Annotated in this window: 115 protein-coding genes, 2 pseudogenes and 1 riboswitch (2 of these 118 cut by a window edge); of the genes and pseudogenes, 48 read left to right on the forward strand and 69 right to left on the reverse strand. The window is 41.0% G+C overall.

Going from position 1 to position 115,343, the window contains the following annotated elements:
• Nucleotides 1-151, reverse strand: the 5' end (the start) of a protein-coding gene (locus ACWF5P_RS06475) for a fumarylacetoacetate hydrolase family protein (protein ID WP_101224124.1). 797 nt of this gene lie to the left of the window's left edge; only the first 151 of its 948 coding nucleotides appear in the window; it begins with the start codon at nt 149-151; its stop codon lies off the left edge, out of view.
• 392 nt (nt 152-543) lie between these two features.
• Between ACWF5P_RS06475 and ACWF5P_RS06480 the strand changes: the two genes are divergently transcribed.
• On the forward strand, nt 544-1,302 hold the full coding sequence (locus ACWF5P_RS06480) for an IclR family transcriptional regulator (RefSeq protein WP_101224125.1): 759 nt from the start codon (nt 544-546) through the stop codon (nt 1,300-1,302).
• Nucleotides 1,303-1,355: 53 nt separating this feature from the next.
• On the opposite strand, the gene ACWF5P_RS06485 is transcribed toward ACWF5P_RS06480, so the two are convergent.
• The 8 genes from ACWF5P_RS06485 to argC all read right to left on the reverse strand — a co-directional run bounded on the left by ACWF5P_RS06485 (nt 1,356) and on the right by argC (nt 11,114).
• Nucleotides 1,356-1,535: a YjzC family protein gene (locus ACWF5P_RS06485; RefSeq protein WP_034314546.1), complete on the reverse strand. Its 180-nt coding sequence runs from the start codon at nt 1,533-1,535 to the stop codon at nt 1,356-1,358.
• Nucleotides 1,536-1,661: 126 nt separating this feature from the next.
• Nucleotides 1,662-2,621, reverse strand: coding sequence for an ornithine carbamoyltransferase (argF, locus tag ACWF5P_RS06490; protein ID WP_434168868.1), 960 nt, complete (start codon nt 2,619-2,621; stop codon nt 1,662-1,664).
• Nucleotides 2,618-5,737 carry a carbamoyl phosphate synthase large subunit gene (locus tag ACWF5P_RS06495; RefSeq protein ID WP_427573842.1) on the reverse strand — a complete coding sequence of 1,040 codons (3,120 nt, stop codon included), beginning with the start codon at nt 5,735-5,737 and terminating at the stop codon, nt 2,618-2,620. Before ACWF5P_RS06495 ends, argF begins: the two co-directional genes overlap by 4 nt.
• A complete protein-coding gene (locus ACWF5P_RS06500; protein WP_101224127.1) occupies nt 5,730-6,812 on the reverse strand; it encodes a carbamoyl phosphate synthase small subunit in 1,083 nt (360 codons plus the stop codon). Before ACWF5P_RS06500 ends, ACWF5P_RS06495 begins: the two co-directional genes overlap by 8 nt.
• A gap of 81 nt (nt 6,813-6,893) precedes the next feature.
• Nucleotides 6,894-8,045, reverse strand: coding sequence for an acetylornithine transaminase (locus ACWF5P_RS06505; RefSeq protein WP_101224128.1), 1,152 nt, complete (start codon nt 8,043-8,045; stop codon nt 6,894-6,896).
• Nucleotides 8,042-8,815 carry an acetylglutamate kinase gene (gene argB, locus ACWF5P_RS06510; RefSeq protein WP_101224129.1) on the reverse strand — a complete coding sequence of 258 codons (774 nt, stop codon included), beginning with the start codon at nt 8,813-8,815 and terminating at the stop codon, nt 8,042-8,044. Before argB ends, ACWF5P_RS06505 begins: the two co-directional genes overlap by 4 nt.
• A gap of 12 nt (nt 8,816-8,827) precedes the next feature.
• The gene (argJ, locus tag ACWF5P_RS06515) at nt 8,828-10,060 is read right to left on the reverse strand and encodes a bifunctional ornithine acetyltransferase/N-acetylglutamate synthase (protein ID WP_452444725.1); all 1,233 of its coding nucleotides are present in this window, start codon (nt 10,058-10,060) and stop codon (nt 8,828-8,830) included.
• A 16-nt stretch (nt 10,061-10,076) separates the two neighbouring features.
• A complete protein-coding gene (argC, locus tag ACWF5P_RS06520; RefSeq protein WP_434168863.1) occupies nt 10,077-11,114 on the reverse strand; it encodes an N-acetyl-gamma-glutamyl-phosphate reductase in 1,038 nt (345 codons plus the stop codon).
• Between the two features lie 232 nt (nt 11,115-11,346).
• On the opposite strand from argC, the gene ACWF5P_RS06525 reads away from it, so the two are divergent.
• On the forward strand, nt 11,347-12,036 hold the full coding sequence (locus tag ACWF5P_RS06525; RefSeq protein ID WP_101224132.1) for a Crp/Fnr family transcriptional regulator: 690 nt from the start codon (nt 11,347-11,349) through the stop codon (nt 12,034-12,036).
• 228 nt (nt 12,037-12,264) lie between these two features.
• Here the strand turns inward: ACWF5P_RS06525 and moaA are convergent, their stop codons facing one another.
• The 3 genes from moaA to ACWF5P_RS06540 all read right to left on the reverse strand — a co-directional run bounded on the left by moaA (nt 12,265) and on the right by ACWF5P_RS06540 (nt 14,577).
• Entirely contained in the window at nt 12,265-13,278 is a 1,014-nt protein-coding gene (gene moaA, locus ACWF5P_RS06530; RefSeq protein WP_452444726.1) for a GTP 3',8-cyclase MoaA, read from the reverse strand.
• A gap of 106 nt (nt 13,279-13,384) precedes the next feature.
• Nucleotides 13,385-13,693 (reverse strand): metal-sulfur cluster assembly factor, encoded by a 309-nt coding sequence (locus ACWF5P_RS06535; RefSeq protein ID WP_034314562.1) that lies wholly within the window; start codon nt 13,691-13,693, stop codon nt 13,385-13,387.
• A gap of 95 nt (nt 13,694-13,788) precedes the next feature.
• The gene (locus ACWF5P_RS06540) at nt 13,789-14,577 is read right to left on the reverse strand and encodes an alpha/beta fold hydrolase (RefSeq protein ID WP_452444727.1); all 789 of its coding nucleotides are present in this window, start codon (nt 14,575-14,577) and stop codon (nt 13,789-13,791) included.
• 230 nt (nt 14,578-14,807) lie between these two features.
• Here ACWF5P_RS06540 and ACWF5P_RS06545 point away from each other — a divergent pair, with 230 nt between their 5' ends.
• From ACWF5P_RS06545 to ACWF5P_RS06555, 3 genes are all read left to right on the forward strand, one after another.
• The gene (locus tag ACWF5P_RS06545; RefSeq protein WP_434168860.1) at nt 14,808-15,623 is read left to right on the forward strand and encodes a Cof-type HAD-IIB family hydrolase; all 816 of its coding nucleotides are present in this window, start codon (nt 14,808-14,810) and stop codon (nt 15,621-15,623) included.
• A gap of 102 nt (nt 15,624-15,725) precedes the next feature.
• Nucleotides 15,726-15,878 (forward strand): hypothetical protein, encoded by a 153-nt coding sequence (locus ACWF5P_RS06550; RefSeq protein ID WP_202190617.1) that lies wholly within the window; start codon nt 15,726-15,728, stop codon nt 15,876-15,878.
• Nucleotides 15,878-16,069, forward strand: coding sequence for a DUF3813 domain-containing protein (locus ACWF5P_RS06555; protein WP_101224136.1), 192 nt, complete (start codon nt 15,878-15,880; stop codon nt 16,067-16,069). Before ACWF5P_RS06550 ends, ACWF5P_RS06555 begins: the two co-directional genes overlap by 1 nt.
• 42 nt (nt 16,070-16,111) lie before the next feature.
• On the opposite strand, the pseudogene ACWF5P_RS06560 reads toward ACWF5P_RS06555, so the two are convergent.
• Nucleotides 16,112-16,360 (reverse strand): annotated as a pseudogene (locus tag ACWF5P_RS06560) (KGG domain-containing protein); the annotation flags it as partial.
• 135 nt (nt 16,361-16,495) lie between these two features.
• On the reverse strand, nt 16,496-17,338 hold the full coding sequence (locus ACWF5P_RS06565; protein WP_230177369.1) for a YitT family protein: 843 nt from the start codon (nt 17,336-17,338) through the stop codon (nt 16,496-16,498).
• 157 nt (nt 17,339-17,495) lie between these two features.
• On the opposite strand from ACWF5P_RS06565, the gene ACWF5P_RS06570 reads away from it, so the two are divergent.
• The 5 genes from ACWF5P_RS06570 to ACWF5P_RS06590 all read left to right on the forward strand — a co-directional run bounded on the left by ACWF5P_RS06570 (nt 17,496) and on the right by ACWF5P_RS06590 (nt 21,172).
• A complete protein-coding gene (locus tag ACWF5P_RS06570) occupies nt 17,496-18,362 on the forward strand; it encodes a DegV family protein (RefSeq protein WP_452444728.1) in 867 nt (288 codons plus the stop codon).
• A 68-nt stretch (nt 18,363-18,430) separates the two neighbouring features.
• Nucleotides 18,431-18,562, forward strand: coding sequence for a DUF3941 domain-containing protein (locus ACWF5P_RS06575; protein ID WP_082196697.1), 132 nt, complete (start codon nt 18,431-18,433; stop codon nt 18,560-18,562).
• Between the two features lie 103 nt (nt 18,563-18,665).
• Nucleotides 18,666-19,157 (forward strand): YajQ family cyclic di-GMP-binding protein, encoded by a 492-nt coding sequence (locus ACWF5P_RS06580; RefSeq protein ID WP_101224139.1) that lies wholly within the window; start codon nt 18,666-18,668, stop codon nt 19,155-19,157.
• 240 nt (nt 19,158-19,397) lie between these two features.
• Entirely contained in the window at nt 19,398-20,273 is an 876-nt protein-coding gene (locus ACWF5P_RS06585) for an SDR family oxidoreductase (protein ID WP_402941320.1), read from the forward strand.
• Nucleotides 20,274-20,392: 119 nt separating this feature from the next.
• Nucleotides 20,393-21,172 carry an MBL fold metallo-hydrolase gene (locus ACWF5P_RS06590; RefSeq protein ID WP_402942907.1) on the forward strand — a complete coding sequence of 260 codons (780 nt, stop codon included), beginning with the start codon at nt 20,393-20,395 and terminating at the stop codon, nt 21,170-21,172.
• 35 nt (nt 21,173-21,207) lie between these two features.
• Here ACWF5P_RS06590 and ACWF5P_RS06595 read toward each other — a convergent pair whose 3' ends face one another.
• From ACWF5P_RS06595 to ACWF5P_RS06610, 4 genes are all read right to left on the reverse strand, one after another.
• Nucleotides 21,208-22,251, reverse strand: a complete 1,044-nt coding sequence (locus ACWF5P_RS06595; RefSeq protein ID WP_101224141.1) for a LacI family DNA-binding transcriptional regulator — start codon at nt 22,249-22,251, stop codon at nt 21,208-21,210.
• A 332-nt stretch (nt 22,252-22,583) separates the two neighbouring features.
• The gene (locus ACWF5P_RS06600; protein ID WP_434168857.1) at nt 22,584-24,233 is read right to left on the reverse strand and encodes an alpha,alpha-phosphotrehalase; all 1,650 of its coding nucleotides are present in this window, start codon (nt 24,231-24,233) and stop codon (nt 22,584-22,586) included.
• A gap of 79 nt (nt 24,234-24,312) precedes the next feature.
• Nucleotides 24,313-25,848 (reverse strand): alpha-amylase family glycosyl hydrolase, encoded by a 1,536-nt coding sequence (locus tag ACWF5P_RS06605; protein WP_434168856.1) that lies wholly within the window; start codon nt 25,846-25,848, stop codon nt 24,313-24,315.
• A 149-nt stretch (nt 25,849-25,997) separates the two neighbouring features.
• Complete coding sequence (locus ACWF5P_RS06610) at nt 25,998-27,251, reverse strand: extracellular solute-binding protein (RefSeq protein WP_452444729.1); 1,254 nt, start codon at nt 27,249-27,251, stop codon at nt 25,998-26,000.
• Between the two features lie 367 nt (nt 27,252-27,618).
• Here ACWF5P_RS06610 and ACWF5P_RS06615 point away from each other — a divergent pair, with 367 nt between their 5' ends.
• Nucleotides 27,619-29,370, forward strand: a complete 1,752-nt coding sequence (locus ACWF5P_RS06615) for a glycoside hydrolase family 13 protein (RefSeq protein WP_452444730.1) — start codon at nt 27,619-27,621, stop codon at nt 29,368-29,370.
• Nucleotides 29,371-29,412: 42 nt separating this feature from the next.
• Here the strand turns inward: ACWF5P_RS06615 and asnB are convergent, their stop codons facing one another.
• The gene (gene asnB / locus ACWF5P_RS06620; protein ID WP_427573823.1) at nt 29,413-31,260 is read right to left on the reverse strand and encodes an asparagine synthase (glutamine-hydrolyzing); all 1,848 of its coding nucleotides are present in this window, start codon (nt 31,258-31,260) and stop codon (nt 29,413-29,415) included.
• 286 nt (nt 31,261-31,546) lie between these two features.
• Between asnB and ACWF5P_RS06625 the strand changes: the two genes are divergently transcribed.
• Nucleotides 31,547-32,113, forward strand: coding sequence for a DUF2777 domain-containing protein (locus tag ACWF5P_RS06625; RefSeq protein ID WP_020018810.1), 567 nt, complete (start codon nt 31,547-31,549; stop codon nt 32,111-32,113).
• Nucleotides 32,114-32,170: 57 nt separating this feature from the next.
• On the opposite strand, the gene ACWF5P_RS06630 is transcribed toward ACWF5P_RS06625, so the two are convergent.
• From ACWF5P_RS06630 to ACWF5P_RS06645, 4 genes are all read right to left on the reverse strand, one after another.
• A complete protein-coding gene (locus tag ACWF5P_RS06630; protein ID WP_101224146.1) occupies nt 32,171-32,512 on the reverse strand; it encodes a YisL family protein in 342 nt (113 codons plus the stop codon).
• 133 nt (nt 32,513-32,645) lie between these two features.
• The gene (locus ACWF5P_RS06635; protein WP_434168853.1) at nt 32,646-33,827 is read right to left on the reverse strand and encodes a DUF418 domain-containing protein; all 1,182 of its coding nucleotides are present in this window, start codon (nt 33,825-33,827) and stop codon (nt 32,646-32,648) included.
• Between the two features lie 31 nt (nt 33,828-33,858).
• Complete coding sequence (locus ACWF5P_RS06640; RefSeq protein WP_101224438.1) at nt 33,859-35,133, reverse strand: MFS transporter; 1,275 nt, start codon at nt 35,131-35,133, stop codon at nt 33,859-33,861.
• Between the two features lie 315 nt (nt 35,134-35,448).
• The gene (locus tag ACWF5P_RS06645) at nt 35,449-37,041 is read right to left on the reverse strand and encodes a long-chain-fatty-acid--CoA ligase (RefSeq protein WP_452444731.1); all 1,593 of its coding nucleotides are present in this window, start codon (nt 37,039-37,041) and stop codon (nt 35,449-35,451) included.
• Nucleotides 37,042-37,263: 222 nt separating this feature from the next.
• On the opposite strand from ACWF5P_RS06645, the gene ACWF5P_RS06650 reads away from it, so the two are divergent.
• The 6 genes from ACWF5P_RS06650 (at nt 37,264) to ACWF5P_RS06675 (ending at nt 39,230) form a co-directional block, all read left to right on the forward strand.
• Nucleotides 37,264-37,485 (forward strand): spore germination protein, encoded by a 222-nt coding sequence (locus ACWF5P_RS06650; RefSeq protein WP_241590647.1) that lies wholly within the window; start codon nt 37,264-37,266, stop codon nt 37,483-37,485.
• A 21-nt stretch (nt 37,486-37,506) separates the two neighbouring features.
• Nucleotides 37,507-37,713 (forward strand): spore germination protein GerPB, encoded by a 207-nt coding sequence (locus ACWF5P_RS06655; RefSeq protein ID WP_101224149.1) that lies wholly within the window; start codon nt 37,507-37,509, stop codon nt 37,711-37,713.
• Nucleotides 37,714-37,796: 83 nt separating this feature from the next.
• Nucleotides 37,797-38,408: a spore germination protein GerPC gene (gene gerPC / locus ACWF5P_RS06660; RefSeq protein ID WP_434168851.1), complete on the forward strand. Its 612-nt coding sequence runs from the start codon at nt 37,797-37,799 to the stop codon at nt 38,406-38,408.
• A complete protein-coding gene (locus ACWF5P_RS06665) occupies nt 38,398-38,577 on the forward strand; it encodes a hypothetical protein (protein WP_034314611.1) in 180 nt (59 codons plus the stop codon). Before gerPC ends, ACWF5P_RS06665 begins: the two co-directional genes overlap by 11 nt.
• A 5-nt stretch (nt 38,578-38,582) precedes the next feature.
• Nucleotides 38,583-38,990, forward strand: coding sequence for a spore germination protein GerPE (locus ACWF5P_RS06670; protein ID WP_434168850.1), 408 nt, complete (start codon nt 38,583-38,585; stop codon nt 38,988-38,990).
• Between the two features lie 21 nt (nt 38,991-39,011).
• Nucleotides 39,012-39,230, forward strand: a complete 219-nt coding sequence (locus tag ACWF5P_RS06675) for a spore germination protein (protein ID WP_095391926.1) — start codon at nt 39,012-39,014, stop codon at nt 39,228-39,230.
• A gap of 45 nt (nt 39,231-39,275) precedes the next feature.
• Here the strand turns inward: ACWF5P_RS06675 and trpB are convergent, their stop codons facing one another.
• The 5 genes from trpB to ACWF5P_RS06700 all read right to left on the reverse strand — a co-directional run bounded on the left by trpB (nt 39,276) and on the right by ACWF5P_RS06700 (nt 49,195).
• On the reverse strand, nt 39,276-40,439 hold the full coding sequence (trpB, locus tag ACWF5P_RS06680; protein WP_434168848.1) for a tryptophan synthase subunit beta: 1,164 nt from the start codon (nt 40,437-40,439) through the stop codon (nt 39,276-39,278).
• A gap of 129 nt (nt 40,440-40,568) precedes the next feature.
• A complete protein-coding gene (gene addA / locus ACWF5P_RS06685) occupies nt 40,569-44,303 on the reverse strand; it encodes a helicase-exonuclease AddAB subunit AddA (protein WP_434168847.1) in 3,735 nt (1,244 codons plus the stop codon).
• Nucleotides 44,296-47,793 (reverse strand): helicase-exonuclease AddAB subunit AddB, encoded by a 3,498-nt coding sequence (gene addB, locus ACWF5P_RS06690; protein WP_452444732.1) that lies wholly within the window; start codon nt 47,791-47,793, stop codon nt 44,296-44,298. Before addB ends, addA begins: the two co-directional genes overlap by 8 nt.
• Before the next feature lie 190 nt (nt 47,794-47,983).
• Nucleotides 47,984-48,547, reverse strand: coding sequence for a signal peptidase I (lepB, locus tag ACWF5P_RS06695; protein WP_230177350.1), 564 nt, complete (start codon nt 48,545-48,547; stop codon nt 47,984-47,986).
• A 33-nt stretch (nt 48,548-48,580) separates the two neighbouring features.
• Nucleotides 48,581-49,195 carry a TVP38/TMEM64 family protein gene (locus ACWF5P_RS06700; RefSeq protein WP_048680052.1) on the reverse strand — a complete coding sequence of 205 codons (615 nt, stop codon included), beginning with the start codon at nt 49,193-49,195 and terminating at the stop codon, nt 48,581-48,583.
• 290 nt (nt 49,196-49,485) lie between these two features.
• Between ACWF5P_RS06700 and ACWF5P_RS06705 the strand changes: the two genes are divergently transcribed.
• The 3 genes from ACWF5P_RS06705 to ACWF5P_RS06715 all read left to right on the forward strand — a co-directional run bounded on the left by ACWF5P_RS06705 (nt 49,486) and on the right by ACWF5P_RS06715 (nt 52,363).
• Nucleotides 49,486-49,857, forward strand: coding sequence for a hypothetical protein (locus tag ACWF5P_RS06705; RefSeq protein ID WP_101224156.1), 372 nt, complete (start codon nt 49,486-49,488; stop codon nt 49,855-49,857).
• A 1,447-nt stretch (nt 49,858-51,304) separates the two neighbouring features.
• The gene (locus ACWF5P_RS06710) at nt 51,305-52,144 is read left to right on the forward strand and encodes an MBL fold metallo-hydrolase (RefSeq protein WP_434168844.1); all 840 of its coding nucleotides are present in this window, start codon (nt 51,305-51,307) and stop codon (nt 52,142-52,144) included.
• Nucleotides 52,145-52,363: a DUF3006 domain-containing protein gene (locus tag ACWF5P_RS06715; protein WP_101224159.1), complete on the forward strand. Its 219-nt coding sequence runs from the start codon at nt 52,145-52,147 to the stop codon at nt 52,361-52,363.
• Nucleotides 52,364-52,411: 48 nt separating this feature from the next.
• On the opposite strand, the gene ACWF5P_RS06720 is transcribed toward ACWF5P_RS06715, so the two are convergent.
• Nucleotides 52,412-52,975: a competence protein ComK gene (locus tag ACWF5P_RS06720; RefSeq protein ID WP_101224160.1), complete on the reverse strand. Its 564-nt coding sequence runs from the start codon at nt 52,973-52,975 to the stop codon at nt 52,412-52,414.
• A 320-nt stretch (nt 52,976-53,295) separates the two neighbouring features.
• Between ACWF5P_RS06720 and ACWF5P_RS06725 the strand changes: the two genes are divergently transcribed.
• Entirely contained in the window at nt 53,296-53,532 is a 237-nt protein-coding gene (locus tag ACWF5P_RS06725; protein ID WP_137017118.1) for an IDEAL domain-containing protein, read from the forward strand.
• 72 nt (nt 53,533-53,604) lie between these two features.
• On the opposite strand, the gene ACWF5P_RS06730 is transcribed toward ACWF5P_RS06725, so the two are convergent.
• The 7 genes from ACWF5P_RS06730 to ACWF5P_RS06760 form a co-directional block, all read right to left on the reverse strand.
• Nucleotides 53,605-54,414, reverse strand: coding sequence for a YitT family protein (locus ACWF5P_RS06730; RefSeq protein ID WP_101224162.1), 810 nt, complete (start codon nt 54,412-54,414; stop codon nt 53,605-53,607).
• A gap of 142 nt (nt 54,415-54,556) precedes the next feature.
• A complete protein-coding gene (locus ACWF5P_RS06735; protein WP_434168842.1) occupies nt 54,557-55,822 on the reverse strand; it encodes a M48 family metalloprotease in 1,266 nt (421 codons plus the stop codon).
• A 285-nt stretch (nt 55,823-56,107) separates the two neighbouring features.
• Complete coding sequence (locus ACWF5P_RS06740; RefSeq protein ID WP_260356903.1) at nt 56,108-56,776, reverse strand: LuxR C-terminal-related transcriptional regulator; 669 nt, start codon at nt 56,774-56,776, stop codon at nt 56,108-56,110.
• A gap of 183 nt (nt 56,777-56,959) precedes the next feature.
• On the reverse strand, nt 56,960-57,487 hold the full coding sequence (locus ACWF5P_RS06745; protein ID WP_101224165.1) for an HD domain-containing protein: 528 nt from the start codon (nt 57,485-57,487) through the stop codon (nt 56,960-56,962).
• A gap of 172 nt (nt 57,488-57,659) precedes the next feature.
• Nucleotides 57,660-59,204, reverse strand: coding sequence for a fatty acid--CoA ligase family protein (locus ACWF5P_RS06750; RefSeq protein ID WP_230177346.1), 1,545 nt, complete (start codon nt 59,202-59,204; stop codon nt 57,660-57,662).
• Between the two features lie 179 nt (nt 59,205-59,383).
• Nucleotides 59,384-60,373: a lipoate--protein ligase gene (locus ACWF5P_RS06755; RefSeq protein WP_101224167.1), complete on the reverse strand. Its 990-nt coding sequence runs from the start codon at nt 60,371-60,373 to the stop codon at nt 59,384-59,386.
• Nucleotides 60,374-60,414: 41 nt separating this feature from the next.
• Nucleotides 60,415-61,149, reverse strand: a complete 735-nt coding sequence (locus ACWF5P_RS06760; RefSeq protein WP_101224168.1) for an MBL fold metallo-hydrolase — start codon at nt 61,147-61,149, stop codon at nt 60,415-60,417.
• A gap of 173 nt (nt 61,150-61,322) precedes the next feature.
• Here ACWF5P_RS06760 and yhfH point away from each other — a divergent pair, with 173 nt between their 5' ends.
• The gene (gene yhfH, locus ACWF5P_RS06765) at nt 61,323-61,451 is read left to right on the forward strand and encodes a protein YhfH (protein WP_101224169.1); all 129 of its coding nucleotides are present in this window, start codon (nt 61,323-61,325) and stop codon (nt 61,449-61,451) included.
• Nucleotides 61,452-61,611: 160 nt separating this feature from the next.
• Here the strand turns inward: yhfH and ACWF5P_RS06770 are convergent, their stop codons facing one another.
• From ACWF5P_RS06770 to hemE, 3 genes are all read right to left on the reverse strand, one after another.
• Complete coding sequence (locus ACWF5P_RS06770) at nt 61,612-62,187, reverse strand: TetR/AcrR family transcriptional regulator (RefSeq protein ID WP_452444733.1); 576 nt, start codon at nt 62,185-62,187, stop codon at nt 61,612-61,614.
• Nucleotides 62,188-62,465: 278 nt separating this feature from the next.
• A complete protein-coding gene (hemH, locus tag ACWF5P_RS06775; protein ID WP_101224171.1) occupies nt 62,466-63,401 on the reverse strand; it encodes a ferrochelatase in 936 nt (311 codons plus the stop codon).
• Nucleotides 63,402-63,479: 78 nt separating this feature from the next.
• Nucleotides 63,480-64,523, reverse strand: a complete 1,044-nt coding sequence (gene hemE / locus ACWF5P_RS06780; RefSeq protein ID WP_101224172.1) for a uroporphyrinogen decarboxylase — start codon at nt 64,521-64,523, stop codon at nt 63,480-63,482.
• Between the two features lie 271 nt (nt 64,524-64,794).
• On the opposite strand from hemE, the gene ACWF5P_RS06785 reads away from it, so the two are divergent.
• Nucleotides 64,795-65,310: an antibiotic biosynthesis monooxygenase family protein gene (locus tag ACWF5P_RS06785; protein WP_101224173.1), complete on the forward strand. Its 516-nt coding sequence runs from the start codon at nt 64,795-64,797 to the stop codon at nt 65,308-65,310.
• A gap of 175 nt (nt 65,311-65,485) precedes the next feature.
• On the opposite strand, the gene ACWF5P_RS06790 is transcribed toward ACWF5P_RS06785, so the two are convergent.
• A complete protein-coding gene (locus tag ACWF5P_RS06790; RefSeq protein WP_101224174.1) occupies nt 65,486-66,109 on the reverse strand; it encodes a phosphatase PAP2 family protein in 624 nt (207 codons plus the stop codon).
• Between the two features lie 92 nt (nt 66,110-66,201).
• On the opposite strand from ACWF5P_RS06790, the gene ACWF5P_RS06795 reads away from it, so the two are divergent.
• Nucleotides 66,202-67,413, forward strand: coding sequence for a M20 family metallopeptidase (locus ACWF5P_RS06795; protein ID WP_452444734.1), 1,212 nt, complete (start codon nt 66,202-66,204; stop codon nt 67,411-67,413).
• Nucleotides 67,414-67,441: 28 nt separating this feature from the next.
• On the opposite strand, the gene ACWF5P_RS06800 is transcribed toward ACWF5P_RS06795, so the two are convergent.
• The 3 genes from ACWF5P_RS06800 to ACWF5P_RS06810 all read right to left on the reverse strand — a co-directional run bounded on the left by ACWF5P_RS06800 (nt 67,442) and on the right by ACWF5P_RS06810 (nt 70,324).
• Nucleotides 67,442-68,146: an EcsC family protein gene (locus ACWF5P_RS06800; RefSeq protein WP_101224176.1), complete on the reverse strand. Its 705-nt coding sequence runs from the start codon at nt 68,144-68,146 to the stop codon at nt 67,442-67,444.
• Nucleotides 68,147-68,379: 233 nt separating this feature from the next.
• The gene (locus ACWF5P_RS06805) at nt 68,380-69,588 is read right to left on the reverse strand and encodes an ABC transporter permease (protein ID WP_452444735.1); all 1,209 of its coding nucleotides are present in this window, start codon (nt 69,586-69,588) and stop codon (nt 68,380-68,382) included.
• The gene (locus ACWF5P_RS06810) at nt 69,581-70,324 is read right to left on the reverse strand and encodes an ABC transporter ATP-binding protein (protein ID WP_101224178.1); all 744 of its coding nucleotides are present in this window, start codon (nt 70,322-70,324) and stop codon (nt 69,581-69,583) included. The genes ACWF5P_RS06805 and ACWF5P_RS06810 overlap by 8 nt, the downstream gene beginning before the upstream one ends.
• 659 nt (nt 70,325-70,983) lie before the next feature.
• Here ACWF5P_RS06810 and ACWF5P_RS06815 point away from each other — a divergent pair.
• From ACWF5P_RS06815 to ACWF5P_RS06835, 5 genes are all read left to right on the forward strand, one after another.
• Nucleotides 70,984-71,406 (forward strand): HIT family protein, encoded by a 423-nt coding sequence (locus tag ACWF5P_RS06815; protein ID WP_053534082.1) that lies wholly within the window; start codon nt 70,984-70,986, stop codon nt 71,404-71,406.
• Between the two features lie 253 nt (nt 71,407-71,659).
• Complete coding sequence (gene serC, locus ACWF5P_RS06820; protein ID WP_434168837.1) at nt 71,660-72,763, forward strand: 3-phosphoserine/phosphohydroxythreonine transaminase; 1,104 nt, start codon at nt 71,660-71,662, stop codon at nt 72,761-72,763.
• A gap of 126 nt (nt 72,764-72,889) precedes the next feature.
• Entirely contained in the window at nt 72,890-73,408 is a 519-nt protein-coding gene (locus ACWF5P_RS06825; protein WP_076367276.1) for a tryptophan transporter, read from the forward strand.
• Nucleotides 73,409-73,994: 586 nt separating this feature from the next.
• Nucleotides 73,995-74,357: a YtxH domain-containing protein gene (locus ACWF5P_RS06830; RefSeq protein WP_101224181.1), complete on the forward strand. Its 363-nt coding sequence runs from the start codon at nt 73,995-73,997 to the stop codon at nt 74,355-74,357.
• A gap of 190 nt (nt 74,358-74,547) precedes the next feature.
• Nucleotides 74,548-75,126, forward strand: a complete 579-nt coding sequence (locus ACWF5P_RS06835; protein WP_034314691.1) for an HTH-type transcriptional regulator Hpr — start codon at nt 74,548-74,550, stop codon at nt 75,124-75,126.
• 2 nt (nt 75,127-75,128) lie between these two features.
• On the opposite strand, the gene ACWF5P_RS06840 is transcribed toward ACWF5P_RS06835, so the two are convergent.
• Nucleotides 75,129-75,455, reverse strand: coding sequence for a DUF1878 family protein (locus ACWF5P_RS06840; RefSeq protein ID WP_101224182.1), 327 nt, complete (start codon nt 75,453-75,455; stop codon nt 75,129-75,131).
• 395 nt (nt 75,456-75,850) lie between these two features.
• Here ACWF5P_RS06840 and ACWF5P_RS06845 point away from each other — a divergent pair, with 395 nt between their 5' ends.
• Complete coding sequence (locus ACWF5P_RS06845) at nt 75,851-76,237, forward strand: DUF3267 domain-containing protein (protein ID WP_353616234.1); 387 nt, start codon at nt 75,851-75,853, stop codon at nt 76,235-76,237.
• A gap of 108 nt (nt 76,238-76,345) precedes the next feature.
• Entirely contained in the window at nt 76,346-76,528 is a 183-nt protein-coding gene (locus tag ACWF5P_RS06850) for a hypothetical protein (RefSeq protein WP_034314696.1), read from the forward strand.
• A gap of 111 nt (nt 76,529-76,639) precedes the next feature.
• Here the strand turns inward: ACWF5P_RS06850 and ACWF5P_RS06855 are convergent, their stop codons facing one another.
• Together ACWF5P_RS06855 and ACWF5P_RS06860 are read right to left on the reverse strand one after the other, a co-directional pair.
• Entirely contained in the window at nt 76,640-76,723 is an 84-nt protein-coding gene (locus ACWF5P_RS06855; protein ID WP_061462016.1) for a YjcZ family sporulation protein, read from the reverse strand.
• Between the two features lie 185 nt (nt 76,724-76,908).
• Nucleotides 76,909-76,992, reverse strand: coding sequence for a YjcZ family sporulation protein (locus ACWF5P_RS06860; RefSeq protein ID WP_083450669.1), 84 nt, complete (start codon nt 76,990-76,992; stop codon nt 76,909-76,911).
• Nucleotides 76,993-77,192: 200 nt separating this feature from the next.
• Here ACWF5P_RS06860 and ACWF5P_RS06865 point away from each other — a divergent pair, with 200 nt between their 5' ends.
• Nucleotides 77,193-78,059 (forward strand): peptidylprolyl isomerase, encoded by an 867-nt coding sequence (locus ACWF5P_RS06865; protein ID WP_434168835.1) that lies wholly within the window; start codon nt 77,193-77,195, stop codon nt 78,057-78,059.
• Between the two features lie 55 nt (nt 78,060-78,114).
• On the opposite strand, the gene ACWF5P_RS06870 is transcribed toward ACWF5P_RS06865, so the two are convergent.
• The 8 genes from ACWF5P_RS06870 to cysK all read right to left on the reverse strand — a co-directional run bounded on the left by ACWF5P_RS06870 (nt 78,115) and on the right by cysK (nt 87,092).
• Nucleotides 78,115-78,297 (reverse strand): sporulation YhaL family protein, encoded by a 183-nt coding sequence (locus ACWF5P_RS06870; RefSeq protein WP_053344914.1) that lies wholly within the window; start codon nt 78,295-78,297, stop codon nt 78,115-78,117.
• A 99-nt stretch (nt 78,298-78,396) separates the two neighbouring features.
• Entirely contained in the window at nt 78,397-79,335 is a 939-nt protein-coding gene (yhaM, locus tag ACWF5P_RS06875; RefSeq protein WP_101224185.1) for a 3'-5' exoribonuclease YhaM, read from the reverse strand.
• 168 nt (nt 79,336-79,503) lie between these two features.
• The gene (locus ACWF5P_RS06880) at nt 79,504-80,202 is read right to left on the reverse strand and encodes a (2Fe-2S)-binding protein (protein WP_434168834.1); all 699 of its coding nucleotides are present in this window, start codon (nt 80,200-80,202) and stop codon (nt 79,504-79,506) included.
• Nucleotides 80,195-81,019, reverse strand: a complete 825-nt coding sequence (locus ACWF5P_RS06885; protein WP_101224188.1) for an ABC transporter ATP-binding protein — start codon at nt 81,017-81,019, stop codon at nt 80,195-80,197. Before ACWF5P_RS06885 ends, ACWF5P_RS06880 begins: the two co-directional genes overlap by 8 nt.
• Before the next feature lie 275 nt (nt 81,020-81,294).
• The gene (locus tag ACWF5P_RS06890; RefSeq protein WP_434168833.1) at nt 81,295-81,702 is read right to left on the reverse strand and encodes a hypothetical protein; all 408 of its coding nucleotides are present in this window, start codon (nt 81,700-81,702) and stop codon (nt 81,295-81,297) included.
• Between the two features lie 41 nt (nt 81,703-81,743).
• Nucleotides 81,744-84,764: an AAA family ATPase gene (locus ACWF5P_RS06895; RefSeq protein ID WP_434168832.1), complete on the reverse strand. Its 3,021-nt coding sequence runs from the start codon at nt 84,762-84,764 to the stop codon at nt 81,744-81,746.
• A 21-nt stretch (nt 84,765-84,785) separates the two neighbouring features.
• Nucleotides 84,786-85,988, reverse strand: coding sequence for a metallophosphoesterase (locus ACWF5P_RS06900; RefSeq protein WP_434169622.1), 1,203 nt, complete (start codon nt 85,986-85,988; stop codon nt 84,786-84,788).
• Nucleotides 85,989-86,168: 180 nt separating this feature from the next.
• Nucleotides 86,169-87,092, reverse strand: a complete 924-nt coding sequence (cysK, locus tag ACWF5P_RS06905) for a cysteine synthase A (protein ID WP_101224192.1) — start codon at nt 87,090-87,092, stop codon at nt 86,169-86,171.
• 295 nt (nt 87,093-87,387) lie between these two features.
• Between cysK and ACWF5P_RS06910 the strand changes: the two genes are divergently transcribed.
• A complete protein-coding gene (locus ACWF5P_RS06910) occupies nt 87,388-87,576 on the forward strand; it encodes a YhzD family protein (protein ID WP_034314725.1) in 189 nt (62 codons plus the stop codon).
• Between the two features lie 97 nt (nt 87,577-87,673).
• Here ACWF5P_RS06910 and ACWF5P_RS06915 read toward each other — a convergent pair whose 3' ends face one another.
• Together ACWF5P_RS06915 and ACWF5P_RS06920 are read right to left on the reverse strand one after the other, a co-directional pair.
• Nucleotides 87,674-88,471: an enoyl-CoA hydratase gene (locus tag ACWF5P_RS06915; RefSeq protein WP_101224194.1), complete on the reverse strand. Its 798-nt coding sequence runs from the start codon at nt 88,469-88,471 to the stop codon at nt 87,674-87,676.
• A 92-nt stretch (nt 88,472-88,563) separates the two neighbouring features.
• Nucleotides 88,564-90,180, reverse strand: coding sequence for a long-chain fatty acid--CoA ligase (locus ACWF5P_RS06920; RefSeq protein WP_434168830.1), 1,617 nt, complete (start codon nt 90,178-90,180; stop codon nt 88,564-88,566).
• A gap of 392 nt (nt 90,181-90,572) precedes the next feature.
• On the opposite strand from ACWF5P_RS06920, the gene ACWF5P_RS06925 reads away from it, so the two are divergent.
• Entirely contained in the window at nt 90,573-91,451 is an 879-nt protein-coding gene (locus tag ACWF5P_RS06925) for a dimethylarginine dimethylaminohydrolase family protein (RefSeq protein WP_202190619.1), read from the forward strand.
• Between the two features lie 76 nt (nt 91,452-91,527).
• Here the strand turns inward: ACWF5P_RS06925 and ACWF5P_RS06930 are convergent.
• Both ACWF5P_RS06930 and ACWF5P_RS06935 read right to left on the reverse strand, forming a co-directional pair.
• Nucleotides 91,528-91,998 (reverse strand): annotated as a pseudogene (locus ACWF5P_RS06930) (HIT family protein).
• 126 nt (nt 91,999-92,124) lie between these two features.
• Entirely contained in the window at nt 92,125-92,520 is a 396-nt protein-coding gene (locus tag ACWF5P_RS06935; protein WP_452444736.1) for a hypothetical protein, read from the reverse strand.
• A gap of 387 nt (nt 92,521-92,907) precedes the next feature.
• On the opposite strand from ACWF5P_RS06935, the gene ACWF5P_RS06940 reads away from it, so the two are divergent.
• Nucleotides 92,908-93,357 (forward strand): DinB family protein, encoded by a 450-nt coding sequence (locus ACWF5P_RS06940; RefSeq protein ID WP_260356888.1) that lies wholly within the window; start codon nt 92,908-92,910, stop codon nt 93,355-93,357.
• Between the two features lie 280 nt (nt 93,358-93,637).
• On the opposite strand, the gene ACWF5P_RS06945 is transcribed toward ACWF5P_RS06940, so the two are convergent.
• The 4 genes from ACWF5P_RS06945 to ACWF5P_RS06960 form a co-directional block, all read right to left on the reverse strand.
• Nucleotides 93,638-93,904 carry a transcriptional regulator SplA domain-containing protein gene (locus ACWF5P_RS06945; RefSeq protein WP_241663197.1) on the reverse strand — a complete coding sequence of 89 codons (267 nt, stop codon included), beginning with the start codon at nt 93,902-93,904 and terminating at the stop codon, nt 93,638-93,640.
• A 115-nt stretch (nt 93,905-94,019) separates the two neighbouring features.
• Nucleotides 94,020-94,886: a Cof-type HAD-IIB family hydrolase gene (locus tag ACWF5P_RS06950; RefSeq protein WP_101224440.1), complete on the reverse strand. Its 867-nt coding sequence runs from the start codon at nt 94,884-94,886 to the stop codon at nt 94,020-94,022.
• A 147-nt stretch (nt 94,887-95,033) separates the two neighbouring features.
• Nucleotides 95,034-95,390 (reverse strand): YlbF family regulator, encoded by a 357-nt coding sequence (locus tag ACWF5P_RS06955; protein WP_101224200.1) that lies wholly within the window; start codon nt 95,388-95,390, stop codon nt 95,034-95,036.
• A gap of 213 nt (nt 95,391-95,603) precedes the next feature.
• Nucleotides 95,604-95,774, reverse strand: coding sequence for a hypothetical protein (locus ACWF5P_RS06960; protein WP_452444737.1), 171 nt, complete (start codon nt 95,772-95,774; stop codon nt 95,604-95,606).
• A gap of 427 nt (nt 95,775-96,201) precedes the next feature.
• Between ACWF5P_RS06960 and ACWF5P_RS06965 the strand changes: the two genes are divergently transcribed.
• From ACWF5P_RS06965 to ACWF5P_RS06990, 6 genes are all read left to right on the forward strand, one after another.
• A complete protein-coding gene (locus tag ACWF5P_RS06965) occupies nt 96,202-97,563 on the forward strand; it encodes a YheC/YheD family endospore coat-associated protein (RefSeq protein ID WP_452444738.1) in 1,362 nt (453 codons plus the stop codon).
• Nucleotides 97,564-97,579: 16 nt separating this feature from the next.
• A complete protein-coding gene (locus ACWF5P_RS06970) occupies nt 97,580-98,650 on the forward strand; it encodes a YheC/YheD family endospore coat-associated protein (protein ID WP_452444739.1) in 1,071 nt (356 codons plus the stop codon).
• A 2-nt stretch (nt 98,651-98,652) separates the two neighbouring features.
• Nucleotides 98,653-100,020 (forward strand): YheC/YheD family endospore coat-associated protein, encoded by a 1,368-nt coding sequence (locus tag ACWF5P_RS06975; RefSeq protein WP_101224205.1) that lies wholly within the window; start codon nt 98,653-98,655, stop codon nt 100,018-100,020.
• Nucleotides 100,017-101,213 (forward strand): YheC/YheD family endospore coat-associated protein, encoded by a 1,197-nt coding sequence (locus ACWF5P_RS06980; RefSeq protein ID WP_452444740.1) that lies wholly within the window; start codon nt 100,017-100,019, stop codon nt 101,211-101,213. The genes ACWF5P_RS06975 and ACWF5P_RS06980 overlap by 4 nt, the downstream gene beginning before the upstream one ends.
• 63 nt (nt 101,214-101,276) lie before the next feature.
• On the forward strand, nt 101,277-101,480 hold the full coding sequence (locus tag ACWF5P_RS06985) for a YheE family protein (RefSeq protein ID WP_101224207.1): 204 nt from the start codon (nt 101,277-101,279) through the stop codon (nt 101,478-101,480).
• 85 nt (nt 101,481-101,565) lie between these two features.
• Nucleotides 101,566-101,754 (forward strand): hypothetical protein, encoded by a 189-nt coding sequence (locus ACWF5P_RS06990; protein ID WP_053534060.1) that lies wholly within the window; start codon nt 101,566-101,568, stop codon nt 101,752-101,754.
• Between the two features lie 56 nt (nt 101,755-101,810).
• Here ACWF5P_RS06990 and ACWF5P_RS06995 read toward each other — a convergent pair whose 3' ends face one another.
• On the reverse strand, nt 101,811-102,635 hold the full coding sequence (locus ACWF5P_RS06995) for an MBL fold metallo-hydrolase (protein ID WP_452444741.1): 825 nt from the start codon (nt 102,633-102,635) through the stop codon (nt 101,811-101,813).
• Nucleotides 102,636-102,771: 136 nt separating this feature from the next.
• Here ACWF5P_RS06995 and ACWF5P_RS07000 point away from each other — a divergent pair, with 136 nt between their 5' ends.
• Nucleotides 102,772-103,011, forward strand: coding sequence for a hypothetical protein (locus ACWF5P_RS07000; RefSeq protein ID WP_434168817.1), 240 nt, complete (start codon nt 102,772-102,774; stop codon nt 103,009-103,011).
• A 54-nt stretch (nt 103,012-103,065) separates the two neighbouring features.
• Nucleotides 103,066-104,172 (forward strand): iron-containing alcohol dehydrogenase family protein, encoded by a 1,107-nt coding sequence (locus tag ACWF5P_RS07005; RefSeq protein WP_452444742.1) that lies wholly within the window; start codon nt 103,066-103,068, stop codon nt 104,170-104,172.
• 79 nt (nt 104,173-104,251) lie between these two features.
• Here ACWF5P_RS07005 and ACWF5P_RS07010 read toward each other — a convergent pair whose 3' ends face one another.
• A complete protein-coding gene (locus ACWF5P_RS07010; protein ID WP_434168815.1) occupies nt 104,252-105,289 on the reverse strand; it encodes an NAD-dependent epimerase/dehydratase family protein in 1,038 nt (345 codons plus the stop codon).
• Between the two features lie 180 nt (nt 105,290-105,469).
• Here ACWF5P_RS07010 and ACWF5P_RS07015 point away from each other — a divergent pair, with 180 nt between their 5' ends.
• A complete protein-coding gene (locus tag ACWF5P_RS07015) occupies nt 105,470-106,354 on the forward strand; it encodes a helix-turn-helix domain-containing protein (RefSeq protein WP_434168814.1) in 885 nt (294 codons plus the stop codon).
• A 124-nt stretch (nt 106,355-106,478) separates the two neighbouring features.
• Nucleotides 106,479-107,624, forward strand: coding sequence for an ABC transporter ATP-binding protein (locus ACWF5P_RS07020; RefSeq protein ID WP_101224212.1), 1,146 nt, complete (start codon nt 106,479-106,481; stop codon nt 107,622-107,624).
• Nucleotides 107,625-107,671: 47 nt separating this feature from the next.
• Here the strand turns inward: ACWF5P_RS07020 and ACWF5P_RS07025 are convergent, their stop codons facing one another.
• The gene (locus ACWF5P_RS07025; RefSeq protein WP_076367341.1) at nt 107,672-107,914 is read right to left on the reverse strand and encodes a hypothetical protein; all 243 of its coding nucleotides are present in this window, start codon (nt 107,912-107,914) and stop codon (nt 107,672-107,674) included.
• A 105-nt stretch (nt 107,915-108,019) separates the two neighbouring features.
• Nucleotides 108,020-109,402: a class II fumarate hydratase gene (gene fumC / locus ACWF5P_RS07030; RefSeq protein ID WP_452444743.1), complete on the reverse strand. Its 1,383-nt coding sequence runs from the start codon at nt 109,400-109,402 to the stop codon at nt 108,020-108,022.
• A gap of 328 nt (nt 109,403-109,730) precedes the next feature.
• A riboswitch (SAM riboswitch) is annotated at nt 109,731-109,844 on the forward strand.
• An 86-nt stretch (nt 109,845-109,930) separates the two neighbouring features.
• Here fumC and ACWF5P_RS07035 point away from each other — a divergent pair.
• Entirely contained in the window at nt 109,931-111,043 is a 1,113-nt protein-coding gene (locus ACWF5P_RS07035; RefSeq protein WP_452444744.1) for a methionine biosynthesis PLP-dependent protein, read from the forward strand.
• The gene (gene metC, locus ACWF5P_RS07040; protein ID WP_101224215.1) at nt 111,040-112,221 is read left to right on the forward strand and encodes a cystathionine beta-lyase; all 1,182 of its coding nucleotides are present in this window, start codon (nt 111,040-111,042) and stop codon (nt 112,219-112,221) included. The genes ACWF5P_RS07035 and metC overlap by 4 nt, the downstream gene beginning before the upstream one ends.
• 111 nt (nt 112,222-112,332) lie before the next feature.
• On the opposite strand, the gene ACWF5P_RS07045 is transcribed toward metC, so the two are convergent.
• The 3 genes from ACWF5P_RS07045 to ACWF5P_RS07055 all read right to left on the reverse strand — a co-directional run.
• A complete protein-coding gene (locus tag ACWF5P_RS07045) occupies nt 112,333-112,581 on the reverse strand; it encodes a type B 50S ribosomal protein L31 (RefSeq protein WP_101224216.1) in 249 nt (82 codons plus the stop codon).
• A gap of 136 nt (nt 112,582-112,717) precedes the next feature.
• Nucleotides 112,718-114,736 (reverse strand): ABC transporter ATP-binding protein, encoded by a 2,019-nt coding sequence (locus ACWF5P_RS07050; RefSeq protein ID WP_452444745.1) that lies wholly within the window; start codon nt 114,734-114,736, stop codon nt 112,718-112,720.
• Nucleotides 114,733-115,343: the 3' portion of an ABC transporter transmembrane domain-containing protein gene (locus tag ACWF5P_RS07055; RefSeq protein WP_434168808.1), read on the reverse strand. The gene runs 1,141 nt beyond the window's last position; the window shows 611 of its 1,752 coding nt (coding positions 1,142-1,752); its start codon lies beyond the right edge, outside the window; it ends in the stop codon at nt 114,733-114,735. Before ACWF5P_RS07055 ends, ACWF5P_RS07050 begins: the two co-directional genes overlap by 4 nt.

Consider the following 115,343-nt stretch of genomic DNA (forward strand, 5'->3'; position numbering starts at 1 on the left):
GGACATACGCGTCAGCAATTTGTTCACTGCGAAGTTTCCCTTCGCTTTCAAGAAGCGCTTGATAGGCATAGTTCAAGTCAACTACTACATTATTCGGGTAAATTGCACCAATACGTTTAAAGCCTTGACTGCTGAAAGTTACTAATTTCATATTTCATTCTCCTTTATTTATCTGGATTTTTTTAATACCTCTTTTTGATGCCACCATCCTGATTCAGCTGGATTCGCTTCACATACCAGTATTTGAATGACTGTACATCTTCTTAATTTCACTTATAGATAACACTGTTCACTATTTATATAAATGATAACTCAATTTTCGGAATATTGTCAAGAAAGTATTGCAAATTTTTGTATAAATGTTATCATCTACACCATTATCAGCACTTCGGAATCAATAAAAACTGCGCTAAAGTTATTTTTTTAATAGAAAAGGATATTGATAGATTCAAGCAGCCGGCGGTTTTTCTGCTAATTTTCATTTAAATTTTACAGATTCTGATATACTAGACCTAAATTAAAACAGATTAGGGAGATTGATTTATGGAAATCGTAAAATCCGGTTCGACGATTCAATCATTACAAATAGGGATGAGCATCATAGATTTACTTGCTTCCCAAAGAACTCCTTTAAGATTCTCTGATATACAGGAATTAACGGAAATAACGAAAAGTAACCTCTATAAGTATTTGAATACTTTGACTCAACTGGAGCTACTATATCGCGATAAGACAACCGGTATGTATCATCTTGGGAGCAAATTGATTCAATACGGAATGGCAGCGATAGGAAATGAGGATGTAACGAGCAGAATAACTCCTTATTTACAGGAAATCAGTCACCATACTTCTTGCACGGTCCTTTTTTCCGTTTGGACATACGACGGACCAATAACTGCAAAAATATGGAATTCCAACCAAAACTTAAACATCGGGGCACAGTTAGGTACGCGACTCCCGCCATCATCCTCTTCCGGAAAGGTATTCACTGTATTTCAGGATCCTTCATTGACAGCGGAATGGATTGAAAAAGATCGTAATGTTACAGGCTCGTTCCTTAAAGAAACAAATGAATATGATGAAATTCGGAAATACAAAATAGCTTTTGCCAAAGAGCCACTTGTACCATCCGTTTCATCCATGTCCATTCCGGTTTTTAATTATAATTCGGAATTATTGGGGGCGATCACTGCCGTTGGGTTCACCGAGAGCATTCCTGATCATTATGAAGATCCTTTAAGCCATTATTTAAGGAAGTGCTGTTTGGAAATCTCGAATATATTCGGTTATTCCGCTGAATAGAAAAAAGCAGGAAGAAGGATTGCGATCATTCCTTTTTCCTGCTTTTAGATGTTTCATGGCTTCCGCTTATATGTCCATATCCGGTTATGATTGGATGTTTCAGGAAAAGAATCCCCTGCATCAAGCTTTACCATTTTCGGATTCACTACCGTACTGCCCGTTTCACCGATTTCTACGTAGGTCCCATTATTCGGAGCCTTCTGACCTGGCTTAAATTGACGATTTTGCCCCATAGATCTCACCCCTTTACATGCTTTCCCTGTTATTATTACCAGGTTCCTTCCTTTCATGTCAGAAAAATTAGGAAAGCGGCTTGAATCAAAAAAGCGTCCGCTCAGAGAGCAGACGCCTTTTTTTGGTTAAGACATTAAGTCCACTAGGACCGCCTTTTGGGCATGGAGACGATTTCCGGCTTGGTGAAAAACGACGGAATTAGGTCCATCGATGACTTCAGCCGTAACCTCTTCCTCCCGATGTGCAGGCAGGCAATGCATGAATAAGTAATCATCTTTAGCAAGTTTAACTAGCTCACCATTTATTTGATAATCTTTAAAAGCTTCCAAGCGAATACCATTCTCTATTTCCTGCCCCATGGAGGTCCAAACATCGGAATAGACGATATCTGCATCTTTTATTGCTTCCGAAGCTGAGGTTGTCACCAAAATTTCACTGCCAGTCTCTTCTGCCACTTTTTTAGCATATGCGACGACCTTTTCATCAGGTTTGTAGGCGTCAGGACATCCAATGGAAAAATCCATTCCCATTTTTGCACAGCCTACCATTAATGAATTGGCGACATTATTGCCATCACCGATATAACTCATCTTCAAGCCTTTTAGCTGCCCTTTTATCTCGATGATCGTCAAGAAGTCAGCAAGCACCTGACAAGGATGGGCAAGATCTGTTAACCCATTGATGACTGGGATAGAAGCATTTTCTGACAATTCCAGGATTTTCTCATGCTCAAAGGTACGAATCATGATGCCATCAATATATTCAGAAAGGACTTTTGCAGTATCGGAAATAGTTTCACCACGTCCAATTTGCAAGTCATTGCCACTCAGGAACAAAGCATGTCCGCCAAGCTGCATCATGCCCACTTCAAAAGAAACACGGGTACGGGTAGACGATTTTTCAAAGATCATCCCCAGCGTTTTGCCTTTTAAAGGCGTATATTCTTCACCAGCTTGCAATTTGCCTTTAATGGTCTGCGCCAGTTTTAACAAATCTGCAATTGCCGTTGGTGTAGACTCCTTCATGGTCAAAAAATCTTTTCCATTTAAAATCTTCGCTTGTGTCGGTGCCGTCATTGAACTCATACGTGTGACACTCCTTTCGAATATGGTACAAGCCATTCCTGAAGTGAGTTCACCCCTGGATCAGCATTTTCTACCGATTGTAGATAGGCCTTGAACGTCTCTTCTTCCGTAAATGCAAGCAGTCGGTATTTCGCTGCAAGTAACCTTAGCTTCTTATCTTCCTCTGTCGTTCCATATGCCAAAACTACCGCCGCATTTCCTTCATTTAACCATTTATCAAAATCCGAATTCCCCAATATCAAACCTGCTTCTTTGATTTGGTCTAACAAATCTTCACTTAATTGGACAGATTCTGATTGATAAACACCAGTAGTATGTTTAGCTTTTTGAGCATGGAATACTTTTGTCAAAGCTTCATTTACCGTTTCCCCGATGGCGATCCCTTCACCCGTTGATTTCATTTCCGGACCTACTTTCGAATCAAGTCCGCTTAGTGCAAATGTAGAGAATACGGGATATTTGACGACTGCATATGGAATTTCATCCATTAAGCCCGTTTTTTCGAACGCGTTCGACAATGAATATTTCCCAAGCAATATTTTTGTCGCTATTTGCACCAAGGAAACATCGGTCACTTTACTGATGATTGGAATTGTCCGACTTGCACGAGGATTCACTTCCAATACATAAACACTATTTCCCTCAATCACGAATTGGATGTTCATAAGTCCTTTATAACCAAGTTCACTAACTAGTTTTTTAGCATAAAGGGTCATTTTATCTTTGATATCATCCGTTAAGGATTGAGCTGGCAATAATGCCATGCTATCCCCTGAATGGACGCCTGCTTTCTCTATATGTTCGGCAATGATGGGAATGTATACATCATTTCCATCCGCAATCAAATCGATTTCGGCTTCCTTTCCTGGAATATAGGAATCGATCAACACTGGATAGACAAGTGCCGTTCCATTTGCCATTCTATTCAACAAGCTTTCCTTGGAGCGGATGATTTCCATTCCCTGGCCGCCAATTACATAGGATGGGCGTAAAAGCACCGGAAAGCCGATTGCCTCTGCACTTGCAATTAATTGTTCATCACCATTAGCCATAGAACCCGGTACATGCGGGATATCCAGTTTTTGAAGAAGCTGATAAAAACGATCACGATCTTCTAATTGATCAAGTGTATCGAAGGAAGTCCCCAACAAATTGACACCGTATTCTTCCAGGCCTTTTGCCAGGTTTATCGCAGTCTGCCCACCAAATTGGACGATAACATCTTTAATATCTTCCGCTTCTATTACATTAAGGACATATTCAAGAGTCAACGGTTCGAAATAAAGGCGATCTGCCGTCGCAAAATCCGTGCTTACCGTTTCCGGATTATTATTGATCATGATCGTTTCAACATTTTCATCCTGGAGTGCATATACACCGTGAACCGAACAGTAATCAAATTCTATTCCCTGCCCGATGCGGATCGGACCGCTGCCAATCATCAAGACTTTCTTTTTATCAGTTTTTTTCTGTTCGTTCTCACCAAAATATGTTGAATAGTGATAGTTCGTATGTGATTCGAACTCGGCTGCACATGTATCAACCGTTTTGTAGACAGCCGTAAGGCCCAGTGATTTGCGGTGTGCTCTCACTTCCATCTCACTTACTTTCCATACGGAAGCAAGATAGCGGTCGGAAAAGCCCTTTTCCTTGTATGTCTGCAGTTCATCCTTTGTTACCTGATCGATTGCCTTAGATTCAATCTCAAATTCATAATGGATCAATGACGCAAAGGATTTAAGGAAGAAATAATCTATGGCTGTCGCTTCATGGATTTCTTCAATCGTCACGCCTTTTCTAAGCATTTCAAAAATGACAAATATTCGTTCATCGGATTTTTCGGCAAGCTTTTCCCAAAGTTCAGGAACCGATTTATTTTTCAGCGATGATAGCTGCAGCCCAATCGTTTTCAATTCCAAAGAATCGACGGCCTTTTGGACTCCCCCTTCAAAGCTGCGGTGTAAAGCCATCACTTCACCAGTCGCCTTCATCTGTGTTCCCAATTTGCGGTTGGCGGTCGTGAATTTATCGAATGGCCACCTCGGAAACTTCACCGCTACGTAGTCAAGAGCAGGTTCGAAGCTTGAGTATGTGCTTTTCGTTACTGGATTGATGAGTTCCGATAAATCGTAGCCGACAGCGAGCTTTGCGGCAATGCGTGCTATCGGATAGCCTGTTGCTTTGGAAGCCAGTGCCGATGAACGGCTGACGCGCGGGTTTACTTCTATTAAATAATATTGCTTGCTATTCGGATCAAGGGCAAATTGAATGTTACAGCCGCCTATGATACCTAAAGCAGAAATGATTTTAATGGATGCGGCACGCAGCATCTGAAACTCATCGTCCGATAAAGTCTGTGATGGTGCCACGACGATCGAATCACCTGTATGGATCCCTACCGGATCGATATTTTCCATATTACAGATGGTAATGCACGTATTGTTTCCGTCTCGCATAACCTCATATTCGACTTCCTTATAACCAGCTATGCTTCTTTCAATCAAGCATTGTGTAATCGGGCTTTCTTGAAGTCCGCCCCGTACAAGTTCCTTAAAGATGTCCAGTGAATCGGCAATACCACCGCCAGTTCCGCCGAGTGTATAAGCGGGACGAACGATGATGGGGAAACCGATTTTGTCGGCAAAAGCCAGCGCTTCTTCAAGTGTATGGACAATCGTACTGTCGGGAACGGGTTCACCTATTTCAAACATCAACTCACGGAACAGTTCACGATCCTCCCCTTTTTTGATGGAATCGATCGGGGTTCCCAATAATTTGACATTATATTTTTCAAGTACTCCAGCATCATCCAATTGATAAGCAAGATTCAATCCTGTTTGACCGCCTAATGTAGCGAGCAGGCCATCCGGCTTTTCTTTGGAAATGATCTTTTCCAGTACATCAACTGTTAAAGGTTCGAAATAGACAGCATCCGCATTCATATCATCAGTCATGATCGTTGCTGGATTGTTGTTGACCAGTATGACTTTATATCCTTCTTCCTTTAAAGCAAGGCAGGCCTGTGTACCTGCATAATCGAATTCGGCGGCCTGCCCGATGACAATCGGCCCCGAACCAATCACTAAAATGGTCTGTATCGTGTCGTCCTTAGGCATAAGCTTTTTCTCTCCCGCTATAATCATTTATCATTTGTAAAAAGTCGTTGAATAGTAATGAACTCTCGATAGGTCCTGGATTAGCCTCTGGGTGGTACTGGGTAGTGAAGATTGGCAAGTCTTCATGCATGAGCCCCTCAACCGTGTTATCATTCACGTTTCTGAACCTCACCTGCAGTGATGTTCCTTGCAGGCTCGGTTCATCAACCTCATAACTATGATTCTGCGAACTCATATACACCTTTTTCGTTTTCAAATCGACCACGGGCTGATTCGCACCGCGATGTCCAAACAGCATTTTTTTTGTATTTCCGCCTAAGGCAAGGGCCGTTAATTGATGACCGAGGCAGATGCCCATCGTTGGAAAATTCGTAATGATCTTTTTAATGTTTCCTAAGAGGTATTCAAGCTGTTTTGGATCCCCAGGCCCATTTGAAAGCAAAATGCCATCTGGCTTCAAGTCCTTGATTTGCTCGAATTCCGTATCGAATGGTACGACAGAGACTCGGCAGCCTTGCTCGACCAATGAATCCAATATGGATTTTTTATAACCGAAATCCATCATCACAACGTGCTTGTCGCCTTCCCCAAAGCTCTCGATAACCTTTGTGGATACCTCAGCTACATGGGCTGATAAACCAATCAGGCCGGGTGCGACAGTATATTTTTCTTCTGCTGTGATGACTGCCTGCATGGAACCTTCCTGTCTTATATTCTTAACGACCGCTCTTGTGTCAACATGGCTTAAAAGAGGGATGTTCCACTTGTCTAAATATTCACCAAGTGAATATTCAGCCTGATAATGGGAATGGCTCATATTCCCTTCATATACAATCACACCGGCAACATGCGGCTTCTTACTTTCAAAATCATGTTCATTGATTCCGTAATTTCCGATTAGCGGGTATGTGAAGATGACAATCTGGTCCTTATATGAAGGATCTGTCAACACTTCTTGATATCCGGTCATTCCTGTGAAAAAGACAATCTCTCCAGTGATCGTTTTTTCAGTAGATTTAGTCAGCAGTTCCCCTTCAAAGACGGAACCATTCTCTAAATATAGATAGCTTTTCATGATCTTCACCTCTTTAGATGATGTATATTTATATATACAATAGCATAATTATTCATTTTGTTCTATAAAAATTCAATAAATTTAGACAGTTTGTTTTATTGCCAATACTTTTTTAATTTTATTTATCGCCCTATCGATCTCCGATTCGGTAACTGTCAGGGATGGGAGTAAACGAAGTACTTTAGGACCTGCACTCAATACAAGTAAGCCCTCTTCTTGCAGTTCCATTAAAAACACCTGAACATCTTGTTTACACTCAATCCCAACCATCATTCCCAGACCGCGAATCTCTTTCACTTCTTCCATGCCCTTCAATGCTTTTGCTAATTGGCTTTTAAGGTATTCAGCCTTTGAAACGGTTTCTTTTAAAAACCCTGAATGGAAAATTTCCTTTAACACAGCTTCAGCTGCTGAGACACTGACGGGATTACCTCCAAAAGTGGATCCATGACTTCCAGGGTTAAAAAACTCAGACAGCGCTTCCTTCCCAATCATCGCCCCGATTGGCAGGCCATTTCCCAGTCCTTTTGCAGAAGTGATGATGTCCGGTTGGATATTGAAATGCTGGAATGCGAATGGCTTCCCAGTACGCCCTATCCCCGTCTGAATTTCATCTATGATGATGAGAACTCCGTGTTCTTGGCATTTAGTTTGAATCGCGTCCAGATATGATTGCTGTACAACATGTATGCCGCCTTCTCCCTGAACGATTTCAATCATTACAGCTGCCGTATTTTCATCAATGGCTGCTGTCATCGCTTCATTATCATTAAATGGAACATATTCGAACGAAGCTAGCATCGGTCCGAAACCAGTCTTGATTTTTTCCTGCCCCGTTGCAGCCATCGTTGCAAACGTACGGCCATGGAAAGACTGCTGACATGTGACAATTTTGCTTTTCCCGGTAGCTTTACGTGCTAGTTTGATAGCTGCCTCATTCGCCTCGGCACCGCTGTTGGCAAAGAATACCTGACTTAAACCAGAGGCATCAGCCAGCATTTTTGCTGTCCGTTCCTGTATGGAACTTTGAAACATATTCGATACATGCCAATATTTATCAAGCTGTTCCGTGACGGCCGTTTTTACCTTCTCATGACAATGTCCAAGATTCACTACCCCGATTCCGGATGTGAAATCCAAATACTCTTTACCTGTTACACTCGTAATCTTCAATCCTGACGCTTTTCTTGGCTCAATGTTCCACCTTGCATATGTTGGAAATAAAGAACTCATTGTAATACCCCTTCCTCCTGAAGAAATTTCGTACCGATGAATTGACCGCCTTGATAAAAATGATCTTTCCCACTAACGATCATCACTTCTTCAATCCCTTTATTCAGCACCGACAACGCTGTATTGACCTTCGGGATCATTCCCCCATGGATACTTCCATCCATGATCATATTCTTCGTTTCCGTTTCATTCAATTTCTCGATGATCTGCCCGTTCTTCAAGACCCCTTTAACATCGGTTACAAATAAACACATATCGGCCGATAGTGCCTTCGCTACAGATCCTGCAGCCATATCGGCATTCACATTTAATTTAGTGCCATCTTCGGTAGTTGAAATGGGCGTCAATACCGGACAATAACCTTTTTCGAATAAAAGCCCGAATAATTCCGTATTGACTTGTTGTATTTCACCAACAGCTCCAAGTTTCTTTTCATCGATATAATCACCTGTGAGAATTCCGCCGTCTGAGCCATTTAACCCGACTGCCTTGATGCCATGAGCCTCCAATTTATGAACGAGGCTTCGGTTTGATTTGCCTGCCAGCATAAGTTCCACAATTTCCAACACTTCAGTGGTCGTTTTTCTTAACCCATCTTCAAATACAGGTTCAATTTCAAATTTTTCAAGCATTGAATTTATATCAGGGCCGCCTCCATGCACAAAGACGATATGGTAGCCGCGGTTTTGTAACTCTTTAACACTATTGAAAAACGACTCCGATAACTCGTTAATGATGCTGCCGCCGCACTTAATGACTAATATGTCCATACTTTTCACCTCTTACGAACGATAGCTTCCGTTTATTTTCACATAATCATAGGTTAAATCGCAGCCCCATGCCGTGCCTGATTCATTACCATCTTTCAAATAAACATGAATGATGATACTTTCATTTTCCAAGTATGCTTTGGCATCTTCCTCAGAAAACATTATTGGCTCACCATCTTTAAGTACGACAATGTCACCAAAAACGATCGTTGTTTGATCGGGATTGAATACCACTCCGCTTCTTCCCATCGCAGCAATGATTCGTCCCCAGTTTGCATCCGCTCCAAAAGCTGCCGTTTTCACTAGATTTGACCCAACGATCGTCTTCGCCATCATCTGTGAATCTTGCTTCGTATTCATGCCATGAACATTCACTTCTATCAGTTTTGTGGCACCTTCTCCGTCTTTCGCAATTTGTTTTGCGAGATTTTCCGAAGTTTGCTTTAATAATTCCAGGAAGATGGACCATTCCGGATGGTCAGGTGTCAAAGGTTCATTGTTCGCTTCTCCGTTCGCGAGCACCAACACCATGTCGTTCGTTGAACAGTCGCCATCAACCGTGATTTGATTGAATGTATCATTGGTAATCGAGGATAGTGCCTGCTGTAAATCAGCCGGTTCAATTACAGCATCCGTCGTAATGAAGCCGAGCATTGTGGCCATGTTTGGATGAATCATTCCCGAGCCCTTTGCAGCACCGCCCATTTTCACGGTTTTGCCGTCAATGATTGTTTCATAACCACAGCTCTTCGTTACGATATCCGTTGTTAAAATGGCTGTACCAAAAGCTTCAGCAGCTTCAGTTGTATTTTCTGGCTGCAATGACGCTATGCCTTTCCTTACCTTTTCCATTTCCATGAATTCCCCTATGACTCCTGTTGAAGCCACTGCAAATGAATGGTCCTCCAAACCGAACTTTTGAGCCGCAAGCTTCCTCATTTCCTTTGCATCTTTTAAACCCTGTTCACCTGTACAAGCATTCGCACAAGCACTATTCACTACAATGCCGTGTAGTTTCCCAGTAACGGCAATGCTGTCTTTCGTTACATTGATTGGAGCTGCTTGAACTATATTTTGTGTATAAACGGCAGCGGCTGATGCTGGGACATCGGTAAAAATGATGCCAACGTCCTTTTTAGAATAGCGTAATCCTGCATGGACACCTGACGCTTTGAACCCTTGGGGCATTAAAATGTTTCCTTCTTGAATATGTTTGATTTCTTCAACTTGCTGTAGTGTATTCATTGTTTCCCTCCAAAGTTTACGGATATATCGGACTGTTCCATAGTCCTGCCGTTTCTTCTAATCCCATTAAAATATTTGCATTTTGAATGGCCTGCCCTGCAGCACCCTTCACTAAATTATCAATTACCGAAACCACCGTTACCTTACCTGTCCTTTCATCATAATCGACGCCAATATCGCAAAAGTTCGATCCATATACCTGTTTCGTGGATGGAAAGCGATCAAGGGGCTGTACCCGGACAAATGGGTGGTTCTCGTATACGGTTTCGTATAAATCCTTTAATTCAACATTTGAGGTTTCCCGATTTACCTTAATATACATCGTTGCCATAATCCCTCTCGTCATTGGAACAAGATGTGTATTAAAGGTAATAGGTTGTATACCTGTTGACCATCGCCCAAGCTGTTGTTCGATTTCAGGTATGTGTTGATGTTGATTTACCTTATATATTTTAAAGTTCTCATTCATTTCACTATAATGGGTAACTGCCGAAGGTGATTTACCCGCCCCTGAAACCCCGGATTTTGCATCGATGATCACATCGGCAGCTGCTCCCGCCAATCCTTCAGTGAATAAAGGGGCAAGACCTAATAGTGAAGCGGTTGGGTAGCACCCAGGATTTGCAATAATCGTCGCTTTTTTGATTGCTTCGGCATTCCATTCAGCCAACCCGTATACGGCCTCTTCAATAATATGCTGAGGCGCGGCCGGCTTTTTATACCATTGCTCGTATTCACCTGGAGTTTGAAGCCTGAGGTCTCCTGATAGGTCGATCACTTTAATGTCAAGGTCAGAAAATTCCGAAATCAATTGCGAGGAAACACCGGAAGGAGTTGCAAGAAATACAATATCGGATTTTTTTGCAATCGCTTCCGGATCAATTTTTTCTAATGTATCTTTCATATGCATTAAATGTGCATTATCTTCATATAAACTTCGACCAAATTGGGATGAAGTATGCAATGATTTTATTTTAAATTGCGGGTGATTATTCAAAAATCTTATTAGTTCCATTCCTCCATAACCCGTTGCACCTACTATTGATACGTTCATAAAACCATCTCCTATAATTTCAGGTCCCTGTCATTCTTTGATTCTATTATTATATGACTGAATAAAAATAAAATCAAATGTATTTTTATAAAATTTAAAACATAAATTTTACATGAAAAATTATCCAACAAAAATCCTAGAATTATCCAAACTTGTTGACTACTAGGGTTTTTTCCGTTTAAATCAAAGGTAGTAATTGAGTAATGACGCTATCTGAAAGGTGGTCATATGCATGAATGAATTATCGTTATCTAATCGGATGCATGCAATTTTAGATAATAAACAACAAGTTAAACATATGGAAAAAGGGCGCTACCTTTTTCAGGAGAGCACCCCAGCAAGTGATTTGTATTACATTATTAAAGGGAAAGTGGAAGTGAGCAAGGTTGTTCCCGACGGTCGGGAATTGACTATACGCATTAGTTCGGAGAATGATTTGGTTGGGGAAACCGTCTTATTTTCTCAAAATCCTAAATATATGATGAATGCAAAAATGATGGAAGATGGAACTGTTGCGGTTATCTCCAAAGAAGCATTAGAAGATAAAATCGCCTCCGATAGCCATCTTGCAGTCGAGATGATGACATGGTTATCCGCTCAAAACCGTAAAAACCAGGCTAAATTCCGCGATATGCTCCTGCACGGTAAGAAAGGTGCATTTTACTCCACCCTCATCCGTTTATCAAATAGCTATGGCACTGAAGCAGAAGACGGTAAAGTTATCAACCTTCCCTTTACAAACCAAGAACTCGCCAATTTTTGCGGCACATCCCGCGAGGTGGTGAATCGAATGCTTGCTCAATTAAGGAAAAACAATGTCATCTCCATTAAAAAGGGACGCATTACGATTCTTGACTTTGACTATTTGAAACAGGAAATCGACTGTGAAAACTGTCCAATAGAAATCTGTACCATCGATTGAATCCTTCCCATAAAAAAGCAGCAATACATAATGCCTTACTGTTCTTAAAATGATTGGAGTTTATTTCACGCTAAATCCATCCCTAGGACCATTGAATTATTTTCATTGCCTTGTGTCCTATATAAAAATGCATAAAAAAAGTATAAAATGACTGACATCAGTTCCTGACAACTATTCAAAAAAAGGGATGGCATAACTGCCATCCCTTTTTTCACTCATTCGGACGGATTACCCGCCAATGAATGACATTTCGATTTTTTCCTGTTTCTTCACCGTTCCCGCTGCCCGCTCATCCGAATAGCGGTCGTCCCTACGGTTCCAAAGTGAAATGATGAACCCGGTCAATTCTTCATCTGTCATGTCGGAACGGAGCAATGACTTCAAGTCATTTCCCTTTCCATTAAACAGGCATGTATATAAACTTCCATTAGCAGAAAGGCGTGCACGTGTACAACTTGAACAAAAAGACTCGGATACCGAGGTTATGAAGCCCACTTCTGCATTAGTGCCTTTATAACGGTAGCGTTTTGCCACCTCTCCAAAATAATCTTCTTCAACCGGTTCAAGATCGAATTCGGTTTGGAGCATCGCAAGCAGTTCTTTTTTCGTAATGACATTCTTCAACTGCCAGCCATTTGTATGTCCGACATCCATGAATTCTATATAGCGTAATCGAATGCCCTCATCTTTACAAAATCGGGCCATCGGCAGGATTTGAGATTCATTGGTTTCTTTTTTCACAACCATATTCACTTTTACGCCAAGCCCTGCTTCCTTGGCAGCAGCGATGCCTTCAATAACTGGCTTTATGCCGATATCCCTGCCGTTCATCTTCTTGAAAAGGTCGTCATCGAGGCTGTCCAAGCTGATATTCACCCTTTGCAAACCAGCTTCCCTCAAATTCACGGCATGTTTTTTCAAGAAGACCCCATTCGTGGTCAGTCCAATATCTTCAATACCTTCAATTTTAACGAGATTTGAAATCAGAGTGGTAAGATCTCTCCGTAGTAATGGTTCCCCGCCAGTCAACCTTAGTTTTTTTACCCCTAAGCGTGCGAATATTTTAGAAAGCCTTACAATTTCCTCATAAGATAATAGCTCACTTTTAGGCAGGAACTGAAAATTATCGTGAAAAATTTCAGCAGGCATGCAATACTGGCAGCGAAAGTTACAGCGATCTATGACTGAAATCCTTAAATCCCTTAGTGGCCTGTCCAATGAATCTTTAATTTGACTGTTCAATTAACCACTCCTAGCCGAAAGTATTAGAAAAAACCAGACCATAAAAAGTGGCTCCTTGAATGGATTCACTTTTTTTGACTGGCTTTTTATTTCTATTACAGAGTTATCATTTGATACCTAATGCAATTTTAGCATATCTGGACATTTTGTCTTTCGTCCATGGCGGACTCCAGACAATCTTCACATCCGTTTCTTTGACCTCGGGGATATCTTCCAGAACCAATTTAACTTGATCTACGATTGTCCCAGCCATCGGACAGCCCATTGCTGTCAATGTCATCGTCACCGTAGTCAGACCTTCCTCATCCATATCCACATCATATACCAAGCCTAAATTAACGATATCTATACCAAGCTCAGGGTCAATGACCTGCTCCAAAGCTCCCAAAATAATGTCTTTTGTATCTTGATCCACTTCGATCACTCCTTTTATGGATAATCTCTTCGTTTTAGATTATCGGTTTCATCATTATGTCCGTATAAGCATCATAACAGATTTTGTGTAAGTACTTAAGCATTTTGCACAGCTGACAGTAAATGTTTCGCGAACCAGTCTGCTGTCTTTAGCACTCCTTCTCTACTGACCTTATGTCCAGCCTTGGGGTCAAGGATAAAATCAATATTTTCATCTGCCTCATCATACCCTGCTTTGACCCCTTCATAAAAACGGTATGCATGTTGATAAGGCACAACCGGATCTTTGGCACCATGCCAAAAAAGAAGCGGACGGTTGCAAAGCTTATCCTGATTAAGACTCAAATCAAATGGCTTGAGCTGTTCAATCACCTTGGCAACTTCCTCATCAGTAGCTGGGAAATTAACTTTCCTTTTCTTAATCTCCTCCATTTGGAGCTCTGCATACGCGACATATGATGGGTTACCCATTAAACTGACTCCGGCGGAAATCCATTCATAAGCAGCCAGGGCCCCATTAGTCACTATTCCCCCCATGGAGGTACCCGCTACGCCAATTCTGTCGGGATCAATTAATTTTCGGGATAATAAATCATCCTTCAGCAAAGATAAATCCTGGATTGTCTGTAAAACCATTTCCCAAAAACGGGGCATCATTTGAGAATCACTTAAACCGGCTTCCCTTTCCCCATGATGAATCACATCGGGTAGAAGCACACGAAACCCCTTTTCAGCCAATAAATAAGCATAGTGTAGATTGTGCTCTTTTGCACTTTGAAAACCATGTATAAAAATAATAAGCGGCAATTCCTGTTTGAAAGTGGTTTCTTCACCTAGGTGCAAGACAGGAATATTTCCAATTAGTTCTTTTTCAATTATTATCAAGTTAACCCCTCCGAATAATTTGTTCCGGTCTTTCCAATACCATTATCAAAATGGCATTGGCATTCATCATTTCATTCCTTTAAACCTGAGCTTCGCTTTAATTATCTTAATCCTGGATATAGTAATATCATACAGGAATGCATAAAGAATGAAAAAGATTTACATTTACTTTAAAATAGGCTTAACAATATTCACATATAATGAAATCAAAAAGAACAGAAGGTGTGTACATGGCTGAGAAACATTTGATCGTATTGGATCTTGATGGTACTTTACTTACAGATAACAAAACAATTTCTTCAAGGACTAAAAAAACACTCCTGAAATTAAAAGAAGATGGACACGAAGTTATGATCGCCACCGGGCGTCCCTTTCGCTCAAGTGAACTTTATTACCGGGAATTGGGGTTGAATACACCAATCGTTAATTTCAATGGTGCTTTCGTCCATCACCCATTACATACAAGCTGGGGGGTATACCACTCTCCACTGGATATAAATGTTGCGAAAGAGATTGTCGAAGCATGTGATCAGTTTAAATATCACAACATCATCGCAGAAGTCCGGGATGAAGTTTATGTCCATTATCATGATGAAAAATTGATGAACATGTTCAATGTAGGAAATCCGACCATGAAGACAGGTGACTTGCGCAATTACCTTCAGGATTCCCCAACTTCGATGCTAATTCACACAGATAGTGAATTCGTAGGACAGATTCGCCAGCATTTATCCGATGTTCATGCAGAATTGGTCGATCATCGCCGCTGGGCAGAGCCTTTTCATATCATCGAAATAATAAAAAGCGGGTTAAGTAAAGCCGTAGGGCTTAAACGGGTATCCAACTATCTGGAAATTCCTCAAAATAGGATAATCGCCTTCGGTGATGAAGATAATGATTTGGAAATGCTTGAATACGCGGGAACCGGGGTGGCCATGGGAAATGCGATCTCACCAGTAAAAACGGTAGCAAATACGACTACATTGACGAATGAAGAAGATGGTATAGCCGTCTTCCTCGAAGAAAAATTCAATATAAAAGCCTAATACGTCATTTTTTACCTTCATAATATCGACCTTTCAAGCCAAACTAATATGGACAACAGATCCATTCCGTTGTCGAAACGCTCAGAATCGGAGGAGATAAGAATGGGTAAAAGCAGTAAATCTAAACGATTTGTACAGCAGGGCAAAGAAAGTGTTGCCAAGCATGCCGAAAAAATCCCTTATCACACTACGTTTGAAGAAGCAGAAAAAGACAGGTTAAGGATTATGTCTGAACAAAGCTATGGTGGCTTCTAATGGGAAACAAATTATTTCAAAAGGCAAGGGAATTTGTTGAAGAAGCTCTCCACTCTGAGCATGACGGTGACCAGCAAAAGACAGAGGAAATCGCTAAAAACGCTCTTTCATCAGCCTTTGCCAATACGAACGAGGCCGAAAAAGAACAACTGCGAGAACTTCAGGAAGAGCTGGAAAACCACTCTAAATAACGTGAAAGCCTCCAGGATTCCTGGAGGCTTTCGATTGTTTCAATTGTTATTTCGTGCCTTACCGCCTTTTTCACCGATCTCTTTATAAAAGTCTTTACCATGGGAATCAGCAGTGGCTTCCCCACCCTTTTGTCCAATTTCTTGATAGAATTCCTTATCATGATTATCCGATGTGGCTTCTCCGCCCTTTTGCCCAATTTCCCGGTAAAAATCCTTGTCGTGATTTTTAGATGAGGCTTCCCCGCCTTTACGGCCTGCTTCCTGTCTGCTCATTTTTTCGTCGTTGGCCATTTTCATCACTCCTTCTAAGATTTTAAATTGGCGCTACAATATAAGAATTAGCCGTTTTGTACAGGCAATAAACTTATTACGCCCAAATACTCCCTTTTGTAATAGAAGTGTAATGGCCTAGATTTTTTGTTAATATCATTCCCTGCGGAAAGTTCCAACAATGCCTGACGTTTCTATGATGTTTGTGAAAGCGTGTGGATCCACTTCCTTGATGATCCGTTCAAGGTCATACAGTTCATACCTTGTAATGACAATCAATAACATTTCCTTAGTTTCGTTAGTGAACGCACCTTTTGCGGGAACCCTTGTAATTCCGCGAACTAATTTAGCGTGGATTGCCTGTTTAAGCTCTTCGCTTTTCTTTGTAATGATCATGGCCGTAAGCTTTTCATGACGCGTATGTATCGCGTCCACGACACGTGTCGATGTATAAAGGGTAACAAGTGTATACAAAGCTTTTTCCGGTCCATAAACAGCACCTGCCGTTACAATGATCACGCCATTCAGCAGAAATAAATAAGTACCTACAGGTTTATCTTTCTTACGTGAAAGAAGCATGGCGATAATATCCATTCCTCCAGTCGATGCACCGTATTTCAATGTGATCCCCACACCTACTGCAGCAATGACTCCGCCAAATACCGCATTCAATAATATGTCAGGTGACCAGCGTGTAATCGGAATGATTTCCATAAAGAAGGACATCAAGGCAACACTGAGGAAACTATAAAAAGTGAAAGACTTTCCAACCTTTCGCCAAGCAATGATCGTTACTGGAATGTTCAATAAAAGCAATAGAATACCTGTCGATACATTAAAAGGAGCAAAAGAACCAATCATCCTTGATAGAAGCTGGGCCACTCCCGTAAAGCCGCTTGCATATACGTTTGCCGGTATTAGAAAAAAGTTCATTGCGATGGCATTAAGCAATGCTCCGACCACAACTATGATAATTTTCTTCATTTCACCACTAAACATCCTAAAAACCTCCATTTCACCCTTATTCTATTATCTTTTTACCCTTAATTATTTATTCTATTTACGTAGAGATTGAATTTTCACCGTTACGTGCTACACTAAAAAGTAGAGTGACCACTCATTTTTCTAAAAATTGTAAAAAGAAAGCAGGTGTATTATGGCTATCACAATTCTTGCAGATAGTGCATGTGATTTGCCGTTGTCTTTCTATAAGGAAAACAATGTTTCATTAATCCCTTTACAAGTCCATCTTGAAGGGGAAAATTATGAAGATTTACTTACTATTAATTCTCACGAAGTCTATCAGGCGATGCTTGAAGGAAAAGCCCCGAAAACATCGCAAGCTTCCCCAGAATACTTTATAGAACTTTTCACACAGTTTGCCAAGGAGAAAAAACAAGGGATATATATAGCCTTTTCTTCTGAGTTATCAGGAACATATCAAACGGCAGTGATGATTCTTAATCAGGTGAAGGAAGAGTACCCTGAACTTGACATTGAAATCGTCAATACGAAATGTGCTTCAATGGGCGTCGGTTTAATTGTAAAGAAAGCGGCCAATCTGGCAGCAAACGGTGCCACTAAAGAAGAAATCCTGGCTGCCATCGAATTCCAAACGCGGCATATGGAGCATCTATTCACTGTAGATAATCTAGAATATCTGGCCCGTGGCGGCCGCATCTCCAAGACATCTGCCCTTGTTGGCGGTTTATTAAACATTAAACCGTTATTGCATGTTGAAGATGGGAAGCTTGTTCCGCTCGAAAAGATACGCGGCAAAAAGAAATTGATTAAACGTGTAATCGAATTAATGCACGAAAGAGGCAAAAATTTAACAACCCAAACGATTGCCATCAGTCATGGCGATGATGAAGAAACGGCACTGGAATGGAAGGAAGCCATCCAAAATGAATTTGGGACAACCGACTTCATGATCCATACAATTGGCTCCGTCATCGGTGCACATGCCGGTCCTGGCACAATTGCCCTCTTCTTCTTAAACGATACCCCTGAGAAATCATAAACATACATACTCCCTTCCATAATTGTGAACAATATATATTGATCAGATAATGGAAGGGAGTTTTCACTATGTCCAAAACAACCGATGACAATAAAAGGCCCAAAGATAACCAAGCAAGAAATGCTGAAAAAAATATCGCTTATCAGGAAAACCTTACTGCAGGTAAGCACTCCTATTCGAAGAAAACGGACCATAAATGAAGCGCGGGGCTAGTCCCCTCGCTTTTTTAATATCGTTTATATAGTTGTCTTCCTATCACACTTTCTCTATAATAAAGGAAATAAACCCTGCTGGAGGTAAGTGATGGCAAAGGAAAATTCATTTGATATTGTTTCGAAAGTAGACTTTTCAGAGGTAACGAATGCAGTTACCATGGCTATGAAGGAAATACAGACTCGCTATGATTTTAAAGGGAGCATAAGCAGCATCTCAATTGAAAAAGAAGACCTGGTTCTAGTATCCGACGATGAATATAAGCTCGATCAGCTGAAGGATGTTCTCATCAGTAAGCTCATTAAACGTGACGTACCCGTCAAGAACCTGGATTATGGCAAATTAGAAGGAGCTTCTGGCGGAACCGTTCGCCAACGGGCTAAGTTAATTCAAGGCATCGATAAGGAGCAAGCAAAAAAAATCAATACCATCATTAAAAATAGCGGTCTTAAAGTGAAAAGCCAAATCCAGGATGATCAAATCCGGGTTACCGGTAAGAACCGGGATGATTTACAAGGAATCATTTCCGCGATCCGGGGCGCTGATCTGTCCATTGATGTACAATTCCTAAATTACCGCTAAGTATTAAGGGCTCACCTGCTTTGGGTGGGTCTTTTTTTATTTGTTGCAACGGCCTCCATAAGAGTTCATCCCCCCTTTTTCTTCAAATGAATCGCCTTCATGGAACATGGAAAGACTAGTCATGTTCCCTTCAGTTAAAACATTAAACAAGACTTAATTTGGGTATTTTTTCCATGTTTTCTTTTTCCTAAAAGAAGGAATAGAAAAAGCGTAGATAATTAAATGGGAGGCGTTTATATCTTGACTACTCAAAACCAAAATCAGAACAAACAAGGATTTCCACCTCAACATCAGCAGCATCAACCTGGACTGGAAACAAAAATGGAACCGAACCCTGATTCAGTTAAAGCTGCCTACAAAGGAAGCGGCAAATTAAAAGGTAAAACGGCAATCATAACAGGAGGAGACAGCGGAATCGGTAAATCGGTTGCCATTTACTACGCTAAAGAAGGAGCTAATGTGACAGTTGCTTACTTGGATGAACACGAGGATGCCAAAACGACAAAAGAATTGATTGAAAAAGAAGGCCAGAAATGTTTACTCATTTCCGGTGATATCGGTGATGAAGCCTTCTGCCAGGAAGTCGTCAAAAAAACGGTTGATGAATTTGGCGGTTTGGACATTCTAGTCAACAACGCCGGAGAACAGCATGTGCAGACAAGTATCCTGGACATTTCAGCTGAACAATTGGAAAAAACGTTCCGCACGAATATTTTCTCGATGTTCCACTTAACTAAAGCTGCATTGAAGCACCTTAAAAAAGGAAGCAGCATCATTAATACAACCTCTATAACAGCCTATCAGGGCAACCCAAAACTAATCGATTACTCTTCAACAAAAGGTGCAATACTTTCATTTACAAGAGCCCTGTCGAACTCCATTTCAAAAGATGGCATCAGAGTGAACGGTGTGGCTCCAGGCCCGATCTGGACACCGCTGATTCCTGCCTCATTCGGCGAAGAGGATGTTGCCAAATTCGGACAGGATACTCCAATGGGCCGTGCAGGGCAACCAGAGGAATTGGCACCAGCCTATGTATATTTGGCAAGTGATGATTCATCCTATGTCAGCGGACAAGTCATCCATGTAAACGGCGGGACCGTTGTAAACGGATAAGCCTTACCTTTCCAAAAGCAGTGGATTTCACAAATCCGCTGCTTTTGCTCTTTCAAGCAGGATATTACCGGTTAGCGCGGAATATATGATTGGAAGGAGTGGAGTCATTTTTGAAAAAAATTGTAGATCCATGGTTTACCGTTCAGGAATTGGACCCAAATACGTTTGCAATCAGTGAATATGGTCATTGGGAGAAAGTTCATTCCTATTTATTACTTGGGGAGACCCGAGCTGCGTTAATAGACACAGGGTTAGGCATCGGTTCGATTAAGGGGATTACAGACCAGCTTACCGATCTTCCTATTACCGTCCTGACTACACACGTTCATGCGGATCATATTGGGGGTCACGGTGATTTTGATACCATTTATGTTCATGGTGATGATGCCAATTGGCTAATCAACGGCATTGATGGTTTGTCCTTGGAACAAATAAGAAAGAACATGGCCCGGGATATAACATTACCCATACCTGAATCATTCGATCCTTTTACATACAAGCCATACCAGGGGTACCCTGATAGGCTCTTATCTGATGGGGACACGATCGATCTCGGGAACCGTAGTTTAATCATTTATCACACGCCTGGGCATTCACCTGGCCACATCTCAATTTTGGATAATGAAACAGGTTATTTATTCACTGGCGACCTGCTCTATTCAGATACCCCCGTTTATGCATTTTATCCCTCTACGAGCCCTGAAGACCTTGTTAATTCGTTAGAAAAAATCGCAAAGATCAAGGCAGTCTCCAAAATCTATGGCGGACACAACCAACTCGGCCTCGAACCAAGGATTCTTGAGGAAGTTCTAGCAGCCATTAAATATCTTAAAGGGAATAAATTAGTCAGACACGGAACGGGTGTACATGCATTCAAAAGTTTTAGCGTACATTTCTAGCAAAAAAAGGCATTGCTTTTGCAATGCCCTTTTCTTTAATAAGTCATGGCCATTGCACCTTGCTTGATCGATCTGCAGGAGTGCCTTTCCACGAAATGATGTGGAATGATGGTCCCGGCAGGAGCATCCCCAGTCTGCAGCATGTGAATGATGCCTTTAGCGGCCTGATATCCCAAATCAAAAATATTAATATCTACGGAAGTCAGGGCCGGTAATGACAGTTCAGAGAAAAGAACGTTATTGAAGCTGACGATTGACATTTCTTCAGGAGTGCGCACGCCCATCTCGCGAAGTGAATGGACGATGCCAAGTGCCATGAGATCATCACTGACCACCAAAGCGGTAGGTGGTTCATCGATGGATAGTAACCTTTTTGCAGCGGCTTGTCCCCCTTCATGCAAAAAATCTTCATGCAGGGTATATTCCATCCTTCGATCAATTCCAGCCCTCTCCAATGCCCGTTCATATCCTGATAAGCGATCAAGGGTCATCACAAGGGATTCATCACCTCCGATGAATCCAACCCTTTCATGCCCTAGCTGTATAAGGTAATCCGTTGCCTGTTCGGCTGCCAAGACATTATCATTATCAACATATGTTATCTCCTCGATGTAATCATAGGGCTTCCCAATGATTACAAATGGAAAAGCCCTTTCTCTCAAATAGGTCAGAATGTGATCGTTCATCCTTGAATACATCAGGATTATTCCATCCACCATACCCCCCTGCACCATATTCACTACTCCTTCGTAGATTTCATCTTCGGTTTTTCCCGTGCTTAGCAACAAGGAATAGTGGTTTTCCTGGGCTCCCTCACTTAGACCCTGGAGGATCGTCGGAAAAAAGGGATTTTGATAATAATCATTTGACGAACTTGGCATTACCAAACCAATGATCCTGGTCGATTGATTGGCAAGACTACGTGCAATGAAGTTTGGATGGTATCCTAATTTAGTCATCGCCTTACGTACCCGTACCTTTGTTTTTTCACTTATCCGAGGATTGTTTGCAATCACTCGAGAAACTGTTGAAGGAGCAACATTCGCTAACTGTGCCACATCTTTTATTGTGATGGCCATGCATTTCCCCTCTCCCCTCTTAGCCTTTATTGACTTCATTTTTAAAAAAGGTGAATACCAATAAACACTTCTTTAATATTTGTTTTATATTTATACATTTTGTATGTATTCATAATACACTCAGTTCAATAGTTATATCCATACTTTTTTTAATGTTTGTTCAATTTTTCAGAAAATACTTACTTTTCCGTTTTTTTCATCTATGTTTTAAAATTCAAAAAGAAGCTGATGTATGATCAGCTTCTTCAAAAACGACAGGTGTATTGGAAAATAAGAAGTCAGACGACTAACTACATAGGTTTTAAGCTAATTTCCAATCAAGTCCATAGCAATCAATAACGATAAATCCTCGTTTCATATGGACGTAAATCAATAAGGGATACCTCAGGGCAATCATCATAATTAGCTAGTAAAAGTTCCATTTTCCCCCAATAGGAAAGGTCGATTTGATGGTGATTCATACTAAAGTTACATATTACCATGACTGAATTATCATTCATGTTTCTTGTATAAATATAAAGTTCAGGATGATCTTCCCATAACAATTCATATTCCCCATAAACGAGGACCTGATGTTTTTTTCGAAGTTCAATCATCCTTTTATAAAAATGATAAATGGATGACGGGTCATTTTTCTGCTGTTCTACATTAATGGCGCGATAATTTGGATTAACCCTCATCCAAGGTGTTCCATGGGTGAATCCGCCATTTTCAATATCGTTCCATTGCATCGGTGTTCGTGAATTATCACGGCCGCTATGCCATATAATGTTCATGATTTCATCATGAGGACGACCTTTCGAGGTCTCTATCCGGTAGAAGTTTTTCATACCGACATCATCATAATCATCAATCGAATCAAATTGGACATTCGTCATGCCAATTTCCTGACCTTGATAAATAAAAGGTGTCCCTTGCATAAAAAAGTATAGGGCCCCTATCATTTTTGCGCTTTCCAACCAAAATTGTTGATCATTTCCCCAGGTGGATACACTTCTCGGCTGGTCATGATTTTCAAAAAACAAAGCATTCCATCCTTTGTTTTTCAGCCCCTTTTGCCATTTGGTCATTGTGCGCTTTAACCCTTGAACATCAACATCGTGATTCTGTCCCCTATTCCAAAGCCCTAGATGTTCAAATTGAAAGATCATATTGAACTTCCCCTTCGATTCCCCGACCCATTCTTCCGCCTGCTCAATCCTGACGCCATTGGCCTCACCGACCGTCATGATATCATACTTAGAGAAAGTCTCTTCTTTCAACTCCTGAAGGTAATCCAGAATTCCGTCCTGATTGGTATGCATTTCAAACGCAGGTACATACTGATGCCAATAAGGATTGGGCATATCCGGAAGGCCTTCACGCTTATGAATATGCGTGATCGCATCAATCCGGAAGCCATCGATTCCCTTATCGAGCCACCAATTGACCATTTCATATAATGCCTTTCGCACATCAGTATTTTTCCAGTTTAAGTCTGGCTGCTTTTCGGCAAATAAATGTAAATAGTATTGATTGGTCCTTTCATCGAATTTCCAGGCACTTCCGGAAAAGATGCTTTCCCAATTATTAGGCTCACGGCCGTCCTGCCCATCCCTCCATATATACCAATCCCGTTTCGGATTATCGCGGGTAGAACGTGACTCGACGAACCAGGGGTGCTCATCACTTGTATGATTCAAAACAAGATCGAGTATCACCTTCATCCCACGTCCATGAACATCTTTCAATAATAGATCAATATCTTCAATTGAACCGAATTCATCGGAAACCGCTTGATAATCACTAATATCATAGCCATTATCCGCATTGGGAGATTTATAAAATGGACAAATCCAAATAACATCTATCCCCAAATCCTGCAGGTAGTCAAGCTTAGATATCAATCCTTTTATATCCCCGATTCCATCACCATTACTATCCATGAAACTGCGCGGGTATATTTGATAGCAAACCGCTTCTTTCCACCAGGTCTTATTCATGCTGTAACCTCCCGATCCTGTTTTCCACAAAGCCTTAGGGACAATGTTTGGCGGCTACCGACAATCGAGAGGCATATGATTATTTTGGTTGGTTTCGTTTAGAACGCTTAATAACCAAAGCAATGAATATACCAAAAATAAGAAGAACCAATCCTATAACTAACAGGTAAGGAATATTAATAATCGACTTAGGTGACAGCGTGTAGACTTCTGTCGTCTCCCTGTCGATTACGATAGAGTAGCTGTTGTCCTTACTGCGGACCAGATCCCCATTCAGCATACCTCTCAACTCTTTATTGCTTTCAAGCTCCTTATCAGTAAGGTTTATCGTTTGAGTTTCAGTCGTATTGTTCATGGCGACGACAATCGTTTCTTCACCATATACACGCTTGAATACCGAAGCCCCACCTTTTTCATATAAAAGCTCCATATTCCCTTTTTTCAATGCTGGGTAAATGTCTCTGAGGTCAGAAAGCTTTGTTATATATTCCACCAATTCCTGTTCTGTCTTAAAATTCATCAATTTATGATTATCCGGGGCAATATCGCCGTTCAAGGCAATTTCCGAACCATAAAATACGATTGGCACCCCTGGCATAGTATAAAGATACGACAGCGCCATTCTCCATCTGGAACCTGGATTTTCGTTATGGTCGGCTGCATCCTTTGTAAACCGGGGCATTCCCTCTGTATCCATGAACAATGCCTGATGGGCATTGCCCCCTAATTTATCTTCGCTTTTCGCAAACGCATCAAAAACAGGTTTCAATTCTTTATCGGGTGCAGCAAATGCTTTCCGTAGCTCTGAATTTTGCGGATAAGCCATAAAAGCATCGATACCCGTCTCCTTGTAGCTTGAAATCAATTCGGCATCACCTTGCACATCGCCGATTGTATAGAAATTTGATTTTTCAGATTTAACTGCATCCACAAATTCCTTCCAAAAATCCTTCGCTACGTATTGGACTTTATTTATACGGTATCCATCAATATCGGTTTCCGTTATCCACCATTTGGCAGCATCCAGTAAATATTTTCTTGTTTCCTCATTATCTTGATTCAAATCGGGAAGACCATCGACCCAGCCTGTTTCCAAAGCCGTTTGGCTACCGTCCTTGGAAATCTTTTTTTCTTCATGGAACCAATCTTGTTTTTTTTGATCGGTCAGCCAAGTGGAGTCAGGACCCACATTATTTGCTTGAAAATCAATGATCACCTTCATATCACGTTTATGTGCCTCATTCACGAGTTTTTTAAACTCTTTCATTGTCCCATAGTGTTTATCCGTTTTATAAAAATCGGCCACCCAATCGCCATGATAGCCTTTTGCATCGTTAGCGAAAATCGGTGAAAGAATGATAGCGGTATAACCCATATCTTTTAAATAATTAAGTTTCTTCGTGACACCTTCGAAATCCCCACCATTAAACGCGGAAGGGTCATTCACGTTCGCATCTCCATTATTTTGAGTATTCCCATCGAAAAATCTGTCGACCAATAATGAATATACGATTTCATCCTTCCAAGTTCGTTGTTCTTTTTCAGCTGCTCCTACTGGAATGGCGTAAAAAAGAAGCAACGGAATTAAAGCGAGTGATAACACTCTTTTTCTCATATCCGCTCTCCTCCTAGCTATCTCTTTACGCCTTTAAGATTAGCCTTTTGACCCCTTAACGTCAAATCCAATTTATAAAAAACTTTACACTAAAGGGACAAATTGGGGATACTGGATATGGTTTCTGAATTAAAAAAGGCAGAACATGATTAACGTTCTTTATTTATCGTCTTGACCGCTTTATCCAAAGTCCTTTTTGGTTTTGCTTTTTGAGTGGTCATTTCATCCATGGCTGAATTCATCGGTCCCCATACCTTATTCATTTCCGGAATATTCGGTACTGGTTCAGCGTATTGTAATTGTATGCTTAAGGCTTGTGCCCTTTCATTTTCATTGATTGCGGCATTGTGTTTGATTGATTTATTCGGAGGGATTTCCCCTGTTAAATCATAACGCTGCATTGCATTATCATCATTAGTCAAATATTCAACTAACTTCGTAGACCAATAAGGATGTTTTGTGAATGCTGTTACATGCCAGCCTTTGATTTCCATGAACGTTTTCATTGGCTTGCCATTGGGCAATTCAGGCATGGGGGCAATTCCTGTATCCTTCCGCTCGGTAAATGAGTTCCCGTCACTCATGATAGAAGCCAAATTCCCTTGCATGAACAACTTTTCGATCGCTGCCTTGTCGCCTTTGGGAATCAAACCCGCCCTATACCATTTTTGGATGTATGCAGCCCCTTTTATGGCACCCTTATTATTCAAACCAATGTCGGAAGGGTCTAGTTTCCCATTCTTATCTTTAAATATATAACCTCCCATTCCAGCGATTACTCCATACGAATCATGGAAACCATTCCATTTGGCGTAGTAACCATGAACGTCACCCTTTCTTAATTCCTTCGCCATTTTATAAAGGCCATTCATCGTCTCAGGAGCCTTAGCCATCAATTTTTTATTATAAAAGAAAACGGATGTGTTTACGGATTTCGGCAATCCAAATACCTTATCTTGATACATTTCCCCCCTAATTGAAGGTTCAATGAAGGCATTCAATACCTCATCTTCCACCTTCACTTCCTGAATTAAGCCTTCCTTCACGATTTGCCCGACTCTTTCATGAGAAAAAGTTACGACATCCGGGGCCTTTCCGTTTCCGATTGGCCCATCACGACGAAGCCGTTCATACATCTCGGTAGCTATTTCAATCTCTTCATGCTCAACGTTGATTCCATATTCTTTTTCAAAAGCTTCAATCACCGGCTTTAGGGCCTCCGCTCTACCTTTTTCCTCCCAAATGATCAATTTTTCCGGCTTCGCTTCATTGCTGGCTTCGTCTTCCTTTTCCTTATTTTCTTCTTTCACTGCTTCATTTTCCAAATCTGAACTGGAACCACAAGCACTTACACTAACGATCAAAAACATGGACATGAACAAATGAAAAATCAGCTTCTTCACTTTGATTCTCCTTTTTAAAATGTTTATTCTATCATGTCCAAAAGCACCAAATAATACTGTTTTTTCAGTTCAGTACTTCAAATAAAGCCACTTAATGAAAGCGATGCCAAAGCTATTGTTATCATTATATGAACGGCTTTGGTTTTTACAACATTTTCCTTGGTGTATTTATTTCCTTGTAGTGATGAACACTTTTTGTTATTTTTTAGTTAATAAGTGCTTCTTTCAATTGAAATAGGGTATATAACCATATTGAAAAAGCACTTAACCTGGCTAGTGCAGCTTCATAGAGATCCCCCCCTCATAAACAGCTGGAAAGTTTTCTTTTTCACATCCTCAAATACTTATAGAATTGGAGTGGTTTTAAATGGAATTTTCATCCATACACCATAGACCTAATGACAATTACGGCTATCCCATCAACACTGAAACCCTACATATCCGCCTACGTACGAAAAAACAAGATATCTCCTCAGTTGGATTGATTTTTGGTGATCCATACATATCAGATAATGGTCAATGGCAGTATGAAGAACTTCCCATGAGCTTGTCAGGCAGCGATAACCGTTATGATTATTGGCATATTTATGTGAAACCTCCTTACCGAAGAATACGATATGGGTTCAAGGTAACCTCAGAAGAAGAAAGTGCATTTTACACGGAAAAGGGCTTCTTTAAAGAAGCCCCCCGAGATCCAGGATGCTATTTCGCGATTCCCTATCTACATCAAAATGAAGTTTTCGGGGCACCGGAATGGGTCAAGGATACAATTTGGTACCAAATTTTCCCTGAACGTTTTGCGAACGGAAACCCCGATAACGATCCGGAAGGTGTGAAACCCTGGGGAAGTGAAGATCCGGCGGTGGATAATTTTTTTGGCGGGGACTTTGAAGGAATCATTGAACATTTGGATTACCTAGAGAATCTCGGCATCAACGGAATCTATTTCACGCCGATTTTCCATGCCCACTCCAATCATAAATACGATACGATTGATTATCGGAGTATCGATCCGCAATTCGGAACGAAGGAAACATTGAAAACGCTAATAGCCGAATGCCACAAACGGAATATCCGGGTCATGCTCGATGCCGTTTTTAACCATAGCGGCTACTATTTCCCCCCTTTTCAGGATTTACTCGAAAAGGGAGAGAAATCGAAATATAAGGATTGGTTCCACCCACACAGCTTCCCTCTTAAGGGAGGGGAAAGGCCCAATTATGAAACATTCGGTTTTTTTGAATCGATGCCAAAATTGAATACGGCAAATCCGGAGGTGAAAGAATATCTGCTCGAAGTCTCGGCTTATTGGATCAAGGAGTTCGATATAGACGCTTGGCGGCTCGATGTGGCAAATGAAGTCGACCAGCCATTCTGGCGTGAATTTCGAACAACGGTGAAAAAAATAAAGCCTGACCTTTATATTCTTGGGGAAATTTGGCATGACTCAATGCCATGGCTTCGCGGCGATCAGTTCGATGCCGTCATGAATTACCCTTTCACCAACCAAGTTTTTCGCCTGGTCGCCTCACAAACCATCAAAGCACGCGAGTTCACAGAAGAAATGACAGCCATCTATCACAGTTATCCGACCAATGTTTTTGACGTGACATTCAATCTTCTTGGAAGTCATGATACACCGCGGATTTACACGGATTGCGGGGAAGATCTAGCTCGAGCCAAGCTCATCCACGCAATCCTGCTGACATTCAAAGGCAGCCCTTGTATATACTATGGCGATGAAATCGGCTTAACAGGTGGCATGGATCCAGGGTGCCGAAAATGCATGGTCTGGGAAGAGGAAAAACAAAACACCGAGCTGCTCAATGAAATTAAGGCATTGATCCACTTGCGAAAAGAAGAACGATTACTTGCCAATGACGGGAAGTTCAAATTCCTTGATACAGCCGGAAACGAAAATATCGTGGCCTACCAAAAGTATAATGAAAAACGTTCTGTCGTGGTCCTCATCAATCCGACGGATGTCCAGCAATCCTTTACCCTCCCTTTTGATTTGGAAGGACGTACACTAACGGATTTAAGAACAAAGGAAACCACACAAGTTGGCAAATTTGAATTGAGCGGTTATCAATATAAAATTCTCGCAATCAATCATTGAGGCATTGAAAAAAACGGGGCAATGAAAATCGCCCCGTTTTTTTCATTCGATTATCTGGATATCATATTCTTTGAACCATACATGGGTTTGTGCCAAGTGTGCGAGCAGCTGTGGACCTGACATCAATTGCCCGAACCACGGCACTTTAAAAGCGGCACCCCTGGAATCTACTATATCGGTTAGCTTCTGCTTATCGAAAAACTCATGCAGCACCGAACTTTTATCCATCAGTAAGTCTTTCAACCACGCCTGCACACGGTCTGTATATATAGGGTTATGGGTTTTTGGATATGGACTTTTTTTACGATACAATACTTCATCCGGTAGCAGCCCCTCCAAAGCCTTCCTTAGAATACCCTTTTCACGGTTGCCTTCCATTTTCATTTCCCAAGGAATGTTCCATGCATATTCAACAAGGCGATGATCGGCAAATGGCACGCGCACCTCTAGACTTGCCCCCATACTCATCCGGTCCTTCCTGTCAAGGAGCGTCGTCATGAACCATAATAAATTCACATAGAAAAGCTCTCTTCGCTTTGCTGCTACACCGCTTTCTCCTTCCAATTTAGGCGTTTCGGCAAGGGTGGTCAAATAAGCTTCCTGCGCATATTCCTCAAGCTTCAATTTCTCGCGCCATCCCTTTTTCAATAAAGATACCCGCTCATCCGTAGATCTCATCCATGGAAAACCAGCACGATTCAAATCATCCTCACGATGAAACCAAGGATAACCGCCAAAAATTTCGTCCGCACATTCACCGGACAGGCCTACGACAAAATCTCGCTTGATTTCTTTACAAAACCAAAGTAAGGAAGAATCGACATCCGCCATGCCTGGGAGGTCCCTTACAAGGACTGCTTCCGTTAAATAATTTGTCAACTGCTCTTGAGTGATGATCGATGAATGGTGTACCGTGTTAAAACTATCCGACATCTTTTTAATCCAATACCCATCAGAGTTTGGCTGAAAATCATTTGCTTTAAAATAACGCTCATTATCCTCATAATCAATGGAATACGTATGAAGCGGCCCTTTCCCTTCTTTTTGATAGGCGTTTGCAGCAATGGCCGTTATCGCGCTTGAGTCAAGCCCTCCTGATAAGAAGGTACACAGCGGAACATCTGATACGAGTTGCCGCGTCACTGCATCTTCGACAAGAAAGCGAACCTTCTCGGCCGTCTCATCAAGAGTATCCCGGTGTTCTTCGCTTTTCACATTCCAGTATCTCCAAATCCGGAGGCCTTTCCTTGATAAGGTAAGCGCATGGGCAGGCCTTAATTCCTGGATATTATGAAATATGCCTGAACCTGGCTTTCGGGATGGACCAACACCAAAAACCTCAGACAGCCCTTCGCGGTCAATCTCCGTTTTAACATCCGGATGGGCCAGAATCGCCTTCAGCTCCGATCCGAAAATGAACCCGCCGTCCCTTTCCGCGTAAAAGAATGGTTTTACCCCCATGCGATCTCTTCCAACGAATAATTTCTGTTCCTTTTCATCCCAAATCGCAAACGCAAAAATCCCATTGAACAAGTCAATGCATTTTTCTTTCCATTCTATATAAGAAGTTAGCAAAACTTCTGTATCAGAATGACCGTTAAAGGAATATCCTTTTAATAATAGCTGTTTACGAATATCCTCGGTGTTATATAGCTCACCATTATAACAAAGCGTATATCTGCCGTTTTCGTGATTTTTCGTCATCGGCTGTTTTCCGCCTTCCGCATCGACAACCGTTAACCGTTTATGACCAAAGGCAACATGGGCTTCGCTCCAAACATTTTCTTCGTCTGGCCCCCGCTTTGCCAACGTTTTTGTCATGTTTTCCAGCGTTTTCGTTTTTGTCCGTAAATCTTTTTGAAAATGCACCCAGCCTGTTATCCCACACATTTTACACTTCATCCTTTCTATCCGGACTATCAAAAATATATTGGCTCCCTGTCTTAAAAAGATTTACAGTCCCTAAGTATCGCTCAGCATCATTCCGTAGGAACCCCCTGCCCACAACGCCCGGCGTCGTTAATGAATTGTTGAGCAAAGCATCCCGTGTTTAAACATAGCCTATGCAAAGACGGAAAGATGGTTATTTGTCCATAATATTTTAAAATATACAGTTATATTTTCATTGGATTTTGACTAAAAAGTAGGTGAGGATTCCACTATTGGAGGTATATGTATGAGTCAGCAACAACGAACTAAGTTAATGAACAGGCAAACAAGAGCTTTTACCGAAGGAACAGTGGAAAATATCAATCAACAATGGATTTTTTTCGATGATGAAACAGATGAGGCCTGCTCCATTGAAGACCACGTTGACAGCATCATCGAAGTTTACAGGGGTGGGCGCTGGCAGCAAGGAGTAATTGAAGAAGAGGGGAAAATCCTACTTCATCGGGAAATCACCTTCTTAAGGGAAAATGAGCCCATTCGGATACGCAAAAAACTGCTCTACTCTTTTGAACGTTTATTGGAAGAATTGAACGACGATTCTTTTTTCCAATTTGTAACGACATTGAATTCACTTGATTTTTCTATTTATGATTGTATATATAGCTATAACCAGCTCACCTTTTTAAGGGCAGTCCCAAACCAGTCCGGCGTGAATTTCTTCACCTTTGATAACGAGAGCCAAATTTGTCTCGTTCAGCACCACTTTTCTTACGGGAAAAAGGATCATGATCGTTTTGAATTCACCCTGAACACCGGAAAAAGGATCGTCATTGAGAAAGTGAATTCACAATAACGGGTAAAAGAAAACGGGTAAATGAGATTTCCTCATTTACCCGTTTATAATTCTGTATTAAAAAAAGTCCATTCCTTGTGGCAGCGAAAGTCCTAAATAAAGGACGAATACAAGCGCTACGATAAACAATGTCCACATGGCACTTGTGCTTTTTCCTTTTTTCGTACGGACCAGCACCATTTCCATCGCCGCAATCACGATGATTCCAACAATCATTTTTACTGCGTAAGCACCAAAATCAGTGATCAGCATGCCGCCAGTAAGGAAAATCAATAGATAGAACAACCGTGTTATCATATGTAGCATTTTCGCTTTCGGGTTTTCACCTTTAAGCATCGAATATGTGACAAAGAAAAGAATGATTCCGATAACCCAAGCTGTAATATGCATATGTGTCATTTTTTTGCCCCCTCGTTCAGTTTCCATTTCATCATATCATAGGCTTTTACAAAAAAACAAAACTAAGGACCCACCTGAATGGGTAAAACCAACAATTTAATGAACATCATTTACATTTCTTCTTAACTGGTCCCTACTTGCGCATAACCGGCTTTTTACCATATGTAAAAAAACGCCATATATATTCAACCGGTCCGTAATAAAACAGACCCATCCACAATAAGGAAAGCAGAATTTGCAGGCAAAACAGGGCTATTAGGAAAACAAATCCTGTCGTATAGGAGACTGATCCATATAAACCAAGCCCATATGAATAAAAAATGGCCGTACATACCATCGATTGGAACAAGTAATTGCTCATCGACATCCTTCCGATATACGAAAACGGTTGTAATAGGCGGGAAGCCCCTGCCCGCTCCGCCAAAAGCGCGATTGCCGTGATATAAAAAACCGTAAGTAACGGTCCTCCCAAATAATCCTGCACGAATATCGTACCAAAATGGTATACCGTCACATATGGCAGAAACTTAATTGACATCCCCAATAGCAAACTTACAATCGATATCGTTTTCAATTGTCGTTTATATTGGGTTGGATTTTGGAGAAAGCCTTGTTTTGCAACGCCTGCTCCCATTAAAAAAAACGGAAAAATCGATAAGAAAAGGATAATGGCATTAAAGGGGTTGTTCACCATATACCAATCCAGCGCCCTTTGACTCATTATTTCCGTAAATGTACCAGATTGATAAGCTTCCAAAGACTGTTTCATCATCTCCGAATCAGTCGTGATTGCCATCGAATCCCCTTCAAAAATGCTCATTATAAGAAATAGTGAACCCAATATGGCAAAAGGCAGGACATAACAAACCGAGCCTAGCAGAATTAAATTCCTGCCCCTCATCTTATAAAAAAACAAAAAGGCAAACCCAAATACAGCATAATTAATGAGGATGTCCCCATGCCAGATGAAAAAAGCATGAATGCATCCAAGTATCAGCAGGAAACTTAGCCTTTTCATATATAGCAAAGGAAATGAAGTACCCTTTTCTTCACTCCTTACAGCCAGTATGATCGCCCCGAAACCGAACAGAAAGGCAAATAACGGATAAAAGCTGGCCTGTGCGACAATATCACTGAATACATACAAAATCCTGTCCCATCCTCCAGCCCACCGCTCGGCACCATCTATGTACAAGAGCGGCGAGTGGAAAGAAGGCATATTCACTAAAAAAATCCCTAAAATGGCTAATCCACGTAAAATATCGATGCTTTCGATCCTTTTACTTTCCTGCAATGGTACCATCGTGCCCTTCATAGGTACACCCACTTTCATCCATACAGTTTTTCTATAACTCCATTGCACCATCTTTAACTTTTGTGACCGCTTTTTGCTTTTTTATCAGTATGACAAACAAGCTGCCCAATAAGCAAAAGATTCCTGCAAGGAAGAATGCCCATGTATAGGAGTTGAATATTTTGAAGATAAGCCCTCCACCATACGCCGCCACTGCTGCACCGACCTGATGGGCCGCGAATATCCACCCGTATACGATCCCGCTTTTCTCCATGCCAAAGACTTGCCTTGAAATGCTAATGGTCGGAGGAACGGTGGCAATCCAATCCAAGCCATAAAAAACGGAAAAGATGATCAATAGGCCAATTGAGCCTTCATTTAGCGCAAAAGGAAGTAATACGAGGGAAGCACCCCTTAGAGCGTAATACCAAAACAATAGCCAACGGTTATCAAAACGATCTGATAACCACCCGGATACAGTCGTACCAATCAAATCAAAGATTCCCATGAAAGATAGCATTGATGCTGCCGTCACAACCGGTAAACCAAAACTAATGCAGTAAGAAATGAAATGTGTGCCGATCAACCCGCTCGTCGAAAGTCCGCATATAAAAAAGCTTCCTGCCAATAACCAGAATTCCTTCACTCTCACTGCTTCAATCAACGACTGAAAGGCCATGGCGATGGGGTTCTTCTTTTGGACTGTAACAGCCTCCTGATTTTCCTCTTCTAATCCATATGGAAGAGTGCCCACTTCCTTCGGATTGTTTTTCATGAACAAAAGGATGATTGCCAGCATGATCAAGCTAAGGACCAAAATTAATCCAATCGCCCATCTCCACGAGTAATTCTCAATGATGATGGCTAAAACCGGAAGTAAAATGAGCTGACCTGTGGCCGTACTTGCCGTGAGTATCCCGACCGCCAGTCCCCGCCTCTTTTCGAACCAACGATTTGCCACATATGGGCTCAATACCGTTAAAAACACTCCAGAACCCAATCCAATGATAATTCCCCAGATAAGAATGAGCTGCCATTCATGCTCCATGAAAAAAGTGAGTAGAATCCCTGCCAATAAAGTGGACATGGCCAATACCATCATTTTCTTCAATCCAAGCACTTCAATTAGAGCGGCCATGAATGGACCCGATAATCCATAAAGAAACAAACTTATGGCGAAGGCTAAAGAAATGACGGACCGATCCCACCCGAACTCATTTTCAAATGGAACGATGAATACTCCCGATGATGACCTAACGATTCCGGCTACAATAATCGAGAAGAATGTTATGATTAAAATAACCCAGCTATAATGTATACGTTTCAATGCTCTCCCCCACAATCCAAGACTCCTACAATAAACATGATGAAAAAATGAAAATCAAAATAATTTGAAATATTTTATAATAGTAACACTTTCTCGTTAAACAGGAAGCTTTTTATCGAAACAAATTCCAATGCTCTTGAATGAACATCATTATCCAACAATGGCATGAGTTACTGCGGCTTATTTACGAATGGAAACATATCGGCCCCGCAATCTTCATTTATCAAGTCCGATATCTTCATAGCTTAATATGAAACCCATCGAACGGGCGAACAGAAAAAAACGCTGATCATTTCTGAACAGCGTTAGTGAGCTTCAATTGACGAATCTGCCTGTTTTACCCTTAGATTCCCAGTAATCATTACGGAGATGGATTTTTTGTATTTTTCCCGATGCCGTTTTCGGAAGCTCATCGACGAACGACACACTGGTAACTGATTTGAAGTGAGCTAGTTTTTCCCGTGTGAAGGTCCTTATATCATCCTCCGTTAATTCCACGCCCCTTTTTGGCACAATGAAGGCATGCGGCGTCTCTCCCCACTTTTCATGGGGAACGGCAATGACTGCCGCCTCAAGAATGTCCGGATGTTCGTAGAGCACCCCTTCCACTTCTATGGAAGAAATATTTTCTCCGCCACTGATGATGATATCCTTTTTGCGGTCAACGATATCCACATTGCCATTTTCATCGATGGTGGCCATATCCCCTGTATGCAGCCATCCATTTCTCAATGTCTGGCTTGTCGCTTCTTCATTTTTCCAATAACCTAACATCACTCCATGACTGCGGACAATGAGTTCCCCGATATCCACGCCATCATGGACCACTTCCTCACCATTTTCATGGATAACCTTTACCTCACTGCCTATGATGGGATATCCGGCTTTCGCCTTCATCCTGTATTTTTCTTTTTCCGAAAGATCATCGAATTCAGAACGAATCAGCGATATCAGACTAACAGGTGTCGATTCAGTCATTCCGTAAATTTGAATGAATTCCCAGCCTAACTCTTTTTCCACCCTTGTAACGAATGCAGGAGGCGGAGCGGAACCCGCAACAACGATTCGAATATCCTGCTCGAGATTCGGAACATTCCGTTCATAATACTGAAACAATGAATTCAGAACCGTTGGTGCCATATGCATGATGGAAACCTTATGCTTTTGTAATGCATCAAATATCGTTTCGGGGCTGGTTTTCCTCAAACAAACTTGAGTGGCACCATTTGCCGTATAATAAAATGGGGCACCCCACCCATTTACGTGGAACATCGGCAGTACATGCAAATATGTATCGCGGTCATTGACCCTGAAATGATGCATCGCACCCAGGGCATGTAAATAGTTGTTGCGGTGAGTCAGCATCACCCCTTTAGGATTCCCTGTGGTCCCGCTAGTATAAAGGAGACTCGAAACATCATTTTCATCCACGGTTTCCCGGTTAAAGCACTTGTCATCATAACGTTCCAGCCAATGGTTGTAATCGGTTTCATTTATTTCTTCACCTTTATAATGAACGATTATGTGCTCCACCGATTCAAGTTCATCCTTAACAGGGGAAATAAGATGGTACAATTCCTGATCTACGAAAAGGACCTTTGACTCGCTGTGGTTCAAAATGAATACATAATCTGCAGGTTTCAAGCGGATATTCAAGGGAACGATTACGGCCCCAAGCTGAAACACCCCATAAAAGCCTTCAAGCATTTCAATTGAGTTAGGTGCCAAATATGCCACCTTTTCACCCTTTTTGACTCCAAGATTCCTTAAACCATTTGAAAGCTTGTTTACACGGCCGTTCAATTCTGCGTAGGTTAATACCCTGTCATCCCCAATGATGGCTCTCTTATCGCCATATAGTAAGGCTGCTCGATCTAAGAACTGCGATAATACTAATGGTACATTCATTTCCTCACCTCTAGTTTTATTTGAAAATTCTGAATTAGCATTATATTACCATATCTGTTTATAACATTTCAATAATATCCGCCAGTGTTATATAACAATATATTGATAGGCAGATGAATCACATCAATCATCAGTCAACATACAATACATTGAAACTCCCTTCAGCGCTAGGCTCATGCCTAAGATTCAGGGAAAAACCAGAATAAAAAAAGGGTGATTTTCTTGCCGGCCATCGTAGGAGTCGTTCAAGTCATCAACGTCGGTAGCAGTGGAATTGTCCATATTGGTGACGTCTTTAAAATTAGTCCATTTTCCACCTCAAAAACGTTTGCAGGTGCTGGCTCGTTTAATACGGGTGAATCCATATCCCTCTATAATGCCTATAGCACCACGAATACAAATGATACAGATGGTGTTGATCAGCCACTGGTCTTAAATCTCTAATGTTTTAAGAAAGGAGTCAGCATGATCTTCAATATTCACCAGACCATACAAATCAATATGATAAAAATTGAAAGCATCGCCAATTCATCCGTTTTTCAAATAGGAAGTGCCGGGGTGATCAAACCATATTCCACATTGGCCAATACCGGTGGATTCACTGAGCCTGCTCCCGAAATTGAAGCAGATGTAATCCCATCGACCAGTTTCGTCCCATTTACACCCTCCTAGTTCATAGGCATTCACCTACCTCCAACTTTTTCATATACTGTCTTATATGAAATTAACTTATTGTGAAGGTGGGGTGTTGAATCGTGAATCAGGATCTCTATTCATATTCCATACAAATGCAGCGTTTCCTTGAAGCCCAGGATAAACGGATCATGAAACTTGAACACGAACTCAAACGCCTGACAGATGAAATTGCCGAGCTGAAAAATAAACCGCCAATCCATGTGGATAAAATTGAATATAAATTCGATCAGCTAAAGGTCGAATCTTTAGATGGAACATTGAATATTGGTTTAAATCCAACTGACCTTAACAACATTGATGAATTTGCCGTCAACAACCAACCCGTCCAACCAGCACCTAACCTATTTCCAGGCAGGGAAATCGTCGTCCAGGAGATTCAAAACGATATACTTTCAGACTTGGAAAATATGATCAACGATGCGGAAACCCAGCTGAAAATATCATTGGAACCCTCTTATCATGACTTCATTAAACAAGACGTCGAGCGCCAGCTTCATCAACGGATCAATATGTATTTCGATAATCTTTCTTACGCCGAACGTGCTCCGCAGCAAAGGGATAATATCAAGGAAAAGATCAGGGAAAAGGTGAAATCCGATATTCAAACTGCATTATTACAATTCATTACCCATTCACAAGCCGAGACAGGAGGAAATCCAAATGGAGTTTAATGTAACCAATCACCAGCTTTGTGTAGGAGATATTAAAATTACCGGTGTAGCAAGCTCTGCCTTATTTCTCATAGGGGATGTACAAACGGTCCAACTATCCTCAGCATTCGATACCCCGCCGGAATCCCTGATCATCGGGCCATTCGTACCTCTTTCTCCAGAAGGATAAATAACATGTTTTCAAGAATATCAAAAGTAAAATCCATAGTATCCGACACGGTATCATTCAGCTCAGCCCTGCAAATCGGGGATACTTCATATATTGACGGACATTCCCTGGCTTTAGCGATTCAAAAGAAAAGTGAAACTTTCCATTCCGTCGATATTCATTTCGAAGACTATGACATTTTTAAGAAACCACTTTATATCCCAAGATTGAATGAACCAGTCATAACAAGTTTTTCAAATCCGAATCCCTTCATACGGGTCGGCAATATCAATATTATCGGGATATCTTCCTCATCTGTCGTTGGTGTGGGGAACGTAGGCCATGCACGTATGGAATCAAGAGTGAAACATATTCGGGAGGTTCCTAAAAAACCCGAAGAGACGCCAATCGAGGATTCAACCAACAACACTTAAACTTTTAAAGGAGGGGTTCATATGCCCGCCATTATCGGCCCAGTTCAAGTATTTAATGTCGCTCAAGGAAACCTGTTATTCGGTGATTGCGCTGTCATTTCCCCTAAGTCTTCCTCCAAATCCGTTAGCGGATCCGGCTCAGGGAACACGGCTGCAATCGTTTTTACGGCCAATGGCCTGAACGGTAGCAATGTCCTTGATGTCAATGGGGTCGACCAGCCCATTACAGGGAATAATTAGTTATAGAAAAAGCCTCCCATTTCCAGGGAGGCTTTTAAATTCGGCCTATTTTTCTAACATGTTGAATACTTGCTCGACATCTTTGTCTCCCCTGCCTGATAAATTAACGATCAGTATATCATCTCTTGTTAACTCTTTTGCGAGCTTCATGGCGTGAGCTAGAGCATGTGAGCTTTCGAGAGCAGGAATGATTCCCTCTGTTTTGGATAATACCTGAAAAGCCTCAAGGGCTTCTTCCCCTTTTACCGTCACATACTCCGCTCGTCCGCTTTCTTTCAAAAAACTATGCTCGGGCCCCACGCTCGGGTAATCCAAACCGGCAGCTATGGAGAATGTCGGTTTTGGCTCTCCTTGTTCGTCCACTAACGTCAAACTTTTGAATCCGTGCAATACTGCCGGGACACCTTGCGAAATACTTGGGGCTTCAATTGGCTCTACACCAATTAAACGGACATTGTCTTCATCAATATAATGAGCAAAAGCACCGATCGCATTACTTCCCCCTCCTGCACAAGCAATGATGGCAGTTGGCAGTTTTCCTTCCTTTTCAAGGATTTGGCGTTTTGATTCTACACTTATGATTGATTGAAAATGTTTAACGATCGTTGGATACGGGTGTGGTCCCACTGCTGAACCAAGCAAGTAAAAAGTATTTTCATAGTTTTGCACCAAATCATTCAATGCCTCATCAACGGCATCCTTCAATCGACCCTGTCCCTTTTCGACCGCTACGACTTTTGCCCCCAACAATTCCATCCGAAAGACATTCAATGCCTGCCTCTCCGTATCCAGCTTACCCATATAAATCACACATTCCATGCCAAACATCGCACATGCAGTCGCAGTCGCCACACCATGCTGCCCAGCGCCAGTTTCTGCGATGACTCGTTTAGAACCCATCCGTTTAGCGAGCAGGATTTGGCCGATCGCATTATTAATTTTGTGAGCACCTGTATGGTTCAGATCTTCACGCTTCAAGTATATTTTTGCCCCGCCAACCTTTTTCGTTAAATTCTTTGCAAGTGTTAACGGGTTTTCGCGTCCTACATATTCTTTCAGATAATATTTAAACTCCTCAATGAATTCGGGGTCATCCTTATATTTCAGGAATTCCGTTTCTAAAATATCCATTACTTCCTGAAGTTCACCCGGTACAAAGCTTCCGCCGAACTCACCAAAGTATCCCTTGCTCTTAATCTCACTCGTCATACTCTTCTCTACTCCTTTAAAAAGGTATTTTTCTCCACTAGTATATAGTAAGCATTTATACCTTTTCAAACTATTCTGTTTATTTATCCAAAAAGAAGCGTCCCACATCAATGGGACACTCCTTCTCTCTTATACTTCCAATAAATGCGAGCCGTCAAAGAAAAACAAGTAACGGCCGGTTACCTTCTTATTCATTATCCCTTCAACAGCCCGCGTATAAAGCTGAAGCTGCATCCGGTATCGATCGGCAAGAATCTCTTTAGCCCCTTCATACCCGCTGGCAAAACGGCCGGTGATTGTATCCGTTTTATAATCGAGAAGCACAAGACCTTGTTCATCCTCAAAGATACAATCAATTACACCTTGGATTAGGATCTCTTCATCTCCAGCTGCCCAATCGCTGTAAGCTTCCTTTGCAGGCAGCGACATCGTAAATGGCACTTCACGGCGAAGGTTCACGGCCTCTAGCATTCTTTGCCCGATTTCACTGTCAAAGAAATCGACGATCGTCTCAGGGTCCACAGCTTCTTTCTGTTCCTCCGTCAACAGCTCACGTTGAATCAAGTCAACCATCAGTTCCTGAATCGACTGAATGGTAACCTCTTTTGATAAATCAATATGCTGCATGACTAAATGTGTAATCGTACCCCTTTCAGCAGGAGTCAGTGACTTTTCTTGCATGAAAGTCGGCCGCTTCGTGATAGGCCGCTTAAATTTACGCAACAGCTCTGTGGAACTTTGCTCGTCCTTGAGTTCATACTGACGTTTTAATTCAGAAACGGATTGCTTGGAACGATACACCGTTGCCTCATGCTCGGGGTACTCCCACTCGAGCTGTTCCTTGATATCATCATAAAACTCAGAAACGATATCAACCTTCTCCGATTTCTGGACATGTTCAAGCATTCGCTCTTGAACCAGTGCCTCTTCCTCATCCAGAACAGCAAGCTCTTCACTTGGAATGACGGAAATGGACCAATTCGATGGGTGCGACTCCATTTCCAAGCCAAGACCTGCAGCCCCAAGAGAATCCCGATGCCGGACAAGGGATGGACCAATCCAATCAAGATAACTTTTTGCACCTGCCCGTACATAGTCCTTCAATAGCCAATCTCCATGTGCCGCATTACTTTCCCAGTTTTGCTGCATCTTTTCTGCATCATTGATACTGGCAATCAAATAAAGCTTTTCCTTAGCCCTCGTTAGAGCCACGTAGAGGACACGCATCTCCTCGGCAATTAATTCAAGCTGCTTTTTTTTCTTAAAAGCCAATTGAGGGAGGGATGGATAAGTTATCCGTAATTCGGAATTCACATACTTTGCCGCAAAGCCATAATCCTTATCAAGTAAATAGGGCTTGCGTAAATCCATCATATTGAATTGCTTGGAAAGACCGGCAATGAACACGATCGGGAACTCAAGCCCCTTTGACGAGTGAATCGTCATCAGCCGGACTACATCTTCCTGTTCCCCTAAAGCACGAGCTGCCCCTAAATCATCTCCACGTTCTTGCATCCTTTCTATGAAACGCAAGAAACGGAACAGACCGCGGAAAGAACTTGCTTCATATTGCCTTGCCCTGTCATACAGCGCTCTTAAATTGGCCTGACGCTGTTTTCCGCCCGGCATCCCACCTGCAAAATCATAAAACTGCGTTTCGCGGTATAGCAGCCAGATCAAGTCTGATAATGCCTCCTGCCTGGCAAGCTTTCTCCATGTCACTAGTTTTTTATAAAAAGCAGTGGCCTTTTCATAAAGCCCCGGATGTTCTTCCGGGTCACTCTTTCTGTAAAAATCAGCTAGCGCTTCATAGTAGCTCCCTGTATGGAATAAACGCACCTGTGACATCTCTTCTTCATCCAATCCTACGATGGGTGAACGGAGAACGGATGCCAATGGGATATCCTGTTGCGGATTATCAATCACCTTCAATAGGGAAATCATGATGGCCACTTCGGTCGCTTCAAAATACCCTGTCGATAAATTGGCATAGACCGGAATTCCTTGTTTTTTAAATTCCTCCATGATTTGCGGTGCCCATGGCATCGAACGAAGAAGAATGACCATGTCCCGATAAGTGGCAGATCGGTACTTTTTGGTTTTCGTATCATATATCCGATGCTTTTCGCTTATAGCCTTTTTAATGAGCTTTGCCATCTGCCTTGCTTCGAGCTGCGCTTTTTCAAGCTCCTCGGCCTCAAACCCGCCTTCCGATCCTTCCATTTCAGAATGAGCTTCCGGATCGGCTGTTCCGTCAATTAAATGGAGTTCGATCGGGTTTGGATCGTCTTCGGGATATGGGGCGCCTTTTTTCAATTGGGCATCTTCATCATAATCAATCTCACCGACAGTAATGCCCATCAACTGTTGAAACAAGAAATTGGTCCCATCGAGAACTTCCTTTCGGCTCCGGAAATTGCGGTTTAAATCAATTTTCAGTCCGGAATCAACACCATCATGGGTAAAACGTGTGTATTTTCCAAGGAAGAGATTCGGTTCCGCAAGCCTAAACCGGTAAATGGACTGCTTGACATCGCCTACCATGAAAAGATTCCCATCATATTCGCCGTCGGCCGTCACAAGTTTTAAAATGGATTCCTGAACCAGGTTAGTATCCTGATATTCATCCACTAGTACCTCTTTGAACTGGTTCCTGTATTCAATGGCTGCCGCTGAGGGTTTTCGTTCACCATCCACCGTTTCCCCTGTCAAAATTTGTAGACAATAATGTTCCAAATCGGCGAAATCCACCAAGTTCTTTTCTGCTTTTGCAGCAAAGAACCTTTCATCAAACCGTTTAACAAGCATTACAAGTGTATCGACATATCCCTTGAGCTCCCTTATATCCCTCAAGTAGCTTTCCGGTTTACGGGAAAATAACTCTTCCTGTAACGATTTGATGATCTTCTTCGCCTTATCCCGATACTTGGTAGCCTCATCCGTAATTTCTTTGATAAACTCCGCACCAGAAAGGCGTTTCGCCGTCCCAAACTTCACATTTTGGATTTCTTCATAAAGAGCATTCCAGGATTGGTCCTTCACTTCCGAAAGTTTAGCCACCACGGCAAGATCGGCTAAATAGTTTTCAGCCCTTGGTGCCGGTCCCCCAGGGATTTTTGTCAACGCAAGCGAGCGTTCCAATAAATCTCTGGAGGTGTCCAATTGTAAACCAATATCGAACTTCAATGAATCGATAAACGAAAGATCATCAATCCCATCATCATCTGCCAGCTCATACATACTGGCGGCACCATCAAGCCATCGGTCCGGGTCTGGATTCGATTGCGAAAAATCATGCAGCGATCGAACGATATTCTGAAGTGCATCATCGTTTCGATCGCTAGTGAAAGCATCAACCAAATTAAAGAACTCTTCATTATCACTTTGCCCATACTGCTCCTCGAAAAGCTCTTCCATCACTTCATCACGAAGCAGCTGGATTTCCGTAGAATCTGCAATTCGGAAGCCCGGGTCGATATCCGTCAGATAATAATACTTCCTGATCACCTCTAAACAAAAAGAATGAAGTGTGGAAATCGAAGCACGATTAATCAAGCTCAACTGCTTACGCAAATGCTGTGAATGCGGATTATCATTGATCGCTTTTTCTAATGCCTCACTTATCCGATGACGCATTTCGGCAGCCGAGGCATTTGTGAATGTAACGACGAGCAGTTCATCAACATCGATTGGTTCTTCTTCTGAAATGACTTTTTGAATGATCCGGTTGACCAGCACCGCTGTTTTCCCTGAGCCTGCTGCGGCCGCAACCAGAATGTCCTGATCTTTAGCCCATATCGCCTTCCATTGATCTTCCGTCCAAGTCACGTCTCCTGGCAGAGCAGGAATTTTCGTTTTACTCATCGCTCTCCCCCTCCCCCCTTAATAGCTCAAGAACGTCATTTTGTTTTTTCTGTGCCAAATTCCTGAATTGGTTCTCCTCCAGTGACTGGTCGAATTGGCATACAGATTTAAAGGAACAGAAGGTACACGGCGTTTTTTCCTTTAATTTGTATGGTGTTATATCCACATCACCATCGACAATTCGATCACCAGCCTCCTGATAAATACGGCGCACATGATGATTCAGGAGCGAAAACTCTTCCCTGCTGGCAACTTTGGAAGCCGCAAGGAGCGATCCGTCCTTTTTAAATCCAGCTGGAATGATATCCGACTTACCAGGATTTTCAATATCAAGTGAAGTATCCATCATTTGAATGACATTTGAATGATCCAGTACAAGTCCATTCATTTTAAAACTTTTATAGATTTCTTCTTCAATTTTATCCAAGCTGAGCATTCCCTTTGATTTGACAACGGGATTATGCACATGAAAATATAAAACCCCGGCAGGGATCGCTTCTTTTCCAATAAGCGACTTGGAATGGGTGACGACGATATCAAGGTATGTCAACATCTGCAGCGCGAGTCCATAATATACTTCACTCATGTTCAGTTCCTTTTCACTCGACTTATAATCGAGCACACGCAAATAGACACCCTCATCTTCTTCCGCTTTATCAACGCGGTCGATCCGCCCGACCAATTCCATCTTCGTACCGTTTTTCAATGTGAAAGATAGTGGTGGCAGCTCGCCATTTTTTCCGAATCCGAGTTCTAATCCAATTGGAGCAAAACCGCTCACCTTTGCATGTTCACTTAATACGATCGAGGCCCGTCCAATCACGTGTTCCAGTTTCCTGCGTAAATAGTGATGGCGATTCGTACTTAACAAGATTTGATTTTGGAGTTTAGGAGCAAGTCTCTCCACGGCAATTCTGGCCAGCTCCAAGCATTGTTCCGAAGTCAATGTAGACCAAGGTATATCATGTTCCTTCAAGTAATCGGAAATCATTTTCAACGCTCCATGGAACATCTCGCCTATATCCGGTGCATCCAAACGGAAAATTTGCCGTTCCCTCAATTTCAAGCCATGAGCGGCATAATGGGAAAACGGGCAGCTATTGAACATTTCCATCCTGGATACACTCGTAAGAATGCTCTCACCGTATAATTGCTTACTTGTTTCCTCAGATAATTTCTTTGTCCTATTTTGATAAAAAAGGCTCGATAAAACCTTAGTTGCTGAAGGACCGGCCCTTTCATCATCAATAATGGCATTATACACATCCCACCATAGTGAATGGATTGGATAGTTTCTTTTTTTCAGCTGCAATTGGGCAGCCAGGTACGATAGTGCCACATCATGATTCGCAGCATATTTCACCTGTTCCTCAGCAGGCAGATCGGATGGATCGTTCATATAATACACTTCGGAAACGTTAGGCAATACGTCCCTTACCCGTTTTAAATAGGATGAGGGTAAAAGTGCCTTTCCTTCCTCATCGGCAAGCGGATATGATAAATAAAGTGCCTCAGCAGGCGTAGTGAATGCTTTGTACGCTGTGAACTCCTCATCCAGCAGGCGCACTTTTGAACTTGGGGCAACATCAAGTCCGCCAGCCAGCAGCACATCACGATCACTATCTGAAAAAATTCCGTCAGATACAGCTTTTCCTGGCAAAACCCCTTCGTTCAGGCCGATAACAAAAGCTGTCTTCACATCATCCAGGCGGGATAAATCTAGATTAGCGACCAATACTTGGTCAATTGCCGGCGGTACCAAAGAAAATTCAAGAGATTCCAGACCAGCTTCAATAATTACTGCAAACTGTTTCATGGAGAGTTCTTCCCCGCTCAGCAGTTCAACGAATTGGTCCAATAGGTCGACAACCGCATTCCAAGTTTGCTCATGCTCTCTTGCCGATACCAAATCACCTGCTTCTTCTGCCTCTAGTTTTAGCTTTTCCAATTTTTCCGGCACATGTAATTCTTCAAGATATAGATAAAGGGCTTCACACAATTCCCTGCCATTAGCAGCCTTTTTAACACGTTTTGAGAGCTTCAAGATGGGCTCGGTAAATAATTGCTTCATCTCATTCAACTCTTGCTCAAGCTTCATTTCCTTATCCGTTTGGTTCCGGTCCTCGAGTTCCAGGCCGCGGAAGCGCCTGTAGGTCCAACGTTCTTTGGACGTCCACCTGCTTCCTTTAATGCCGCGGGCCAGCACATAGTTCTCCAGCTTATCTACCTGTTCGCGCATCCTATCATGATTTTTTTGCAGCGGAAATAGAAGCTCAGTCTTGATTGCACGAAATACCGGCTCATAACGCCAATAGCCATTGATGATCTCCAAAGTGGAACGAATCAGTTCAATCAGAGGATGATTCAGCATCGTCCGTTTGGAATCGACGAACAAGGGTATTTGATAATCCCGAAAAACGGTTTGTAAAATATCTGCGTATGCTTCCCCATTACGGACTAAAATCGCAATATCACGGAAACGGTGCTGTTTCTGTCTGACCAGCGACAAGATGTCCCGGGCAACTCCTTCAATCTCAGCTCTGCGGTTAACTGCCTGGGCGATCGTTACATCAAGTGACTGCTCAAACGTTTGTGCAGGACGAATGGCAAAATGAGTTTCCAGGTGATTCAGCCCTGGACTCTTTCCAAACCTTTCCGTCCCTTTTAAGATTCGATCTTCTGAAATCGGTATGCCATTCCTCAATCCAGCCTGATAAAGGTGATGATAAAGATTACCCGTTTGCCTGAACAGCTGCAAATCATCCGGGGCATATTGCCTGTAGGGCTGATCTAACGTCAGTGAGATCGTTACACTCCTGCACAGCTTCATCATTTCTTCCACAATCAATAATTCCTGTGGAGTCAAGCTATAAAAACCATCGATGTATATATCCGCATTCCTTATATATGAAGACTCTGGCATTTTCTCGATCAGCAAAGTGAAATAGTCTTCGGAATCTAAATATTTGTTGACCATTTCATCCTCAAAAGCCTGATAGACCAATTCAAGATCATGCAGTTTATCCTGAATGCCGCTGCCGGCCTGTGAGGTTTCTTGCAAATAGTTTTGAATGTCATCAGGTTGGATGCAATACTGCTTGAACTCGGCCAGCATTAGCTCCATCTGTGCAATGAACCCCTGCTTATCAGCAGATCGACGAAACATCTTTAACTCTTCCTTTTTATCTTCCATGATCTTCCGTATCAACATATTGACGCCGACACTGTCCAAATGCAGCCGGCTCATCCCCCCGGTTTCCTGAAGGACGCGCCATGCAAGCCTGCTAAAACTGAAAACCTGTGTCCGGATCATTCCGGCAAGGCCTGGTGTTTTAATTAATTTATATTCAGATAGAAACGTCATCTGATCAGGAACGAGGTAGATAATTGGATTTCCTTCGGGATCTTCTGCCAATTTGGAGCGGATTTCGTCCAATATATTCGAAGTTTTCCCTGCACCCGATCTTCCCAGTAAAAAACGGAGTGACATCTCTTTTTCCCCCTTACAACATAATATCTAGACCCATCATACCAGAAATAGTTTCGTCTTTATGACTAGGTTTCTGTTTCCAATTAGATTTACTTTCTATTATTTTACCGTTTCCCTTTAAAAAACACCAATCGTACGTTCGCGTTTTCCCCCAAAAGAAAAAGCCCACATAATTTTGGGGCTTCCACAATCATTCACCTGTAAATTTAAAATTGAAATCATTGACCGGCCAATATCGAACATCCACTTTACCGACAACATTTTCAACCGGTATATAACCAAAATGACGGCTGTCAGCACTTTCAAGACGGTTATCACCCATGACAAAAAGCTTACCCTCCGGAACTTTGGTCATGTCCGTCAATTCTTTTAATGTAAAATCACCTGTAAAATCCTGTTCCGGGAAACCTTCCTTGAATTTCTCAAGATAAGGCTCATCCACTTTTTCACCATTTACATAAAGCCAATCATCTTTATAACGAATTCGGTCACCTGCAATCCCTATGACTCGCTTAACATAATCTTCTTGTGAATTAGCATGAAAAACAATAATGTCAAAACGGTTGATATCATGAATCCGGTAATTGATTTTATTCACGACAAGTTTATTTCCATCTTCAAGGGTCGGCTGCATCGACTTCCCTTCAACATCATAGCTTGAAAAGAGAAATGTACGGATTAAGATGTAAATAACAAAAGCTATCATCGCTGGTTTTATCCAATCGGATAAAGAATTCTTGTTTGTTTTTTCCATCTAGTTCAACCCCTACTGCATTTATATATTAATTTATTGTCCTTCTTCTCTCTTCATGCTTTTATTTAGCCTGACTTCCAGTCTTTTTCCCACATACCATAGGATAAAGATGACGATTCCGATAATGATCGTTCGCACAGGCTTATGAATTAATGATACTAAATCGTAACCTACGAAGCTGATCGTAAAAATCATCACCGCTTTCCCACCCACTACTGCAAGTCCATATTGCAGGGTACTGACTTTTGAAAGTCCTGCCACGATATTAACGATAGCCGAAGGTGTAAAAGGGAAGCAGAGTAATATGAACAAAGGACCGAATCCATGGCTCTCAACCCAAACCATCAACCTCTGCACCTGTTTATGCTTTTGCAAAAATCGGAAAAACCTCATTTGACCATATCTTCTAATAATCCAAAAGATCAAAAAAGACCCCGCTACCGCACCAATCCAAGAAAATAAAAATCCCCACCAGAGACCAAAAGCCGTTGCATTAGCAAGCACGAACACCACTAAGGGCAAAAAAGGCAAAAATGCTTCCAGCATCGGCAGCAAGATCCCAGGAATTGGACCGAATGAGCGATATTGCTGAATAAGTGCCGATATATGATCAAGTGTAAACCACTCACGTATAGTATCCAAATCCATAATTATCTCCCTCGACATGCTGCCATCATTGCAGCATAAACTTATTAAAAACTGTTTATTTTAGATATATCACTTTCCCCTGAAATTGCAAGAATTATTATCCATATATCTTCATACTTTCCCTATCTCCGGAAAACATAATCTTGTTAACGAATATTTCTTGATTTATCAAAACTGCTTGCATATACACTGAAAATACATTAGGATAAAAAACAGAACGGATGTTCTTATTTTTGCAGAATATACATACTATTATTAAAAACGCGCTATTTTAGAAAGGGGCGGTCATGATGACCCGCATTCCAGAAGATGACCGAAATATGATTGAAAAAGCCATCTACCTCCCTATGGTTATTACAGTCTTAAACCGGGATCTCAAGGTCATCGAAATTAGTCCGTTTAAATTAAAAAGGCCCTATTCGGAGCTAGTCGAACATATTTTAAAAGTGGTTCAAGACGAACTTGCCGAGGTGCGGCGCTATTTGCGCAAGGAGAATATTAAGGTTAGTGAAATCAAACGCGATGAATCCTTCACGATGTATTGTTTTTTATATAAAGGATACGAGGAACATCATAATTATTTCAATCCCCGCCTTCGCAACAAAACTGAAGACTTGTTATGTTATTACTTTTTCGAAAAAAACCACCGTTCAAGGAATTAGCGGGTGCAGGCATCCATGTATGTGGATGTTTGGAGCATTAGATCATCCAGTATCTTATATGAGAAGGTTAAGCTTAATCAGTCAATATATGAATTAACGTAACGGAATGTTTCGGTTAAGAATAAGCTATAATGTTTTTTATTTGGAACTTTATCAGCAAATGATATCCATCGAGTAAATTTGATTTTCTGATTTTAACTACACTCTGTAAATGCTTCTTGATTAATTGCTAACGTATTTAATTATATCCAATCATAGCAACATTTTACTAATATATGGTGTACAATCTATTAGATCTAATTGGAATAGCAGAAAGTATTTTGTCTAAACACAGTATATTGCACCAATTTTCATTTTGAAAACTTTTGTTAAAGAGATTTATCCAGAAGAAACACATAACAAAGAAGACGGAAAGTACAGACCTCCCGAATAGTTAGCGGAAAGAGATAATAAGGGTTACATAGAGACAGAAATTATACAATGGGGTCAAAAAAAGAGAAAAATTTCATAACATATAAATCTTTATACCCTTATATTGATTTACGGCATGTCGCTTTAAAATGATATACGAACGCTATGAAGTGCAGTCCAAATAAAGTCGGGGGAAATTATGAAAAAGAGTAGCCTTATAATAAATTCTATACTTGGATATATTGCAATAGGGGTATTCGTTATTGGTTATATTAGAAGTATACCGGTATATAACTATACAATTCTAGGTTTTGAAGCAGATTACATTATTCTTACATTAGGAACGTCTTTCATTTTTGGATATATATATTACCTTGAGAAGCAATTAAAGGTCCCCCAAAAGGCACTTTTTATTGGGAGAGCATGTTTTTTTATCACTTTAATAGGTAGTTTCATTTTAGAAGTGATTTGAAATTCAGCATTCTCTCACCTCTATTTCTGAACCATTTGAGAGAAGAAGGCTGTACACATTTCCAGTAACTATACATTTTATGATACCTATACTTAAACTGTGTTCAGCTAACTTCCACAAATTAGAAAATTACAGTAAAAATGCTTTATCCTAAGGAAGCAAAAGAGGCAAAGTTTGTATATCGATGTTTTTTCAAAGAAGGCTCTGAAACATAAAAAAAAGAAATTCAAGATTTAATGGATGAGCTATTTGAAGATTAATTCTGATGCCCTTCTCATATGAGAAGGGCTTTTGGTTGTGACTTTTGCTAAAGCAAACATTGATATGATTGATCGTATGAAAGAATCATTCCATTATCCGCCTGTAGAATATCATCTCCTCCACCATATTAAAAACTCAGATAGATTCTCCTTCTTCACCAGCGACAATCCATCATAAATACCCAGGATCATTTTACCTAACCACGATTCTGATGCCCGCTTCCTTTTTTTATCACAAAGAAAATTATGTCCAAATCCCCATTTTTCGAATTACACATGGTAAATTATTATTTGGAGGGGAAAAATGAAGAAAATAAATATTCTACTGGTTGCTGTTCTTGTTTTGTCTTTATTCACTGGACTTAAAGCAACTGAGGCAGCCTCAAATGTGAAGGTACATTTCATCAATGTTGGACAAGGAGATGCCATCCTTATTCAAACCGGTAACGAAAACGTTTTAATTGATGGCGGCGGTAAAGGAAAGGGCGACGAAGTTGTAGCCTACCTAAAAAAGCAAAAGGTGAAAACACTTAATGCATTAGTATCCACTCACCCAGATGCGGATCATGTGGGCGGTCTGGCTTATGTGATTAAATCGCTTAATGTAAAATCTGTGTATGCCCCTAAAGTTTCTCATACTACCCAGGCATATAAAGACTTTTTAACGGCTGTTAAGCAGAAGAAGCTTACAATAAAAAAAGCGCAGACTGGCGTGGAAATCAACACTAAAGCTAAGGATAATTCCCTTAAATTCATTGCACCTGTTAAAGAATATGCCAAGTCTGACTTAAATAATTGGAGTGCAGTCCTTTTACTTAAACACGACAAAAAAACATTCTTGTTTACAGGTGATGCTGAAGAAAAATCAGAGACAGATATGCTGGCTAAAAAACTGGTACCAAGTGTGGATGTACTTAAAGTCGGCCATCATGGTGCAAAAACATCAACTAGTTCAGCATTCATTAACAAAACAAAACCGAAATACGCTGTAATCAGTGTAGGAAAAAATGGCTATGGGCATCCTACTTCCACTGTTATAAAACGGTTGAATTCAGTGAAGGCCAAAACTTATCGCACAGATAAATCAGGTAACATTATTTTTACTTCTACAGGTCAGAAAATTACTGTAAAGACGGTGAAATAAATGGTACAAGGTATTATTGACCGCTTCGAAGGAAAGATCGCTGTCGTTGAAATCGATGGTGGTAACATGAAGGATTTTCCTAAAAGCGCTCTCCCCAAGGGAGCAAAAGTAGGAGATATGCTGATTATCGATGGAGATACCATCACCATTTCCAAAGAGGGCACTGAGAAGTTAAGAAAAGAAATTGACGATCTAATGGATGAATTATTTGAAGATTAATTCCTGGGCCCTTCTTTAATAAGAAGGGCTTGCTTTAATTTTGAATGTCTAACGCGGTATATACTTTGACATTACCTCTGAAGCCTTGACCCCGTTTGCTTCGTTGAACAGATAGAATGATTTCCTCTTTGTTTCCTCAATCCTCTGGATCAATTTCGTTTTTAAAAACGAAGTCCGGTGCAGCTGGTTTTCGAAAGAACTGCATGATACTGCTATATCGATGGTTTGTCTATTCCTGAATGTGATGGTAGTATGTTTGGAATCCAGGCGATCATAGGATACCACATGCTCATGTGATAACCAGATGCATTGAGGACGCAACGGAGATGTAGTGGGAAAGAAGAAAATCGAACTGGTCGGATCGATCGCAATAGGTGCTTTATGTGTGATGTTTATAAGCTGTTTTGTGCCTTGCTTGCGTCCTTCATAACTTGATCCGAAAAACTCACAGCTTTTCTTTATTATTTCCAAAGGTTTAAACGGGGATATGAACTCGTCCTCCATTTCAACTATACGGGCATATATTTTACTGCCGTAATTGATTGGCGAAACCATCAATGTATGTGGCGTGATTTCATATTCCTCGATGATTCCCTGATTGTTTTCCTTCATTTTTAATCCACCTCTTCCTCATTGCTAAACATCGCTTTTACTTTACCAAAGCTTATGCACTTAATTGCTTGTACCCTTCCATTCCCCATTGCCGAAGAAAAGTGAATGGAGATAGTAAATGTATGTTAAATTACTCACTATAATAGCACAACCCTTGAACATAAAAAGTAAGTTCACAAAGAATTAAAAATTCTTTTATATAGTGGCTTTTTCTTCATATAAACGACACATTCTCTATTAATATTTAAATTTTTTAAATTTTCAGTTGATTTTATCCGCTCAAATCCATATAATAATAAAAAGGGTCAGGGGTGGTAACTTTGAAAAATGAAAAATCTTATTCAGAGTCAGTGAAGTCCTTATCAATGAGCGAAATGAAAAACGATGCCGTGGTTCAGGAAATGTTAATTGATATGATTATTCAGGAAGCCGTCCTTACTACCAAAAAGAATATCCTTGCAAAACAGATCGATGAAGCCTTGGATAAGAAAAACAAACCTTTATTCTTAAAACTAAGTTCTGAAATGAACGTTTTACTAAAACAGTTTGGAAATTAAAATGCATGATTTAAAAAAAGCCTAATGATCAAAAAAGCCTCCCATAATGTTGGGAGGCTTTTCTAATTATCATCACTCTTTATGAAACATCCCCATGACCTCGGATGTTTCGGTAATATTGACAAAAGCATTCGGATCAACTTCTTTTATCATCGTTTTTACATCGGTTAACTGATAACGTGTAATGACTGTCATCATTACTTTACTCTTTTCTCCTGAATATGCACCTTCACCATCCATGACTGTAATACCACGATATAGGTTGGTCAGGAGCTTCGTTTTCATTTCGTCACTCTTTTTGGTCACGATCATCAATGTTAATTTAATGTGATTGGAATGGATCGTATCGATCACCTTTCCTGCTGCATAAATGGAAATCAGCGTATATAATGCGGCATCCCAACCGAAGATGAAGCCTGAGATAACCACCACAACTGCATTCATCACCGAAAGCAATGTACCAAGCGGAAAGTCGCTCTTCTTAGCCAATAGCATGGCAATGATGTCAAAGCCGCCCGAAGACCCCGAAGCGCGAAAGACGATGCCTATACCGATTCCCGATATGATTCCGCCAAATAAAGAAGACAAAATCGGTTCAGTGGAAATTCCGTGAACTGGAATGAGATATAAACTGACGGAAATCACGACAACTGATAATATCGTATAGGTGATAAAGCGTCTCCCTAATTTCAAGTATCCAAGAATCAGCAATGGCAGGTTCATCAGAAAATTCAATATCCCTGTGTTGACCGGGGTGATGATTCCGAACATAATCGCAAGCCCACTAAGTCCGCTGCTTAAAATTAAATGTGGTATCAAAAATAAGTTGTAGGCTACTGCCACAAGCACTGAGCCTATAGTGATGAAAAGTACATTATACATATCCGATCTCCTTAAAACGAACTGGGAATTTAATTTATTATAGTAGAGAACCTAAGATTTTTAAAAATAATAGTTTTTTCTGAAAACAACTACAAACTTCCACTTTCCGAAGAAAAAAAGCCGGCTGGTATTCAGCTGGCTTTCAATCACCCTTTGTATCTGCATTTTCAACAGTTGAAATCCGTTCGAGCATGGTTGGATGGGAATACCTCAGCCATTTAACCAGGAATGGCGGGTTGACCTGACTCAAACCCGACCTCGTGAGTTCCTGGAAAGTCGTGATTGCTGATTCTTTATCCCCGGTCATTTCAATGGCGTAACGGTCAGCCCTTGTTTCTTGATATCTGGAAACATAATTGGACAGCGGACTCGAAGCAAAGAGCAGCACAGACGTTATTAAGAGAAATAATGGAAGAGATGATATGCTGTCAACCGAACGGACCTTTAACAGGTGGCCCCAGCGTCTAATGATAAAATTCATTATTTTCGATGTCAGCCACAAACCGATTAAAGTCAGTCCTAAATAACCTGCAATCCCTATATAAATGTGCTTTTCCACATAATGAGCCATTTCATGTGCCATGATAAAAAGGATTTCATCTTCCTTCAGTTTGTTCAGAGTCGTATCCCAAAGAACTATTCTTGAGTTGGAACCTATGCCGGTCACGTATGCATTCAAGGCATTTGTCTTTTCCGCCATATTTACTTCATACACATGTTCAGCCGGAATTTCAGCCTGTGACGCAAGTGCCAATATTTCCGTTTCCAGCTCTTTATTTTTTAGCGGGTAGAATTCATTGTACAGCGGATCAATCACTACAGGCTGAACAAACATCAGGAACAAGGTAAATGGAATGGACAACATCCAGGCATAGAGCCACCACTTCTTCACACTTTTCTTCATTAACCAATATAAAACGGAAACGATAATGAACATCATCCCAAAATTCACCCAGAATTCGATGACTCCATCCTTCATCCACGAGGTAAAACTTTGTGTACTTATATGGTAACTTTTGCTCATCCGATATCCAATGAAACTGATTGGAAACTGTGCCAGGTAAGAAATAACGGAAAGCCAGAATAAGTAAATGCCCGTTCTGATCGCTTTCCTTCTCGAGACCGCCTTTGACGACTTTTCAAATGCTTTTGATAAACCAAATAGTAAAATGAAGAAATACAGCAGCCATTCATATGGCGTGGATACGAAAAAAATGAAATTCCGCAGCCCTGAATATTCTTCGCTAAGCTTTAGTTCCCTTGCATTCAGGAATGTTGCAGGATCTGCTGCAGTTCCACGCAAAGCTTCGGGAATGGAGGTATCAGCTCCATAAAAAATATACCAATACATCGCTGCTGCATAAAGGATATATAATAGAATCGCTCTGCCAGCCCATTTTCTGACCATGATGCCCCTCCTTAAACCGAATCTCCCTCTTAATAGTTTAATCCAAAATGGACAGGTTAGAACCGCATTTACCTTCTATATATTTATTCTTTTCAATCTCCATCATTTTCTTGATTCTTTATTATCCACCAGGCGGAATGATGCATATGCAGAGGCATTTTTAAAAAGCTGAGGGCTGGTTGGGTTAAACGATTTTGTCTCTCTGCCGCTACCTAATTGTTTTGGAATGTGACTCCGATAAAGAATCCGTGAAAACGATTAACGGGGGGGACGGACATGAGTAAGTCATCCCTTCATCCCGCTATTTTGAAAGCTATACAAAAGCGCAATAAGCTCCGGTCGATTATTAACATTCAGTTTTCTGTAAATCCGGCTTATATAGTTTTTTACCGTGCCGATGGATAGAAAAAGTTTTTTTGAAATTTGCTGATTCGTTTCCCCTTGGGTTATCAGGATAAGCAGTTCATACTCGCGTTTGGAAAAGGCCCCCAATTTTTCGATTGCCTTATCCAAAGTTACTGGTGATCTTTCAACATTCTGCTGCAGCTTCTTCATTAATATTGATTTTATTGAGGCAGGATAGACTATTTGACCATTGGCACATTGACGGATTGCCGACAGCACTTGTTTCATTCCGCCACCCTGTAACACATAACCTGCTGCACCATGGCATATCGCTTCGATAAGATAATGATCTTCTGAATAGGCAGTAAAAATGACGAAAGGAGTAAATGGGTGTTTTTCCTTTAGGATTGGCATGACTTCCTGTCCATACTTCCCTGATGACCGGGCATCAATAAGAATGGCATCTGGCATGACTGATGGTCTATGATCAGAATCAAGAAGGTCCATTTCATTTCCGGTTATCCCTATGACCTTAATGTCTTCTTCATTTTCGATGATTCCCTCAAGTCCTCCCTGACCACCATATATCATTAGCTTAATCGACTTCATAACTTCACCTGTTCTTTTCATTATTTGTTATTAATCCGATCGTTTTTATAATTTCCCGCAGAGAAATAGTTCTAATGGTCTATATTTTACATCATTAATTCACCTGATAACAAATTTAAACTGTAAAATACTTTAATTAAATATGCCCCTCCTGACATAAAAAGGCTATCAACCCGTTTGCCTTCAGGATGATAGCCTTTTTCTTTGTTCCTCATCTATGAGCGTATCAAGTTTCATGATGCTCTCCTTTGCCCGTGGAAAATCAATTTTGCGATAATGGTGTTTTCCACCTTCTTCTTCATCTTTTTCGTCGGCCCATTTGACGACTTGCTGAAGCGGTGTACGAATAATATCATTTGAAGGTAAGAACGAATCGGTGTGAAATAAGATGGCGAGGGAAATGGTCTTTGCCTTAATCGGGTTTTCTCCCAAGCGGATTAACAGTTTATGTGCTCGTTCTGCACCTTTTATGGGGTGAATATCATTTTGTTTATAAAGATCATAATCCCATTTACCATTGCGATACCAGGTGAAATGACCCATATCATGCAAAAGTCCAGCTTTAGCAGCAATATCAGGGTCGACATTATATTCGTTTGCTAAGTGAAAAGCATGGTATGCTACCGCAATCGCATGTGACAGCCCTGAACGGTTCAAGTATTTTTGAGCAATGGGATGTGTAAAAATATCCAAAAGCTTTACATCTCTCATCTAACCCCTCCTTACAATTATGTGGAAATTTTTAATGACTATCATAACTCTTTTCTAAACAAGAATCAAGGTTTTAAGTTTCTCCGATATATTTTATGCAGCTTGATACACTTTGGTTGTACAAAAAAAGGACCATTGCCGGTTATAGATAGGCAATGATCGATCAATGAATTCAGTTTTGCAGTACATGGTTTTTCAAAGAGCGTCGTAAAATTTTACCTGTCGCGTTTTTTGGAAGTTCATCCAAAAACTCAATTTTTGCCGGTACCTTATATTTGGCCAAGTGTTCCATGCAATAGGAAAGCAGTTCTTCCTCGGTCAATGCATTGTTTTTCTTTACCACAAAGCATTTAACCACTTCCCCCTGATTGGGATCGGGAACGCCTATGGCAGCCGCCTCAACTACTTCAGGATGGGCATACAGAACCTCCTCCACTTCACGTGGATAGACATTATAGCCACCGACGATAATAAGCTCCTTTTTACGATCTACAATGAAAAAATAGCCTTCATCATCCATCCTGGCTAAATCGCCTGTATATAACCAGCCATCTTTCAAGACAGCGGCTGATTCTTCAGGCATTTTATAATACCCTTTCATTACATTCGGACCTCTGACAATCAATTCCCCTACCCCATTGATCGGCACTTCTTCTCCAAGCTCATTGACCACTTTGTTTTCCACCCTAAGGATGGAGGTTCCGATGGATCCCGCCTTCCTTGGACGATCCAAAGGATTGAAGCAGGTAACAGGAGAAGCTTCGGATAGGCCATATCCTTCTGAAACCCTGACATTAAATTTCCGCTCGAATGATTCAAGCAAGGACACCGGCATGGCGGATCCGCCCGATATGCAAATGCGTAACGACTTTAAAGCATCTTCTTTCGCATCTGGATATTGGAAAAGAAAGTTATACATCGTAGGCACTCCAGCAAAAACGGTCGCATCATATTTTTTGATTTGCCTGAATATTTCCTTTGGACTGAATTGCGGGACAATTAAAAGCGTACCTCCGCTTATCAATGGGGCATTCACAACTACCGTTAAACTGAAAACATGGAACATTGGCAATGTCGTAATGACACGGTCACTTTCCGTGATTCTTAAATATTCACCAATATCATGTGCATTGGAGTAGATATTGGTATGTGTGAGCATGGCCCCCTTTGGTTTCCCCGTTGTTCCCGAAGTATAGAGTATGATTGCCGTATCTTCAGGATCCAGTTCTGGACCTTTAAAGCCTTCATCCCCCGATTCGATCATTTTTGTAAACGATTTCATTTTTGGGTAGATGTTAAATTTGCTAATATCCCCATTATCAGGCTGCGTTTCACAAATCACATATTGTTCTACGCTTGAGAGAATCGGGTTCATTTTCTCAAGTAAGGGTAAAAGCTTATCTAATGCCACAACAACCTTTACATCGCCATTATTCAGGATATAACCAATCTCGTCAGGTGTGTAAATTGGATTGACGGGAATTACGGTCGCCCCTGCTCGCATAGCTCCATACAACGAAATGATGAAATGTGGAGAGTTGCCTAATAGCAGCGCAATGTTATCACCCTTTGAAACACCAAGCCTATGTAATTCGTCTGCGAACTTCGTAACGGCTTTATCCAATTCCCCATATGAAGTGGATTGATCCATAAAGTAATATGCTGGCTTACCTGCCTTTTTTAAAGCCATTTGATGAAGCTGTTCAGATAAATTCATCTTTCTCCCTCCCCTGCAAATAGCATGAATGAATAGTCATTCATTTTTATGGTAAACTAAATACATTTTTATTATATTAAAAGAATGCGATCACAGCAACAATTTTATCCATATTCCAGCAATTACTGTCATTATCAGGAACAAAAGCCATCCCATTAAGTCGGGACGGCTTTTCAGGCTTAATATATTAAAGCCAATATTTCTTCTTTCGTTACATTGCCAAAATAATGACGAACATCAATCTCATCTAGTACCCTGCTGATTGCTTCCTTTTCATAGCGTATTCCAGTAAGCTTTTGTTCAATATCCGTAACCTCTCCGACCCCGAAGAAATCGCCGTAGATTTTACAATTTTCAATGATTCCCCTGTTCACTTCAAGGCGGATATCAACAGATCCCACAGGGAATCTATGTGAGTTTTGCAAGTTGAATTTAGGTGATTTCCCGTAATTCCACTCCCAGTTTTGATATCTTTCTTCCGAGATTTCGTGAATTTTCTCCCAATCCGTCTCGGTTAAAACATACTCTGTTACCTTTCCGCTCTCTTTGAAAATATTTTGCAGAAGGAATGAACGGAATTCTTCAACAGACATCGGTTCTTTTAGGAAATCGGCAATATTACCGACACGGCTTCTTATCGATTTAATCCCTTTGGACTCGATTTTATCTTTTTTCACTTTTAAAGCAGATACAATGTGATCCATTTCTGATTGAAACAGCAATGTCCCATGACTGAACATCCTGCCCTTAGTTGAGAACATCGCGTTTCCCGAAATCTTCTTTCCTTCAGCCAGAATATCGTTACGACCACTCAATTCAGCATGTATTCCTAGTTTCTCGAGCGTTTCCACGACAGGCTGGGTGAATTTCTTAAAGTTATGGAAACTATCCCCATCATCTCTCGTAATGAAGCTGAAATTGAGATTCCCTAGGTCATGATAAACCGCTCCACCCCCGGAAAGGCGGCGAACAACTGTAATGCCATTTCCATCTACATAATCGGAATTGATTTCTTCAATCGTATTTTGATTCCTTCCTATGATGATTGAAGGACGATTAATGTAAAATAGAAGATAGGTTTCATCTATATTTAAATGTTTAAGCGCATATTCTTCGATGGCCAGATTAATTCTTGGATCTGTAATTCCCTTATTATCAATAAAAAGCACAGTTGTTCCTCCTTGTAGACTTCATATCCCCGATGTTTCATTTATAGTTGAAATTCAAGATTGGTTTTGGCTACAGCTATTTCTCTTTTGAATACCTCGGATGCTTCTTTTTTCAGTTGATCAAGATTCCCATAATGAGGGAGGTGAGTTAACAGCAAAAGCTGGACGTCAGCCTTTTCTGCCAGCATGCCCGCTTCCCTTGCCGTCATATGCCCCGCCTTTGACCCATCCATATCACTGTAAAAGTTACTTTCACATAATAAAACATTTGCGTCTTTAGCGAAATCTGCAAGCTCATCCATATATGAACTGTCACCTGTGTAAACTATCGAATGATTTTCAGCTTCAATCCTCATTGCAAAACACGGTACTGGATGTTTCGTTTTCATGAACGTAAATTTACACGGTCCAATTGTTAAGGGTTGATCAGCAGAGAAAGCTATCCCCTTTGTCACGTCTTTATAAGTTAACTTACCAAATTCGACTTCGTCCAAATCATGACCATAAATAGGAATGGTCCTTTTTTCGCTGCCCAATATCTGCTGTATGAACGCAGCGTGCTGCAGTACACCAATATCCGCTACATGATCCGGATGATAGTGGGATAATACAACTGCACCAAGATCCTCCGGCTTCATATGGTTTTGCAGCTGTGATAGAACACCGCTGCCACAATCAAGCAGAATGCGAAAATCTTCATATTCAAGCAAATAGCCGGAACTTGCCTCATTTTTAGCTGGATAACCGCCCCAGCAGCCAATTACGGTGATTTTCATGCTTAGGCACTCCTTTTTTTCTCTCAATGACTTCCCCATTAATATAAACTATTCTTGCCCTTATTTCACCTTTTTTACTTATGTTATAAAACATTAATTGACATTCAAAATCTGTTATAATACAATAAAACCATAGAAAAGCGAATAATAAAAAAATTAAGGAGATGATGTTCATGCTTCAAAGTAGCGTTGAGTTCTTTAAAAACCTGCCACCGAAACAATGCACGGAATGCGGAAAAAAAATTGAAGAACAGCACGAATGTTATGGAAACCACTGTGATCATTGCCTATCTGGAGAGTAGTTGTCCTGTGTTTCACCATCCACTTCCCAAATACAAGGATGAATTCATATATGGTTTCGGTTTCGCAGCTGAAAACCCCAAATAAAAAGAAGAGGTACCGAACGGTATCTCTTCTTTTTATTTGGGGTTCATTGCATTTGAGCAAAAAAAAATAGAATTATCACGTAACGGATAATCCTTTGAATAAATATATTTTAAATAGTTCAGCAATTTCCTCTTTCTCTAATGGGGCATGGTTCCTTTCCCAATCAAAAATCAGGGCTAGGTACATCTTTAGCATCAGGAATGCTGTTATCTCTGGATCGCAAGGCTGTATATAGCCCTTATCAATCGCTATCTTTAGTTTTTCCTTAATGTAGGAGACAATGGCTTCTTCCATTTCATTAACCATTTCCTGAACGGCCGGCGTCCCAATTTCGCGCTCTTCCTGAAGAAGTTTCAAAGATAATTGATGTTCCTGCCTGAACTCCAGAATTCGATAAACGGCCCGATGCAGGTTTTCAAAAAAGGCAAGTTGGTCATCCAAAGATTGTTCCGCCTCATATTTCATTTCCTCTATCAACCGCTGAACGATTTCTTTAAACAGCTCTTCTTTATTTTTATAAAAGGTATAAATGGTCCCTTTTCCCACATTGGCAATTTTAGCGACTTGATCCATCGTCGTTGCCTTATATCCAAAAAGTGAAAACGACTTGGTCGCAGCTTCTAAAATTAATTTTTTACGATCAACAGACATTTCCCACCTCAATCCTGACCAAACGGACAAAACAGTCATTATGTTCAACGATATCATACCAAAAATTTTCAGTCTTTTCAATTATATTTTCAATTACTTATAGAAACAATGGCCATCCTCATTACTGGACAGCCACTTTTTCGAGTATTCATTTAACTCACCAAGGTCAAGTAAAAAGAAAGCGGCGCTTTGCCAGTTGTACAACATCTTTCAACTTCACATGTAAATATGTAGAGCACATTGCAAACATGGTTAAACTACTTTCTCCTATTGACTGATCACTTTTCCTGTAATCTGTTTAAAATGATTGTTGCCAAAGCATCGATGAATTCAGGTTTAACATTGGGCATATCCGGCCTATAGTAGCCTGCACCAATCTCTTCCGTCACAACCTTACATTCATAATCGTTATCATAAAGGACTTCAAGGTGCTCGGCAACAAAGCCTACAGGAATATAAATGAAAGCTTTATAACCTTTTGCTTGATGAAGATCTCTGGTTAAATCCTGTACATCAGGTCCCAACCATGGTTCAGGTGTTTGTCCAGCGCTTTGCCAGCCTACTGCATAATTGCTAACCCCTGCGCCTTCAGCGATCATGTCTGCCGTTTCTTTCAGTTGATTTGGATACGGATCTCCCGATTGCAGGATTTTTTCAGGGAGGCTATGTGCCGACACAATCAAAGCGAAATTATCGCGTTCTTCCGAGGTCATTTTCCCGATTACTTCTTTTACTTGGTCTACCCAATATTGGATGAATTTTGGCTCATCATACCAGCTTTCAACGGAAGTGATGGTGAGGTTCCCCAATTTAGCTGCTTCATCCTGGGCACGTCCATTATAAGACTTCACGCTGAATGTGGAAAAATGCGGAGCCAATACTATACTGACCGCTTCTTTGATTCCATCTTCATGCATTTGTTTCACTGCGTCTTCAACAAAAGGTTCAATATGTTTCAGTCCAAGATATGCCTTGAATTCAACTTCCTCCTGAACGGAATTCAATTTCTTTTCAAGTGCTTCAGCTTGTCCTGCCGTTATTTTTGCAAGCGGGGATAATCCACCGATCGCTTCATATCTGCCCTTTAGGTCGGCAATCAATTCGTCGCTTGGCCGTCTCCCATGACGAATATGTGTATAATACCTTTCAATATCCTCTTCAGTGTATGGAGTACCATAAGCCATGACTAAAAGGCCCATTTTTTTTCTTGACATGAAGTTACACCTCTTTTAAAGATTTCGTTCTTTTATTGTGCATCCAATTAAGGAGTTCTAGCAAATGGTTCGCTCACCTTACTTCATTTTTGATGAATATTCATGAATGAAAGCGGTCAGCCTCTTCAGTGTATCCGGATTTACGGACGGGAAAACCCCATGACCAAGATTAAAGATGTAGCCGTCCTGCTCCATGCCCTGATCCAGGATCCTTTTCGTCCGTTCTTCTATAACATCCCATGAAGATAATAGCAGGGCAGGATCTAGATTACCTTGTACCGTTTTCTGGATTCCCATTTGTCTTGCTTCTGTAATTGGCAGTCTCCAATCAAGCCCGACTACATCAATCGGAAGATCATTCCACTCAAGTGCCAAGTGACTTGCGCCGACCCCGAACATGATTAGCGGTACATTTTCTTCACGCAATGATGAAAAGATACGAGTCATGATCGGCTTGATGAATACGCGGTAATCTTCAACATTCAAAGCACCCACCCAGGAATCAAAGATTTGGATGGCTTTAACGCCAGCTTTGATTTGCGACTTGACATAGATGATGATCATATCCGCTAACTTATCCATTAATGCAAACCATGCCTTTGGCTCTGTATACATGAAAGCTTTCGTCTTATTGTAATTTTTGGAGGGGCCGCCTTCAATCATGTATGAAGCAATGGTGAACGGAGCCCCGGAGAAACCGATCAAAGGAACGGACAATTGCTCCGTGGTCAATAATTTAATCGTGTCCAACACATATGGGATGTCTTTCTCTGGGTTCAATTCACCTAATTTTTCAACATCTGATACCGATTGGATCGGATTGGATATGACCGGACCGATTCCGGACTTAATCTCAACATCGACACCAATGGCTGGTAGCGGTGTCATTATATCTTTATATAAAATCGCAGCGTCTACATCATATTGCTCGACTGGCAATCTAGTTACATAAGCGCATAATTCCGGCTGATGAGTAATTTCAAAAAGAGAGTACTTCTCTTTCAATTTACGGTATTCCGGCTGTGAACGGCCGGCCTGACGCATATACCAAACAGGCACATGATCCGTTTTCTCTCCTCTCGCAGCTTTTAAGAATGTATCATTCGTAATTTCCTTAGACATTAATATCCACCTTTCAAGCAATCACGTTTCTATTTTTATTCATTACCTACATAGAATATCAGAAGGATGTTGAATTTCAAATCGAATCTCCTTAAACTATAGCTTTTTCTATAATAGAAGTATAGCCAACCTATATATTTGTCAGAAAATCGACGTTTTTATAAATATCTTACCGGTTTACAAGCCTAATGGTTAGTTTGGAAATGGTAAAAGCACTATTCATTGGGTAAAATGGGTATACAGGTTCTATATAGAAATTGGAGGGGAATTTATGAATGTATTCATCACATCAGGCACTTACGATTTTTTAAAAATCAAAAAAGATAAGCACCCGAATGAAAAAATATTACTTATGCAAAATCCTGACACTGCAGTACTTTTACATGAAACAACAGGTAAAACGATCTTCAGCTCTCCACGTAAGTATGAAGTAGTTGATGGGAAAGGAAACCTTCAGGATCATGGGTATGTAGTCATGAACAATATCCCTGTAAGTGAAGAAGGAAGGCCGGTATTCGAACATCGTTTTAAAAACAGGGCCGGATTCATTGAAAATGAACCAGGTTTCGTCGCACTTCGTGTCCTGCGGCCAATCAATTCTGAAACTTATGTAATTCTAACGATTTGGGAGAAACAAGCTGATTTCCTGAACTGGAAGAATTCCGGTTCCTTTAAGATGGCGCATAACAGCGACTCCAAAGCTCCCGTTACGAATTCCAGCCAGAAGATGTTTTCGGGTGAAGCCTATGTTACTCAATATACATTGGTGAAGGATTCCGAAGAATAATCCATTCTTGCTCAATAAAAGGCCCATCCCCTTAAGGATGGGCCTTTTCATAGTAATGCAGATCGTTATTTGGACGCTAAAAAATCATAAAGACCTATAACAATCCGACAAATTCCTTCTTTATTTCCGGGGAAATACAACGGATATTTACATATATTTTATCTGAATCCTTTTTTCAAAGTACTCTAGGCCCCAGGAATTTATGCAATTTAAACAAGGTTAAACTATATGCCGCGCCTAATGCATAACCTGCAAAGATATCAGTTGGAAAATGAACCTTCATAGCAATCCTGCTGACACCAATTAGCAGAATGAGACAAAAGAAACCGATTCCTAATGCCCATTTCAATGAGTTTCCTTTAATTTCTTTCATGATTAAATAAGCAACCATACTGAAGAAAATAAGGCCCACCATTGCGTGGCCACTTGGAAAACTGAAGCCAGCGGTATCCATCAAATGATTTTCAGGACGGACTCTTTTCACATGATTTTTTATCCACCCGTTTAACACATCACCCCCAGCAATTCCGATAGAGAAGACGGCCATGGTCCAATAATCCTTCTTTATTATCCACAAATAGAGAACACATAATAAGCTTCCAAAACCAATGAACTTGGATTTCCCAAGATAGGTAATGGTTTTGAAGAAAGTGAACGAAAAAGTATTTTCACCTACCGAAAAAAGTTCCGCAACATATGTATCGAACGCTAAAGCCTCCTCACTTTGGACTTCATGCATCAAAAAAAAGAATAGCAACATGCAAAGCAAAACCAAAGCAATCCAGAAATATTTAATCATTATATATCTCTCCTCGAGGTATTTAATATACTTTGGATTATTCAGAATATGATATACTATTTACAATTAATCCAATCATTGGGAGGTGCAAAATGATACAGCGATTACACGATCTTCTAGATGGTTCATATGAAGAAATGGTATCCATCCGGCGTTATCTTCATCAAAACCCCGAGCTTTCTTTTCAAGAAACCCAAACGGCGGCCTTCATCGCCGGATATTATGAAAAACTTGGAATCGAACACCGAACAAATGTAGGCGGTAATGGTGTTATTGCCAAGGTCACAGGCAGTAAGCCTGGTAAAACCGTAGCATTGCGCGCTGATTTCGACGCCTTACCCATTCAAGATGAAAAAGAAGTTCCCTATAAATCTTCCGTACCCGGGGTAATGCATGCGTGTGGACACGATGGCCATACAGCGACACTCCTTGTCCTTGCAAAAAATCTGAATGAACTGAAGGTTGAGCTCGAAGGTGAATATATATTTATCCACCAGCATGCTGAAGAATATGCTCCAGGGGGTGCCAAACCGATGATTGAGGCTGGCTGCCTTGATGGAGTGGATGTAATTTTCGGCACCCATTTATGGGCAACGGCCCCAACCGGAACAGTCCAATACGCTTATGGACCCCTTATGGCCGCTGCTGACCGTTTTGAAATCACCATTCAAGGGCAGGGCGGGCATGGAGCCCAGCCGCATAAAACCCGTGATGCAATCGTAGTCGGCTCTCAGCTCGTCATAGCCCTGCAGCAAATCGTGAGCCGCCGCCTAAACCCAATAGATTCTGCAGTCATTACCGTCGGTTCCTTTGTAGCAGATAATGCCTTTAACGTCATTGCAGATAAGGCTAAAATAATCGGGACCGTCCGCACATTCAAGGAAGATGTCCGTTCATTCATTAGCGAAGAAATAGAGCGGATTGTTAAAGGAACCTGCATAGCTGCGGACTGCACCTATGAATATCAATACTTTCAAGGTTATCCAGCTGTTATTCCACATGTTGAGGAAACTAAATTCCTCATCGAAAGCACTGAGTCAGTCAAGGAAGTTTTGATTACAGAGGAAATTGACCCGGATATGACAGGTGAAGATTTTTCTTATTATTTACAAAATGTAAAAGGTACATTCTTCTTTACGGGAGCCAGGCCAAAAAATGAACATACATATCCGCATCATCATCCTTTGTTTGATATTGATGAAAATGCGATGCTCATTGCAGCCAAAATATTAGGCACTGCAGCGGTAACTTATCACAATAAGAAACAATCATCCCAAATGGTGAATGAATCTTTATTGCGGTAATGGTGAAGGGACGGGTTACCCCCGTCCCTTACTCTTTAAGAAGTCTGATTCGGTAACAATTGACAGCCGTTTCCCCAAGATGTTCCAACAAATGATGGTTGGCATATCCACCGACAGCTGCCCCAATACCTGGAACGAGCTGGAACATTTTGATGACATCGATGTGATCGCGATATTCCTGCTGAAATTCTTGCCAGTCTATTTCCGGCCATTTCCCTGAATCCCATTCCTCTATTACCTGTAAAGTTTCCAATTTCTTCTCCTCGCTTGAAAATGCCATCTGGAAGATATGGAGAATGAATAATCGTTCCTCATATTTATTTGGATCGAAACCGTATATACGGGATAGTTCGAATAATAATTTCATCTTGATGCTAAGCAGTAATGGGAAATCAGCCAATCCAATTAAAAGCCCTGCCGCTCCGGTTCCCACACCTTCTATAACGGCCGTTTTCCGATATGCCGTTACAGTTTCCGCAACCCACTCTTCTTTTTGCTGCAAGGATAGTAGCACTACATTTTTTTCTTTAGACATATATTTAGAACCTGATAATACGGCCTCTATCATCCCTTTAATACTATCAGTAATCATTTTGTGCACTCGGTCTGGAATATAACTATTCAATTTGATCTGCGCCTTTTTGGACATCCGCTCAAGCCTGCCAGATTTCTTGGCTACTTTCTTTTTCCATGATATTAGTTCCGAAAATGCCTTTTGTTCATATTCATCCATTCATTTAACACCTCCGTTAAATATGTATATACCCCCTACGAGGCTTTTATTTTCAATTTTCATAAAATCAACTGAAACGTTTTTTTTGAGGGTTTGTAAAATTCGAACGTTGTTTTCCACTCCACGCTTGCGCCGAGGAGGCTTGGCAGACAGTCGGCGGAAAGGGAGATGATTTCTGAAATCAACTGAAACATTAATAAAGAAAAAGCTGATTTTTTGAAAATCAGCTTCTGCTAAAAGTTTTTAATTTTCTTTGCTGCATAGATTTTAAAACCGAATATGAAAACAAGCCCCATTGCCAAGGCGGCTAAAGCGGACATCCATTCCCCTTTCACTAGCAGGACCAAACTGAAGACAAGGTCCTCAAATAATAGGAAATAGGAAATTAGCTTTATGACCGCAGATTCTCTCATTTTTGCTGGCAATGGATATAGTGAGACCCATACTTTCCATTCATGAGCCTTCCAAACCGGCAGCAGTTGCAGGGCTGTCATGAATAGGAACATGAACGTTACAATCAAATGTGCCCATATGTTAGTGAATACACTTAAAATCACGGATCCAATGATAGTTAAACGCAAACAAAGGCCCACATAATCATTGGATCGCAGCAGAGTACGGGCGTAAAGATAGGTATAAGTTGATTTATCACCATACGGAATGAGTGATAATAGCCAGTCCATCCATTTCCTTCTCGCTACCTTCCCTTTCAAATGAGGAACATCTGTAAACATGTTCGCTATTCGATAGAAAGAATTCATCCGTTTGTTCTCCAGTTCCACCAGCCGTTCCCACTTCAGCACAAAACCTTTAGTTGCGCTTCGGTAATACATGTAAAGACCTAACAATAATAAGAAGATTATAAGTGCAAACAGTATATTTGCCCTTGAACAGATGAAATAAAGAATCACTCCATTAAGTAAAAAACGGATGAGAGAATCCCAATGGCTCACTGATGTATCCTGATATTTCAATACCAGCCAGCGCATGGTTAAATTCAAAAACTTCAAAATAAGCAATACGACCAGGATAATTCCAAGGTCCTTACCTCCTGCCCCCGTAACTTTCGAATACATCGGTATCGATGCAATCAGGACAACAAGAAGAATAAAGCCTTGCATGACCCAGCTTAATATCAGTGAATTCTTGAAATAGCTTCTCAACTTCGTTTCAAGCGGAAGCAGGAATACCGTATCGGGTTCTTTCAAGAAAGTATTTATCGGGCTTCTGGTTACAATGATCGATAAAACTAAGGCTATGATCAATTCAGCAGGGAAATCACTGTTTAACGTCTTCACCCAATCACTGTAATAATATGCCAAGCCACCTAGAACCAATACCATGACAAAAACAAGATGGCCATTAAAAATATAACGAAGATATTTTTGCGTTTCATTTATATAGCCTAAATATCTTTCCTTCCAGAGATTTTGACTATTCATGACCGATTTCTTCTTTCGTCAATTGGATATATAAATCGTCCAGAGTTGCCCCCGGCATGGAAAATTGTTCACGAAGCTGCTCAAGATTGCCTTTTGCCCGAATTTCTCCATTATGCAATATGATGAAAGAATCACAATACCTCTCGGCTGTCGCCAGTATATGTGTAGACATTAGAATTCCCGCACCGCTCTCTTTCATCTTCCTCATCAAGTCAAGCAAGGATTGAATGCCTAATGGATCAAGACCCACGAATGGTTCGTCGACGATATATAAAGACGGCTGCACTAAAAAGGCGCACATGATCATGACCTTTTGCTTCATTCCCTTTGAAAAATGTGCCGGGAACCATTTAAGCCTTTTCTCCATATGGAATTCCTTTAACAGAACGTCCATCCTTTCTTTATATGTGGCTTCCGCCAAACCATGTGCCATGGCAGTAAGCTTTAAATGCTCCTCAAGTGTAAGCTCATCATACAGAATTGGCGTTTCTGGAACATAAGTGAATTGTTTACGATATGTATCCGGGTCCTGGGCAAGTGTTTTACCATGAATCGAGACACTTCCGCCTTTCGGCTCCATGAGTCCGATGATATGTTTGATTGTCGTACTTTTCCCAGCCCCGTTGAGCCCAATTAACCCTACTAGCTCATTTGGCTGAATTTCAAAACTTATTCCTTTTAAAACGGGCGTTTTCGTGTATCCGCCCACTAATTGCTTTATTTCCAATAAGGACATATAAACGATCCTTTCTATATAGAGGTTCTTATTTCCATTTTATCAAATTCTCCTGCTTTTATATAGTCGAGTGTTCCCGGAACTAAATTTCCATAAATAACTAATTATATTTCTCCTCCTTTGTGGTCATCATAATTAAGGAAGAAGGGGTTAGTCATTACGTGTGATTCACATCATATTGTAAATGAGGTGTCAGTTAAAGACGTATTACACTGAAATACCCATAAGATTTATTACAAATGATTCACATCATATTGTAAATGAGGTGTCAGTTAAAGACGTATAACTGAATTAAACCAGAAGCTTCATAAAAAAAATCGTTTCGAGCAAGGAGATGGTTCTCTTGCACGTAAAAGCAGAAAAATCATTCAATAATTATCAATTATGCTTTGAAAGTTGATGAAACTTTAAAGATATAGGAGATGGTTGCTTTGAATGGAAAATCTCTAATCAGATAATAACCGTATTTTACTAAAATGTAGATGAGGTGTTTGTCGCAGAGAATTTATGCTAATGCGAATTTTGAAGCAAAACCCCCTTTTTCGACAGGCAGGGTGCAACTTAATGTTGCATCCTGTTTTTATGATTTTTCCTTTTCTCAAGGATTCAAGCTATGGTACGATTAACCAAATACATTAACTTTTAAAGGAGCGTTTTTAATGAGTGATTGCATATTTTGCAAAATAATCGACGGGGAAATTCCAAGCAGTAAAGTTTTCGAAAATGAACATGTATTGGCCTTTCTCGATATCAGTCAAGTAACAAAAGGCCATACACTGGTAATACCTAAAGTACATAAGGAAAATCTTTATGAGTTGACACCTGAGATTGCCAAGAATCTTTTTGAAGTGGTACCGGAAATTGCCCGCGCCATGAAACAGGAATTCCAACCTGTAGGCCTGAACCTTTTAAACAATAACGGGGAAGCTGCAGGACAGTCCGTTTTCCATTTTCACATGCATTTAATTCCACGACATGGGGAAGGTGACGGATTTGGGGCAGTTTGGAAAACGAATACCAGCGACTATACACCAGATGACCTGAAACAAATCGCTGACTCCATTGCACAGCATTTAAAATGAACTGTTGGCAAATGAAGGTTTCTTTAGCCTTTCTTAATATCTTTTTAAAAGAATCGACGCTTGTTGCATGAAAAAACAATGATCCTAATTTGGTCCTCACTTTAAAGTGCAGGACCTTTTTTTACTTTGGACTATCATTAAAATAGATTGTCACTTAAAATTCTAAATTTTCCTCCTATTGAATTTAGTTTTCTGGTAGGATATATGAATAGTCTCAAATACTTTATCACATAGTCGCATAGGAGGAAAAAAATTGAAACGTGCACGCAATTTTAACGCTGGGCCAGCCGCCCTTCCCTTAGAAGTTTTACAAAGAGCCCAAAACGAATGGTTGAATATTGAGGATTCCGGTATGTCCGTCATGGAATTAAGCCATAGAAGTTCGGAATTCGAAAAAATTCATAACCATGCCATCCAATCATTAAAAGACCTTATGGAAATTCCTGAGAATTATGAAGTTCTCCTGCTGCAAGGAGGAGCAAGTCTGCAATTCTCCATGATTCCCATGAACATTTTGAATGATGAAAAAAGGGCAGATTATGTCCTCACTGGTTCTTGGTCGGAAAAAGCATTAAAAGAAGCCAAAAAGGTTGGTGAAACGGCCGTAGTCGCTTCATCCAAAGATGAAAAATATACGTTCATCCCTAAAGTCGAAGATATCAAATTGAATGATGATGCTGCATATCTTCATATCACAAGCAATAATACGATTTACGGAACACAGTGGAAAGATTTCCCGGAAACAGGCAACATTCCTTTAGTAGCCGATATGTCAAGTGATATTCTCAGCAAAAAGATTGATATTAGTAAATTCGGCATCATCTATGCAGGTGCACAAAAGAATCTAGGTCCGTCTGGAATCACTGTCGTAATCATCCGTAAAGACTTAATAACGGATAATGACAAAATCCCGTCCATGATGAACTATTCTATCCATTCAAAAAATAAATCTTTATACAACACTCCTCCGACATTGGCCATTTACTTATTGTCCCTTGTGTTGGATTGGGCAAAAGAACAGGGCGGCGTGGAAAAGATTGCTGAGATCAATGAAGAAAAAGCAAAAGTCATTTACGATGCCATTGACGGCAGTGATGGTTTTTATAAAGGCCATGCCCTACCGGACAGCCGTTCATTGATGAATGTAACGTTCACGCTTCCGTCAGAAGAAGCTGAAGCACAATTCCTTAAAGAAGTGAAGCAAGCCGGATTCGTAGGACTGAATGGTCACCGTTCCATCGGCGGCTGCAGAGCTTCCATCTATAATGCGGTCCCTCTATCCCATTGCCAGGACCTTGCTGATTTCATGAAGAAGTTCCAGGAGTCGTATAAAGCGAAGGAAGCTCAAACCCTATAAATCAAACAAATATGACTTCTAAAAAAATAGGTCTTATGATATACTATTTTAAACTTCTTGCAACAGGCAATAGTGCATTGTTGAAGAAAAAATGTTAGTTGAGATGAGAATAGGAGAGATGAGTAAATGAAAACGAAAACCCTTGTGTCACTGTCCCTATTAATCGGGATTGGGGCTGCCCTGCATTTTATCGTACCTGGATTCTTCCTTGGAATGAAACCGGATATGATGCTGTTGATGATGTTTTTGGCGATTACCCTGTTTCCCGCGAAGAAGAATGTATTCATTGTCGCCCTGGCTGCTGGAGCCATCTCTGCCATGACAACTACATTTCCTGGAGGACAGATTCCAAATATCATAGACAAATTGGCAACAGCCTTTCTGTTTTACCTTTTATTCATCAGTCTTAAGAAGTTTTCAACATCCGTTGTCACCGTTAGTATCTTGACTGCCGTAGGAACAATGATTTCCGGCGCTGTCTTCCTTGGTTCGGCTTATTATATCGTTTCCCTTCCAGGGCCTTTCGTTGCACTTTTCGGCGCTGTTGTACTTCCTGCCGTACTGTTAAATACAGTTGCGATGGTCATCATTTATCCAATTGTGAACGGCATTGTTAGAAAATCAAATATACCCATTAATGCATAAAGCGGGATCATCATACCTTAAAAAGCACCGGAATGTCCGGTGCTTTTTTTCCAATCTTATGAATCTGGAATTCTAGTCACAATCATCCTCCAATGATCAATGAATCAATATCCACATAAACCAAATGAAAAGCAGTAAAGCCCCAGGGAGACCCATTGCGAAGGCTCTAGCCTGGAGCACCCTCTTGGGCGGATAGATGCCAGGAGTTTTTGCTTGCCTTAGAAAATACCCCATTCCGCACAGGCATATCAGGCCTAATAAAAAAATGATTTTCATTATTAACCCACCAGTGCCATCCATGTTCCGACAGCTTGTTTTTATTATCTATATGCTGCTCTTCCCTTTATATGTAGCATTATTAATAAAGCTTCAAGTTATTTTTAAATATTATATATTTACTCTCTAAGTTTAAAAAAATATTTTTGTGATATAAAGATAAAATGGTCGATTCTCTTCCATAAGGATGAAAATTATGGTATTTTGATATCAATAGTATTTCTCTCCCTATTTATCATAATTTCCAATTGATGCAGCAGGGATTCAGACCATGGAAAGCGAAAACATATTATAAAATGAGGTGATCCTAATGAAAGCAAAATCATTACTAATTGGCTTTTTGACCGGAACAGTAGTAGCTGGTGCGGCAACCTTACTTTCAACACCGAGTTCAGGTAAAGACCTACGGACCCGCATCAAAACGAATACCGACGAAATTAAGAATACAATTGATGAGTTAAAGGTAAAAATGCTAAATATTAAAGATGACACGATGGAAGCTTCACAAATCAGCAAAGAAACGGTAAAAACGTTCATTTCGGATGTTCAGGTGGTCATCGAGAGCTGGAAGCGGGAAATCGAGCCCAATAAGAATGAATTATTGAAGAACGTTCAGGAAATTGAAAATTCATTGAAAGAATTGGAAGCGGCAGCACCTACTTCTAAAAATTAATAGCTGGCATCGACACACAAGCTTGATTCTCCATTTTTCCCAATAAATTACATGGTTTATTGGAGAAGAATGGAGAATTCATTAAAAAAACTAAAATTTTCTAAAAATTTTGCAAATATTTATCTTTATTAATTTTTATTTTATTGTCATAATAAATATATAGAATCTTATAAGTAGGTGAGCCCATAATATGCAGAATAAAAATTATTCTATGAAAGAAGCAATGATTTTTAGTCAACGAATTGCACAATTAAGCAAAGCATTATGGAAATCAATTGAAAAAGATTGGCAGCAATGGATCAAGCCCTATGATTTAAATATCAATGAGCACCATATCCTTTGGATTGCCTACCATCTTAATGGCTCTTCCATTTCAGATGTTGCAAAATTTGGGGTCATGCATGTTTCTACGGCATTTAATTTTTCAAAAAAATTAGAGGAACGCGGGTACTTAACATTTTCAAAAAAAGAAAATGACAAAAGGAATACCTATATAGAGATCACAGCGGAAGGTGAAAAAATCCTACTTGACTTAATGGAGACATATGACCCAAGTAAGAACTCTGCTTTCTCGGGTGCACTCCCACTGCGTGAGCTTTATGGCAAGTTTCCGGATATGATTGAAATGATGGCCATCATCCGAAATATATACGGTGAAGACTTCATGCAAATCTTTGAACGATCCTTCGATAACATCGATCAGGAGTTTACTGACGTGGAGGGTAAAATCACAAAAAAAAAGATAGAGAAAGAAACTGAGCCAGTTTAATCTCATACTCTATCCATTTCCTTCATGAATGATACATATAACCCCTGTGCGAGGCATGCATCAATGCATTCCTTTGTGGTTATTTTTGGATTAACCTTTCTTTCAAATTGATTAAAAAGCGGTCGAAAGTTCATATACCCTTCCGCTTTTTCTATTTCATAGCGTTTGCTCAAGATATCACAAGTTTCCAATAATTCTTCCGCTTCCTTCTTCGTGAAATTTTTTTCCACAAATAGATAGTCCAACTTGGCCTCCGGATTGCGTATAAGGTTCAACAAAAGCCGTTGATGAAAACGGAGTATTTCTATTTCTTCATTTATATTTTTCATACATCACTAATCCCCAATCGATCATTCAATTTAACATAAAAGCTTATAACCAATTTTTGATTTTTCACACTCAGTAATCCTTCTTATCCCTGGTTCAGAACCTGGCATGAATTGCCCTTAGCCATGCTTACACACTAAAGTGATTTTATCTTAAATTTAATCCAAGAATTTCATTGCTTTTTCCACCCATTCATCGTAATGTATGTAAGTAAATTCAACAGCTTTGGAGGGCTGATTTCGAAATGAATTCGTGGAAAACAATTGACGTGGCAAAACAATATGGGAATTGCCGTCTGCTCTTTTTTTCAGTTTTTACTATATTGATGTCTTTTGTTCTGATCTATACATTATTTAGTGTCTTTTCAACCCATGTTATTTTGTATGGCGATCAAACAATGGTATTTTTTAGCCTATTGCTCTTATTATATCCTGTTCACAAACTATTACACTATTTACCGTTACGATTATTATGTAAAAAAGTAAAAACTTCTTGGTCCTTGAAGTGGAACGTTGTGCTTACATGCAGAGTCAATGTGCATGATCCGATTCGAAAGCATCTTTATCTCTTGACCCTTGTGTTGCCTTTCTTCATTATGTCGGTCATATTGATTGGTTGTGCCCTTAGCTTTCCGCATTACATCCATTATTTCACTATTTTATTATCTCTGCACACCGGATTATGCGTATCGGATTTTATTTATATAAAAAATCTGGTTGGTTCCCCAAGGCATTCTTTTATCGAGGAACATCTCGAAGGATACGATATACTTATTCAAAAGTGATTTCTTATTTATCCATAAAGATACCTGATAAGATTTTTAGGTATCTTTTTTCATTATAATTTGGTATCGTATTTATACATGATGTTTTGCAAGGAGGGATTTTAGGTTTTGATCTCGTTCTGGTTTATTATTTTTGCTATTTTGATCCTTTATAATATTAATAGAATGACAAACTCTTTATGCATTCAAAAGGAAATTGCTGAAGACCGGCAGCCTAAAGTATTCAGGACCATTAATGTATTAATTACTATTATGTTATTATCCTCCTATATTGAAATTTTGTATACGTAGAGATGAGCAACAAATGATGACCATCATTTGTTACATACATTGGTGATACCCGGAGCATTATCCACATAAAGAAAAAGGGCGAAGCAACAGCTTCGCCTTTTGTTTATGGGCTTATAACCAAGAAGCTCCAATGATGATTAACAGGATGAAAAGAACGACAATTAGAGCAAAGCCTCCACCTATTCCTCCAGACATTGATCTTCCTCCTTTCCATTCTTAAGTAATAGTATCTTCATGCACACTCTTATATCCGCCAAAAGGAATTCATTCCTTTCCTAGCTTGAGAATCACTTCAATCTTTTTTGTTGAGCGGCTACCCTATCCTATTCAACTCCATGGCAAAAGGAGTGGGCTCTTTCCATTATTAATTTTGCAGCCGATTAGCAAAAGGCTGCTCCTACAATTATTAATAAAATGAATAACACCACTAACAAAGCGAAGCCCCCGTTAAATCCATTACCCATTATGCTACCCCCTTTTGTTGTCCTCGATTTATCATATGTAATGGATTAATATCTGGGTAGGCGAACACCCATTTTTCAAAAAATTCTTATTCATGCACCAATATATTATTTTTTGTAAAGTAACCAGAATATGTTATAGTTAATTTTGTGGAAATACGAAAAAATAGCAAACAAGAAACTTATAACTAGGAGTTGTTTTTATGAAGAAGTGGGCATTATCGATTGCTGTTACTGCAGGGCTGATCGGACTTACAGCATGCAACAGCGACAAGGAAGCAGTCGTTGAAACTAAAGCGGGGGATATAACTAAAGAAGAATTTTACAATGTAATGAAAGACCGTTATGGTGAAACCGTTCTTCAAGAACTTGTTTATGAAAAAGTTCTTTCTGAAAAATATACAGTAACGGATAAAGAAGTTAAAGCTAAAACGGACGAACTTAAAGAGCAAATGGGTGAAAACTTCGAAACGGCCCTTGCCTCTTCCGGATATAAGAGCGAAGATGATCTTAAACGTGCACTTAAAATCGGCATGCTTCAAGAAAAAGCAGCCGTTGCCGATATAAAAGTTAAAGAAGCTGATGTGAAAAAAGCTTATGAAGACTATAAACCGCAAATCAAAGCGAGACATATTCTAGTGGAAGACCAAAAAACAGCCAACGAAGTTAAAGCTAAATTGGACAAAGGCGAAGACTTCGCTAAACTTGCAAAAGAATATTCAACAGACACAGGCACAGCTGAAAAAGGCGGGGAGCTAGGCTGGTTCGGACAAGGTGAAATGGTTCCTGCATTTGAAGAGCAAGCTTACAAAATGAAGAAAGATGAAATCAGCAAGCCGATTAAATCCGATTATGGCTACCACATCATCCAACTTCTTGATACAAAAGAAAAAGAATCATACGAAGATATGAAAAAAGATCTTGAATATGATTTGAAAGTCGCTCAAATTGACCAAACTAAAGTTCAGGACATTTTGAATTCAGAAGTCAAAAAAGCGGACGTGAAGATTAAAGACGAAGATCTAAAAGATGCAATCACTTCCGGTGGCGCAGCCAATGCTGAAAAATAATTGAATAGTAAAAAGCGACAGGACTTTCCCTGTCGCTTTTTTTTCATGGTTCGAGCTATGCTCCCTGATTTATATCCTTTTTACGCCTCTCTCGTTCTTCTTCCATGCGTTCAATGTACTTCTGACCTTCCTTCTCAATCCAAGCATCATCTATGAGGCGTTCCTGCCTAGCTGTCCAAATTGACATGACTGCACTGACGATTATCCCAATAAACACGAACCAGATCCAAATTGGCATGTCCATTCCCTCCCAAAAAATCTACTATTCATTTACTAGAGAATATGCGCGAACAAATAAAATATGCTTCTTTCTCCATCGAGAAAGAAGCATATTTCATTAAAATGTTGGTTTATAGAATGAACGATTATCGAGTGCGAAAACTCTTTCCGTAAATTCACCCGGTTTCACTTTTTCCAAGGCCCGGTCCATCATATTTATCTTGGCATCCATATTATCAATATAATGCAGCACTTCCGCTTCCCTAACCATTGGCGGCTTGGGACTGCCCCACTCAGCTTTACCATGGTGGCTTAGTATCAGGTGCTTAAGAATCATGATTTCTTCCGCTTCAATGCCCAATTCCTCTGCAGCTTTACCGACTTCATTCACCATGATGGTGATGTGCCCCAACAAGTTCCCTTCCACTGTATAAACAGTCGAAACAGGTCCAGATAGCTCATGTACCTTTCCAAGGTCATGCAGAATGACTCCTGCATACAAAAGATCCTTATTGAGCGAAGGATATAGGGTTGAAATGGCCTTAGCCAGCCCTAGCATCGATACAACGTGATAGGCCAGTCCCGACATATACTCATGATGGTTCTTGGTAGCAGCAGGAAACGTCAGGAATTCATTCTGATATTTTTTAATGAGGTGCCTAGTCACCCTTTGGATATTCGGATTCCTCATTTCAAAAATGAATTGAGTGATGGTTTCCATCATTTCTTCCTGACTTAAAGGCGCCGTTTGAATTAAATCGGCTTTCGTGACCCCATCAGTATCTGAAGTAATTCTAATGTTACGGATTTTCAATTGGCTGCGTCCTCGATAATTCTGGACTTCCCCTTGAACTTTCACCGTAGCTTCCGCACTGTATGTTTTCTCATCAACCTCGGAAACATCCCATAGCTTTGCCTCGATCTCCCCGGTTTTATCGCACAAAATCAATGTTAAAAACGGCTTTCCATTACTTGCCACCGCTTTTGTGCTCGTTTTAATGTACATATATATATCTACTACTTCACCAATTCCGTAGTGTATGATCCCATTTCCCATGCGACTGCCTCCGTTCAATTAAATATCAACATTATAACATACCAATCTCGTTAATGCGTTTAGTTTTCGATAATAAGTGATGGACAATGGACAGGCTGACCTTCTCTCTTATCACTCCACAAAAAAACCAGGCTTGACCCCAAGCCTGGCTCTCCAATCAAATCTATTTCAACAGTTTTTGTTCGGACAATACGCGCACTTGTCCTGGCCGTCAATTCGGTAATATAAACAGCATGTCACCCGTTTATAAGGATTCATGGACTCCGGAACACTTTTTTCCCCAATGAATCGTTTAAAGGGGGAACGCGGTTCAATATTCAGCCATACTTCATCTTCAAGCAGTTTTTCAATGTCCTTTTCAACTCGCGTCTTTATATCAGTCTGCTTCAATAACTCACTATACATCCATACCGTATAGCTCCAAATATTTTCCCAGAGTACTAGTTTTGATATTTTAGCAGTTCCGGAAAAGAAGCGAATGGCATCAGCACCAAAGCTGCTCAATATGGAATGGAGGGCAGAAGGGCTTTCCTTTTCCGAGACATTGCTCCAACTGTTAGTTTTCAGTAAAAAGTTCGGGAGCCAATGTTCATCTTCCTGATCATCCAAAACACCAATATCCAGAAGTCTGCCTTCCCAGATAAGCCGATGTTTGCTTAACATGTAAAATTGTGCCGTGACAAAAAAAGCATAGCGTCTGAACCACATTGAAATGGCTACCCCTGACGTTTCCGCCCCAGTCCGGGCTTGTGCATACTGAATAAGTTCATCAGCATGATTGAAGGTCTTGGAAACTTTGGCCTCATCTCGGAAGGATATGCGATATCCTTGCAGCTCTTTTTCCATGGATGGTGTGAGGTTATGCATTGGCCAGCGCTTTTACCTGACTTTGGGCGTAGCGGCCTTTACCAAACGGGACGCACATGGGACTGCCGAAAATTGGATCAAAGGATATTTGGCAGTCCATGCTAAATACATGCTGTACCAATTCAGGGGTGATGATATCCTCTGGCCGGCCTTGAGCATGTATCGCCCCATCTTTAAGTGCCACCAAATTATCCGCATAACGGCAAGCTAAATTCAAATCATGAAGCACCATCACGATCGTTCTGTTCTCAAACTCATTCAAGTCGAACAATAAGTCCAAAATCTCGATTTGATGGGTCATATCAAGATATGTAGTCGGCTCATCCAATAATATGATGTCCGTATCCTGAGCCAGCGTCATGGCTATCCATGCCCGTTGCTTCTGGCCTCCCGATAATTCATCGACTGCCTGATCCTTTAAATCGGTCAGGTTCGTTGCTTCGATCGCCTTTTGAACTTTTTCTTCATCCACGGAACTCCACTGTTTCAACCAACTTTGATAAGGATATCTTCCTTGTTTAACAAGCTGATATACTGTAAGCCCTTCAGGGGCAACCGGGGATTGTGGAAGAATCGCCATCTTTCTTGCTACATCCTTCGATGACATGGTCGAAATCGCTTTGCCTTCGAGCAAAACTGAGCCGGATTGAGGTTTTAACAATCGGGCAACAGACCTTAGAAGTGTTGATTTTCCACATCCATTAGCACCGATGAATACGGTGATTTCCCCTTTGGGTATTTCTATATTCATATCATTTATAATTAATTTATCACCATAACCGAGCGATAAAGACTGTGTGTTAATAGCTGGTCGCATTAAAATACTCCCCTTTTAGTCTAATAATACCAGTTTAATGAAAATGATTCTCACTGTCAATCTTAAAAAAGAATATAAACCAAAAACTCCATGTCCCATTCCTGTTTGATTCATTAAAGTGAATGCTCTTTTAAAGATATGAAGCTTCCTTTGGAAACATTAATGCCATTTCCCATACCATGCATGTAGCTTCCCGATTCATCAGTGCGTGCTTCTCCGCTGGACTAGCCTCTTCTCCATTTAGGGAAAAAAAAGCCCTCCATATGGAGAGCTTTTTAACCTACCAGCAGGCGATTTGTACAATGTGCCAAGGATTCATCCCTAATGAAGGTAAATAAATCCTGATCGATAAAAGGAATTAATCCTTCTGCAATATTCCATGCATTGACCTCTATTTGATAAAGGATTTCTGATTTTCCTGTACTGTGTAGCTCCTCACTAAGCACAGCGAGATCAGGGTCTGATGCGTGGCCCATCTCATGTGTAAGGATCACCCATGTATATTCCTCAAGCCTTGCAAGCGAGCCTAGGGAGCGCTCACACTGAATTTCGATATCTCTCTCATATAAAGTGATGCTATGTCCTTTGGCGGAATATTTTCCCCCAACACACCGTTTACCAGGAAACTCCTTTTCGATGATTAACTTCAAAGAAGAATCATGGCGGCTTACAAACTCATTCATATTCAATGACTTCACTCTCTTTATCTATAGTTTAAAACCCATTATATTTCAGGGATGATCAAATCATTCATATCCTGGCGCAATACGGGGCTGGATAGACGAATCACTTGATTTTCGCTAAAGTGCTCCATTATATATCGGTGACAAGTAAAAAATAAAATTTGCCGCTTTTCCGAAATTTTTTTCAATAACTCGAGCATCCGTTTTGTCCTTTCCGCATCAAAATTGACGAAACTATCATCAATGATGAGAGGGAATGAATCATTTTCAAAAGTATGGTCAGCAAGTGCAAGCCTTAGGGAAACATAAATTTGCTCTGCTGTCCCGCGACTGACCTCTTCAACCCTGAAACTCAAACCATCATTGCGCTGTACCCAAATTCCTTCACCCGACTGATCAAGTATGATCTTACGATAGCTCCCATTCGTTAAAAAGGAAAAGTGCCGCTCGGCATCAGCGATGACCTTAGGTAGGCGTTCCCTTTTATATCGGTCCAATGTTTTATTCAATAAGCTTTTGGCTATTGCCAATTTCGCCCATTCCTTCGCCTCTTCGTTAAAAGCAGCTTTTTCTTCATGAAAACGATGAAGTAAATCATCATAAATCCCTGAAACTTCAAGCTGTTTTATCTTATGCCTCGCATCCGCCTGCTTCTCTAATAAGTGGGATTTCACCTTTACAGAATCCTTCCGCTTCCGTTCCAAATTTTCAAATGTATAAGTATTGATCTCCTGTTTTAAGTAAGTTCGGATTTGATCAGGCAGCATTCTGGATTGCCCAATTTGAATGGTAATCAAATCAAGCTGTTTTTGTAAAGTGATTTTCTTTTCGGATAATGCAGCGTCATGCCTGAATTCTTCCTCGTCCTTGGCCTTCGCTAACTTAAAAAGCATTTCCATTTCTGCATCAAGATAGCCATTTTCCATCGTCAGCTGCTCGATTTCGTTCGTCAAACGACTTCGTTCCTGCATCCATTGCGTTAGTTGAACCGAGAATTCAACCGCTTTATTCAATTCCCGCTTCAATAGGCCAATCGCTTCCCGCCATGTGGATGGTTCAAAATCAAGGCTGTGTGCAAAATGAAATAAAGCCTTTGATTTACCCTCAAATTCTGCCTGCAGAAAATTATGCCTCTTGATTGATTCATATTTCCTATCAACAGCTTCCTTCCATTTCTCAAGAAGTTCAAATACAGATTCAAGATTGATTTCCATTCCGGAATAAGACAGACCCCAACCGCTTAAGATGCTCCTCAATTCTTTATCCAACCGGTCCCTTCTAGCTTCCCAATCGGCATACTCCTGAATGGTCGATTCAAACGCTTCCTCCCTTTCTTCATATTTGAAACTTTCACTTTCAAAACGCCTTTGGAGACGTTGGTCCAGTTCAAGCAGCCGACCCATCGACTCTCCTTCACTCCCCCTATTGGTCTCACTCCCAATTGCTGCCCTTTTCCTTTTCATCTCATCCAATTGCCTGATATATCCGGACAATACATCATCAACTTTAAAAAGATACCTGGAAACCGCAAACAGAACAGCTACGGCTAGTAGTATCATCCCCAACAAAATCTGTTCACTGAAATAACTTCCAATAGCACCTAAACAAAGAAGTGCTATTAAACTGCCATTCATGATATGTGAACGTTTGCGATTATCCGCTTCCTTCTTCCTCTGTAATGCCAATTGCTTTTCAAGTTCAAGTATTTGTTCATCAAGTATAAGCGATTGTGCTGCTTCAAATTCGATGTTATTCTGCTTGTTGTATATGGACTCCAGCTCGATTCTTTTTTCATCTGGCATTAACTGGGCCTTTATCTCTTTCAAGCGGGCTTCTGTCGTTTCCAAACTTCCCTTTTGCAGTTCATATTTCTCATCAAGCTGCTTTTTATCATTTTGGAGTTGATGCTTTTCCCTCTCAGCCCTTTTCACCTTTTCCTTCATGAATGTACTGATATCCAGTTTTCTTATTTCATCATCAGAAACATCCAAGAATAATTCCTGCTTCACCTTTTCGATATTCTTTTCTTCCAACAGCCTTTCGTGTTCCGCTTTTCTCATATCCAGCTCGAGCTTTTCCAGCAATGTTCCTTGATCGATTGCATGTTCAATTTGCTCTTTATGCTCCTTGATGAACGGATTGATTTCGATTTCCGTGAGTTTGCCCTCAAGTTTGTCCTTTTTCTCAGTCAATGCCGCAAGTTGGGCTTTCATGGGCATTCCAACTGCCTGTAGCTGTTCAAGTCTTTTTAAGCCATCAACAGGAAAACTCACATCCGGAATTTTACTTATTTCGGCCTCAAGTTCCCCCTGTTCTTCAACCAATGGTTTAATTCGCAAAAAAGTACTCACGTTAACAAGGTTTTCTTCTATCTCTTGAATATCTTCCGTGACTTTGTAGAGCTCCTCCTTAAGTTTTGCTTCCTCCTGAAGTAATGCCGTATACGACTGCTGTTCTTCTTCTGATGCTTTCACCTTTTTCTGCAATTCCTTAAGTTCTTTCAATCTCACATTCAGTAAAGGTTTTTGGCCTGATGGCTTGAACCTCGAATCGAGCTCTTTTTGCAATTTCGTTTCGGCTTCAAGAAGTTTATCATTCCCGATCAGCCCAGCTGAAAGCAGATATTTACTCATGGTCCCTTCACTTAGTGTATGTAATCCCTGCAGCCCTTGAAGGTCGAAAGAAAAAATGGCTTGGTAATAGTTTTTATCAACTCCATGGAGAATCTCATTCAATTCTTCCTCGCCGCCGACCCTTCCATCCTCGAAGGTCAATTTTACATCGCCAGTAGCTTTTCCCTTCACACGTTCAATAACGATTTCCCCATCTTTTTTTGTTATGAGACTGAGCCTTCCCCCATATTTGGCATGCATTTTGGGCTCGTAACGCGGTTCGTTTTGAACCTTTGTCGGAAAACCAAACAGCATACTATGAATGAAGGACATGATGGTTGACTTGCCCGATTCATTTTCCCCAAAGAAAATCTGCATCTGTCCCAATTCAGGAAAACGCTGATTTTCCAGTTTGCCGTAACCATAAACATGGAGGTCTTTAATAATCAAATCCGTTCCTCCTCCCTACACTCATTTATTCGCATCAAAAACTTGCAATAGCCATCTTTCCGCTTCATCCACAAGTTCCCTCTGCTCCTTTGGCTCTATTGTATCAAGAAACCTTCTTGCACCCGGATGAATATAAAGCGGGGCCAGAGCAGCATCCGTATCATCAAATTCAGATGCAAGCATTGATACTTCAGCCATAAATGGCAATAATGTTTCATTTGACTTAATCATCGGCATCGATTGGATGATTTTGATTTTATACACCCAGACAAACGATTCTCCCTGCTCCTCTTCCTGCAAGATCCGGGTCAATTCTTCAAGATATTCCCCGGAAGCCCCTGCTGCGTCACCTGCATCCAGCTTCAATTCCAAAAGAAAGCTTCTCCCATCGAAGCCCTTCCGTTCAATTACTTCCCTGCATTGCTTGAACAGGGCATCAAATCCACCATCCGCGGTTATTTCAATTGTTTCGCTTTCCCATATCACTTCAGAAGTTTCAATAAAGGAATGACGCTTCATGTCCCCGTCGAATTCGACGAGCAGGCACCCTTTAACGCCAGACTCCTTTCTGTTCCTGCCTTGAATATTTCCTGGGTATATCACTAGCGGATCTTCTGAAACTACCTGATGCTTATGAATATGGCCTAATGCCCAGTAATCGAAATCTTTGGCAGCTAGTTCCTTCAATGAAAAAGGGGCGTATGGGCTATGTTCGGAATTGCCTTCCAAATTCCCATGAAGCAGCCCTATATGATAATCGGCCCCTTCAGCTTTTATGTAGGTTTCGATCATTCTTTCCCTTACGTGACGGCGCGGATAACTGAACCCATAAAGGTGGACAGTCGTCCCATCGATTTTTTCAAACCGTTTCACTTCGGTTTGCCCTGAAAATATGTAGACATTATCCGGCAGCTCCACAGTAATCCATGAGCCGCTGAGATGATCATGGTTACCATGAATGATATAGGCAGGGATCTGATGCTGCTGGAGTTTTTCCATTTCAGTCCGAAAGCGGACCTGTGTCCGGAGACTCCGATTCTCCCCATCAAATAAATCCCCCGATAACACGATAAAGTCAACCTGAAGGGAAATTGCTTCATTAATGATGGTTTGAAAAGCTTTAAAAGGAGCTTCCCTTAATTCCTTTAATATAGATGACGGCATATCCTTCAACCCTGAAAAGGGACTATCCAGATGGAGATCCGCCGCATGAATGAACCTCACACCGCTCAATAGTGTCACCTCGATTTCTATCAACGTTTCACATTTAATTTTAACATGAACAGAACATACTTTCCCATACATTATTATTTTAATATGTCATCATGCAGTATGGGCAAATTCAACAGGAAAAAGACCGAATGGCGTGAACATTGTTTCATGCACGGCATTCGGTCTTTTTCATCATTCAAAAATATCCATACTTAAATAGCGTTCACCATTATCCGGTGCAATGCATAATACTCGTTTTCCACTTCCAAGACGACGGGCTTCCTGCAGGGCAGTCCAGACAGAGGCACCTCCTGAAGGTCCAATCAATATACCTTCCTTCGAAGCCAGATCCTTCATGGTGGATATCGCATCTTCATCAGCTGCTTGAACGATTTCATCAAATACCTCTGTATTTAAGATGCTGGGAATAAATCCAGGGCTCGTACCCACTAACTTATGAGGACCAGGCTTTCCGCCCGAAAGAACTGGGGAACCCTTAGGTTCGACAACTACAACCCTTAAATCCGGCAGATGTTCTTTTAAGGCTTCACCTGTACCGGTTATCGTTCCTCCCGTTCCAGCAGTAGCGACAAACACATCCAGTTTACCATCCATCTGATCCAGAATCTCGACTGCTGTCGTCACTCTGTGAATATCAGGATTGGCTTGGTTTTCGAATTGCTGCGGAATAAAGCTATTAGGAATTTCTGCGGCTAGTTCCTCAGCTTTACGGATGGCTCCCGGCATCCGCTCTGATGCAGGGGTGAGGACAACTTCCGCTCCGTATGCCTTTAAGATATTGATTCTTTCTTTCGACATATTATCCGGCATGACCATAATCGCCCGATACCCCTTTGCCGCGGCATTCATAGCAAGCCCAATACCTGTATTACCTGATGTTGGTTCTATGATCGTGGCCCCGGATTGAATGATGCCGTCCAGTTCAGCCTGCCTAATTAAGTTGAAGGCAGCCCGATCCTTTACACTGCGGCTCGGATTGAAATATTCAAGTTTCACAAATACTTCAGCATCACCCTCCGCCGTTAAATGATTAATCCTTACAACAGGTGTATCTCCTATCAATTCAGTGATATTATTAACGATTTTTACCGTCATTCAAAAAATCCCCCTTCGATCCATACACTTCCTAGATGCACTTTTACTCAGATTCATTATATCATTTATGATTTTTCATTTTAAAGAGAGAATTCCTCTAGTATAAATAGGTTTTGTTTTGAAGTTAGTTCGGTATAGTTATTTTCCATCGTGTTTCAAGATATTCAGCTACATATCAATATTCCCTGTCTTAATACATTTCCCTCACATAACAATAGTCAAAATTGACAGATAATGATAAAATTTTGATAACAGTTACTAAGACAATAACATTTTTGATAAGGGAGTTTTTGAAATGAGCAGAATCTACAAATTAACCGTTTTTGAACCGTCAGGGGAAAAACTATTGGATGAATCATTTACAGCCGAGAATGATGAGCAAGCTAAAGAATTGGGACAAAATTTATTGAAGGAAAAAAACTATCAAGATCGAACACATCGCTGTACATCACCGTCAGGCGCTTTATTGCTTTTTCATCGCTGATCGAAAATGGAAGCGCAATCACTAAAAACATGATCAAGTTTCAGACACATACCTTATATAAAAAGGGCCGTCACAATAACGTGACGGCCTTTTTCATTCATTTTCCGATGAAGTTCGGTTTCCTTTTTTCCACGAATGCTTTTATTCCCTCTTGATGGTCCGCTGTTTGGCGCATTTTCATCTGGGCAGCTTTTTCAATCTCAAGGATCTTAATCAATAGCGGGCGATTTTTTTCACTAAGGATTTTTTTCGTTTTAATCATGGCCTGAACCGGGCTTTGCAGCCATGATTGCACTTTCTTCTCTACCGCATGTTCCAAGGTTCCGTCAGCCACTTCATGAATGAGGCCCTTTTCTTTTGCTTCAAGCGCAGTAAGCACTTTACCTTCCCAGATTAGTTCTTTTGCACCCACTTCTCCAAGACGGCGTTCAAGGAAGAAGTGTCCGCCTCCATCGGGGATTAATCCAATCCCGATAAAATTCATCGCAACCTTACTTTCCGAATCGGCAATAAGATGATCGGTTGCAAGAGCTATACTTAACCCAAGCCCCGCAGCTGCACCATGAATGGCACTGATGGTCAATTTAGGCATGAAGTATAGAGTGGTCACCAATTCACTGATTCCATCCATCAGTTCATCGAAAGCGTTTTCTTTTCCAGGCGAGAGCATCATCTTAATGTCACCACCTGCGGAAAATGCTTTCCCATTCCCTTTTAAAATGACGACATCCACATCATCATTCTCACTTACTTCCTTCAGGGCATGAATAAAGTCATGCAGCATTTTCGGATTTAAAGCATTCATGGCCTCTGGACGGTTCATTGCAACAGTGGCCGTCCTGTCCGAATATGTGACTAAAACAGTGCCTGCAGGTGATGTCGATTCAATACTCAATTTATTTCCTCCTCTTTCGTTCTATGACTCTATTATATATTCCTCACCATTATCAGAATAGGGGGAAAAGTTACAATTATACAGATCCAGCATTATTTATTGATATATTTATCCTGAAGCTGATCACGCAATGCCCTTTTCAAGAACTTCCCAACACCCGTTTTCGGAATTTCATCCAAAAAGACCACTTCATCCGGCAGCCACCATTTTGCAAACTGCGGCATTAAAAATTCGATGATGTCTTCCTGGGACACTTGCCCCTTATATGCGCCCTTCAAGACAACACAAGCGATCGGCCGTTCCTGCCATTTTTCGTGAGGCACTGCAATTACCGCCGCCTCAAAGATTCCTTCATGGGCCATTAATGCATTCTCTATATCTACGGAAGAAATCCACTCACCGCCGCTTTTTATCAAATCTTTCGTCCGGTCAACGATTTTGACGAATCCTTCTTCATCAATCGTGACAACATCCCCCGTATACAGCCAGCCATCTTTAAACGTATCCTCTGACCGCTCATCCTTAAAATACTCATTCGCTATCCAAGGACCCCTGATCAGCAATTCGCCCATTTCTTTTCCATCTGGTTTCACTTCGCCGTCCTGACCGACCACTTTAATTTCTATCATTGGCGAAACAAGGCCCTGCTTGGCCTTCAACTCATAAAGTTCTTCTTCAGGGAGGTCCTCCTGATAGCTTTTTGGTTTCGAAACAAAAACAAGCGGGCTCGTTTCAGTCATTCCATAGGCATGCAGGAATGGTATCCCATACTTTTGTTCAAAGGTTTTAATCATGCTTTTTGGAGCAGCCGATCCTCCGCATAGAACAGTGCGAATGCTGCTCGTATCATGGGTGCCTTCTTCCAGCTCCTTCAATAAGCCCAGCCATATCGTCGGAACCCCTGCTGCGATTGTAACCTTCTCCTTTTCTATAAGCTCAGCCAAAATCTTTGGGGTGAAATAGGGTCCCGGCAAAACCATCTTCGTTCCAAACCAAACACTGGCAAAAGGCATGCCCCAAGCATTTACATGAAACATCGGCACGACAGGAAGGGCTACATCACGTTCGCTTAATGCTGTGGAATCGGCAAGCCCCAGTGCAATCGCATGCAGCAAAATTCCGCGATGTGAATAAACCACACCTTTCGGATTTCCAGTCGTGGCGGAAGTATAACATATGCCGGCAGGCGCATTTTCATCCAAGGTTTGAATGAATGGCTGTTTCGGATTCCCCTCGGCTAATAATTTTTCATAATGATAAATGGGTGAAAGGGTCGTTTCAGGCAGCTCCTCTTTATCCGTCATAATGATGTACCCTTCCACTGTCGTTAACTCATCTTTAATTGCTTCCAAGAGGGGAATGACATCTGGGTCTATCAGTAATAATCGATCCTCCGCACTATTGACGATATAAGAAACATGTTGAGGAGACAGACGCATATTGATTGTATGAAGGACAGCACCATGACAAGGAATCGCAAAATATGCTTCTAAATGCCGATGATGGTTCCAGGCAAGCGTTCCAATACGGTCACCGGTTTGAATGCCGAATTTTTCAAGATTACTGGCCAGCCTTCTTGTACGCTCAGCAATCTCTGCATATGTAAATGTGTGAATTCCACCATCCGTACGCGAAACTACCTCTTTCTTCGGAAAATATTTTTCAGCTCTCTCAATGATTTGAGTCATGATCAATGGAGTATCCATCATTACAATCTCCCCCTTATATTAAAAGCATCCTCATTATATATTCGACCAGAAAAAAAATAATCCTTTATCCCTAGGTGCCTTTTACGATTATTTTGAATTTGGGTTTATCTAGATAAAATTTTAAAATCAGTTTGACGATTTCGGAAAGGGAACGGATTTCTGAAACGACTGGAATGTTTTTTAAATAAAAAACTGCAGGCAATCTCGCTTTCTTCGATTTGAAAGGATCAAACCGGTATATAACGGAATCATTTCTTAGGAGCGTAATCTGAAAAGTTATTTTTAAACCCTCCAAATTTATCGGTGCAGTTCCCTGACATATATTTTTATGTTTCTTTCTAGAAAAAAGAGGAAATAGTAAAGATACAATTATATTTAGAGGGAGCTCATTTATGGTAAACAAAATAAACGAAGAACTAGAAGCTTATTGCGCGAGTGAATATTCAAAGCTATCACGGGTGATTGTCTGTGAACCTCGTTATATGGAAATCCGGGAAATCATTAACGAAACACAAAAAGAGTTTCAAGAGGAAAATATCGATCAAGCACTAGCCTTGAAGCAGCACACCCAATTTACAAAGGCACTTGAACACGAAGGAATTGAAGTCATAAAACTTACGCCTCAATTTACATATCCAGAACAAGTTTTCACTAGGGATATCGGTTTCACTCTTGGCAATACCGTTTATGTGGCTGAGTTGGCAACAGGTATCAGGCAGGGTGAAGAACAAATATTGAAATCCTGGCTCGAAACGAATGGCATCTCATATTTCAACCTACTCAAAAATCATATTGAGGGCGGGGACGTCCTTATTGACGGAAAGACCATCTATATTGGAATTAGTGAAAGAACGGATGAAACTTCCGTCAAGCATCTTCAAACCTTATTACCGGAATACGATGTCATCGCGGTTCCTTTCATTGAAACATTCCTACATTTAGATTGTGTTTTCAATATCATATCACCGACAGAGGCGCTTATTTTTCCAGAGTCCTTTACAAAAAAAGAAATGGATTTATTATCTTCACGTTATGACATGATCGAAGTGACTAAAGAAGAACAATTCACATTAGGAACCAATGTGCTTTCGATTGGGAATAAAAAATTATTCAGTCTTCCATGTAATAAACAGGTAAATAGTGAGCTTCGTAAACGCGGATACGAAGTCATCGAAGTCGATATAAGCGAAATCATCAAGTCCGGCGGCTCCTTCCGTTGCTGCACAATGCCACTATTAAGGACAACGAATAAGAAGACTGATTCAGCCTGAGCAAAATGAAAGAACCCGGACTTGTATGAAAGTCCGGGTTCTTTCTCTTTTTATAAACATGGTGTTATCAAAGAGATTAAGGGTTCAGTTCTTTTTTTAATGCCTCGATTCCTTCCATTACAGTTTTTAAATTTTCAACATCATTCAAGCTGTCTCTTGCATGCAGCAAAACCGGTCTAACTGATTCCACCGAACGTCCAAACTCGTACATCCATTCATATCTAGGAACCATCCAAGTATGAAAATGGTGGGAAGTATCCTCATTGTAAAAATAATAAACATTTTCTATCCCTAATACTTTTCTTTGAGCTTTTCTAATCTTGGTTAATAAGTTTATGTAATCGACCTTTTCTCGCTCATTTAATTCATCAAAGCACTTAATATGGCGTTTAGATGCTAATTGGGGTATGCAACGTCTTGGTGAGCATGAAAATATTCAGATTCGACTATTACACCACCCTCAGCTTCTACTTCCCCACTTGTCAAAGCACAGCTCAAACATTCAACTTCCACCATTTTTTCCATTAGATAAAGTAATTTTCCTCATAAGCCCCTCCAAAAGATTACCCCATAAAAAGCTGGCTATTCGGTCACATGTGAATTCTAAATGCAATAAAAAAATGCTTGTCTGGAGGTTTTTGAAAGTACAGGTCTTGCCTTTCTCCTCCTTTCATTATTGCAGAAGTCTTAATATAGTTTCAGAATCCTTTCTATTTAACTGTGCATACTGGCTATGTTCATCCTTCGTCAATTCTACAATATTTTCATCAGTATTAACCCAAACATAATATACAGCTATTTTACCTTCGCTTTTTTCATCATTAAAATAAAAGATGAAGTCCGCCTTAGGATGATCCTTCTCCAATACGAATTCTTCCCAATCAGCATTTCTTACTATTTCTTTTGTTTTTTCTGTTTTCGCCATTTCTACCTTTTCTTTATATGCTTCGAATTTGTAGTTTTTACCTTCATATTTTTGGACGGAAATATGTTCTTGCTTTGTTGTACAGCCTGAAGCTAACGTTATTGATAATAGGCTAAGTGCAACAAGCAGCTGTTTCCTTTTCATTAATGTCATCTCCTCATACCCAATGGATTAATTATCCAATATATTTCATTATACTTCTCCACGCAAAAGAGTAATAGGTATGTTTGTCGATTTATTAACCAAAAAAACTTAAGCTTTTGGCTTAAGAGTTCTTGACCCCTTGTATCCCTTGGACCTGCATTCAACCATAGAGAAAATAGTTGATGCAGCCTTCCATTTCATCAAAAGCACATACTTGCTTATATTGCATTTAATTCCATTATTAGCCGACAATAAAGAACCCTTTTAAATTGATAAGCCTTCCCCTATTGAAAAGGCTTAGCTAAAATTTGATAATATTGAATTATCCTTGCTATAATTTCATGGGATAGCGTTTAGAAAAAAACAAGATTGAAAGGGGAATGTAAAATGAATTATGTAAAAAATCAGCTAACAGTCATGCGCGGCAATCTTTTAAAAGAAATCGATGGAATCAAACCAGAGTTTATGGATGTACAGCCTGAAGGTTTTAATAATACAATCCATTGGCACCTTGGCCATGTCCTTACTGCAGCCGAAAAATTTTTATTGGACTCCAATAGTGAATTACCAGCGAATTACGGCCAACTATTCGGATATGGTTCAAAACCAGCGGACTGGACTGGGGACGTACCTACCGTTGAAGTATTAAAGCAACAACTGCATGAACAACTCGATCGACTTCTTGAAATTCCAGAGGAACGATTGACTGAAAAAACACCACAGCCTTTCAACGGAATGGAAACAGTGGGGGAATTCATTAATTTTGTAGTGCTCCATGAAGCCAATCATATTGGACAAATTCACGCAATGAAACTCTTAATCCAATCCAATAACTGAGATTAGACCATAACTGTCACTCTGTATTTCTTGAAATAGGAGTGGCATTTTTTTATTTTTCACAGTTAAATATGCCGTTTTAATCACTAATGACTTCTGACATGTGGGTATGGGTGCGTCTACTTGTGAGTTCGGGGGGTTACTCGTGAATTCCGAGCGTTTACTCGTGAGTTTGCAGCAAATACTCGTGAATTTTGTGCTTTACTCGTAAATATAATCAAAAAGAGCCCCCGCTCTATAAGCGAGGGCTTTCATCTGTTCATGCAAAGTGAATGTCTCTTTAAGTCATTTGGTTATCCATATAATCACTGTATGCTTTTTCCGCTGCGGCTTCCGAAGTGAACAAAGCATCATCGTCCTCAATCGTATGAAATGTATCGTTCAGGAACAAGGCAACTGCATTTGGATCTTTGGGATGCTGAACGATTTCCGCCGCCCTTATATTCGAAACGGTAGGAACGTGGGGATTATTATAAATCACAAACACCTCGTCACCGACTTGCACTTCTTTTGCATTGATTACACCCATTGAATTCTTCCTTTCCATTACTGATTTTCCTTTAGCTTATGGAAAGAAGCTTATAATTATTTATGAAATATGACAGGCCTAAAAAGCGGAATTATCTGAATGGGGCCCCTTCTATATGAAGGAGCCCCGCCATTCACTTAAGCATATTCATCTTTTGTAAAAAATCGATTGGATGCTGTTTCCGGAAGAATTCCCTCAACATATAGGCAACACCATCTTGGTCATTGGAGCGCGTCACCCATTTAGCCACTTTCCTTACTTCCTCATCCGCATTGCCCATGGCAACTCCCAGACCGGAACCGGCAATCATCTCGATATCATCCAATCCATCTCCAATCGAGACGATTTCCGTTCTTTTCACCTCTAAATGGTCAGCTAAATACAATACACCGCTCCATTTAGAAACACCCTTCGGAACGATTGTCAGCTTATGTCCTGGATGCAAGATTGCATCAACCTCAGGGAACATTTCCTTTATCAATTTCAACATATCATTTCGAGCACTTTTTTCTGGAAATATAATGTCCATCTTCGTCGGGGCCATCGGCTGGTCAATAAGCTCTTCACTGATATCATCCACATAATTTTGAGCATAAATATTTTGATCATTCAAATACATTACCGATTTACCAAGCAAATTCTCCGGGAGGTTCACCCGATTGCCCAGCGAGTATTTCTCATGAATGAGCAATATTTGGCACGTTGTCTTTTCAAGCATTTGCACGAGCTCTGCAGTCAGTTCTTCTGATATTCTTTTTACCATTATCGGCTTTTCTATGGAAGCTCCGACAAAGGCTCCTTGCTGAGCAACGATCATCGGATTTATTTTTAGGGCTTTGGCCACTTTTTTTGCTGAGTGATAGTTTCTTGACGTCACAAGTGCAACATGGACACCTTTTTGGTGAACATAATCTATTGCTTCTTTAGTCGATTTATTTAAACGGCCATTCGACTGGAGCAATGTCCCGTCGATATTGACCGCAAGTAGTCGATATACCATGCTGATCTCCCCCATCTGTAGTATCCTCTTTCCAAATTTATGACTAAAATTTCGGGAATAGAACAAATAGTGGTTCACGACCCTTGCAACGGTGCTTACAGGAAACAAAAAAACCCCCAACCATTATGGAAGGGAGTCTTTAACTGCTTATTGCTGTTGTTCAGGTAAGCCATATAAATCTTCAAGCGGCTTCATGATAATTTTATTGAGGTCTGCGATGACCATGCTCATCCGTTGTTCAGCTTCCATCAATTGTGAAATGGTTGGGTTTTGTTGGACAAGCTGCACCGTCTTTTGTGCTTGCTCAACCTCTTCCGGTGCAATCTCCTGTCCCATCATTTGCTTTTGCTGCAATGTCATCTGCAAATTACGGAAGTTTTCAAACATTCCTTTTGTTGCTTCATCAGAATTGACAAGATCATATAAGCGTTGCAAATCGGCATATTCATTACTTGCCCTAATTGCCTTTTCCATTTCATACGCTGCATCATATACGTTACTCATTTATTTCCCCTCCCGGTAATCATTGTATTCCTACACCTTTTCCACTATAACAAATCCGATTGCGAATTACACGTCATCCTATTAAAACAGTTACGAAACCTTGAAATAAACCGTATTCCACCAAGCAAAGCCCCAAGGTAGATGATTATCGACAATTTCTTCTTAGTGATGGAAACGATCATTTCCTCAAGTCGGGAAATGGAACCGGCTTATTCATGATCGAAGTGACAGGAAGCATTTCAGCCGTTTTTTCGTTATATATCGTTTCTCTTCCGACCATGTTTCATATTTACCAAGAAAGAATGTTTGTAATCTCTGTTCTAACGTAAATGAAGAATTCTTCATTCCCAGTTGATCAAGCATTTGAGCAGTACTTTTTTCCATGGACAATGCTTTCTTTACTTCTGCCTTCACGAAAATTTTCATATTCTGTATAGAGGCATCTGATGACTTTACTTTGAATACTCTCTGGCGTGATTAAATGATCAACACCATTTGCCTAACTGTTTGGCACATCCTGCCGCTTCGGAATCACCCCTGTGTCAACGGCAGCTGTTTCCCGAAAATATAGATTGCTTTATAAAGTCTGAACACATTGTGATAGCTAATAATTTAGTGAAGCCACCTATTACAGCACCTAAGACGACCATACAGTATCCTTAACCAAAACGCCATGAAATTTCTCCATTTATTGCTTTAAATAGAGGCTTGATGACACCTTCTAATTAAAAGAACATAGAATGTGTTATCCACATTTGCCCATCATTTAATTATTAAAGGATATTAAACTTAGTGCAAACGGGGAATTATTATGAACCTTAACCATCAGAAAGTTTTCATTACGGTAAATCCCGCAGAGACGCGAAAGAAGGCGCTACTGTTTATCGAAGAAAAACTATTTGAGGAATGGGGCCTTCAATTTGGAGAACCCGTAACGATCATGGCTGGATGCCGTTCGGTCCCGGTACTTGTCCAGCCATTCCCGTCATCCCAGCCTACATTGAAACTTTCATATGATATGAACCAAACTTTATCCTTACCCAGTTTTTGCGATCCAATCTCGGTCTCATACAATGCGGAAGGAAGGTCAATTAAAATAGGCCCGTTCTTCGCTTCACTCATGAACCAGACTGCCTTGCAAGACGGGACATTCGGTGAGATGGAAAAATTTTATCAGGAAATGAAATCATATTGTAATCAGCAAGGAATCCCCTTCTATTTAGTAAAATTGCAGTCTCTTCAAGAAGGAGTTGTGGAAAGCTACCTGCCTGGGCAAGATGGCTGGCAAACCTTGCACCTCCCCATTCCTGATGTGTTTTATAACCGGATACATTCGCGCAAACTTGAGGAATCGCATTCTTTCAAGCTGTTTAAAACTGAACTGGAGGAACGGTCGATACCGATGTTCAATGGAAGGTTCCTCTCCAAACATGATGTACATGAACTGCTAATCTTAGAAAATGAGCTGTTGCCAAATTTGCCGGAGACGATACTTTTTAACGAAATGGAATCTTTCTTGAGGTTTATAGAAAAGCATTCGGTAATCTACTTTAAACCCGCATCAGGCAGCCAAGGCAGGAATATATGCAGATTAACGCAAGTAGCTGGAAAATGGAAAATCGAGCAATCCGGAAATCTCCAGGATGTGCATTTTGCTGATACGGATGAAAAGTTGTACGAAACCTTAAAAAGGTTTTCCAGAAAACAATCCTTCATTCTTCAAAAAGGGATTTCCCTATTCGAAACCGATCAGAGAAAAGTTGATTTCCGTATACTTCTTCACCGGAACGAACTGCTTGAATGGAAAGTTTCTTCAATGGTTGCCCGGATTGGGGACCCTGGCACTATCGTTTCCAATCTTGCACAAGGCGGCTTGATGAAAAATGGCCCGGATTTTCTAAAGGAAGCATTTGACCTTCAGAATGCCAGCCGCATATATCAAAAGCTCGTTCGGCTGGCTAAAAACACTGCCCAGGCCTTGGTCGAAAACCATGAAGATTCATTCGGGGAGCTAGGGATCGATTTAGCACTGGATACCGATACCCATCCATGGATCATCGAAGTGAATTCAAAGCCTTCGAAAAAATTTCAAGGCAACTATGAAACCTTTCGTCCATCAGTAAAATCCATCATAGATTTCATGCTTGCCCTTAACCGCGAAAACCATCCATAAAAGGAGTTGCTAGCACGTGTTAATAGGATTAATGGCCGCGTCGGATACACATGAAAACAACTACTTCACCGAAATAGCCAAAACCGCAAAATCATTTAATATGAAAGTTTGTAAATTCTCACCGGAAAATATTGATATGGATCTGAAAAAAGTCCGCGGCGAGCGTTTTGATGACGAGAATGAAACTTGGAACGCCGCATCTTTTGATATACCTGATTTTGTTTATGATCGCTGTTTTCACGGATTAGTCCGGGAGTCAACGGAAACGCGGCACAAAATCGATTGGTTAAAAGATAACTCGTATTTCTTGGGGCTTGGCCTTCCTGGTAAGTGGGAAGTGTATCAAATCCTAAAAAACCATCCACACCTACAGGCATTTTTTCCAGAGACCGTACAAGTGACGACACCTGAAGATATTACCGGTCATTTGGAACGCCTGGATAAAATCATCATCAAACCTGAATTCGGTGCAGGCGGTACAGGGATCTATCTGCTTTCAAAAAACGAGGACGGCACCTTGGTATCCATGACGAAAAAGGGCACCAAATATGACCGCCAATTCCCCTCCAAATCTCAGCTTAACAAATGGCTGCAGCATTTATTAAATCGATACCGTTACCTCTGCCAGCCATATTTGGAGCTTTGCAACCAAAATAACGAGCCATTCGATTTACGGATTTTACTTCAAAAAAACGAGAAGAATCAATGGATGGAACGTGGCCGCGGAATTCGTACGGGACAAAAGGACGGACTCACCTCAAATCTTGCCACAGGCGGGGAAGCCATTTCATTGGATAATTTCATCAAAAGAAATCCGGAAACGATTTCGATTGCCGTCGAACAAAAGATTCAGCATATCCTTCGCACCCTGCCGGCAGAAGCCGAAGCTGTCTTTGAAAGGTTATTCGAGTTGGGAATCGATATAGGCATCGATAAAAAAGGCCAAATATGGATAATGGACATTAACTCGAAGCCCGGAAGGAAAATCATTCAGGCACTACAGCCGGAGACCATGAAAGATATTCATCGCGCACCGTTTCAATATAGCCAGTATTTAGCCGAACATCTTCAGAAAGCAGGTGAATAGAAGTGAGAAAGACTTATCCTGCCGAAATTGCCGCTATCCCCGGCAATGTTCTCTACTACCCTTCAGAGCTTGGAGATTTGGCAGAGATTGAATTAATTTATTTCGGACGACATTCATGTCCTGCCACCGTCAAACAAAACCCGGCCGTCAATCAATCAATCGTCCTTTCGGAAAGCCTTGCGGAATCTCTAATATTCGATCATACCGATATTCCCCTTCATTTATTCATATACGGCAAGAGCATTCATATCGGACCGCTGGTCGGAATCTTTTCATCAGGCTTCACCGGCATTTCAAACAAACCATTGGGCGAGAGATCGGATTTTTTCGCAAAGCTCCTTTCGCTTAGCAGGACCACAGGCTGTATCCCCTTTGTATTTGGGGAGAATGTAATCAATTGGGATGAGGAGACAATCAAAGGTTATGTGTTTGATAACGATGACTGGCACATTAATGAATTTCCTTTTCCTAATGTCATCTATGACCGGCTCCCAAATCGGTTGACGGAAAACCGCGATGGACCTAAAGAAGTGAAGCAGAAATTTCAAAAAGAATATACCATTCCATGGTATAATCCTGGTTTTTTCAATAAATGGGAGGTAAATGAAAGGTTATGCGCAGATGAGCGGGCACTGCCATATTTGCCGGAAACGTATCCATTTCAATCCATGTCCGTGGTGGAAACCCTTCTTTCCCATTACCGGCAAGTTTATATAAAGCCCATTCACGGCAGCCTCGGCCTAGGGATTCATCAAATTCTTTATGATAAGCATGAGAATGTTTACTATTGCCGCTATACAAATGAAGCAAAAGAAAATAAACTGCAAAAGTTTTCCACACTGGAATCCATCGTTAAACATATTTTTCACGACCGGCCGCTTGAGAATCTTATCGTGCAGCAGGGCATCCCATTAATTCGATCTGAAAAACGTCCAGTGGATTTCCGGGTCCATACGAACAAGGACAGTAATGGAAAATGGCAGGTAACCGCGATCGCCGCAAAAATCGCCGGTGCCGGCAGCGTCACGACCCATATTAAAAGCGGGGGTGTGATTAAAACGGTTGCCGAACTGTTTGGAGATGACGGTGAGGCCAAAGAAGTCGAACGAAAGCTATCGGAAGCCGCACTGATTTTAAGTGACAGTATAGAAAAGAACTTGGACGGCATCGTTGCAGAAATAGGATTTGATTTTGGATTGGATAAAAAAGGGCAGGTTTGGATGTTTGAAGCCAATTCCAAACCGGGACGTTCCATCTTCTCCCATCCAAAACTCAAGGATTTCGAATTGCTGACCAGAAAGCTTAGCCTTGATTACGCCATTTATCTTACGGAACAGACGATTACGAAATCAATCAGTGTGCCGCGATGAACATTTTTTACGATATCCCCACTGAAAATTGGTACCACAATCAAGAAAATGCGGAACTTTTCGCAGGCTCTGCCGAAGAGGTAATCAGCTATAATAAGGATCATACGAATCAACCCCTATTTCCTATCACCATATTTCCAGGTAACCGGATGCTTGCCGTCGGCATACTGACTGTTTCCAATCCCAAAAAGGAATCAGGTTTGGGTGGAAACCTGACCCTTTTTCGGGACCTATCACTATATTTATTGAAACATGGAATATTGGCGTATGTATTCACAGAAAAGGCCCTTCATTCCGAATCGATGAGAGGGTATGTTTTTTCCTCCATTTCAAACAAGTGGATCGAATGTAAAGTGCCCTTCCCTGACATCGTCTATAACCGAATCCCCTCTAGGAGCTATGAGGCGTCAGGAGAATTCCAACAGCTCATCGGATATTTTAAAGAATCTCGCATGAATCTTTTCAACCCCTGTTTCATAGATAAATATGTGATGTTCGAAGCATTGATGGAAGAAGGATCCCTCACCAATCACCTTCCGCCCACCATGGTCTTGCGAAACAGCGGCTGCCTTGATGCTTTCCTGGAGACCTACAGGCATATATACCTTAAACCCTGCAAAGGAAGCCAAGGTAAAGGCATTTATACCATCATCAGAAATGATGATGATACACTATTGTTCAATAGCTTAAAGCATAGTGAGTCCTTCCCGGATTTCGCGTCATTCTGGGAAACAAAAAAAAGGGATTTATTAAAAAGGAGCTACCTTGCTCAACAGGCGATCATACCAAAAAAACTTTTTGGACACCGTTATGATTACCGGATTCTGGTCCATTATGAAAAAGGTTTTTATAAAGTGACCGGCAAAGCGGTAAGGATGTCACAAACTCAGGAAATCACCACCCACACTCCCCAAGGGGGTAAGATCTTTCCTTATCAAGACCTGCAATCAAGAAGCCTGAATCGAAAATTAGCGAAAATCGCCCAAAAAAGCGGTGAGATACTTTCAAAAAAAATCGGATTTCTCGGAGAGTTTTCCATGGATATAGGGGAAGACGAATCAGGATCGCTCTTCATATATGAGGTGAACTCAAAGCCCATGCAATTCGATGAGGAGGAAATTGAAACAAACAGGCTTTTGCATTTAAAAAATCTTTTTATTGAATTAACTTTTCCCAGACTGACAATTAAATAGCACCTCCAGCTGCCGTTTTCCATTATACTTAAATGAGAAACTGTATATATGGAGGTAATACATATGATTACTCATTTTCAATGGACACCACTGCATAAGAATCTGCCAGGATGGAAAATTTCCTTTTATTTCAACAAGCAGGCAGTCCAAGCCTTGTATCATAAAGATGGATCCATCGAGTGGACAGCCAATCCGCCTTCCGAAACAGATGAAGCCAAACTTAAAAGCATGATACATGATTTAATGATCTTCCATGTATATGAATGAACCGCCTTTACATTCATGAAATCCCTAAACAGAATAAAAAAAACTCCTTTGCCTAAACTAAAGAAAAGGCTAGGAGGGATTTATTTTGGATAAAGAAAAAATGACATTTTTGAAGGATACCGAATATGATGGCAAGGACTCCGTTTACCTTGATATCGACCGTATCATCAATGAAGGAATGGCGGGCGGAAATGTGTATGAAGTCGCTAACCTTCAGAACATCGAAGAAGCACATGATTTTTATGATGAAACAGATCCCAATATCAATAAATGAATTATGTGGGCTCTCTTATGGAGAGCTCTCCTTTATATCAGTCAGACCGTTAACATTCAAATTGTTCGATTCTCCCTGGCACTCAAAATATTTTCGTTTAATATCGATGTAATGATATGCTCTGAATCCCATTCATGCCCAGATATCTCGATAAGGGGATAGCGATTCGGTAAAACGACCTGCTGGATTTCATGAACGGTCAGCCCTTCAGAATACAGACGTAAAATTTCACCTTGGAGGTTTTCCAAATAATCCAACTTTTTCCTGAACATTTCCTTTCCATCAGGGACATGCCCAGCATGGCAGCAAAACACTTCCCCGAAGTCAAATTGAAGTAATCTTTTTATTGAATCAATGATGACCGGGACAGACTCTTCCCGTAAGACAAGCTTTGTCTTTGGTGTTACGAAAAGGTCTCCTGAAAAGAGCACGCCATTACTGTTATTCAAATACACCATATGGTCCTTCGCATGGCCGGGGGTAAAAATCGGCTCCCACGTTTGGGTGCGTGAATGAATGACCTCCCCTAGCGGCTCAGCTTTAAAGGCGTCTCTCTTCCCCCAGAAAATTTTGCGATATTCAGGATATACAGCATCCTTTGCACAAACCTCAACCGACATCGGGTGAATGAAAAGCGGCACCTTTTTATGTTCCTGTATCCATGCAGCGCCCCCCGTATGGTCTTCATGATAGTGAGTCAGGGCCACTGAGTCGAAGTCTGCGGACTCATAGAACGGAATAAGCTCTTCCAGTAAAATCTGTGCGCCAGTATCTATCAATAGTCCATCCGTTAAAAAAACATTAACACTCATCCCCGACTTGTTCCCGCCAGGAGTCGCATGCACACAAACCACATCATTTATCGTTTTAATTTCTATCATTCAATCGCCTCCCCATCATTGTACAAAAATAGTTTTATCTTCCTTTTTTTAACTTTACTATAATAAATGTAGTACCACTTTACCTTTTTGACAAGGAAATGTTGGTATAATTAACCTGGATGTAAATGCTGGATTATTGTATAATATCCCGGCCTACATCCAACTCAAACCATTGAAATACGCTCAATTGCGAGGCAGTGTTGACCTATCGGCGCTCCTTGGCAACTTCGCTCTTGCAGCGAAAATGGACCACAAGACACAAGATGTAGACGCTCAAATTCCCAAGGATATTATATCGGTAGTGGAATCCGACCAGTTTGAAAAAGTGATCGATGACAAACTTCGGAAATCCAGACTGGATGAATTGATCAAATAATCGAGGCCTGCTTCCCCTTTACCGGGTACAGGCCTTTCATTAAGGAGAACGAATATGAATACCTTACTGGAGGTCCGCAGCGGCCCCGCTTATTATGCCTGTAAAGCTAATGTCCTTGAAACACTGGAAGCAAAACTGAGTAAAGGAAACATTCGTAAAGTGCTCGTTATTCATGGGAGAAAATCATGGGAAGTTGCTGAACCCTTTTTTCCTTCCTTAGAAAATATTGAGACGATCTTTTTCACATACGGCGGGGAATGCAGTGATGCGGAAATTGAACGCGTCAAGAACTCCGCTCATGAACACGGTGCGGATGCATTGATCGGCATTGGCGGAGGTAAGCTGCTCGACCTCGCCAAATCGGCCGGTAACTTGCTTCAAAAGGAAATCATCCTCATTCCGACCCTGGCTTCCACCTGCGCTGCCTGGACACCGTTGAGTGTCATTTATGATGATAATGGTTCATATGTCCGCTATGATATTCATGAAAAAAGCGCTTGGATGTTATTTATTGAACCAGGAATTCTTCTTAATTCACCCATTAACTATTTACGTGCTGGAATCGGCAATACATTGGCGAAATGGTACGAGGGCAATGCACTGGCCGAACAGCTTGCCACGAAGTCCGTTTGTATTGAATTGGCCCATATAGCCGCAAGGCAATGTCAGGAAGTTTTATTGACATATGGCGAGGAAGCCCTAGCTGATTTGGAAAAGGGTAAATGGTCAGACGCGCTGCAGCGTGTCATTGAAACGAACATCATCACCAGCGGTCTAGTTGGCGGCTTTGGCGACCAGTACCTGCGGGTTGGCGGAGCCCACTCCATTCATAATGGCATGACTTCCATCACGCAAGCGAATCATTTACTTCACGGGGAAAAAGTGGCATATGGCATTTTAGTCCAGCTTGTGCTAGAAGGGAAATTCTCGGAAATCAAACAATTGCTGCCAATCTACCAGGTGCTTAAACTGCCGATGACATTGCTTGATATTGGCCTGACGATTGAACATAAGGCCGAACTTCAACAGATTGCAGCCCACTCTGTCAAAGAAGGTGAAGACATCCATCTCCTTTTCCCTAATATCAACAAGGAAAAAGTGGCAGCGGCCATGGAAAACCTTGAAATCCTCACAAACCATGCAAGCAGCTCCATGAACTAAAAAACGATGGGGTCTTTACCCCATCGTTTTTTTAATTTCCTTCACATTGTTTATTTAAAAATAATAATAAAAGAATGTTTCAACCTACTGTCTGTTTCCATAATCCAAGGAGATCACTTTCATGTTGTCTGTGAATGCCTGCTTTTCTATCGGCAGATTCCGGACGGCTCTTTTCCCAATTCCATATATCTTCGAGAGTTTCTGATAGGGGACGGAATGTTAGTCCATTATTGATGGCTTTATCGTTATCGATAGCCAAAAACCCATTCAAAGGTTCCTTTCCTCCAGGTAAAGGGAATTCTTCTGGTATCCATAAAGGCATTTCTCCCCACGGCTCTACTTTATTGTCCTTTAAAAATTTTTCAGATACCCATGTAAAATCAGCATTACTTCTTGTTACCTTTTTGCAGCCTTCAAGTAATTGCTCCATAGTCAGTGTGTAATCTGGGCCAACGGCATTATACGTACCTGTCATGCTTTTTTCTATCATTTGTATGATCCATTGGGCCAAGTCCCTTGCATCGATAACTTGGATTGGACGTCCGGGGCGTCCAGGAGCTAAAATTTCTCCCCCATCCGCTATCCTTTTAAGCCAGTACGGCAATCGGTCAGTGTAGTCATATGGACCCACTATTTGCCCGGCACGAATTGACAGGACTTTCCCCGGCAGTTCTTTTTCAGCTGCTTTTTCGCTTAATGATTTTAACGGTCCATAATATTCACCGTATATCGGTCCAGCAGTTCCGTGGGTGATCTCCTCTGCTTTATCTTCATTTAGTGTATGAACTTCTCCATTTTCATCAATTCCTGGCTCGGTCGGATCACTGTAAACTGAGATGCTTGAAATATATGTATAGTGTTTAACTTGATTAAGCAATCTGCAGGATTTCGATACAGTTCGCGGGATAAATCCTGATGTGTCAATGACTGCATCCCACTGTCTCCCTTTCAACATTTCCAGGTCCCCGTCGCGGTCCCCTTTTAACTGTTCTATTTCGGGAAAGACATAAGGATCGCTTCCACGATTAAAAAGTGTGACATCATGCCCTTTCCCTATCGCAGCTTTTGCTAAATACCGGCCTAAAAACCGTGTACCGCCCAATAGTAAAATGTTCATAAGATCTCCTCCTCTTTAACGATATTCCATAAAGCATACGCAATACCCTTTCCTAACATTAATAATACTTGCAACTTTTCTTTGATTTTCCCTTTCGGAAAAACTGGCAATATCCTAATCTTTTGAACTTTATTCTTTTTCGCTATAATGAAATGGAAAGAGAGAAAGAAGGTGGAACCGATGCTTGAAAATCTTAAACAAAAATTCCCGAACGCTCTTACCAATAAAAAGGATACTGATGATATTTCTGATTATGTTTGGTTCGAAGAATCCAGAAGTATACTTGGCATTCCCCGTTCAGAAATCACAGCCGAGGAAATCCGTTTATTGGAACTGCTTTTTGCTCCTTCCATAAACCCAAAGAACCTCAATGCACATCCAGACTCATCATGGAAAAATTTTTTATCCGAACCGAATGCACCGTTGCCTTTAACGAGCTGGGAGAATGTTCGATTCCTTCATTTCAAACTGACTCATGCTGATTTTTCCAACTCCGATTTTGAAGAGGCCTTCCTCGCTTTCGTTCCATCTGACGCAGCTATTATCTGGGAAAATGAAACGGCAGGAGTCTTAATTGAAACGGACAAGGATGAACCATTATCAAATAAAGAACTAATCGCCATTTCTTCCACGCTTGAGAGTGATTTTTATGTAAAGACCCGTATGTTCACGGGGCGCTTTCATCCTGTAAATCAAGACCTTCACCATCACTGGGCCCAGGAGAAAAGGTGTTTTGATTTGGCACAGGTGCATCTGCCGGATCTAAAGGTGACTGATTTGGCAGATATCATCCCTCATTCATTAATAAATGATCCATCCTTTAAGAATGCAAAGTGGTATATCAATCAAATTCTTGGCAAGACCAAGCAGGATACTGAGCTTATCAAAACAGTTAAAACGTATATTGAATGTAATTCCAATGCCACCTATGCCGCCAAACAGCTTTATATACATCGGAACAGCTTACAATACCGAATCGATAAATTCTCTGAAAGAACTGGTCTCGATATTAGAAACTTCCGTCATGCCCTTACTGCGTACTTGATTTTTCTTCTGAATGATTAATTTCCATTACAAAGAGGTAATATCATCCTTTTTTGTGCAATGTGCCCATACTTTTTTCTAAACCGATAGCTTAGACTATAGCTAATTGGTACAAGTAATCAGGAGTTTAAAAGGGGGATTTTACATGGCAGAGTTAGTGTTAGATCATATATTCAAGATTTATGATAAAAAGGTGACGGCTGTTAAAGACTTCAACCTTCGTGTTGCCGATAAGGAATTCATCGTTTTTGTGGGACCTTCCGGTTGCGGCAAATCAACGACATTAAGGATGATTGCCGGACTGGAGGACATTTCCCAAGGGGATTTATACATAGACGGCAAGCGAGTCAATGATGTCCCTCCTAAAGATCGTGATATTGCGATGGTTTTCCAGAACTATGCCTTATATCCTCATATGACCGTATTTGACAATATGGCATTCGGATTAAAGCTCAGGAAAACGCCAAAAGCGGAAATCAAGCAAAGGGTCAATGAAGCGGCAAGGATTCTCGGACTTGAAGAGCTGCTAAACAGGAAACCTAAAGCGCTTTCAGGTGGTCAGCGCCAGCGTGTGGCTCTCGGCCGTGCAATTGTAAGGGACGCAAAAGTTTTCTTGATGGATGAGCCATTATCCAATCTCGACGCAAAGCTGCGGGTTCAAATGCGTGCCGAAATCGCTAAATTGCATAAACGGCTCGACACTACAACGATATATGTCACGCATGACCAAACAGAGGCAATGACCATGGCGACACGCCTTGTTGTAATGAAAGATGGTATCATCCAACAGGTTGGTGCTCCAAAGGACGTTTATGAGAAACCAATAAATGTTTTCGTCGGCGGCTTTATCGGATCGCCTGCCATGAACTTCTTTACCGGAACATTAAAAGAAGGCACAATTAAAATAGGCGAACAAACGCTTGAAATACCTGAATTGAAAATGAAAATGCTGCGTGATCAAGGATATGCCGGAAAAGATGTTATCCTTGGAATCCGTCCGGAGGATTTCCATAATGAAGGAGCTTACTTCACGAAGTCCCCTAACACTACATTCACGACCCAAATTGATGTAGCCGAACTCATGGGCGCGGAGATTATGCTCTACTCCACATTAGAGGGGCAGGACTTCGTTGCACGGGTCGATGCCAAGAATATTATTCAGGCAGGGGAAAAGATCGATCTTGCCCTCGACATGAATAAAGCACACTTTTTTGATAAAGGGACTGAACATCGCATTTTAGTTGAAGAAGATGAACAGATGCAGGAAAGCATGAAGTTATCTGCCAATTAAACGTAAAAAGACCCATTCATAATGGGTCTTTTTACGTTTATTTAAATTCATTCCTGGACCAATACCACTTCATCATGTCCGCATTCCGGGCATTTCATGAGATGCGGGCATTGGCCTTTTTGAAGGGATTGAGGGTATCCGTCGTTTTCTTTAAGTATGTCGATATCCATATAAGCACTGTAATCATCCGCGTAGTCCATGAATTTCCCTTTATCCTCAAGATCACTGCCGCATTCCGGGCATTTCACATGAATTTTTCTCAGACCGTTGCAAAGCGGGCATATAGACATTGTTTTTCCTCCTGTTCCCGATACTTATGATTTCAGTATTTGTAGATTCCATTATTTTAACACATGGAAACACCCTCCCTAATACCAGAGGGAGGGCACTACTAATTATTTATTAACCATGTTAGCAGGATCGACCCATGCTTTGAATTCATCTTCCGTCAGGAACTCCAATTTCAACGCCGCTTCTTTTAACGTAGAGTTGTCCTTGAATGCCGTTTTGGCGATCTTGGCTGCTTTTTCATAACCGATATGCGGGTTCAATGCTGTCACCAACATAAGGGAACGTTCTACATTTTCTTTGATTTTATCTTCATTTGCAGTGATGCCTACCGCACAATTGTCGTTGAATGAATGAATGCCTTCCGTCAATAATTTGACCGTCTGCAGGAAGTTATAGATGATGACTGGTTTGAATACATTCAATTCAAAGTTACCTTGACTTGCTGCAAAGCCAATTGTAGCATCGTTACCAACGATTTGTGTTGCAATCATGGTAAGCGCTTCACTTTGTGTTGGATTGACTTTACCTGGCATGATGGAGCTGCCCGGTTCGTTTTCCGGAATGGCTATTTCGCCGATTCCGCTTCTTGGTCCACTTGCAAGCCATCTGACATCGTTCGCAATTTTCATTAAATCCGCCGCCAATGCTTTCAAAGCACCGTGTGCGTAGACGATTTCGTTATGGCTAGTCAATGCATGGAACTTATTATCAGATGTGACAAAAGGGTATCCTGTATCTGCTGCAATTTGTTTGGCAGAGAGTCCAGGGAATTCTTTTTTTGTATTGATTCCGGTTCCTACAGCCGTTCCGCCTAGAGCAAGGTTCAATAATTTTTGGCTGCTTTCTTCAATCATCGCTAGATCCTTATCGAGCATCGCTTTCCAACCGGAAATTTCTTGTCCTAATGTTAATGGAGTAGCATCTTGAAGATGTGTCCGGCCAATTTTCACGACATCCCAAAATTCTTTTTCTTTTGTATCGAATGTATCACGAAGGGCTTTGATGGCAGGGACCAATTTTTCAGCGACTTCCATAAAGGCTGCAATATGCATGGCGGTCGGGAAAGTATCATTTGAGCTTTGCGCCTTGTTAACATCATCATTCGGGTGAAGGGTTTCAGATTCACCATTTTCTTTTAACCACTCATTCCCTTTGTTAGCGACCACTTCGTTCACGTTCATATTACTTTGCGTGCCGCTTCCCGTTTGCCAAACTACAAGCGGGAAATGTTCATCAAGCGTACCTTCAAGGATTTCCCCGCAAATCTTGACGATGGCATTCTTTTTAACTTTGGAAAGATCACCAAGATCATAGTTCACCTTTGCCGCAGCTTGTTTAACGTATGCAAATGCACGAACTAATTCAATCGGCATTTTTTCGTTACCTATTTTGAAATTGTTACGGCTTCTCTCAGTTTGTGCTCCCCAATATTTATCAGCAGGAACTTTCACTTCACCCATCGTATCTCGTTCGATTCTGTATTCCATGTGTTCTCCTCCTATGTTTGCACTATTCATTGAAGACCTTTTGCATATGAAATGAATAATGTCGGATTATTCTTTCTCTCCATACATTGTACAAACTTTATTATTTTAAAGCAAAAATATCCCGCTGACCCTTTCCATGTTTTCTGAAAAATCCAAGTTCCATTCATGTTTATATGAAAATTCAATTATTCTTTTTAGACACATAAAGTGTAGACACCGCTAGGCTCCAATTGACCTGGTCATGAACATCAAAGCATTATCACTCCCAAAATGTCCTTGACAGTATTTTGTATATATAGTAAATTCAAAAGAAATTGAATAATCTAAACTCTTATCGAGAGAGGTAGAGGGAATGGCCCGATGACACCTCAGCAACCTTCATTTGTTTCAAACCAATGAAAAGGTGCTAATTCCACAAGTTTGTGAACTTGGAAGATAAGAAGAATGACTCGTCCCTACTTAATCAAAGTCTTCTTCTTAAAGAAGACTTTTTTTTATTTTATATAACTCAAAGGAGCAGTGAAAACCATGTACAAATCTGAAACATATCTTGCTCAATTAGGAAATCGCAGCGAAACGGCGACAGGAACAGTCAATCCGCCGGTATACTTTTCAACAGCTTTTCGTCACGAAGGAATTGGCCAATCGACGGGATTCGACTACACAAGGACTGGTAACCCTACACGCCAGCTATTGGAGCGATCCATCGCCGATCTGGAAAAAGGAGACCAAGGTTATGCCTGCAGTTCAGGAATGGCCGCCATCTCCACTATTCTTGCCCTTTTTAAATCCGGGGATGCATGGATTGTCAGCGAAGATCTTTATGGCGGTACATATCGTCTGTTAGAACAAGGTTTTAAAAAATGGGGATTGCAGTGTGACTATGTAAACACTTGTTGTTTGGAGGATATCGAAAAAGCCATCACTCCTCACACGAAAGCCATCTTCATCGAAACTCCCACTAACCCCCTTATGCAGCAAACGGACATTAGCGCCGTTGCGGCATTGGCCAAACGATATAATTTATTGTTAATCGTTGATAACACTTTTTACACGCCTCTTATTCAACAACCCATCGTGCTTGGAGCGGATATTGTGATTCATAGTGCAACCAAGTATCTCGGTGGTCATAATGATGTGCTCGCGGGACTGATCGTTGCTAGCGGCGCTGAATTATGTGATGCACTTGCCTTCCATCATAATGGTACTGGAGCTGTCTTGAGCCCATTTGATTCTTGGCTGTTGATGCGCGGAATGAAAACCCTGGCATTGCGGATGGAGCGTCATGAAAAGAATGCTAAGATACTTGTAGATTACTTATCGGAGCATGATTGTGTCACTGATGTATTGTATCCCGGCAGAGGCGGCATGATTTCTTTCCGCATCATTAATGAAGCGGCGGTCAACCCATTTTTACAATCGCTCTCATTAATTTCCTTTGCAGAAAGCCTTGGAGGGGTTGAAAGCTTCATCACCTATCCTGCCACACAAACACATGCCGATATACCGCTTGAAGTCAGAACGGCAAATGGGGTTTGTAATCGCCTGCTTCGCTTCTCCGTTGGCATCGAGGATAGCGATGATTTGATTGGCGACCTGCAGCAAGCATTCGCACATGTAAAAAGGGAGGCACTACGATGACAGGTCATGATTTTAGCTTTGAAACGAAATTACTTCATAATCAACATAAATTCGATCCGGCAACGGGCGGTGTGAGCGTCCCCATTCAGCATGCATCGACGTTCCATCAATCGGATATCGATCAATTCGGCAAATATGACTACAGCAGAAGCGGGAACCCAACTCGCGAGGCACTTGAAGATATCATTGCCGATTTAGAGGAAGGCACTCACGGCTTTGCCTTTTCATCAGGTATGGCTGCCATTTCAACAGCCTTCCTGCTATTGTCTGCCGGAGACCATATCGTCATTTCCGAAGATGTGTATGGCGGAACGTTCAGGATGGTCACAAGCGTATTGACCCGTTTCAATATTGAGCATACCTTCGTTGACATGACGGACCTTGAAAGCGTCAAAGCGGCCGTTCAGCCAAATACCAGGGCCATATACATTGAAACGCCTTCAAATCCGTTACTTAAAGTGACCGATATTCAAGCTGTATGTGATATTGCAAAAAAAGCCGGTGCCTTAAGTTTTGTTGATAATACATTCTTGACGCCCGCATTGCAAAAACCGCTGAATCTGGGCGCTGATGTTGTCCTTCATAGCGCGACGAAGTTTTTATCCGGACATAGTGATGTGGTAGCTGGGCTTGCGGTCGTGAAAGATCCGGAATTGGCGGCAAGACTCGGTTCGCTCCAAAACTCCTTTGGAGCGGTCCTTGGTGTCCAAGATGCCTGGCTTGTAATGAGAGGTTTAAAAACCTTGTCAGTTAGAATGGAACATTCACAAAAAGGGGCAGAAAAGATTGCAGCCTACTTAAAAGATCAGCCCTTGGTGAAAAAAGTGTATTATCCCGGCCTAGCCGATCATCCACAGCACGCCATCCAGAAAGGCCAGTCACTTGGAGCAGGGGCGGTCCTATCTTTTGAATTGGAAAGTGAGGAAATCTTCCGTTCCTTCGTGAACACTGTCGAGCTCCCTGTATTTGCCGTAAGCCTGGGAGCGGTCGAATCCATATTATCTTACCCGGCCAAAATGTCCCATGCTGCCATGCCTGATGATGAAAGGGAAAAGCGGGGCATCACGAACAGCTTGCTCCGCCTCTCTGTCGGACTTGAAAATCCGGACGATATAATCAAGGACTTCGATGCGGCCCTCGTCAATATTGCCAAAGGGGAAGCAATTGCTGCAAAATGAATAAAGGATGGGTGCCTCATAAATTATGGGCACCCTTTTTCCTTGCATCATTATTAACTCTTTTTCTTCCCAGTCATAAAAAAGGCCATCGATTTCCCGATGGCCTGACTCTCAATTCTTCATATTATATTTATCCAGGAAGCGATCCACCCGTCCTCCTTTTTCAGCAAACTTCTGCTTTCCTGTATAATAAGGGTGCGTATCCGAGCTGATTTCCACTTTTAATAATGGATATGTTTGTCCGTCTTCCCAAACGATCGTTTCATTGGACGTCTTCGTGGAGCCTGTCAAAAATTTATACCCACTGTTGGTATCCATGAATACCACTTGTTGATAATCGGGATGAATTTCTTGTTTCACTATTATCACCTCATCGTCAGTATAGGCATATCTTAAACGTAATGATTACTATTATCAATAATTATGCTTGAAGGTACCAAAAGTCGGTACCCTCATTATAGTTTAATCTTGATGATTCACCCTTATTCAATTGTGTTCAACCAGCCATGCCTTTATGCGGACCAGCCTGCAGTTCATACATTTGATAATACTTCCCTTTTAGTTCCATTAATTCCTCATGTGTACCTTGCTCAGCAATCCGCCCTTTATCCAGTACAAGAATCTGGTCGGCATTTTTTATCGTGGAAAGTCTATGTGCAATGATGAAGGTTGTTCTCCCTTTTTTCAGCACTTCCATCCCCTCCTGGATAATTGCCTCGGTTTCGGTATCGATGCTCGCTGTCGCTTCATCTAAAATCAATATGGCCGGATTGAATGCAAGAGCACGGGCAAAAGAGATTAGCTGCCGCTGCCCGGAAGACAGCGTTCCGCCTTTTTCGATCACGGGTTCGTCCAGCCCTAAAGGAAGATGCTTCAGCACTTTGTCCCCCCCGACATCTCTTAATGATTTTTCAACCATTTCCCTTGTAATGTCTTTATGATTCAGACTGATATTGGAGGCGATGGTGCCAGTAAATAAATAGGGATCCTGAAGGACGATTCCCATATGCTCACGAAGCGTCTGATGAGGGATATCCAATATATTCGTGCCATCGATTTTAATTTGGCCTTCACTGCTGTCATAAAAGCGGAACAATAAATTCATTATGGAACTTTTTCCTGACCCAGTATGGCCAACTAAAGCGACCGTTTCCCCTTGTTTAGCGGAGAAGGAAATGTCCTTTAACACATATTCATTATCCTTATAACCAAAAGAAACATTTTCGAATTGCACGTTTCCTTTGTATCTGGATATGTTTTCATCACTGACTGCCAATCCCTGCTCATCCAATAAACTGAATGCCCGCTCCCCTGCAACAAGCGCCTGTTCAAGATTAGCGAACTGATTGACGATTCCATGAAGCGGATGAAGCAGGCGGCTGATCAAATCAACAATTGCATACATCATCCCTAAGGAAATGGCCGAACTGGCTGTAAGGGAAATCCCGCCGAAATACCAGACGAATGCCATAAGCGCCAAAACCTTAATGACGCCAATCAAGTTTCCACCCGTCAACGAATTCAAATGGAGCATTTTATTTTGATAGGAATAATGCTCCCTGTTTAGATTTTCAAAAGATTGCTTTGTCTCCTTTTCACGTCCAAATGCCTGAATGATGCTCATTCCAGAAATAGATTCATTGATCATCCCATTAATATCGCTGACCCGTTCCCGAATGATGTGATTATATTTCGAGGCGAATTTACGGTATACCATCGTCCAGATAACGATGATCGGAATAAGTAACGTGCCGATGGTACCGACTCGTGGATCCAGAATATACAAAGCAATTAGAACGCCGAAAATATTAATCGTACTCGAGAAGAAGTTGGCGAGCACGGTTACATATAATTCCCGGATCGCTTCCGTATCATTAGTGACCCTGGCTACAACTTTACCCGCTGGCATATTATCGAAATAACGTATCGGCAGACGGGAAATATGCGTAAAAATATCATTTCGCATCTTCTGTATGATTCGGTTCGCCGCTTTCTGTAAATAAAAACTCTGCCCATATTGAAAAATGGAGGAAAGGATGACAAGACTAAAATAAAAAGCCACAAGCTTTATGATCCGAGGGATTTCCGGTTGGTAAAATCCCATCACTTCCTGACTCGTCAATTTCACTGCTTGCGTACGCTGCTCTTTCCCGTCTTTCCTTATTATCAATGATTGGTCCTCCAAGGTTCTGCGCCCATCGATAGGGACAGCCTCATTTACGAAGACAAATTGATTGCCGACCTGCAGAACATGTACTTCCCTGCCTTTCTTCTCACCTTTTGCAAAGTAATCAGCCCGTTTATACCAATTTCCATCATACTTGACAGCATCTTTTCCTTTACCCGCTTCATACCAGGAAGATTCAATGCCAAGTATATGTGAATCGATGATTTTCTTGGCAACGAAAGGACCCGTTAAATCGGCGGCTACCGAAAGTGCCAGCATGATCAGGGCGCCAATGATCAATTTTTTATAAAGGGCAGCATAATTAAAAAGTTTCTTTACGACCTTCATGCCTTCACCTCCGTCCCTTCGTCAACCTGCTGTCGCTCATATTGCTCCTTATACCAGCCATCATTCTGCAGTAAATCCGCATGAGTCCCCTCTTCGATGATCTCTCCGCTGTCCAATACGATTATCCTGTCCGCGTGCTGAACGGCCGATAAGCGATGGGTTGTGATGATGGTCGTTTTTCCTGCTCGTTCATTTTGGATATTTTCGATGATCGTCGTTTCCGTTTTTGCATCTACAGCGGATAAGGAATCATCCAATATAAGGATTTCCGGATTTTTGATCAGTGCCCTGGCAATCGAGATCCTCTGCTTTTGCCCTCCGGATAGTGCGACACCCTTCTCACCGACGAGTGTCTCAAGACGGTTTGGCAGCATCATTAAGTCCTTCTCAAAATCCGCAAGCCGGATAGCTTCAGCCAGTTCATCTTCGGTTGCATCCATTTTACCGAATAAGATATTTTCCCTAACAGACTTCGAGAATAAAAAATGGTCCTGGGGAACGTAGCCGATCCATTTACGAATATCTTCAAGGGTCAGTTGCTCCAGCGGCATGCCTGCAAAAGCGATTTCACCTTTTCCTAATGGGTATTCCCGCAGCAATTGCTTCA

The sequence above is a fragment of the Peribacillus sp. NPDC055009 genome (assembly GCF_053608705.1).

Bases quoted from the DNA above. Each gene is read 5' to 3' on its own strand.
- ACWF5P_RS06480 (WP_101224125.1), top strand. From the start codon at position 544: ATGGAAATCGTAAAATCCGGTTCGACGATTCAATCATTACAAATAGGG.
- ACWF5P_RS06485 (WP_034314546.1), bottom strand. From the start codon at position 1,535: ATGGGGCAAAATCGTCAATTTAAGCCAGGTCAGAAGGCTCCGAATAAT.
- argF (WP_434168868.1), bottom strand. From the start codon at position 2,621: ATGAGTTCAATGACGGCACCGACACAAGCGAAGATTTTAAATGGAAAA.
- ACWF5P_RS06495 (WP_427573842.1), bottom strand. From the start codon at position 5,737: ATGCCTAAGGACGACACGATACAGACCATTTTAGTGATTGGTTCGGGG.
- ACWF5P_RS06500 (WP_101224127.1), bottom strand. From the start codon at position 6,812: ATGAAAAGCTATCTATATTTAGAGAATGGTTCCGTCTTTGAAGGGGAA.
- ACWF5P_RS06505 (WP_101224128.1), bottom strand. From the start codon at position 8,045: ATGAGTTCTTTATTTCCAACATATGCAAGGTGGAACATTGAGCCAAGA.
- argB (WP_101224129.1), bottom strand. From the start codon at position 8,815: ATGGACATATTAGTCATTAAGTGCGGCGGCAGCATCATTAACGAGTTA.
- argJ (WP_452444725.1), bottom strand. From the start codon at position 10,060: ATGAATACACTACAGCAAGTTGAAGAAATCAAACATATTCAAGAAGGA.
- argC (WP_434168863.1), bottom strand. From the start codon at position 11,114: ATGAACGTATCAATAGTAGGTGCAACGGGTTATGGAGGAATGGAACTA.
- ACWF5P_RS06525 (WP_101224132.1), top strand. From the start codon at position 11,347: ATGAATGAATTATCGTTATCTAATCGGATGCATGCAATTTTAGATAAT.
- ACWF5P_RS06545 (WP_434168860.1), top strand. From the start codon at position 14,808: ATGGCTGAGAAACATTTGATCGTATTGGATCTTGATGGTACTTTACTT.
- ACWF5P_RS06550 (WP_202190617.1), top strand. From the start codon at position 15,726: ATGGGTAAAAGCAGTAAATCTAAACGATTTGTACAGCAGGGCAAAGAA.
- ACWF5P_RS06555 (WP_101224136.1), top strand. From the start codon at position 15,878: ATGGGAAACAAATTATTTCAAAAGGCAAGGGAATTTGTTGAAGAAGCT.
- ACWF5P_RS06565 (WP_230177369.1), bottom strand. From the start codon at position 17,338: ATGTTTAGTGGTGAAATGAAGAAAATTATCATAGTTGTGGTCGGAGCA.
- ACWF5P_RS06570 (WP_452444728.1), top strand. From the start codon at position 17,496: ATGGCTATCACAATTCTTGCAGATAGTGCATGTGATTTGCCGTTGTCT.
- ACWF5P_RS06575 (WP_082196697.1), top strand. From the start codon at position 18,431: ATGTCCAAAACAACCGATGACAATAAAAGGCCCAAAGATAACCAAGCA.
- ACWF5P_RS06580 (WP_101224139.1), top strand. From the start codon at position 18,666: ATGGCAAAGGAAAATTCATTTGATATTGTTTCGAAAGTAGACTTTTCA.
- ACWF5P_RS06595 (WP_101224141.1), bottom strand. From the start codon at position 22,251: ATGGCCATCACAATAAAAGATGTGGCACAGTTAGCGAATGTTGCTCCT.
- ACWF5P_RS06600 (WP_434168857.1), bottom strand. From the start codon at position 24,233: ATGAATAAGACCTGGTGGAAAGAAGCGGTTTGCTATCAAATATACCCG.
- ACWF5P_RS06605 (WP_434168856.1), bottom strand. From the start codon at position 25,848: ATGAGAAAAAGAGTGTTATCACTCGCTTTAATTCCGTTGCTTCTTTTT.
- ACWF5P_RS06615 (WP_452444730.1), top strand. From the start codon at position 27,619: ATGGAATTTTCATCCATACACCATAGACCTAATGACAATTACGGCTAT.
- asnB (WP_427573823.1), bottom strand. From the start codon at position 31,260: ATGTGTGGGATAACAGGCTGGGTGCATTTTCAAAAAGATTTACGGACA.
- ACWF5P_RS06625 (WP_020018810.1), top strand. From the start codon at position 31,547: ATGAGTCAGCAACAACGAACTAAGTTAATGAACAGGCAAACAAGAGCT.
- ACWF5P_RS06630 (WP_101224146.1), bottom strand. From the start codon at position 32,512: ATGACACATATGCATATTACAGCTTGGGTTATCGGAATCATTCTTTTC.
- ACWF5P_RS06635 (WP_434168853.1), bottom strand. From the start codon at position 33,827: ATGAAGGGCACGATGGTACCATTGCAGGAAAGTAAAAGGATCGAAAGC.
- ACWF5P_RS06645 (WP_452444731.1), bottom strand. From the start codon at position 37,041: ATGAATGTACCATTAGTATTATCGCAGTTCTTAGATCGAGCAGCCTTA.
- ACWF5P_RS06655 (WP_101224149.1), top strand. From the start codon at position 37,507: ATGATCTTCAATATTCACCAGACCATACAAATCAATATGATAAAAATT.
- ACWF5P_RS06665 (WP_034314611.1), top strand. From the start codon at position 38,398: ATGGAGTTTAATGTAACCAATCACCAGCTTTGTGTAGGAGATATTAAA.
- ACWF5P_RS06670 (WP_434168850.1), top strand. From the start codon at position 38,583: ATGTTTTCAAGAATATCAAAAGTAAAATCCATAGTATCCGACACGGTA.
- ACWF5P_RS06675 (WP_095391926.1), top strand. From the start codon at position 39,012: ATGCCCGCCATTATCGGCCCAGTTCAAGTATTTAATGTCGCTCAAGGA.
- trpB (WP_434168848.1), bottom strand. From the start codon at position 40,439: ATGACGAGTGAGATTAAGAGCAAGGGATACTTTGGTGAGTTCGGCGGA.
- addA (WP_434168847.1), bottom strand. From the start codon at position 44,303: ATGAGTAAAACGAAAATTCCTGCTCTGCCAGGAGACGTGACTTGGACG.
- addB (WP_452444732.1), bottom strand. From the start codon at position 47,793: ATGTCACTCCGTTTTTTACTGGGAAGATCGGGTGCAGGGAAAACTTCG.
- lepB (WP_230177350.1), bottom strand. From the start codon at position 48,547: ATGGAAAAAACAAACAAGAATTCTTTATCCGATTGGATAAAACCAGCG.
- ACWF5P_RS06700 (WP_048680052.1), bottom strand. From the start codon at position 49,195: ATGGATTTGGATACTATACGTGAGTGGTTTACACTTGATCATATATCG.
- ACWF5P_RS06705 (WP_101224156.1), top strand. From the start codon at position 49,486: ATGACCCGCATTCCAGAAGATGACCGAAATATGATTGAAAAAGCCATC.
- ACWF5P_RS06710 (WP_434168844.1), top strand. From the start codon at position 51,305: ATGAAGAAAATAAATATTCTACTGGTTGCTGTTCTTGTTTTGTCTTTA.
- ACWF5P_RS06715 (WP_101224159.1), top strand. From the start codon at position 52,145: ATGGTACAAGGTATTATTGACCGCTTCGAAGGAAAGATCGCTGTCGTT.
- ACWF5P_RS06720 (WP_101224160.1), bottom strand. From the start codon at position 52,975: ATGAAGGAAAACAATCAGGGAATCATCGAGGAATATGAAATCACGCCA.
- ACWF5P_RS06730 (WP_101224162.1), bottom strand. From the start codon at position 54,414: ATGTATAATGTACTTTTCATCACTATAGGCTCAGTGCTTGTGGCAGTA.
- ACWF5P_RS06735 (WP_434168842.1), bottom strand. From the start codon at position 55,822: ATGGTCAGAAAATGGGCTGGCAGAGCGATTCTATTATATATCCTTTAT.
- ACWF5P_RS06740 (WP_260356903.1), bottom strand. From the start codon at position 56,776: ATGAAGTCGATTAAGCTAATGATATATGGTGGTCAGGGAGGACTTGAG.
- ACWF5P_RS06745 (WP_101224165.1), bottom strand. From the start codon at position 57,487: ATGAGAGATGTAAAGCTTTTGGATATTTTTACACATCCCATTGCTCAA.
- ACWF5P_RS06750 (WP_230177346.1), bottom strand. From the start codon at position 59,204: ATGAATTTATCTGAACAGCTTCATCAAATGGCTTTAAAAAAGGCAGGT.
- ACWF5P_RS06760 (WP_101224168.1), bottom strand. From the start codon at position 61,149: ATGAAAATCACCGTAATTGGCTGCTGGGGCGGTTATCCAGCTAAAAAT.
- yhfH (WP_101224169.1), top strand. From the start codon at position 61,323: ATGCTTCAAAGTAGCGTTGAGTTCTTTAAAAACCTGCCACCGAAACAA.
- ACWF5P_RS06770 (WP_452444733.1), bottom strand. From the start codon at position 62,187: ATGTCTGTTGATCGTAAAAAATTAATTTTAGAAGCTGCGACCAAGTCG.
- hemH (WP_101224171.1), bottom strand. From the start codon at position 63,401: ATGTCAAGAAAAAAAATGGGCCTTTTAGTCATGGCTTATGGTACTCCA.
- hemE (WP_101224172.1), bottom strand. From the start codon at position 64,523: ATGTCTAAGGAAATTACGAATGATACATTCTTAAAAGCTGCGAGAGGA.
- ACWF5P_RS06785 (WP_101224173.1), top strand. From the start codon at position 64,795: ATGAATGTATTCATCACATCAGGCACTTACGATTTTTTAAAAATCAAA.
- ACWF5P_RS06790 (WP_101224174.1), bottom strand. From the start codon at position 66,109: ATGATTAAATATTTCTGGATTGCTTTGGTTTTGCTTTGCATGTTGCTA.
- ACWF5P_RS06795 (WP_452444734.1), top strand. From the start codon at position 66,202: ATGATACAGCGATTACACGATCTTCTAGATGGTTCATATGAAGAAATG.
- ACWF5P_RS06800 (WP_101224176.1), bottom strand. From the start codon at position 68,146: ATGGATGAATATGAACAAAAGGCATTTTCGGAACTAATATCATGGAAA.
- ACWF5P_RS06805 (WP_452444735.1), bottom strand. From the start codon at position 69,588: ATGAATAGTCAAAATCTCTGGAAGGAAAGATATTTAGGCTATATAAAT.
- ACWF5P_RS06810 (WP_101224178.1), bottom strand. From the start codon at position 70,324: ATGTCCTTATTGGAAATAAAGCAATTAGTGGGCGGATACACGAAAACG.
- ACWF5P_RS06815 (WP_053534082.1), top strand. From the start codon at position 70,984: ATGAGTGATTGCATATTTTGCAAAATAATCGACGGGGAAATTCCAAGC.
- ACWF5P_RS06825 (WP_076367276.1), top strand. From the start codon at position 72,890: ATGAAAACGAAAACCCTTGTGTCACTGTCCCTATTAATCGGGATTGGG.
- ACWF5P_RS06830 (WP_101224181.1), top strand. From the start codon at position 73,995: ATGAAAGCAAAATCATTACTAATTGGCTTTTTGACCGGAACAGTAGTA.
- ACWF5P_RS06835 (WP_034314691.1), top strand. From the start codon at position 74,548: ATGCAGAATAAAAATTATTCTATGAAAGAAGCAATGATTTTTAGTCAA.
- ACWF5P_RS06840 (WP_101224182.1), bottom strand. From the start codon at position 75,455: ATGAAAAATATAAATGAAGAAATAGAAATACTCCGTTTTCATCAACGG.
- ACWF5P_RS06845 (WP_353616234.1), top strand. From the start codon at position 75,851: ATGGTATTTTTTAGCCTATTGCTCTTATTATATCCTGTTCACAAACTA.
- ACWF5P_RS06855 (WP_061462016.1), bottom strand. From the start codon at position 76,723: ATGTCTGGAGGAATAGGTGGAGGCTTTGCTCTAATTGTCGTTCTTTTC.
- ACWF5P_RS06860 (WP_083450669.1), bottom strand. From the start codon at position 76,992: ATGGGTAATGGATTTAACGGGGGCTTCGCTTTGTTAGTGGTGTTATTC.
- ACWF5P_RS06865 (WP_434168835.1), top strand. From the start codon at position 77,193: ATGAAGAAGTGGGCATTATCGATTGCTGTTACTGCAGGGCTGATCGGA.
- ACWF5P_RS06870 (WP_053344914.1), bottom strand. From the start codon at position 78,297: ATGCCAATTTGGATCTGGTTCGTGTTTATTGGGATAATCGTCAGTGCA.
- yhaM (WP_101224185.1), bottom strand. From the start codon at position 79,335: ATGGGAAATGGGATCATACACTACGGAATTGGTGAAGTAGTAGATATA.
- ACWF5P_RS06880 (WP_434168834.1), bottom strand. From the start codon at position 80,202: ATGCATAACCTCACACCATCCATGGAAAAAGAGCTGCAAGGATATCGC.
- ACWF5P_RS06885 (WP_101224188.1), bottom strand. From the start codon at position 81,019: ATGCGACCAGCTATTAACACACAGTCTTTATCGCTCGGTTATGGTGAT.
- ACWF5P_RS06890 (WP_434168833.1), bottom strand. From the start codon at position 81,702: ATGAATGAGTTTGTAAGCCGCCATGATTCTTCTTTGAAGTTAATCATC.
- cysK (WP_101224192.1), bottom strand. From the start codon at position 87,092: ATGACGGTAAAAATCGTTAATAATATCACTGAATTGATAGGAGATACA.
- ACWF5P_RS06910 (WP_034314725.1), top strand. From the start codon at position 87,388: ATGAGCAGAATCTACAAATTAACCGTTTTTGAACCGTCAGGGGAAAAA.
- ACWF5P_RS06920 (WP_434168830.1), bottom strand. From the start codon at position 90,180: ATGATGGATACTCCATTGATCATGACTCAAATCATTGAGAGAGCTGAA.
- ACWF5P_RS06925 (WP_202190619.1), top strand. From the start codon at position 90,573: ATGGTAAACAAAATAAACGAAGAACTAGAAGCTTATTGCGCGAGTGAA.
- ACWF5P_RS06935 (WP_452444736.1), bottom strand. From the start codon at position 92,520: ATGAAAAGGAAACAGCTGCTTGTTGCACTTAGCCTATTATCAATAACG.
- ACWF5P_RS06940 (WP_260356888.1), top strand. From the start codon at position 92,908: ATGAATTATGTAAAAAATCAGCTAACAGTCATGCGCGGCAATCTTTTA.
- ACWF5P_RS06945 (WP_241663197.1), bottom strand. From the start codon at position 93,904: ATGGAAAGGAAGAATTCAATGGGTGTAATCAATGCAAAAGAAGTGCAA.
- ACWF5P_RS06950 (WP_101224440.1), bottom strand. From the start codon at position 94,886: ATGGTATATCGACTACTTGCGGTCAATATCGACGGGACATTGCTCCAG.
- ACWF5P_RS06955 (WP_101224200.1), bottom strand. From the start codon at position 95,390: ATGAGTAACGTATATGATGCAGCGTATGAAATGGAAAAGGCAATTAGG.
- ACWF5P_RS06960 (WP_452444737.1), bottom strand. From the start codon at position 95,774: ATGGAAAAAAGTACTGCTCAAATGCTTGATCAACTGGGAATGAAGAAT.
- ACWF5P_RS06965 (WP_452444738.1), top strand. From the start codon at position 96,202: ATGAACCTTAACCATCAGAAAGTTTTCATTACGGTAAATCCCGCAGAG.
- ACWF5P_RS06980 (WP_452444740.1), top strand. From the start codon at position 100,017: ATGAACATTTTTTACGATATCCCCACTGAAAATTGGTACCACAATCAA.
- ACWF5P_RS06985 (WP_101224207.1), top strand. From the start codon at position 101,277: ATGATTACTCATTTTCAATGGACACCACTGCATAAGAATCTGCCAGGA.
- ACWF5P_RS06995 (WP_452444741.1), bottom strand. From the start codon at position 102,635: ATGATAGAAATTAAAACGATAAATGATGTGGTTTGTGTGCATGCGACT.
- ACWF5P_RS07005 (WP_452444742.1), top strand. From the start codon at position 103,066: ATGAATACCTTACTGGAGGTCCGCAGCGGCCCCGCTTATTATGCCTGT.
- ACWF5P_RS07010 (WP_434168815.1), bottom strand. From the start codon at position 105,289: ATGAACATTTTACTATTGGGCGGTACACGGTTTTTAGGCCGGTATTTA.
- ACWF5P_RS07015 (WP_434168814.1), top strand. From the start codon at position 105,470: ATGCTTGAAAATCTTAAACAAAAATTCCCGAACGCTCTTACCAATAAA.
- ACWF5P_RS07020 (WP_101224212.1), top strand. From the start codon at position 106,479: ATGGCAGAGTTAGTGTTAGATCATATATTCAAGATTTATGATAAAAAG.
- ACWF5P_RS07025 (WP_076367341.1), bottom strand. From the start codon at position 107,914: ATGTCTATATGCCCGCTTTGCAACGGTCTGAGAAAAATTCATGTGAAA.
- fumC (WP_452444743.1), bottom strand. From the start codon at position 109,402: ATGGAATACAGAATCGAACGAGATACGATGGGTGAAGTGAAAGTTCCT.
- ACWF5P_RS07035 (WP_452444744.1), top strand. From the start codon at position 109,931: ATGTACAAATCTGAAACATATCTTGCTCAATTAGGAAATCGCAGCGAA.
- metC (WP_101224215.1), top strand. From the start codon at position 111,040: ATGACAGGTCATGATTTTAGCTTTGAAACGAAATTACTTCATAATCAA.
- ACWF5P_RS07050 (WP_452444745.1), bottom strand. From the start codon at position 114,736: ATGAAGGTCGTAAAGAAACTTTTTAATTATGCTGCCCTTTATAAAAAA.